Source organism: Bradyrhizobium sp. CCBAU 65884, from assembly GCF_028128835.1.
Taxonomy (GTDB): Bacteria; Pseudomonadota; Alphaproteobacteria; order Rhizobiales; family Xanthobacteraceae; genus Bradyrhizobium; species Bradyrhizobium ottawaense.
Window position 1 is genome coordinate 112,217 of the sequence record NZ_LBJU01000123.1, and the last position, 107,170, is coordinate 219,386.

The 107,170-nt window shown below is 64.9% G+C and carries 109 protein-coding genes, 2 pseudogenes and 1 riboswitch (1 of these 112 only partly in view); of the genes and pseudogenes, 52 read left to right on the top strand and 59 right to left on the bottom strand.

The window, feature by feature from the left end:
* The 3 genes in view from XI03_RS24385 to XI03_RS24395 are tightly spaced (each overlapping or abutting the next) and all read right to left on the bottom strand, a layout consistent with a single transcriptional unit that may run on beyond the window.
* Positions 1–769, bottom strand: partial view of an ABC transporter ATP-binding protein gene (locus XI03_RS24385; RefSeq protein WP_028142915.1) — the 5' portion only. Its footprint begins 164 nt before the window's first position; 769 of the gene's 933 nt are visible here — the first part of the coding sequence; its start codon is at positions 767–769; its stop codon lies off the left edge, out of view.
* The gene (locus XI03_RS24390) at positions 766–1,683 is read right to left on the bottom strand and encodes an HlyD family secretion protein (RefSeq protein WP_240536402.1); all 918 of its coding nucleotides are present in this window, start codon (positions 1,681–1,683) and stop codon (positions 766–768) included. Before XI03_RS24390 ends, XI03_RS24385 begins: the two co-directional genes overlap by 4 nt.
* The gene (locus XI03_RS24395; protein ID WP_038948011.1) at positions 1,680–2,363 is read right to left on the bottom strand and encodes a TetR/AcrR family transcriptional regulator; all 684 of its coding nucleotides are present in this window, start codon (positions 2,361–2,363) and stop codon (positions 1,680–1,682) included. Before XI03_RS24395 ends, XI03_RS24390 begins: the two co-directional genes overlap by 4 nt.
* A gap of 110 nt (positions 2,364–2,473) precedes the next feature.
* On the opposite strand from XI03_RS24395, the gene XI03_RS24400 reads away from it, so the two are divergent.
* From XI03_RS24400 to XI03_RS24410, 3 genes are read left to right on the top strand one after another with little or no spacing between them, the layout of a single operon-like run.
* The gene (locus XI03_RS24400; RefSeq protein WP_028142912.1) at positions 2,474–2,809 is read left to right on the top strand and encodes an ArsR/SmtB family transcription factor; all 336 of its coding nucleotides are present in this window, start codon (positions 2,474–2,476) and stop codon (positions 2,807–2,809) included.
* Entirely contained in the window at positions 2,806–3,270 is a 465-nt protein-coding gene (locus tag XI03_RS24405) for an SRPBCC family protein (RefSeq protein ID WP_028142911.1), read from the top strand. The genes XI03_RS24400 and XI03_RS24405 overlap by 4 nt, the downstream gene beginning before the upstream one ends.
* Before the next feature lie 12 nt (positions 3,271–3,282).
* Positions 3,283–3,696 (top strand): GFA family protein, encoded by a 414-nt coding sequence (locus tag XI03_RS24410; RefSeq protein WP_271593546.1) that lies wholly within the window; start codon positions 3,283–3,285, stop codon positions 3,694–3,696.
* Positions 3,697–3,700: 4 nt separating this feature from the next.
* Here XI03_RS24410 and adhP read toward each other — a convergent pair whose 3' ends face one another.
* The 11 genes and pseudogenes from adhP to XI03_RS24465 form a co-directional block, all read right to left on the bottom strand.
* A complete protein-coding gene (gene adhP / locus XI03_RS24415) occupies positions 3,701–4,726 on the bottom strand; it encodes an alcohol dehydrogenase AdhP (protein ID WP_028142909.1) in 1,026 nt (341 codons plus the stop codon).
* Between the two features lie 135 nt (positions 4,727–4,861).
* A pseudogene (locus tag XI03_RS24420) lies at positions 4,862–5,116 on the bottom strand (DUF2000 family protein); the annotation flags it as partial.
* An 83-nt stretch (positions 5,117–5,199) separates the two neighbouring features.
* Positions 5,200–5,589 (bottom strand): DUF4189 domain-containing protein, encoded by a 390-nt coding sequence (locus XI03_RS24425; RefSeq protein ID WP_028142907.1) that lies wholly within the window; start codon positions 5,587–5,589, stop codon positions 5,200–5,202.
* 193 nt (positions 5,590–5,782) lie between these two features.
* Positions 5,783–7,387, bottom strand: coding sequence for a molybdopterin-binding/glycosyltransferase family 2 protein (locus XI03_RS24430; protein ID WP_271593547.1), 1,605 nt, complete (start codon positions 7,385–7,387; stop codon positions 5,783–5,785).
* Positions 7,384–8,085 (bottom strand): XdhC family protein, encoded by a 702-nt coding sequence (locus XI03_RS24435; protein ID WP_271593548.1) that lies wholly within the window; start codon positions 8,083–8,085, stop codon positions 7,384–7,386. Before XI03_RS24435 ends, XI03_RS24430 begins: the two co-directional genes overlap by 4 nt.
* A 2-nt stretch (positions 8,086–8,087) precedes the next feature.
* The gene (locus tag XI03_RS24440) at positions 8,088–8,411 is read right to left on the bottom strand and encodes an XdhC family protein (protein ID WP_007602422.1); all 324 of its coding nucleotides are present in this window, start codon (positions 8,409–8,411) and stop codon (positions 8,088–8,090) included.
* Between the two features lie 10 nt (positions 8,412–8,421).
* Complete coding sequence (locus XI03_RS24445) at positions 8,422–9,624, bottom strand: vWA domain-containing protein (protein ID WP_271593549.1); 1,203 nt, start codon at positions 9,622–9,624, stop codon at positions 8,422–8,424.
* Between the two features lie 160 nt (positions 9,625–9,784).
* Complete coding sequence (locus tag XI03_RS24450) at positions 9,785–10,723, bottom strand: AAA family ATPase (RefSeq protein WP_028142903.1); 939 nt, start codon at positions 10,721–10,723, stop codon at positions 9,785–9,787.
* 62 nt (positions 10,724–10,785) lie between these two features.
* Positions 10,786–11,592, bottom strand: a complete 807-nt coding sequence (locus XI03_RS24455; protein ID WP_028142902.1) for an FAD binding domain-containing protein — start codon at positions 11,590–11,592, stop codon at positions 10,786–10,788.
* Positions 11,593–11,619: 27 nt separating this feature from the next.
* Positions 11,620–12,105 (bottom strand): (2Fe-2S)-binding protein, encoded by a 486-nt coding sequence (locus tag XI03_RS24460; RefSeq protein WP_026201687.1) that lies wholly within the window; start codon positions 12,103–12,105, stop codon positions 11,620–11,622.
* Positions 12,106–12,254: 149 nt separating this feature from the next.
* Complete coding sequence (locus tag XI03_RS24465; protein ID WP_028142900.1) at positions 12,255–12,701, bottom strand: SRPBCC family protein; 447 nt, start codon at positions 12,699–12,701, stop codon at positions 12,255–12,257.
* Between the two features lie 173 nt (positions 12,702–12,874).
* Here XI03_RS24465 and XI03_RS24470 point away from each other — a divergent pair, with 173 nt between their 5' ends.
* The 3 genes from XI03_RS24470 to XI03_RS24480 all read left to right on the top strand — a co-directional run bounded on the left by XI03_RS24470 (position 12,875) and on the right by XI03_RS24480 (position 15,563).
* Positions 12,875–14,230 (top strand): 3-carboxy-cis,cis-muconate cycloisomerase, encoded by a 1,356-nt coding sequence (locus XI03_RS24470; RefSeq protein WP_152102731.1) that lies wholly within the window; start codon positions 12,875–12,877, stop codon positions 14,228–14,230.
* Between the two features lie 28 nt (positions 14,231–14,258).
* The gene (gene pcaD, locus XI03_RS24475) at positions 14,259–15,041 is read left to right on the top strand and encodes a 3-oxoadipate enol-lactonase (RefSeq protein ID WP_028142898.1); all 783 of its coding nucleotides are present in this window, start codon (positions 14,259–14,261) and stop codon (positions 15,039–15,041) included.
* Between the two features lie 129 nt (positions 15,042–15,170).
* The gene (locus tag XI03_RS24480) at positions 15,171–15,563 is read left to right on the top strand and encodes a carboxymuconolactone decarboxylase family protein (protein WP_028142897.1); all 393 of its coding nucleotides are present in this window, start codon (positions 15,171–15,173) and stop codon (positions 15,561–15,563) included.
* Here XI03_RS24480 and XI03_RS24485 read toward each other — a convergent pair.
* A complete protein-coding gene (locus XI03_RS24485; RefSeq protein ID WP_038948021.1) occupies positions 15,525–16,061 on the bottom strand; it encodes a hypothetical protein in 537 nt (178 codons plus the stop codon). The genes XI03_RS24480 and XI03_RS24485 overlap by 39 nt on opposite strands.
* Positions 16,062–16,286: 225 nt before the next feature.
* Positions 16,287–16,469, bottom strand: coding sequence for a hypothetical protein (locus tag XI03_RS24490; protein WP_018316535.1), 183 nt, complete (start codon positions 16,467–16,469; stop codon positions 16,287–16,289).
* Between the two features lie 276 nt (positions 16,470–16,745).
* On the opposite strand from XI03_RS24490, the gene XI03_RS24495 reads away from it, so the two are divergent.
* From XI03_RS24495 to XI03_RS24515, 5 genes are all read left to right on the top strand, one after another.
* Positions 16,746–17,663, top strand: coding sequence for an ABC transporter permease subunit (locus XI03_RS24495; RefSeq protein ID WP_028142895.1), 918 nt, complete (start codon positions 16,746–16,748; stop codon positions 17,661–17,663).
* 11 nt (positions 17,664–17,674) lie between these two features.
* Positions 17,675–18,994, top strand: coding sequence for a high-affinity branched-chain amino acid ABC transporter permease LivM (gene livM, locus XI03_RS24500; RefSeq protein WP_028142894.1), 1,320 nt, complete (start codon positions 17,675–17,677; stop codon positions 18,992–18,994).
* On the top strand, positions 18,991–19,824 hold the full coding sequence (locus XI03_RS24505) for an ABC transporter ATP-binding protein (RefSeq protein ID WP_271593550.1): 834 nt from the start codon (positions 18,991–18,993) through the stop codon (positions 19,822–19,824). Before livM ends, XI03_RS24505 begins: the two co-directional genes overlap by 4 nt.
* Positions 19,821–20,564: an ABC transporter ATP-binding protein gene (locus XI03_RS24510; protein WP_271593551.1), complete on the top strand. Its 744-nt coding sequence runs from the start codon at positions 19,821–19,823 to the stop codon at positions 20,562–20,564. Before XI03_RS24505 ends, XI03_RS24510 begins: the two co-directional genes overlap by 4 nt.
* Positions 20,565–20,726: 162 nt before the next feature.
* A complete protein-coding gene (locus XI03_RS24515; protein WP_028142892.1) occupies positions 20,727–21,845 on the top strand; it encodes a branched-chain amino acid ABC transporter substrate-binding protein in 1,119 nt (372 codons plus the stop codon).
* Between the two features lie 81 nt (positions 21,846–21,926).
* Here the strand turns inward: XI03_RS24515 and XI03_RS24520 are convergent, their stop codons facing one another.
* Positions 21,927–22,313, bottom strand: coding sequence for a response regulator (locus XI03_RS24520; protein WP_271593590.1), 387 nt, complete (start codon positions 22,311–22,313; stop codon positions 21,927–21,929).
* A 245-nt stretch (positions 22,314–22,558) separates the two neighbouring features.
* Between XI03_RS24520 and XI03_RS24525 the strand changes: the two genes are divergently transcribed.
* The 3 genes from XI03_RS24525 to XI03_RS24535 are packed head-to-tail and all read left to right on the top strand — an operon-like array spanning position 22,559 to position 26,684.
* Positions 22,559–25,366: a PAS domain S-box protein gene (locus XI03_RS24525; RefSeq protein ID WP_028142890.1), complete on the top strand. Its 2,808-nt coding sequence runs from the start codon at positions 22,559–22,561 to the stop codon at positions 25,364–25,366.
* 58 nt (positions 25,367–25,424) lie between these two features.
* Positions 25,425–26,420 carry a P1 family peptidase gene (locus XI03_RS24530; protein WP_271593552.1) on the top strand — a complete coding sequence of 332 codons (996 nt, stop codon included), beginning with the start codon at positions 25,425–25,427 and terminating at the stop codon, positions 26,418–26,420.
* A 51-nt stretch (positions 26,421–26,471) separates the two neighbouring features.
* A complete protein-coding gene (locus XI03_RS24535) occupies positions 26,472–26,684 on the top strand; it encodes a KTSC domain-containing protein (RefSeq protein ID WP_271593553.1) in 213 nt (70 codons plus the stop codon).
* Positions 26,685–26,697: 13 nt separating this feature from the next.
* Here the strand turns inward: XI03_RS24535 and XI03_RS24540 are convergent, their stop codons facing one another.
* The gene (locus tag XI03_RS24540) at positions 26,698–27,489 is read right to left on the bottom strand and encodes an EF-hand domain-containing protein (RefSeq protein WP_271593554.1); all 792 of its coding nucleotides are present in this window, start codon (positions 27,487–27,489) and stop codon (positions 26,698–26,700) included.
* A 255-nt stretch (positions 27,490–27,744) separates the two neighbouring features.
* Here XI03_RS24540 and rpe point away from each other — a divergent pair, with 255 nt between their 5' ends.
* The 4 genes from rpe to XI03_RS24560 all read left to right on the top strand — a co-directional run bounded on the left by rpe (position 27,745) and on the right by XI03_RS24560 (position 29,154).
* Positions 27,745–28,446, top strand: coding sequence for a ribulose-phosphate 3-epimerase (gene rpe, locus XI03_RS24545; RefSeq protein WP_028142886.1), 702 nt, complete (start codon positions 27,745–27,747; stop codon positions 28,444–28,446).
* Between the two features lie 165 nt (positions 28,447–28,611).
* Positions 28,612–28,752 (top strand): hypothetical protein, encoded by a 141-nt coding sequence (locus XI03_RS24550; RefSeq protein ID WP_162832251.1) that lies wholly within the window; start codon positions 28,612–28,614, stop codon positions 28,750–28,752.
* Positions 28,753–28,757: 5 nt separating this feature from the next.
* Entirely contained in the window at positions 28,758–28,937 is a 180-nt protein-coding gene (locus XI03_RS24555) for a hypothetical protein (RefSeq protein ID WP_038971663.1), read from the top strand.
* 25 nt (positions 28,938–28,962) lie between these two features.
* The gene (locus tag XI03_RS24560; RefSeq protein ID WP_028142885.1) at positions 28,963–29,154 is read left to right on the top strand and encodes a hypothetical protein; all 192 of its coding nucleotides are present in this window, start codon (positions 28,963–28,965) and stop codon (positions 29,152–29,154) included.
* A gap of 25 nt (positions 29,155–29,179) precedes the next feature.
* On the opposite strand, the gene XI03_RS24565 is transcribed toward XI03_RS24560, so the two are convergent.
* The 5 genes from XI03_RS24565 to XI03_RS24585 all read right to left on the bottom strand — a co-directional run bounded on the left by XI03_RS24565 (position 29,180) and on the right by XI03_RS24585 (position 33,563).
* Complete coding sequence (locus XI03_RS24565; protein ID WP_028142884.1) at positions 29,180–30,619, bottom strand: serine/threonine protein kinase; 1,440 nt, start codon at positions 30,617–30,619, stop codon at positions 29,180–29,182.
* Positions 30,620–30,624: 5 nt separating this feature from the next.
* Positions 30,625–31,365 (bottom strand): metallophosphoesterase family protein, encoded by a 741-nt coding sequence (locus XI03_RS24570; RefSeq protein ID WP_038948027.1) that lies wholly within the window; start codon positions 31,363–31,365, stop codon positions 30,625–30,627.
* Positions 31,366–31,496: 131 nt separating this feature from the next.
* On the bottom strand, positions 31,497–32,102 hold the full coding sequence (locus tag XI03_RS24575) for a hypothetical protein (protein WP_271593555.1): 606 nt from the start codon (positions 32,100–32,102) through the stop codon (positions 31,497–31,499).
* Complete coding sequence (locus XI03_RS24580) at positions 32,095–32,781, bottom strand: hypothetical protein (protein ID WP_028142881.1); 687 nt, start codon at positions 32,779–32,781, stop codon at positions 32,095–32,097. Before XI03_RS24580 ends, XI03_RS24575 begins: the two co-directional genes overlap by 8 nt.
* The gene (locus tag XI03_RS24585; protein ID WP_028142880.1) at positions 32,778–33,563 is read right to left on the bottom strand and encodes a MotA/TolQ/ExbB proton channel family protein; all 786 of its coding nucleotides are present in this window, start codon (positions 33,561–33,563) and stop codon (positions 32,778–32,780) included. Before XI03_RS24585 ends, XI03_RS24580 begins: the two co-directional genes overlap by 4 nt.
* 199 nt (positions 33,564–33,762) lie before the next feature.
* Here XI03_RS24585 and XI03_RS24590 point away from each other — a divergent pair, with 199 nt between their 5' ends.
* From XI03_RS24590 to XI03_RS24600, 3 genes are all read left to right on the top strand, one after another.
* Positions 33,763–35,133 carry a sensor histidine kinase gene (locus tag XI03_RS24590; RefSeq protein WP_271593556.1) on the top strand — a complete coding sequence of 457 codons (1,371 nt, stop codon included), beginning with the start codon at positions 33,763–33,765 and terminating at the stop codon, positions 35,131–35,133.
* A 7-nt stretch (positions 35,134–35,140) separates the two neighbouring features.
* The gene (locus XI03_RS24595; protein WP_028142878.1) at positions 35,141–35,791 is read left to right on the top strand and encodes a response regulator; all 651 of its coding nucleotides are present in this window, start codon (positions 35,141–35,143) and stop codon (positions 35,789–35,791) included.
* A 106-nt stretch (positions 35,792–35,897) separates the two neighbouring features.
* Positions 35,898–36,206, top strand: coding sequence for a hypothetical protein (locus XI03_RS24600; protein WP_018316558.1), 309 nt, complete (start codon positions 35,898–35,900; stop codon positions 36,204–36,206).
* A 15-nt stretch (positions 36,207–36,221) separates the two neighbouring features.
* On the opposite strand, the gene XI03_RS24605 is transcribed toward XI03_RS24600, so the two are convergent.
* Positions 36,222–36,809 (bottom strand): TetR family transcriptional regulator, encoded by a 588-nt coding sequence (locus XI03_RS24605; RefSeq protein ID WP_028142877.1) that lies wholly within the window; start codon positions 36,807–36,809, stop codon positions 36,222–36,224.
* A gap of 563 nt (positions 36,810–37,372) precedes the next feature.
* Here XI03_RS24605 and purB point away from each other — a divergent pair.
* Positions 37,373–38,680: an adenylosuccinate lyase gene (gene purB / locus XI03_RS24610; RefSeq protein ID WP_018316561.1), complete on the top strand. Its 1,308-nt coding sequence runs from the start codon at positions 37,373–37,375 to the stop codon at positions 38,678–38,680.
* Positions 38,681–38,740: 60 nt separating this feature from the next.
* Here the strand turns inward: purB and XI03_RS24615 are convergent, their stop codons facing one another.
* Positions 38,741–39,235, bottom strand: a complete 495-nt coding sequence (locus XI03_RS24615) for a hypothetical protein (RefSeq protein ID WP_271593557.1) — start codon at positions 39,233–39,235, stop codon at positions 38,741–38,743.
* A 149-nt stretch (positions 39,236–39,384) separates the two neighbouring features.
* Between XI03_RS24615 and XI03_RS24620 the strand changes: the two genes are divergently transcribed.
* The gene (locus tag XI03_RS24620) at positions 39,385–40,554 is read left to right on the top strand and encodes a M20 aminoacylase family protein (protein WP_271593558.1); all 1,170 of its coding nucleotides are present in this window, start codon (positions 39,385–39,387) and stop codon (positions 40,552–40,554) included.
* A 24-nt stretch (positions 40,555–40,578) separates the two neighbouring features.
* Here XI03_RS24620 and XI03_RS24625 read toward each other — a convergent pair whose 3' ends face one another.
* From XI03_RS24625 to XI03_RS24650, 6 genes are all read right to left on the bottom strand, one after another.
* On the bottom strand, positions 40,579–42,399 hold the full coding sequence (locus XI03_RS24625) for a caspase family protein (RefSeq protein WP_271593559.1): 1,821 nt from the start codon (positions 42,397–42,399) through the stop codon (positions 40,579–40,581).
* Between the two features lie 41 nt (positions 42,400–42,440).
* Entirely contained in the window at positions 42,441–44,312 is a 1,872-nt protein-coding gene (locus XI03_RS24630; protein WP_271593560.1) for a caspase family protein, read from the bottom strand.
* Positions 44,312–46,153: a caspase family protein gene (locus XI03_RS24635; RefSeq protein ID WP_442869738.1), complete on the bottom strand. Its 1,842-nt coding sequence runs from the start codon at positions 46,151–46,153 to the stop codon at positions 44,312–44,314. The genes XI03_RS24630 and XI03_RS24635 overlap by 1 nt, the downstream gene beginning before the upstream one ends.
* 165 nt (positions 46,154–46,318) lie before the next feature.
* Positions 46,319–48,226: an acyl-CoA synthetase gene (locus XI03_RS24640; protein ID WP_271593562.1), complete on the bottom strand. Its 1,908-nt coding sequence runs from the start codon at positions 48,224–48,226 to the stop codon at positions 46,319–46,321.
* A gap of 168 nt (positions 48,227–48,394) precedes the next feature.
* Positions 48,395–49,216: a hypothetical protein gene (locus tag XI03_RS24645; RefSeq protein WP_271593563.1), complete on the bottom strand. Its 822-nt coding sequence runs from the start codon at positions 49,214–49,216 to the stop codon at positions 48,395–48,397.
* Between the two features lies 1 nt (position 49,217).
* Positions 49,218–49,562, bottom strand: coding sequence for a hypothetical protein (locus XI03_RS24650; protein ID WP_244439158.1), 345 nt, complete (start codon positions 49,560–49,562; stop codon positions 49,218–49,220).
* Between the two features lie 199 nt (positions 49,563–49,761).
* Between XI03_RS24650 and XI03_RS24655 the strand changes: the two genes are divergently transcribed.
* Both XI03_RS24655 and XI03_RS24660 read left to right on the top strand, forming a co-directional pair.
* Complete coding sequence (locus tag XI03_RS24655; protein ID WP_271593564.1) at positions 49,762–50,856, top strand: SecDF P1 head subdomain-containing protein; 1,095 nt, start codon at positions 49,762–49,764, stop codon at positions 50,854–50,856.
* Between the two features lie 252 nt (positions 50,857–51,108).
* Complete coding sequence (locus XI03_RS24660) at positions 51,109–51,915, top strand: Crp/Fnr family transcriptional regulator (protein WP_038948040.1); 807 nt, start codon at positions 51,109–51,111, stop codon at positions 51,913–51,915.
* A 10-nt stretch (positions 51,916–51,925) separates the two neighbouring features.
* Here XI03_RS24660 and XI03_RS24665 read toward each other — a convergent pair whose 3' ends face one another.
* Entirely contained in the window at positions 51,926–52,567 is a 642-nt protein-coding gene (locus XI03_RS24665) for a glutathione S-transferase family protein (RefSeq protein ID WP_271593565.1), read from the bottom strand.
* A gap of 243 nt (positions 52,568–52,810) precedes the next feature.
* On the opposite strand from XI03_RS24665, the gene murI reads away from it, so the two are divergent.
* The 6 genes from murI to XI03_RS24695 all read left to right on the top strand — a co-directional run bounded on the left by murI (position 52,811) and on the right by XI03_RS24695 (position 57,732).
* Positions 52,811–53,602, top strand: a complete 792-nt coding sequence (murI, locus tag XI03_RS24670; RefSeq protein ID WP_028142865.1) for a glutamate racemase — start codon at positions 52,811–52,813, stop codon at positions 53,600–53,602.
* 61 nt (positions 53,603–53,663) lie between these two features.
* The gene (locus tag XI03_RS24675; protein WP_028142864.1) at positions 53,664–54,437 is read left to right on the top strand and encodes an HpcH/HpaI aldolase family protein; all 774 of its coding nucleotides are present in this window, start codon (positions 53,664–53,666) and stop codon (positions 54,435–54,437) included.
* A 67-nt stretch (positions 54,438–54,504) separates the two neighbouring features.
* Entirely contained in the window at positions 54,505–54,888 is a 384-nt protein-coding gene (locus tag XI03_RS24680; RefSeq protein WP_028142863.1) for a cupin domain-containing protein, read from the top strand.
* Between the two features lie 103 nt (positions 54,889–54,991).
* On the top strand, positions 54,992–55,759 hold the full coding sequence (locus XI03_RS24685; protein WP_271593566.1) for an acyltransferase: 768 nt from the start codon (positions 54,992–54,994) through the stop codon (positions 55,757–55,759).
* Positions 55,760–55,958: 199 nt separating this feature from the next.
* A complete protein-coding gene (gene rpsD / locus XI03_RS24690) occupies positions 55,959–56,576 on the top strand; it encodes a 30S ribosomal protein S4 (protein ID WP_018316575.1) in 618 nt (205 codons plus the stop codon).
* Between the two features lie 88 nt (positions 56,577–56,664).
* On the top strand, positions 56,665–57,732 hold the full coding sequence (locus tag XI03_RS24695; RefSeq protein ID WP_271593567.1) for a threonine aldolase family protein: 1,068 nt from the start codon (positions 56,665–56,667) through the stop codon (positions 57,730–57,732).
* On the opposite strand, the gene XI03_RS24700 is transcribed toward XI03_RS24695, so the two are convergent.
* From XI03_RS24700 to grxD, 4 genes are read right to left on the bottom strand one after another with little or no spacing between them, the layout of a single operon-like run.
* Positions 57,733–58,992 (bottom strand): serine hydrolase domain-containing protein, encoded by a 1,260-nt coding sequence (locus tag XI03_RS24700; protein ID WP_271593568.1) that lies wholly within the window; start codon positions 58,990–58,992, stop codon positions 57,733–57,735.
* A 1-nt stretch (position 58,993) separates the two neighbouring features.
* A complete protein-coding gene (locus XI03_RS24705; protein WP_271593569.1) occupies positions 58,994–60,280 on the bottom strand; it encodes a serine hydrolase domain-containing protein in 1,287 nt (428 codons plus the stop codon).
* Between the two features lie 46 nt (positions 60,281–60,326).
* A complete protein-coding gene (locus XI03_RS24710) occupies positions 60,327–60,878 on the bottom strand; it encodes an O-acetyl-ADP-ribose deacetylase (protein WP_271593570.1) in 552 nt (183 codons plus the stop codon).
* Positions 60,879–60,881: 3 nt separating this feature from the next.
* Positions 60,882–61,208, bottom strand: coding sequence for a Grx4 family monothiol glutaredoxin (grxD, locus tag XI03_RS24715; protein WP_018316580.1), 327 nt, complete (start codon positions 61,206–61,208; stop codon positions 60,882–60,884).
* 239 nt (positions 61,209–61,447) lie between these two features.
* On the opposite strand from grxD, the gene egtB reads away from it, so the two are divergent.
* Positions 61,448–62,743, top strand: coding sequence for an ergothioneine biosynthesis protein EgtB (egtB, locus tag XI03_RS24720; protein WP_161966416.1), 1,296 nt, complete (start codon positions 61,448–61,450; stop codon positions 62,741–62,743).
* Positions 62,744–62,793: 50 nt separating this feature from the next.
* On the top strand, positions 62,794–63,765 hold the full coding sequence (gene egtD, locus XI03_RS24725) for an L-histidine N(alpha)-methyltransferase (RefSeq protein ID WP_271593571.1): 972 nt from the start codon (positions 62,794–62,796) through the stop codon (positions 63,763–63,765).
* A 198-nt stretch (positions 63,766–63,963) separates the two neighbouring features.
* Here the strand turns inward: egtD and XI03_RS24730 are convergent, their stop codons facing one another.
* Together XI03_RS24730 and XI03_RS24735 are read right to left on the bottom strand one after the other, a co-directional pair.
* Positions 63,964–65,157, bottom strand: coding sequence for a low temperature requirement protein A (locus XI03_RS24730; RefSeq protein ID WP_271593572.1), 1,194 nt, complete (start codon positions 65,155–65,157; stop codon positions 63,964–63,966).
* A gap of 25 nt (positions 65,158–65,182) precedes the next feature.
* On the bottom strand, positions 65,183–65,419 hold the full coding sequence (locus XI03_RS24735) for a BolA family protein (RefSeq protein ID WP_018316584.1): 237 nt from the start codon (positions 65,417–65,419) through the stop codon (positions 65,183–65,185).
* A 176-nt stretch (positions 65,420–65,595) separates the two neighbouring features.
* Here XI03_RS24735 and XI03_RS24740 point away from each other — a divergent pair, with 176 nt between their 5' ends.
* Together XI03_RS24740 and XI03_RS24745 are read left to right on the top strand one after the other, a co-directional pair.
* Positions 65,596–65,955 (top strand): DUF427 domain-containing protein, encoded by a 360-nt coding sequence (locus XI03_RS24740; protein WP_212251766.1) that lies wholly within the window; start codon positions 65,596–65,598, stop codon positions 65,953–65,955.
* Between the two features lie 100 nt (positions 65,956–66,055).
* Positions 66,056–67,123, top strand: a complete 1,068-nt coding sequence (locus XI03_RS24745) for an alpha/beta fold hydrolase (RefSeq protein ID WP_271593573.1) — start codon at positions 66,056–66,058, stop codon at positions 67,121–67,123.
* A 20-nt stretch (positions 67,124–67,143) separates the two neighbouring features.
* On the opposite strand, the gene XI03_RS24750 is transcribed toward XI03_RS24745, so the two are convergent.
* Positions 67,144–67,317: a DUF1328 domain-containing protein gene (locus XI03_RS24750; RefSeq protein ID WP_028142852.1), complete on the bottom strand. Its 174-nt coding sequence runs from the start codon at positions 67,315–67,317 to the stop codon at positions 67,144–67,146.
* Between the two features lie 202 nt (positions 67,318–67,519).
* Here XI03_RS24750 and XI03_RS24755 point away from each other — a divergent pair, with 202 nt between their 5' ends.
* A complete protein-coding gene (locus tag XI03_RS24755; protein WP_271593574.1) occupies positions 67,520–68,707 on the top strand; it encodes an acyltransferase family protein in 1,188 nt (395 codons plus the stop codon).
* 122 nt (positions 68,708–68,829) lie between these two features.
* Here the strand turns inward: XI03_RS24755 and purL are convergent, their stop codons facing one another.
* On the bottom strand, positions 68,830–71,040 hold the full coding sequence (gene purL / locus XI03_RS24760) for a phosphoribosylformylglycinamidine synthase subunit PurL (protein ID WP_271593575.1): 2,211 nt from the start codon (positions 71,038–71,040) through the stop codon (positions 68,830–68,832).
* A gap of 184 nt (positions 71,041–71,224) precedes the next feature.
* On the opposite strand from purL, the gene XI03_RS24765 reads away from it, so the two are divergent.
* The 3 genes from XI03_RS24765 to XI03_RS24775 all read left to right on the top strand — a co-directional run bounded on the left by XI03_RS24765 (position 71,225) and on the right by XI03_RS24775 (position 73,538).
* Positions 71,225–71,704: a PaaI family thioesterase gene (locus XI03_RS24765; protein WP_038971650.1), complete on the top strand. Its 480-nt coding sequence runs from the start codon at positions 71,225–71,227 to the stop codon at positions 71,702–71,704.
* A gap of 76 nt (positions 71,705–71,780) precedes the next feature.
* A complete protein-coding gene (locus XI03_RS24770; RefSeq protein ID WP_271593576.1) occupies positions 71,781–72,746 on the top strand; it encodes a DMT family transporter in 966 nt (321 codons plus the stop codon).
* Positions 72,747–72,863: 117 nt separating this feature from the next.
* Complete coding sequence (locus tag XI03_RS24775; protein ID WP_271593577.1) at positions 72,864–73,538, top strand: CPBP family intramembrane glutamic endopeptidase; 675 nt, start codon at positions 72,864–72,866, stop codon at positions 73,536–73,538.
* 13 nt (positions 73,539–73,551) lie between these two features.
* On the opposite strand, the gene XI03_RS24780 is transcribed toward XI03_RS24775, so the two are convergent.
* Together XI03_RS24780 and XI03_RS24785 are read right to left on the bottom strand one after the other, a co-directional pair.
* A complete protein-coding gene (locus tag XI03_RS24780) occupies positions 73,552–74,295 on the bottom strand; it encodes a tetratricopeptide repeat protein (RefSeq protein ID WP_028142846.1) in 744 nt (247 codons plus the stop codon).
* Positions 74,296–74,470: 175 nt separating this feature from the next.
* Positions 74,471–75,076, bottom strand: coding sequence for a TetR/AcrR family transcriptional regulator (locus XI03_RS24785; RefSeq protein ID WP_179879963.1), 606 nt, complete (start codon positions 75,074–75,076; stop codon positions 74,471–74,473).
* A 139-nt stretch (positions 75,077–75,215) separates the two neighbouring features.
* Here XI03_RS24785 and XI03_RS24790 point away from each other — a divergent pair.
* Positions 75,216–75,605: pseudogene (locus XI03_RS24790) on the top strand (RidA family protein).
* A 50-nt stretch (positions 75,606–75,655) separates the two neighbouring features.
* Here XI03_RS24790 and XI03_RS24795 read toward each other — a convergent pair.
* Both XI03_RS24795 and purQ read right to left on the bottom strand, forming a co-directional pair.
* Positions 75,656–76,627, bottom strand: a complete 972-nt coding sequence (locus XI03_RS24795) for a tripartite tricarboxylate transporter substrate binding protein BugD (RefSeq protein ID WP_271593578.1) — start codon at positions 76,625–76,627, stop codon at positions 75,656–75,658.
* A complete protein-coding gene (gene purQ / locus XI03_RS24800) occupies positions 76,624–77,325 on the bottom strand; it encodes a phosphoribosylformylglycinamidine synthase subunit PurQ (RefSeq protein ID WP_028142842.1) in 702 nt (233 codons plus the stop codon). Before purQ ends, XI03_RS24795 begins: the two co-directional genes overlap by 4 nt.
* Positions 77,326–77,492: 167 nt before the next feature.
* On the opposite strand from purQ, the gene XI03_RS24805 reads away from it, so the two are divergent.
* Positions 77,493–78,509 carry a magnesium and cobalt transport protein CorA gene (locus XI03_RS24805; protein WP_028142841.1) on the top strand — a complete coding sequence of 339 codons (1,017 nt, stop codon included), beginning with the start codon at positions 77,493–77,495 and terminating at the stop codon, positions 78,507–78,509.
* A 61-nt stretch (positions 78,510–78,570) separates the two neighbouring features.
* Here XI03_RS24805 and purS read toward each other — a convergent pair whose 3' ends face one another.
* Both purS and purC read right to left on the bottom strand, forming a co-directional pair.
* On the bottom strand, positions 78,571–78,810 hold the full coding sequence (gene purS / locus XI03_RS24810) for a phosphoribosylformylglycinamidine synthase subunit PurS (RefSeq protein WP_028142840.1): 240 nt from the start codon (positions 78,808–78,810) through the stop codon (positions 78,571–78,573).
* Positions 78,811–78,822: 12 nt separating this feature from the next.
* On the bottom strand, positions 78,823–79,590 hold the full coding sequence (gene purC, locus XI03_RS24815; RefSeq protein WP_173015815.1) for a phosphoribosylaminoimidazolesuccinocarboxamide synthase: 768 nt from the start codon (positions 79,588–79,590) through the stop codon (positions 78,823–78,825).
* Between the two features lie 323 nt (positions 79,591–79,913).
* Here purC and XI03_RS24820 point away from each other — a divergent pair, with 323 nt between their 5' ends.
* On the top strand, positions 79,914–80,237 hold the full coding sequence (locus XI03_RS24820; RefSeq protein WP_028142839.1) for a DUF1476 domain-containing protein: 324 nt from the start codon (positions 79,914–79,916) through the stop codon (positions 80,235–80,237).
* Between the two features lie 15 nt (positions 80,238–80,252).
* Here XI03_RS24820 and XI03_RS24825 read toward each other — a convergent pair whose 3' ends face one another.
* From XI03_RS24825 to XI03_RS24860, 8 genes are all read right to left on the bottom strand, one after another.
* Positions 80,253–80,636, bottom strand: coding sequence for a hypothetical protein (locus XI03_RS24825; protein ID WP_028142838.1), 384 nt, complete (start codon positions 80,634–80,636; stop codon positions 80,253–80,255).
* A 115-nt stretch (positions 80,637–80,751) separates the two neighbouring features.
* Positions 80,752–81,240, bottom strand: coding sequence for a cyanase (gene cynS / locus XI03_RS24830; protein WP_049801764.1), 489 nt, complete (start codon positions 81,238–81,240; stop codon positions 80,752–80,754).
* Positions 81,241–81,256: 16 nt separating this feature from the next.
* Positions 81,257–82,180: an ABC transporter ATP-binding protein gene (locus tag XI03_RS24835; RefSeq protein WP_038948063.1), complete on the bottom strand. Its 924-nt coding sequence runs from the start codon at positions 82,178–82,180 to the stop codon at positions 81,257–81,259.
* A 5-nt stretch (positions 82,181–82,185) separates the two neighbouring features.
* Complete coding sequence (gene ntrB, locus XI03_RS24840) at positions 82,186–83,025, bottom strand: nitrate ABC transporter permease (protein WP_038971645.1); 840 nt, start codon at positions 83,023–83,025, stop codon at positions 82,186–82,188.
* Positions 83,026–83,191: 166 nt separating this feature from the next.
* A complete protein-coding gene (locus XI03_RS24845; RefSeq protein ID WP_271593579.1) occupies positions 83,192–84,568 on the bottom strand; it encodes a CmpA/NrtA family ABC transporter substrate-binding protein in 1,377 nt (458 codons plus the stop codon).
* 118 nt (positions 84,569–84,686) lie between these two features.
* Entirely contained in the window at positions 84,687–85,565 is an 879-nt protein-coding gene (locus tag XI03_RS24850) for a sulfurtransferase (RefSeq protein WP_271593580.1), read from the bottom strand.
* Between the two features lie 52 nt (positions 85,566–85,617).
* On the bottom strand, positions 85,618–86,751 hold the full coding sequence (locus XI03_RS24855) for an acyl-CoA dehydrogenase family protein (protein WP_271593581.1): 1,134 nt from the start codon (positions 86,749–86,751) through the stop codon (positions 85,618–85,620).
* A gap of 35 nt (positions 86,752–86,786) precedes the next feature.
* The gene (locus XI03_RS24860) at positions 86,787–87,329 is read right to left on the bottom strand and encodes an OsmC family protein (RefSeq protein WP_152102721.1); all 543 of its coding nucleotides are present in this window, start codon (positions 87,327–87,329) and stop codon (positions 86,787–86,789) included.
* A 245-nt stretch (positions 87,330–87,574) separates the two neighbouring features.
* On the opposite strand from XI03_RS24860, the gene XI03_RS24865 reads away from it, so the two are divergent.
* Together XI03_RS24865 and XI03_RS24870 are read left to right on the top strand one after the other, a co-directional pair.
* Positions 87,575–88,252, top strand: a complete 678-nt coding sequence (locus XI03_RS24865) for a TetR/AcrR family transcriptional regulator (RefSeq protein WP_173015813.1) — start codon at positions 87,575–87,577, stop codon at positions 88,250–88,252.
* Positions 88,253–88,458: 206 nt separating this feature from the next.
* Positions 88,459–88,695 carry a diguanylate cyclase domain-containing protein gene (locus XI03_RS24870; RefSeq protein WP_333936231.1) on the top strand — a complete coding sequence of 79 codons (237 nt, stop codon included), beginning with the start codon at positions 88,459–88,461 and terminating at the stop codon, positions 88,693–88,695.
* 72 nt (positions 88,696–88,767) lie between these two features.
* Here XI03_RS24870 and XI03_RS24875 read toward each other — a convergent pair whose 3' ends face one another.
* Positions 88,768–90,321 (bottom strand): alpha/beta hydrolase, encoded by a 1,554-nt coding sequence (locus XI03_RS24875; RefSeq protein ID WP_271593582.1) that lies wholly within the window; start codon positions 90,319–90,321, stop codon positions 88,768–88,770.
* Positions 90,322–90,462: 141 nt separating this feature from the next.
* Between XI03_RS24875 and mddA the strand changes: the two genes are divergently transcribed.
* From mddA to XI03_RS24890, 3 genes are read left to right on the top strand one after another with little or no spacing between them, the layout of a single operon-like run.
* On the top strand, positions 90,463–91,245 hold the full coding sequence (gene mddA / locus XI03_RS24880) for a methanethiol S-methyltransferase (RefSeq protein WP_271593583.1): 783 nt from the start codon (positions 90,463–90,465) through the stop codon (positions 91,243–91,245).
* Positions 91,242–92,219, top strand: coding sequence for an NADPH:quinone oxidoreductase family protein (locus XI03_RS24885; protein ID WP_271593584.1), 978 nt, complete (start codon positions 91,242–91,244; stop codon positions 92,217–92,219). Before mddA ends, XI03_RS24885 begins: the two co-directional genes overlap by 4 nt.
* A gap of 8 nt (positions 92,220–92,227) precedes the next feature.
* The gene (locus XI03_RS24890) at positions 92,228–92,980 is read left to right on the top strand and encodes a hypothetical protein (protein ID WP_271593585.1); all 753 of its coding nucleotides are present in this window, start codon (positions 92,228–92,230) and stop codon (positions 92,978–92,980) included.
* A 97-nt stretch (positions 92,981–93,077) separates the two neighbouring features.
* On the opposite strand, the gene XI03_RS24895 is transcribed toward XI03_RS24890, so the two are convergent.
* Positions 93,078–94,517 carry a DUF1254 domain-containing protein gene (locus XI03_RS24895; protein ID WP_271593586.1) on the bottom strand — a complete coding sequence of 480 codons (1,440 nt, stop codon included), beginning with the start codon at positions 94,515–94,517 and terminating at the stop codon, positions 93,078–93,080.
* Between the two features lie 356 nt (positions 94,518–94,873).
* The gene (locus XI03_RS24900) at positions 94,874–96,073 is read right to left on the bottom strand and encodes a TrmJ/YjtD family RNA methyltransferase (RefSeq protein ID WP_095425252.1); all 1,200 of its coding nucleotides are present in this window, start codon (positions 96,071–96,073) and stop codon (positions 94,874–94,876) included.
* Between the two features lie 349 nt (positions 96,074–96,422).
* Between XI03_RS24900 and XI03_RS24905 the strand changes: the two genes are divergently transcribed.
* Positions 96,423–97,637, top strand: a complete 1,215-nt coding sequence (locus XI03_RS24905) for an NADP-dependent isocitrate dehydrogenase (RefSeq protein WP_028142824.1) — start codon at positions 96,423–96,425, stop codon at positions 97,635–97,637.
* Positions 97,638–97,734: 97 nt separating this feature from the next.
* The gene (locus XI03_RS24910) at positions 97,735–98,235 is read left to right on the top strand and encodes a DUF3455 domain-containing protein (RefSeq protein WP_271593587.1); all 501 of its coding nucleotides are present in this window, start codon (positions 97,735–97,737) and stop codon (positions 98,233–98,235) included.
* A 4-nt stretch (positions 98,236–98,239) separates the two neighbouring features.
* On the opposite strand, the gene XI03_RS24915 is transcribed toward XI03_RS24910, so the two are convergent.
* On the bottom strand, positions 98,240–99,466 hold the full coding sequence (locus XI03_RS24915) for a cyclic nucleotide-gated ion channel (protein ID WP_038971639.1): 1,227 nt from the start codon (positions 99,464–99,466) through the stop codon (positions 98,240–98,242).
* A gap of 4 nt (positions 99,467–99,470) precedes the next feature.
* Positions 99,471–102,152 carry an alanine--tRNA ligase gene (gene alaS, locus XI03_RS24920; RefSeq protein WP_028142821.1) on the bottom strand — a complete coding sequence of 894 codons (2,682 nt, stop codon included), beginning with the start codon at positions 102,150–102,152 and terminating at the stop codon, positions 99,471–99,473.
* Between the two features lie 233 nt (positions 102,153–102,385).
* Positions 102,386–102,476, top strand: a riboswitch (glycine riboswitch).
* Positions 102,477–102,622: 146 nt separating this feature from the next.
* Here alaS and gcvT point away from each other — a divergent pair.
* Genes gcvT through gcvP form a run of 3 tightly spaced genes read left to right on the top strand, consistent with a single transcriptional unit; the run spans position 102,623 to position 107,035 of the window.
* On the top strand, positions 102,623–103,771 hold the full coding sequence (gene gcvT / locus XI03_RS24925) for a glycine cleavage system aminomethyltransferase GcvT (protein ID WP_271593591.1): 1,149 nt from the start codon (positions 102,623–102,625) through the stop codon (positions 103,769–103,771).
* Between the two features lie 10 nt (positions 103,772–103,781).
* Positions 103,782–104,150 (top strand): glycine cleavage system protein GcvH, encoded by a 369-nt coding sequence (gene gcvH / locus XI03_RS24930; protein ID WP_028142819.1) that lies wholly within the window; start codon positions 103,782–103,784, stop codon positions 104,148–104,150.
* Between the two features lie 17 nt (positions 104,151–104,167).
* Entirely contained in the window at positions 104,168–107,035 is a 2,868-nt protein-coding gene (gene gcvP, locus XI03_RS24935; protein ID WP_271593588.1) for an aminomethyl-transferring glycine dehydrogenase, read from the top strand.
* The last annotated feature ends 135 nt before the right edge of the window (positions 107,036–107,170 follow it).

The window sequence follows — 107,170 nt, forward strand, 5'->3', positions numbered from 1 at the left end:
GCGCCACCATATCCACGCCGGGCTTGCCGGTGAGCTCGGCCGCGAGCTCGTTCAGGTCTTCGCCCGTCACGGTGTAGGTCGTCAGCGCGGATTTCGCGATCACCTCCTCCACGGTGCCGTGCACCAGCAGATGGCCGTAGGCGATGTAGGCGATCTCGTGGCAGCGCTCGGCCTCGTCCATATAATGGGTCGAGACCAGCACGGTGAGGCCCTCGGCGGCAAGCGCGTGGATCTCGTTCCAGAAGTCACGCCGCGCCTTGGGATCGACGCCGGCGGTCGGCTCGTCCAGCAGCAACAGTTTCGGACTGGGCAGCGTGCAGGCACCCAGCGCCAGCCGCTGCTTCCAGCCGCCGGAAAGCTCGCCCGCAAGCTGCTCCTCGCGTCCCGAGAGCCCGAGCCGCTTGATCATGTCGCGCGCTGCCCCGCGCGCGTCGGCCAAGCCATAGAGCCGCGCGACGAATTCGAGATTCTCGCGCACCGAAAGATCCTGATAAAGGCTGAAGCGCTGGGTCATATAGCCGACCTGGCGCTTGATCTTTTCGGCATCGCGGCGGATGTCATAGCCGAGACAGGTGCCCTCGCCGCTATCCGGGGTGAGGAGACCGCAGAGGATACGGATGGTCGTGGTCTTGCCCGAGCCGTTGGGCCCGAGGAAGCCATAGATCGAGCCGCGCTTCACCTGCATCGACAGATCGTGCACGACCTCGCGGCCGCCAAACGATTTGGTCAGGCCCTTGACGTCGATCGCGATGCCGCTCTCGCCATTCATCGCTTGTCCGCCACCGGTGTCTTCGGATTGAGATAGACGTCGATCGGCTGTCCGACCCGCAGCGCGTCGGGGCGCGACGGCCGGGCCTGGATCAAATAGACCAGCTTGTTGCGCTCATCGAGGCTGTAGATGACAGGCGGGGTGTATTCGGCCGAGGTCGCAATGAAGTAGATCTTTGCGGTGAGATCGGCCGCGCAATTGTCGCAGCCGATCCGCACCGTGTCGCCGATCGCAAGCTTCGGCAGCGCGGTCTCTGGCACGAAGAAGCGCAGCTTCATGTTGCCGGGCGGCATGATCGACAGCACCGGGCGCTGCGCCGCTACCATCTCGCCCTCGCGGAAATAGATCTGCTGGATGGTGCCGGCAACGGGCGCAAAGCCCTTGCGCCGCGCCATCCGCGTCTCCGACGTCGCCACCCGCGCTTCCGCGACGCGCAAGGCAGACACGGCCGAATCGAGATTGGCCTGCGTGCCGGAGCCGGTCTTGCTCAGCGAGGCCGCGCGATCATAGGTCTGTTGCGCGTTGGCGAGCGTCGCCTTTTGCTGATTGAGATCGGCAAGCTGAAGGTCGTCGTCGACGGAATAAAGGGCATCGCCGACCTTGACCTCGTCGCCCTCGCGGACATTGAGCTTCGTCACCCGCCCCGCTTCGTCCGGGCTGACGAAGATCATGTCGGCCTCGACCCAGCCCTGGAAGCCGGGATCACGCTTCTCGTTGCACCCGGCCAGACCGGTGGCGAGTGCCAGAACCGCGATCGCACAGAGGCGCGACAGATTCGGCTGTCGATCCCTCACCCTGAGGAGCCGCGAAGCGGCGTCTCGAAGGGCGAGAAGCCACAGCCGGGCCTGCATCCTTCGAGACGCGCGTTCCGCGCTCCTTAGGATGAGGTGAGAGATGGTTCGTGACGACGTCATGTCGTCCTCCGTTCGCCAAAAATCAAATCGAGATGAACGCGCAGCATGTCCTGCGCGTCGAGCGGCGCGTGCCGCGCAAACAGGCTTTGCCAGATCACCGCAATCATCGCGGGCGCGACCAGGATCTGCGGATAGCGCGCGAGGTCCTTCTCCCGGATCTCGCCGCGGGCGATGCCGAGCTCGATCAGCGTGCGCATCGCGGCGATCCCGCGCGAGACGACCTCGCGGTAGTAGAAATCGGCGACGGACGGAAAGCGCGGGCCCTCCGCCACAATCAGGCGTACCAGATCACCCCGCCTGGTGCCGATGACCTCTTTCAGGAAATTGCTGGCAAAAGCCTCGACGAGGTCGCGCACCGAGCCCGTCGGCGGCGGCAGTGCGGTCAGCCGCGCCACGACCGGCACGATCACGACGCGCACCAGCTCCTCGAACATCGATTCCTTGTCCTTGAAGTGAAGGTAGATCGTGCCCTTGGCGACGCCGGCCCGTTTGGCAATGTCGTCGAGGCGCGTTGCGGCAAAACCGCGGGCGATGAACTCCTCCATCGCGGCGTCCACGATCGCCGCGCGCCGCTCCTGCGCGCGCGCAGCACGGTTCGATGCAGGCACCTCTCGGCGGGCTGACGCAGGCTCCGCGCCCTGTGCCGACTTGTTGGCGAGCTTGGTCGACTTCTTCATCATTGGATATATATGACTGACTAGTCAGTCATAGTCAAGTTGAGGCTGTTCTCTTTGGGTAGCCTCAACAAATTAGTATTGACTAATGAATTAGCGTCGGCTAATTGAATGACATGATCGAAACCGCTCCAAACCCCGTCACCACTGTGATGCGCGCCCTCGCCGACCCGACGCGCCGGGCGGTGTTCGAGCGCGTGTTCGAGAGCAAGGAGATCACCGTCGCCGAGCTGACGCGCGGCAGCGGCGTAACCCAGGGCGCCATCTCGCAGCACCTGAAGTCGTTGAAACAGGCGGGCCTCGTCGCCGAGCGCGCAGAGGGCCGCAACGTCTATTACCGCGCCGCGCCGCAGGGGCTCGAACCGCTGGTCACCTGGATGGACCATTACGGCGTGTTCTGGCGCGAGCGCTTCCAGAATCTGCGTGACCTCTTGAAGGAGATCGATCCGTGAGTGCTGTTGCTTCCAAGATCCAGACCCAGGACATCGTCATCGACGAGGTCTTCCCTCACGCCGTCGCGACGATCTGGAAGGCGCTGACCAGCGCACAGCTGATTGCGCGCTGGCTGATGCCGCCGACCGGTTTCGAGGCCGTCGAAGGCAACACCTTCACGTTCAAGACCAACCCGGCCGGCGCGTGGGATGGCACGATCCATTGCCGCGTTCTGGAGGTCGTGCCGAACCAACGCTTCGCCTATGCCTGGAAGGGTGGCGACGAGGGTAACACCGGTTACGGCTCGGCGCTCGACACGGTCGTCACCTGGTCCCTCACGCCGGTCGAAGCAGGGACGCGCGTGCGCGTGGTGCACTCCGGCTTCGTGACGCCGACGAATGACACCGCTTATCGCAACATGAGCGACGGCTGGGTCAAGGTGCTGCAGCGGCTGGATGCCATCTCCGGCGAAGACAAGTAGGGAAGCACCTCAATGGACAAGCCCTATACCGGCGGCTGCCCCTGCGGCGCGATCCGCTATTCGATTGCCGGCGAACCCCTGTTCAGCAATCACTGCCAGTGCCGGGACTGCCAGCGCGAAAGCGGCAGTGCGCATGGCTCATACGCGACGTTCGCACGAGCCGGCGTCACGCTAACCGGCGAGGCGAAGCATTGGGATATGGTCGCCGACAGCGGCAACGTGAAGACGCGCGGCTTCTGCACGCAGTGCGGCGTGCCTGTGTACATGACCTTCGCGGCGCAGCCCGACGTCTTCACAATCCGCGCCGCGAGCCTCGACGAGCCTGCCCGCTACAAGCCGCAGGCGGTCACTTTCGCCGCGCGCGGCCATGACTGGGATCGCCTCGATCCCAGTCTGGTAAAGTTCGAAGGCATGCCGCCTGGATGAGGCGCTAGCCGAAATCAAGCACCATGCGACCGTCGATCTTGCCGGCCTTCATCCGCTCGAAGACATCGTTGATCTGCGCGAGCGGCACCTTCGTCACTTCGGCCTTCACCTTGCCATCGGTGGCGAATGCGACGGCTTCGTCGAGGTCGCGCCTCGTGCCGACGATGGAGCCGCGCACCGTGATGCGCTTGAGGACGACGTCGAAGATCGGCGTCGGGAATTCGCCCGGCGGCAGGCCGACGAGGCTGACGGTGCCCTTCCGGCGCACCATCTTGAGCGCCTGGGCGAACGCGGCGGTCGAGACCGCCGTCACCAGCACGCCGTGGGCCCCGCCGCCGGTTGCCGCAAGAACCTGGTCCACCGCACCAGCAGTGAGGGCATTGACCGCGAGATCGGCGCCGGTTTCGCGCGCCAGCTCCAGCTTGTCCTCGGCGATATCGACGGCAGCGACCTTGAGCCCCATCGCCTTGGCGTACTGAATCGCGACATGGCCGAGCCCGCCGACACCTGAGATCACCACCCACTCGCCGGGCCTGGCCTCCGTCTCCTTCAATCCCTTGTAGGTGGTGACGCCGGCGCACAGGATCGGCGCGATGGCGGCGAAATCGACCGTCGCCGGCAGCTTTGCGGCGAAGGCGGCCGAGGCGATCACATATTCTGCGAAGCCGCCGTTCACGCTGTAGCCGGTATTGTGCTGGTGCTCGCACAGGGTCTCCCAGCCGGTCTCGCAATATTCGCAAGACATGCAGGCGTCGTGCAGCCAGGCGACGCCGACGGCATCTCCGACTTTCAGATTCTTCACGCCGGGCCCGAGCGCGGCGACGGTGCCGGCCGCCTCGTGGCCGGGAATGAAGGGCGGTACCGGTTTCACCGGCCAGTCGCCGGAGGCTGCATGCAGATCGGTGTGACAGACGCCGCAGGCCTTCACCTTGACCAGAATCTCGCCGGGGCCGGGCTGCGGAACCGGCACGTCCTCGATCACCAGCGGCTTGCCGAATTGCTTGACGACTGCGGCTTTCATGGTCGGCATCTGTCTGCTCCTCTGCATTTTGGAGCAGAATACCGACGCCGCGCCGCGCTCCTTTGATGGGCGTCAAACAGCACAAAGTTTGCGCAAGGCGGCCCCATCATGACACCACGATGACGCCGCGCCGATGCCGGCGTGTCAGCTATGGAACTTCAGGCCGTCGACGATCTTGTCGATCACCTTGCGCTCGGCGCGCATGGCGATGCCGACGAGGTTGAGATCGTTGCGCGCCACGGCCCTCACCGCCTCGCGATTGGCGGCATCGTGCGTGGTGCTGAACATGTCCTCGGTATAGACCGCCGGCTTGACGTTGCGCGCGAGCGCACGATCCAGCGCGCGCGATAGTGCCGGCCCGTCGGCGCCGTAGATCAGGATCGGCTGGCCGATCCGAGCCCGGAATCTCGAGATTCTCAGGTGCGCAATTGCGCACCATAGCTCGATGCTACGCATCGCCCCGGAATGACAGCAAGAGGAAATCAGCCCTTGGCGTCGCAGGCCCAGGCGCGGATTACGCATTCCTTGCCGCCGTATTTGTAGCATTCGCGCGTGGCGGCGTTGAGCGAGGCAGATATCTTCGGCTTGACGGCATAGCCATAAGCACCGCAGGGGTTGGCGAGATCGACCGACATCGCAGCGCAGGCGCGCTTCATCGTCACGGTCGTGCAATCGCCCTTGCACTGCTTCTGCGCCGCGGCACGCGCCTCGTGCTCGTGGCCGTAATCAAAGGCCTGGCCATAAGCGCCGCATTTGCCGACTGCAATCGCGCCGGCGGCATGGGCTTCGGTGATGTAGCGGGCGCCCGTGACGGCAACTGACAAGACAAAGCAAAACATCGCGCAACGGCGCGCGACGACGTTCGAAGCCATGGAAAATCCCCTCCCCCCAAGGCAGGTGGAGGCGACTCTAAGCGGCGGTCGTTTCCAGATGGTGAACGGGTGGTTGAAATCGTGCGCGCACGGGTGGATTAGCGAAGCGCAATCCACCTCTTTTGTATCCGCGCAGACACACAGGTGGTGGATTACGCCTTCGGCTAATCCACCCTACGCAGCTACGGCACCGTCATCCGCCTCGCGCAGCTTCCAGCGCCTGCGGCGTGTCGATATCGAGGAAGGCGCTTTCGCCGTCGACGGGCACCTCGGCTACGGCCTCGGTGTGCTTGGCGATCAGATGGCGCGCGCCGATGTCGCCATCGAGCGTCATCAGCTCCTTGAAGAAGCGGCGCGACCACAGCACGGGATTGCCGCGGCGGCCCTCGCTCACGGGCACGACGATGAGATTGCCGCGATCCGGTGCGAAGCCGTCGATGAGACGATCGATCAGACCGGCATCGATCAGCGGCATGTCGCCCAGGCACACCACGGCGCCGTCGTAAGCTTCAGGGACGGCAGCGATGCCGGCCTTGACCGAGCTGGCGATCCCGCCGGCAAAATCCGGATTCCTGACGAACTTCACCTTCAGGCCCTGCAGCGCCTGCTCGACCAGCTCGGTCTGGTGGCCGGTGACCACGATCACCTCGGATGCCCTGGAGGCCAGCGCCTGCTCGGTCGCGATTCGCACCAGCTTCTTGCCGTCGAGTTCGGCGAGAAGCTTGTTTGGCCCGCCCATCCGGGTCGAACGGCCCGCCGCGAGCACGATGGCGGCGACCTGGCTATTGCCCTCGGTCTCGGGCTGTGCGCGCGGCTGCGGCCGCGTCACGATCTCCATCAGGAGGCCGCCGACGCCCATACCCATCAGCTCCGAGCGCGTCACCTTGATGCCGGCGAGGAGCCGCATCAAGACCCAGTCGAAACCGTTCTCGACCGGCGAGCGCGCACAGCCCGGTGCGCCCAGCACCGGAACGTCGCCGGCCCGCGCGATCAGCAAGAGATTGCCGGGGTCGACCGGCATGCCGAAATGCTCGATCTCGCCGCCGATCCCCGTGACGGCCGCCGGAATCACGTCGCGGCGGTCGGCGATCGCGGACGCGCCGAACACGATGACGAGCTCCGCACCGAGGCCGAGCAATTCCTTGATCGCCGCCGACAGCGCGGCTTCGTCGTGCTGGACCCGCCGCTCGGCGATGATGCTGGCACCGGCCGGTGCGAGCCGCTCGGCCGTGACGCGCAGCGTCTTGTCGATCACCTTGGATGACAGGCCCGGCAGCAGCGTCGAGACCACGCCGACGCGCTGGATCACGTAAGGCGCGATCTTCAGCACGTCCTTGCCTGCGGCCTTCACCGCGGCATCGCGCAAACTGCCTTCGACGCCGAACGGGATGATCTTGACGGTGCCGACCATCTCGCCCTCGACCACCGGCTTGTAGGCGGTGAGCGTCGCAAAGGTGATGGCTTCGTCGATGTTGTTGATGCGGTCGACCGCGGCGCGGTCGATCACCAGCACGCCCGGACGTGCGGCGAACAGATTGGCACGGCCGGTGAAGGCACGCTCGACATGAATGCCCTCGCCGCCGACGGCCAGCGCGATGCCGGCGGCCGCAACGTCCTCGGAGACGTCGCCCGCCTCCATGCGCACCACGACGATGTCCTTGATGCCGGCGCGCGTGAGCTGCTCGACCTCGGCAGGCCCGATCGTCGTGCCCTTCTTCAGCACCAGCGGTCCCTGGCGCAGGGTGTGGACGGTCACCCCGCCGATTGCATCCTTGGGGCTCGCCGGGCCGAACTTCATGCCGCTTCTTCTTTTTCTTTGGGAGGCAGGCGGAGCACCGCGGTGATCTCCGCCATGATCGACACCGCGATCTCGGACGGGGAGACCGCGCCGATCGCAAGGCCAATGGGCGCGTGAATGCGCGCGATGTCGCTTTCCTTGGCGCCCTGCGCCCGCAGCCGGTCGCCGCGCTTGGCGTGCGTCTTCCGCGAGCCGAGCGCGCCGATATAGAAGCAGCCGCGCTCGAAGGCGTGCAGTAGCGCGGGGTCGTCGATCTTGGGGTCGTGCGTCACCGCGACGAAGGCGGTGTAGGCATCGACATTGAGCGGCGGCAGCGCGGTGTCCGGCCATTCGGCCACCAGCGGAACGTCGGGAAAGCGTTCGGGGCTGGCGAACGCCGTGCGCGGATCCACGACGGTCACGTCGTAGCCGAGCGAGCGCGCCAGCGGCGCCAAGGCCTGGCTGATATGGACCGCGCCGACGATGACGAGTTTTGCGGTCGGCGCGTAGACGTTGAGGAACAGCTTCTTGCCGCCGGCCTCGACATTGGCGCTCTTGGCCATGCGGAGTTGCTTGTCGAGTTCGGCGCGCAAGGGATCTTTTGCAAAATCCTTCGCCTTCACCAGCCGCTGCTCGCCGCTCTCGGTGTCGGTCACCAGGATCACCGGCCGGCGCGCGGCGCGCTCGGCGTTGAGTTCGTGCAGGATCTCGAGCTTCACGGCTAACCGACCTTTTCGACGAAGACGCGGATGGTGCCGCCGCAGGACAGCCCGACATTCCAGGCGGTCTCGTCGGCGACGCCGAACTCCAGCATCCTCGGCTTGCCGCTCTGGATCACGTCCATGGCCTCGGTGACGACGGCGCCCTCGACGCAGCCGCCGGAAACCGACCCCAGGAACGTACCCTCGTCGTTGATGACGAGGCTTGAGCCTGCCGGGCGCGGCGCCGAGCCCCACGTCTCCACCACGGTGGCGAGCGCGACGCCACGGCCGGCCTTCTGCCAGTCCTCCGCCGCCTTCAGAATATCCTCGTCGCGATCGAGCATGGGGTGCCTCTCAAGCTGCGGAGCGGATCAGGCTGCGGTGATGCGGCGGCGGCGGCCGGGAGAGCGTCGTGATCAGCTCCTGGATCGAACTCAAATTATGTACCGGGCGGAATTCGTCAACGTGCGGAAGCATCATTTTGATGCCCTGGGCCTTGGCCTCGAAGCCGCCGAACCGGAGCAGCGGGTTGAGCCAGATCAGCCGCCGGCACGAGCGGTGCAGCCGGTCCATCTCGAAGGCGAGCCTGGAATCCGCCTCCCGCTCCAGCCCGTCGGAGATCAGGAGCACGATGGCGCCCTGGCTCAGCACGCGCCGCGCCCACAATTTGTTGAAGTTGTGCAGCGAGGCCGAGATCCGCGTGCCGCCGGCCCAGTCCTCGACCGAGGCAGAACAGCTCGCCAGCGCCTCGTCGGGATCGCGCTGGCGCAGCGCGCGGGTGACGTTGGTCAGCCGGGTGCCGAACAGGAACACCGAGACGCGCTTGCGCGCATCGCCGATGGCATGGAGGAAATGCAGGAACAGGCGGGTGTACTCGCTCATCGAGCCCGAGATATCGAGCAGCGCCACGATCGGCGCCGGCTTCTCGATCCGCCCGAGACGATGGATGTCGATGATGTCGCCGCCGGTGCGCAAGGAGGCGCGCAGCGTGCGGCGCAGGTCGAGGCGAAGCCCGCGCGCATCAGGCCGGTGCCGGCGCGTCAGAAGCTCGGCCTGCGGCAGATGCATTCGCTCGACCGCACGCAGCGCCTCGCTGATCTCGGCGGCGCTCATCTGCGCAAAATCCTTCTTCTGAAGGATCTCCCTGTCGGACACCGACAGGCGCAGATCCTGCTCCTGGTGCTGCGGCGTCTCGGTCATGCGCGGCTGCGAAATCGCCTCCTGCACGCGGCGGGAGCCCGCCTGCGGCTTCTTCTTGGCCTCGTCAGGCAGCGGCACCGAATCCAGCATGTGCTTCCACTCTTCCGAGGCGCGGAAGAACAGGTTGAAGGCCTGCTTGAAGATCAGCGCGTGCTCATGACGCTTGACGAAGATCGCCTCCAGCGCGGTGAAGACATCGGCGCGGTTGCCGATGTCGATCACCTGGAGCGCGCTCATGGCGTCGATGACAGCGCCCGGCCCGACCGGTATGCCCGCAGAGCGCAGCGCGCGGGCGAAGCCGACGATGTTGTCGGCGAATTGCTCGGTCTGCTCGGGCGCCAGGTGGTTGATGGCCATGGTCTCGTATCCATCCCCTCGTCATTCCGGGACGCGCCACTTGTCGCGAGCCCGGAATCCATACTCCCGATCGTGGTTATGGATTCTCAGGTGTGCAACTGCGCACCATAGCTCGCGACTTCGTCGCGCCCGGAATGACGAGCTCGATTGTGGCTCGAAATCAATTCTCGCTGGTCGCGTCCTTCAGCACCTTTTGCAGGGTGTCGCCCTGCATGCGGGTGATGTCGTCCTGGTATTTGAGCAGCGCGCCCAGCGTGTCGCCGACCACTTGCGGGGTCAGCGAGCGGGCATCTAACTCCGACAGCGCGGTGGCCCAGTCGATGGTCTCGGCGACGCCCGGCGACTTGTAGAAGTCCTGGTTGCGCAAAGCCTGCACGAAGCGCACGACCTGCTGCGACAGCTTGGCGGAGATGCCGGGCACGCGCGTCTTGACGATCGCGAGCTCGCGCTCCGCGGCGGGATAATCGACCCAGTGATAGAGACAGCGCCGCTTCAGCGCGTCGTGGATCTCGCGGGTGCGGTTGGAGGTGATGATGACGATCGGCGGGCTCGGCGCCTTGACGGTGCCGAACTCCGGGATCGTCACCTGGAAGTCGCTGAGGATTTCGAGCAAGTATGCCTCGAACGCCTCGTCGGCGCGATCGAGCTCGTCGATCAGCAGCACCGGTGGTCCCGCGACGTCGGGCTCCAGCGCCTGGAGCAGCGGCCGCTTGATCATGTAGCGGTCGGCGAAGATGTCGCTCGAGAGCTGGTCGCGATCGGTGTCGCCGGCGGCTTCCGCCATCCGGATCGCGATCATCTGCGCGGCGCTGTTCCACTCGTAGACCGCGGAGGAGACGTCGAGGCCTTCGTAGCACTGCAGGCGGATCAGCTTCCGCCCGAGCGCAGCGGACAGGACCTTGGCGATCTCGGTCTTGCCGACGCCGGCCTCGCCTTCCAGGAACAGCGGCCGGCCCATGCGCAGCGAGAGATACGTCACCGTCGCCAGCGACCGCTCCGCGAGGTAGCCGCGCGACGTCAGGAGCTCGAGCATCGCATCGACCGATGCCGGCAACCCAACTGAAGTATTGGCCCCGGAAGTATTGGCCGCTGAAGTCATGAAAAAGCCAGTCTCGCTACGCCCTCACCGGGGACAAGTTTGGGCCGAGGCGTGAGGTCACCTCACTCCTTGGCGTTGGCGGCGTCGACGGCGCGCCGGGTCAGCACGCCGATGAGATGCGCGCGGTATTCGGCGCTGCCGTGGATATCGCTGTTGAGGCCCTCGGCCGGCACCTCGATGCCGTCAAGCGCCTTCGCGGCGAAGCGCTTCTTCAGGGCTTCCTCGAACGCAGTGACGCGGAACACGCCTTCGGAGCCGGCGCCGGTGACGGCAACCCGCACGTCGGACGGACGCCGCGCCACGAACACGCCAACCAGCGCATAGCGCGAGGCCTGGTTGCGGAACTTGACGTAGGCCGCCTTCTTCGGCAGCGGGAACATCACCTTCGTGATGATCTCGTCGGCTTCCAGCGCGGTCGAGAACAGGCCCTGGAAATACTCTTCGGCCTTGAGGCGCCGCTTGTTGGTGACGATGGTCGCGCCCAGCGCGAGCACGGCGGCCGGATAGTCCGCGGTCGGGTCGTTGTTGGCGAGCGAGCCGCCGATCGTGCCCTTGTGACGTACGGCGGGATCACCGATTCCGCCGGCAAGATTCGCGAGCGCCGGGATTGCCTCTCCGACGATGGCGGAGGTCGCGACCTCGGCGTGCTTGGCGGTGGCGCCGATCACCAGCGAACGGCCCTTCATCTCGATCGTATTGAGCCCCTCGATATGGGAGAGGTCGACCAGATGCGGGGGGCTGGCGAGGCGCTGCTTCATGACGGGAATCAGCGTGTGGCCGCCAGCGATCACCTTGGCGTCTTCGTTCTTCACCAGGAGGTTGGCGGCCTGCCGCACGGTCCCGGGGCGATGATATTTGAATTCGTACATCTGAATGTCCTGATCGCGGGATGCGCGTTACGCGAGGTCGGATTTCGCCATCGCCTTGGCGCCGGCGGAGATCGAGGCGACGATGTTCTGGTAGCCGGTGCAGCGGCAGAGATTGCCTTCCAGTTCTTCCCGGATCGTATGGTCGTCGAGCTCGTTGCCCTTGCGGTGCACGATGTCGATCGCGGTCATGATCATGCCCGGCGTGCAGAAGCCGCATTGCAGGCCATGGTGCTCGCGGAAGGCCTCCTGCATCGGATGCAGCGGCGCGCCGTCTGCGGCCAGCCCCTCGATCGTCTTGACCTCGTGGCCGTCGGCCATCACCGCGAGCGTGGTGCAGGATTTCACGGCCTTGCCGTCGACATGCACGACGCAGGCGCCGCACTGCGAGGTGTCGCAGCCGACATGGGTGCCGGTCAGGCGCAGATTCTCGCGCAAAAACTGCACCAGGAGGGTGCGGGGATCGACGTTGGCGGTGACTGGATTGCCGTTCACGATGAGGGAGATTTTTGCCATAAGCACTCTCTATCAGCGCCCCGACGGGTCCCGTCGAAGCGGTTCTTATAATTATTCCAACCCATCATATGGGCCATTATGCCCCGGGGCAACATCGCCCGGGACGCAAGGTGCCATGCCGAAGGCGCCATGCTAAAGGTATTGGACCTTCAGCCCTGTACCGCCTTGGCGAAGTTCGCGAAAAATTCGTCGGCGAGTTTCTTGGCGGCGCCGTTGATAAGGCGCTGGCCGAGCTGCGCCAACTTGCCGCCGATCTGCGCCTCGACATCGTAGGACAGCAGCGTGCCGCCGTCCTTCTCCGCCAGCTTGACCACCGCGCCACCCTTGGCGAAGCCGGCGACCCCGCCCTCGCCCTCGCCCGAGATCTTGTAGCCGTTCGGCGGGTCGAGATCGGAGAGCGTGACCTTGCCCTTGAAGCGTGCCGACACCGGGCCGACCTTCATTTTCGCCGTTGCGCGAAAGCCGCCGTCCTCGGTCCTCTCGAGCTCCTCGCAGCCGGGGATGCAGGCCTTCAGCACCTCGGGATCATTGAGCTTGGCCCACACGGCCTCGCGCGGCGCCGCAAGCTGGACTTCGCCGTTCATCGTCATGGCCATGAGGGTGCCTCCCGGATCGCGTAACTTATAGTGCTGATCAAGTAACGCAGGCACGCGGCAAAGGAAAGGGCGACACCCGGTCAAGTGCAATGCAAATTCGCAACTGCAAAAAGACGTGTGCGGGCGGTTGGGGATTGGCACAGCCGGGCCATGATGATTAGGTCGCGCGCAATATGAGCACATCCCTCTCCCCCCTGCTCGCACCGATGCTGTCGAGCGCCGCCATGCGCGCGGTCTGCGATGACCGGTCGACCCTGCAGAACATGCTCGATTTCGAGGCAGCCCTGGCACGCGCGGAGGCCGCCACGGACGTGATTCCGGCCTCTGCGGTGGGCTCGATCGAGGCCGCATGCAAGGCCGATTTCTTTGACATGGCGGCGCTGGCAGAGGCCGCGACGCGATCGGGCAATCTGGCGATTCCCCTGGTCAAGATGCTGACCGCCAATGTCGGCAGGGCCGACACCGAGGCCGCGCGCTACGTGCATTGGGGCGCCACCAGCCAGGATGTCATCGACACCGCGACCATGCTCACGCTTCGCGCCGGCCTCGATGCGCTGGACGCCGACCTCAGCCGCGCCATCAAGGGGTTCGCCGCGCTGGCGCGCAGCCATCGCAACACCGCGATGGTGGCACGGACCTGGCTGCAGCACGCGCTACCGATGCCGTTCGGCCTGAAAGCCGCCGAATATGCCGCAGGCCTCGCTCGCGCCCGCTGCCGCCTGCGGCGGCTCTCCCGCGAGGGCCTCGCGCTGCAATTCGGCGGCGCCGCCGGCACACTGGCGGCCCTCGGCGACAAGGGGCTGGCGGTGGCCGAGCGGCTGGCGCAGGAGCTGAACCTGCCGCTACCGGAAGCGCCCTGGCACACCCATCGCGACCGCATCGCGGAGGCCGCTTCGGCTTTCGCTATTCTGGCTGGAACCTGCGGCAAGATCGCGCGCGACGTTTCGCTGATGATGCAGACCGACGTCGCGGAGGCCTTCGAGCCCGCGGGCGAAGGCCGCGGCGGCTCCTCGACCATGCCGCACAAGCGCAACCCGGTCGCCGCCGCAAGCGCGCTGGGCGCCGCCACAATGGCCCCGCAGCTTGCAGCGACGATATTTGCGGCCCAAGTGCAGGATCATGAGCGCAGCGCGGGCCCCTGGCACGCGGAATGGCCGACGCTGCCGCAATTGATGCTGGTCGCCTCAGGCGCGCTGGCCGCCATCGTCGACATCGCCGAGGGCCTCGACGTCGACGCCGCGCGCATGCGCAGCAATCTCGATGCGACGCACGGCCTGATCATGGCGGAAGCTGTCACCTTCGCGCTGGCCGACAAGATCGGCAAGAGCGATGCGCATCATCTCATCGAGACCGCCAGCAAGCGCGCGGTCGCCGAGAAGAAACATTTGCGCGAGGTGCTGACGGCCGATTCGCAGGTCACTGCCCATCTTTCTCCGGAAAAAATTGCGGCATTGTTCGAGCCGATGGCCTATCAAGGGGCTTCCCAAGCCTTGATCGACCGGCTGCTCGACAGCCTCGACCGCGAATAAGAACCGCAAAGCACGACGGAGACGCCGCATGCCCATGATCGATGCCGACGGTTGCCTGCTCAACGTCTCCGTCGAGGGCCGCGACGGCGGGCCGACGCTGATGCTGTCCAACTCGCTCGGCTGCACGCTGCAGATGTGGGAGCCGCAGATGAAGGCGCTGACGCAGGTGTTCCGCGTCATCCGCTACGACCGCCGCGGCCACGGCAAGTCAAACGTTGCGCCCGGCCCCTACACCATGGAGCGCTTCGGCCGCGACGTGCTCGCGATCCTCGACGACCTCAACATCGAGAAGGTGCATTGGTGCGGCCTGTCGATGGGCGGCATGGTCGGGCAATGGCTCGGCGCCAACGCGCCGGAGCGCTTCGGCAAGCTCATCCTCGCCAATACCTCCTGCTACTATGCCGAGCCGACCAAATGGCTGGAGCGCATCGACGCCGTGAAGAAGGGCGGCATCGCCGCGGTCGCCGATGCCGTGATCGCGGGATGGCTGACGCAGGACTTCCGCGAGCGCGAGCCTGACATCACCGCGAGGATGAAGTCGATGCTGCTCGCCTCCCCCGTCGAAGGCTACCTCGCCTGCTGCGAGGCGCTGTCGACGCTCGACCAGCGCGCGCTGCTGCCGAAGATCAAGAGCCCAACGCTGGTGATCGCCGGCCGTCACGACATGGCGACGCCGATCTCGGCGGGCGAGTTGATCCGCTCGAATATTCCGGGCGCAAGCATGACCATCATCGACGCCGCGCATATTTCCAACGTCGAGCAGCCGCACGCGTTTACGGACGCGGTGGTGGGGTTCTTGACGCAACGCTAGTTGTTGTCACCGTCATTCCGGGGCGCCTCGAAGAGGCGAACCCGGAATCTCGAGATTCTCAGGTGCGCAATTGCGCACCATGGTTCGATGCTTCGCATCGCCCCGGAATGATTGACTGGAGGCACCACAATGGACGACCAGAAGCGCCGCGATGCCGGCATGAACGTGCGCCGAAAGGTGCTGGGCAATGCCTGGGTCGACAAGTCGATCGCGAACCGCAATGCGTTCAACACCGACTTCCAGGACATGATCACCCGCTACGCCTGGGGTGAAATCTGGACCCGGCCGCATTTCGACGAGCGCACGCGGCGTGTGCTGGTGATCGGCACCATGGTCGCGCTCGGGCAATGGGACGAGTTTCGCCTGCATGTGCGTGCGGCGCTCGCGGAGGGGGGCTTCACCCCCGACGACATCAAGGAAATCCTGCTGCAGCAGGCGATCTATTGCGGCGTGCCGGCGGCGAACCACGCCGTCAAGGAAGCCTCAGCGATTGTGCAGGAGCTCGGCCTGCTCAAGACCTAGCGACGCAGGGATCTCGGCAGGGGTCTCGACGCTCTGCGGAGCCGCATCGGGCCGCTCGATCAGGATCACGATGGCAGCACCGAGCAGCAGCAGCAGCTCGGTGGCGTGCAGCCGGAGCGCGGCCATCTCGCCGACCTTCGAAGCCATCACCATGCTGGCAAACGAGATCAGGCTGCCGATCGCCAGCGCGATCCCGAGCGCCTCGTCGCTGCTGCCGGACTTGCGGGTCCGGGGGACGCAGAGCAGAGCCAGATAGATCGCAAAGAACGCCACCACGGTGAGCCGGCCCAGCGCAAGCAGCCAGGCCGCGCGCACCGTGCTCATCCCTGCCATCTGGAGATGGTCGCTGAGGAACAGCGCGACGGCGACGCTCGGCCGCTCGTAGAGGCCATGCACCGGTGCGACGATGATGTTGAAGGCGACGATGGTCCAGGCCGGAATGAAATAGGCCGCCAGCAGCGCGCCGTTGACCGAGCCTATCCGCCAATTCCTGAACATGCCGCTTCCCGCTTCGTCGACCACGCGCCTTCCGCTGGGAAGGCTTTGCCGGGAGCTAACTCGCATCAGACTGTGGCGGCAATTTAAACCCTTTGTTTACCTTAACTGCCCTGCCCCCGGTCGTTCCGGGGCAATGCGCAGCATTGACGCGGCAACCAACTGCCAAAAAAAGACCCCGCCTTGCGGCGGGGCCTCCTCACTACCCTTCTTTCTCGGGCTCCCAAATTACTTATCCTGCTGGCCGCCCTGCTGCTGGCCGGGGCGATCGCCCTGGCGCATCGGATCGTTCTGCTGCTGCTGTCCAGGTTTCTGACCGCCGCCCTGCTGCTGGCCCGGCTGCTGACCTGGGCGCTGCTGGCCGGGGTTCTGACTCTGCTGACCCGGATTCTGGTTCTGCTGCTTCGTCATTCGGGGAACTCCCTTGTTGGACGTCAGAGGCGAGATAACGGCCGGCATCCGCTTTGGTTGCCCGAGGAACCCGGTTCCTCGCAGTTGCGGAACCGACGGCCAAATGAGCTCTGTACAAGACCTTCTGCCAGAGCGTGAGCTGTTGCAGCCGCCAGTTCCCTCCTGTTACAAATCCAGAAGAATGCTTAGGGGCTGCCGGGGCCCAAGAAACGGCCCAAGAAACCCACTCTCCTAAGAGCTCCTTTTGAGCCCGCGTCAGGTTTGGTACGGCAGCCCATGGATTACTTCGCCCAGCAGCTCATCAACGGTCTCGTTCTGGGCTCGATCTACGGCCTGATCGCCATCGGCTACACGATGGTCTACGGCATCGTCGGCATGATCAACTTCGCCCATGGCGACGTCTTCATGATCGGCGGCTTCATCGCCCTGATCACCTTCCTGATCCTGATCTCGTTCGGACTGACCGCGATCCCGCTGATCCTGCTGGTCGTGCTGCTGGTCTCGATGGCGATCACCGCGCTCTATGGCTGGACCATCGAACGCATCGCCTACCGGCCGCTTCGCCATTCCTTCCGCCTCGCCCCTATGCTGTCGGCGATCGGCATGTCCTTCGTGCTGACCAACTATTCGCAGGTTGCGCAGGGCGCGCGCGTCAAGCCGATCCCGCCCTTCATCACCGGTGGCTACACCCTGCATGAGAGCACGGACGGCTTCGTGATCCAGCTCTCCAACATCCAGATCATGGTGGTGATCACCACTATCGTGCTGCTGGCGATCTTCACCTGGCTGGTATCGCGCACCCGGCTCGGACGCGACATGCGCGCCTGCGAGCAGGACCAGACCATGGCGGCGCTGCTCGGCGTCGACGTCGACCGCACCATCTCCATGACCTTCGTGATTGGTGCCGCGCTCGCCGCGGTCGCGGGCCTGATGTATCTGCTCTATTACGGCCTCGTCGATTTCTTCATGGGCTTCGTCGCCGGCATCAAGGCGTTCACCGCTGCCGTGCTCGGCGGCATCGGCTCGCTGCCGGGGGCCATGCTCGGCGGCCTCGCGATCGGCCTGATCGAGACGTTCTGGTCGGCCTATTTCTCGGTCGAGTACAAGGACGTCGCAGCGTTCTCGATCCTGATCGTGGTGCTGATCTTCATGCCGACCGGCCTGCTCGGCCGTCCCGAAGTCGAAAAAGTCTGACGGTCGCGCGCGTGACAGCTCCCTCGACCAACACGGCCAAACCTGCAACTGGCATCTCCGCTCTCCTGAAGACGGCTTTCGTCAACGCGTTGATCGCGTTGGTGCTGTTCTCGCTGATGATCGGCATCCGCACCGAGGCGGGCTCCTCCGGGCAGCTCACCTATTGGACCCGCTTCGGCGACCTCGCGTCCATCGTCGCCGCCGTGTTCGGCGGCTCGATCGCGATCGAGCTGCTTCGGCAATGGATCGGCCCGACCGGCGCCGAGAAGCTGGTGCCGCCGGCGGTGCAGAGCGGCATATCGTTCATTGGCCGCTACCTCGCGCCGGCGCTCCTGATCTTCACGCTGCTGGTGCCGGTGATCTTCTATAACCAGCGCTACATCCTCGACCTCGCGATCCTGGTGCTCACCTATGTCATGCTGGGCTGGGGATTGAACGTCGTGGTTGGGCTCGCGGGCCTGCTCGATCTCGGCTACGTCGCCTTCTATGCTGTCGGCGCCTATTCCTACGGACTGCTCGCCACCAATTTCGGCTGGTCGTTCTGGATCTGCCTGCCGCTCGCCGGCATCCTCGCCGCCTTCTGGGGCGTCCTGCTCGGCTTCCCCGTGCTGCGCCTGCGCGGCGACTATCTCGCCATCGTGACCCTCGCCTTCGGCGAGATCATCCGCTTGGTCATCATCAACTGGCAGGATCTCACCGGCGGCCCCAACGGCGTCTCCGGCATTCCCCGCCCCACCTTCTTCGGCATCCCGCTCGACAACAGCGATGACGGGCTCGCCGCCAGGCTCGGCATCGAATATTCGCCGACGCACCGCATCGTCTTCCTGTTCTATCTGATCCTGGCGCTGGCGCTGCTCACCAACTGGGCGACGATCCGCCTGCGCCGCCTCCCGATCGGACGGGCCTGGGAAGCCTTGCGCGAGGACGAGGTCGCCTGCCGCGCGCTCGGCATCAACACCACGACCACCAAGCTCACGGCGTTCGCGACGGGTGCGATGTTCGGCGGCTTTGCCGGCGCGTTCTTCGCCACCCGGCAGGGCTTCATCAGCCCGGAATCCTTCACCTTCCAGGAATCGGCGCTGGTGCTCGCCATCGTCGTCCTTGGCGGCATGGGCTCGCAGCTCGGCGTCGCGCTGTCCGCGCTCGCCATGATCGGCGGCTTCGAACTGTTCCGGAGCCTGGAGGGCTATCGCATGCTGGTGTTCGGCATGGCCATGGTGCTGATCATGATCTGGCGGCCGCGCGGCCTTATCGGCCATCGCGCACCGACCGTGTATCTGACCAAGGCGCAAGCGATCTCCTCCGACCTCGTCAAGGAAGGGCACGGATGAGCGGCGACAAGATTCTCAGCGTCGACCGGCTCGCCATGCGTTTCGGCGGCATCGTTGCCGTGCAGGACCTTTCTTTCGCCGCCGAGCGGAAGAAGATCACCGCGCTGATCGGGCCGAACGGCGCCGGCAAGACCACCGTCTTCAACTGCATCACCGGGTTCTACAAACCGAGCGGCGGCGCCATTCGCCTCAGCCATGACGGCGGCAGGACGATCGCGCTGGAGCGGCTGAACGATTTCCGCATCGCCAAGCAAGCCAAGGTGGCTCGCACCTTCCAGAACATCCGGCTGTTTCCCGGCATGACCGCGCTGGAAAACCTGATGGTGGCGCAGCACAACGCACTGATGCGCGCCTCCGGCTTCACCTTCCTCGGCTTGATCGGCGCTCCCGGCTATCGCGATGCCGAAAAGCGCGCGATTGGTCTCGCCACGGACTGGCTCAAGCGGGTCAATCTGCTCGACCGCGCCGACGATGCCGCAGGCAATTTCGCCTATGGCGACCAGCGCCGGCTCGAGATCGCGCGCGCAATGTGCACCGAGCCCGCGCTTCTGTGCCTGGACGAGCCCGCCGCCGGCCTCAATGCGCGCGAGAGCGCGGCCTTGAGCGAGCTCCTGCTCTCGATCCGCGACGAGCTCGGCACCTCGATCCTCCTGATCGAACATGACATGTCGGTGGTGATGGAGATCTCCGACCACATCGTGGTGATGGACCATGGCGTCAAGATCGCCGAAGGCACGCCGCGCGAGGTCCGCGACGATCCCAAGGTGATCGCCGCCTATCTCGGCGCCGACGAGGAAGAGGCGGCAGCCGTGATGGAGGGCGGGTCGTGACCGCGGCGCCCTCTCCCCTGCTCGCGATCCGGGGCTTGCGCGCCGCCTACGGCAAGATCGAGGCGCTGAAGGGCGTCGACGTCGAGATCAATGCCGGCGAGATCGTGGCGCTGATCGGCGCCAACGGCGCCGGCAAGTCGACGCTGATGATGACGATCTTCGGCAAGCCGCGCGCCCGCGCCGGCCAGATCCTGTATGAAGGCCGCGACATCACCGAGGTCCCGACCCACGAGATCGCGCATTTGCGTATCGCGCAATCGCCGGAGGGCCGCCGCGTCTTCCCGCGCATGAGCGTGGCGGAAAACCTCCAGATGGGGGCGGATGCCACCGAATGCACGGAGGGCGAACGCGAGGCGACGCTGCAACGCGTCTTCACGCTGTTTCCGCGCCTGAAGGAACGCTACGCCCAGCGCGGCGGAACGCTGTCCGGCGGCGAGCAGCAGATGCTGGCGATCGGCCGCGCCTTGATGAGCCGTCCCCGCCTGCTCCTGCTCGACGAGCCCTCGCTTGGCCTTGCGCCGCTGATCGCGCGCCAGATCTTCGATGCGATCCGCACCCTGAACCGGCAGGACGGCCTGACCGTCCTGATCGTCGAGCAGAACGCCAACCACGCCCTCAAGCTCGCCCATCGCGGCTACGTCATGGTCAATGGCCTGATCACGCTGGCCGGTACCGGCGCCGAATTGTTGCAGCGCCCCGAGATTCGCGCTGCCTACCTGGAGGGCGGCCGGCACGGCTGACCGGCCGGCAAGCCCGACCCGCGTGCGGCCGAATGTGGCGAGATATCTCTGCCGATGCCCGTATTTTGCCGGTGACTTCTCGGTAAATTCATTCGAGAATGGCGTCGGTTTGGACCGGGCACGCCCGGCAACTTCCACAGGCGACCACCCGCGAGGTATCTCATGAAGTCACTGAAGCTCATCGGTCTGGCATTCGGCGCGTCGATCGCGCTGTCGAGCGCGGCGTTCGCGCAGGATGTCACCGTCGCAGTCGCAGGCCCGATGACCGGCGGCGAGTCCGCCTTCGGCCGCCAGATGAAGAACGGCGCCGAAATGGCCGTGGCCGATATCAATGCCGCAGGCGGCGTCAACGGCAAGAAGCTCGCGCTTTCCGTCGAGGACGACGCCTGCGACCCGAAGCAGGCGCGCTCGATCGCCGAAAAGATCGCCGGCGCGAAAATCCCGTTCGTGGCCGGGCACTATTGCTCGTCGTCGTCGATCCCGGCTTCGGAAGCCTATGCCGACGGCAACGTGCTGCAGATCACGCCGGCCTCGACCAATCCGCTGTTCACCGAGCGCAAGCTCTGGAACGTGGCGCGCGTCTGCGGTCGTGACGATCAGCAGGGCCTGATCGCGGCGCAGTACATCGCCAAGAACTTCAAGGGCAAGAACATCGCGATCCTCAACGACAAGACCACCTACGGCAAGGGTCTTGCCGATGAGACCAAGAAGGCGCTCAACAAGGCCGGCGTCACCGAGAAGATGTACGAGTCCTACAACAAGGGCGACAAGGACTTCAACGCGATCGTCTCGCGCTTGAAGCGCGACAACATCGACCTCGTCTATGTCGGCGGGTACCATCAGGAGAGCGGCCTGATCCTGCGTCAGATGCGCGACCAGGGCCTCAAGACCGTGCTGATGGCCGGCGACGCGCTCGCCGACAAGGAATACGCCTCCATCACCGGCCCGGCCGGCGAAGGCACGCTGTTCACCTTCGGCCCCGATCCGCGCAACAAGCCGACCGCGAAGAAGATCGTCGAGGCTTTCAAGGCCAAGAATATCGACCCGGAGGGCTACACCCTCTACACCTACGCGGCGATGCAGGTGTGGTCGCAGGCGGCCAAGAAGGCCGGCACCACCGACGCCAAGAAGGTCATGGAGGCGATGAAGGCCGGCAAGTGGGACACCGTGATCGGTCCGGTCGAGTATGACGCCAAGGGCGACATCAAGCAGATCGACTACGTCGTCTACAAATGGGACGCCAAGGGCAACTATGCCGAGATCAAGGGCAACGGCACCTAAGCCCGCTTGCCGCGCCCTCGGACCGCCATACGATCGTCACCACGCCCCGGCTTGCCCGGGGCGTTTCTTTTCGCAGCGGGTTCAGACGGCTGCAGGCAGCTCGCCGCTGGCCGCGGCCTGGGCTTTCCGAAGCGCTTGCAGGAGATCGTTCGGCCGAAACGGTTTCTGCAGGCAGACCACGCTGGCCAGGTGGGACGACTGCTCCATGAAATCCAGCGCCGTCATTCCGGACACCGCAACGACGGGAAGCCCCGGCGCCTGCTCGCGCAGGGTCGCGATGACGTCGACACCGCTGACGTCGCCAAGGAAAATATCGACAATCGCCGCGTCAAAAGAGCCTTCCGCGAAGGTTTTCAGCCCGGCCGCACCGCTGTCGGCCTCGGCAACCTCGTAACGGTTGACCCGAAGCACGATCGCGACCATCGCGCGCACGTCCTTCTGGTCGTCGATGATGAGAATACGAGGCATGGGAATGACCCCCACAGATTGATCCAAATCGTATGATTCAAACCTGGAACCCGCCGCGGCGGCAGGGCATTATGACACCGCCCAGTAAAGCGCATCTTACCTGATCCCTACTCCGCGCTCCCACCAAAATTAAGTAAGCTCTAACCTTCGGTTGAGTCGTCACCGCAACAGTTCACGACACGCGCCCGGAACGGGCTACCGTGGGGGCCGTGGAATCAAGACTGCCGTATCCTGGAACTGCGGAGATGCTCAAAACGGGTCTGCATGAGATGAACGTGCCTGCGATCGACCGAAGCACATTTCTTTCAACTCTGCCGGCCGCATCGGCCGACCGGACCGCGGCAATGTGGATCGTCGGCATCTCTTCGATCCTGTTCGCCTTGGCCGTGCCGTTTGCAGGTATCCAGCTGCCGCCGGTCCCCGCCTTCGTCGCGAGCTACCAATCCGCCCTGGCGGTGAGCGACATCATCACGGCTGTGCTGCTGCTGTCGCAGTTTTCGGTGCTGCGGACCCGCGCCCTGTTGTGGCTGTCGACCGGCTACCTGTTCACCGCCGCGGCAGCGCTGGTCCATGCCCTCACCTTTCCCGGCCTGTTCGCGCCGACCGGGCTGTTTGGCGCCGGCAGTCAGACCACGGTCTGGCTCTACATGGTCTGGCACGGCGCCTTCCCGCTGTTCGTGCTGGGCTATGCCTGGCTGAAGGAAAAGGACGGCGGCCCCAGGGTCCGGGGCACGACAAGCAACGTGATCTACGCCATCGTGCTCGGCGTCGTCGCGACCATGGCTGCCTTCACATGGATCGTCACCGCCCAGCACGATCTGTTGCCGGTCCTGCTCCGCGACAGCCGATACACACCGACCATGATCGGGGTCGTGTCTTTTGTTTGGTCGCTGAGCTTCGCCGCGCTCGTTTCACTGTGGTTCAGGCGCCCGCATTCGGTGATCGACATATGGCTCATGGTCGTGATGTGCGCATGGCTGTTCGACATCGCGCTGTCTGCGATCGTCAACGTCGTGCGCTTTGATCTCGGTTTCTACGCCGGCCGTCTCTATGGCCTCTGCGCGTCGAGCTTCGTGCTGGCGGTGCTGTTGATCGAGAACGTTCGCCTCCAGGCCCGGACGGTGGGTCTTGTCGGCAGGCTGCGCGAGCAATCGGCGTCGGATCGCGACTTCTACGGCAAGCGCCTCGCCCTGTATGGCGCCGTCGTCGAATCCTCCAACGACGCCATCATCACCCAGTCGCTCAACGGCGCCATCACCGGCTGGAACCGTGCCGCCGAGCACCTGTTCGGCTATTCCGCCGCAGAGGCCGTCGGCAAGCCGATCGACATCATCGTGCCTGAGGATCGCAAGCCCGAAGTCAGGAGCATTCTCAATCGCATCAGCAGCAACGAGTCGATTGCCCAGCACGAGACGGTCCGTCTCAGGAAGGATGGTCGCGCGCTCGACGTCGTCCTCAACGTCTCGCCACTTCGGGCGGAGAGCGGCGAGATCATCGGCGCCTCCAAGATCGCCCACGACATCACCGAGGAGAAGCAATCCAGGGAAAAGCTTCGCCGCGAGATCGAGGAGCGCCAGCGCATCTTCGAGACTTCGCAGGACCTGATCCTGGTCACCGACGGTTTCGGCAATTTCATCCAGGTCAGCCCCAGCGTGAAGGACATCCTGGGCTTCAGCCCGGAAGATCTGATCGGGCACAGCGCCACCGAGTTCATTCACCCCGACGACCTCGATAGAACCCGGGAGGAGATGCGCGCGGCGCGGCGCGGCGCAGTCAAGCGCAGCTTCGAGGCGCGCTACTATCACTACGACGGTCACGAGGTCACGCTGAACTGGATGGGCACCTGGTCCGAGCCGGTGAAGCGTCACTTCTTCATCGGCCGGGATCTCACGGAGAAGCAGGCCGCCGAAGCCCAGTTCCGGCAGGTCCAGAAAATGGATTCCATCGGTCAGTTGACCGGCGGCGTCGCTCACGATTTCAACAACGTGCTGACCGTCATCACCGGCACGATCGGCATCTTGTCCGACGCGGTCGCCGACCGGCCCGAGCTGGCTGCGATCACCAAGCTGATCGACGACGCCGCCGAGCGCGGCGCGCAGCTGACCAAGCACCTGCTTGCCTTCGCCCGCAAGCAGCCGCTCCAGCCCCGCGAGATCGACGTCAATGCGCTGGCGCTCGAAGCCGCCAAGCTGTTGCACCCCACTCTGGGCGAGCAGATCACCATCATGCCGCAGCTCACCGAGGATGCATGGCCGGCTCTGGTCGACCCCGGCCAGCTTTCCACGGCGATCCTCAATCTCGCGCTGAACGCGCGTGACGCGATGCCCGATGGCGGCACCCTGGTGCTGGAGACCCGCAACGTCTTCCTCGACGACGGCTATGCCAGCATGAATGCCGACATGGTCGCCGGCAGTTACGTGATGATCGCGGTCAGCGACACCGGCTCCGGAATTCCGCCGGAGTTGATCGACCGGGTGTTCGACCCCTTCTTCACCACCAAGGAGGTTGGCAAGGGTACCGGGCTTGGGCTCAGCATGGTGTTCGGCTTCGTCAAGCAGTCCGGCGGCCACATCAAGATCTACAGCGAGGAAGGCCACGGCACGAGCGTCAAGATCTACCTGCCGCGCTCGAGCGGCGTGCAGGAGACCGAGATCGAAGTGCTCCAGAACGCGCCCATCACGGGCGGCGACGAGAAGATCCTGATCGTCGAGGACGACGCACTGGTGCGGCAATACGTGGTGACCCAGGTCAAGAGCCTCGGCTACACCGCGCTCGAGGCCGCCAACGGCGCGGAGGCCCTGACCATCATCGACAACGACAAGACCATCGACCTGCTCTTCACCGATATCATCATGCCGGGCAACATGAACGGCCGCCAGCTTGCCGATGAAGCCGCCCGCCGCCGCCCCGACCTCAAGACGCTGTTCACCTCGGGCTACACCGAGAACGCCATCGTCCACCACGGCCGGCTGGATTCCGGCGTGCTGCTGCTGGCAAAGCCCTACCGCAAGTCCGAGCTTGCCAAGATGCTCAGGACGGCACTGGCGAGTTGAGCCTGCGTCCTCTCTGCGCTATCGCAGTTCGCGAACTGCACTCAACGATGAGGCCGCCTTGAAAAATCTGCTCACCGATATTGCCGGCGTCCGCGTCGGCCATGCCGAGGATGCCAAAGTTGCCTCCGGCACGACCGCGATCATCTTCGACCAGCCGGCGGTCGCGGCGATCGACGTCCGCGGCGGCGGCCCCGGCACGCGCGAGGACGCGCTGCTCGATCTCGCCAACACCGTCGAGCGCGTCGACGCGATCGCACTGTCAGGCGGTTCCGCGTTTGGCCTCGATACCGGCGGCGGAGTGCAGGCCTGGCTCGCCGAGCAGGGCCGCGGCCACCGGGTTCGGGAAGCGCTGATCCCGATCGTGCCGGGCGCGATCCTGTTCGATCTGCTCAATGGGGGCGACAAAGCCTGGGGACGGTTCTCGCCCTATCGCGACCTCGGCTACGCCGCGGCGGCGGCCGCCGGCACTGACTTTGCGATCGGCAGCGTCGGCGCCGGCCTCGGTGCCACCACCGCAACGTTCAAGGGCGGGCTCGGCTCGGCCTCGGCGGTAACGCCTGATGGCGTCAAGGTCGCCGCGATCGTCGCCGTCAACGCGGTGGGAAGCGTCACCGTCGGCAACGGACCCTGGTTCTGGGCAGCGCCGTTCGAGGTGAACGGCGAGTTCGGCGGACGCGGCCTGCCGGACAAGTTCACCGACGACATGCTCCGCATGCGCATCAAGGGCGGCCCTGCCGCGAACGCGCGCGAGAACACTACCATTGGCGCAGTCGTCACCGACGCGGTGCTGACCAAGCCCCAGGCCAAGCGGCTCGCGATGATCGCGCACACCGGATTCGCCCGGGCGATCTATCCGGTGCATGCGCCGACCGACGGAGACGTGCTGTTTGCGGCCGCGACCGGTGAGAAGCCGATCGATCCGCTGGTCGGCCTCACCGAACTCGGCACCGTCGCGGCCAACGTGGTCGCACGCGCAATCGCCCGCGGCGTCTATAGCGCGGCCGCGCTCCCGTTCCCGGGGGCGCAGCCATCCTGGAAGGACCGGTTCGGCTAGAAACCGAAACGGCGGATACGGCGTTATCCTAGCGGGCCAAGGTGTACCGCCATGCCGTCTTCCGTGATCCGCTTCTTTTGCTATGCGCCGGATACGCGCGACCTGAAGGTGGCTTTCGTCAGCGGACGCCTCTATGTCTACGAGGATGTTCCGCCCGAGGTCGCCGCCGCGTTCAGGGAAACGCGCTCAAAGGGGGCGTTCTTCAACCACGAAATCCGCGACCGGTACGCCTATCGTGACATCACGCAGGAATATGCCGGCTAATCTCGGATGCCGCTCACACGCTCATCGACATCGACGAACCGGCAGCCGCCGAAGAACCCTGCCCGCCTTGCTGCTGCATCAACTGCGCGAACAGATCGTAAGCCGAGTTGCGGGGGCTGGAGGCGCCCGGCACCGTCGTCGACATCTTGAAGCCGTCGGCATAGGTGACGGTCGTCGTGCTCGAGCCGTCGGCGGCGGTCGTCGTGGTCGAGGTCGATCCGCCGCCGGACTTCGACGAGGAATCCGATCCGTCGCCCGCGCCGCCGGCGCCTTGCGCGTGATGGTGTCCGTGGCCGCTCTTCAGCGCCTTCGACATCTCGTCAAGGCTGACGTTGCCGTCGGCGTTCGCATCCAGCTTCGAGAAGACATCGTCGGCCTGCGCGAGGTTGGTGCCGCCGGCGCCCAGCGCGTCCTCGAACTCGGACTTGGTAACGCTGCCGTCGCCGTCCGCATCGATCTGCGAGAACAGATCCTTGAGCGCAGTCTCCCGGCCCTTCGACATCGAGGACGACGAACTCGACGAAGTCGAGCTCGCCGAACTGCTCGCGCCGTCGGTCGACTGGCTCTGCGCGGCGAGCAGCGCGTTCATGGTCTCCGGCGCGATCTGTGGAGGACTACCTGAGCCGACCAATGAGGTCGTCATGCTGCCCGTGCTGCTGTCGATCGCGAACGGGTTGGTTGCGCCTTGCGAAGATACGGCCTTCTGCGTTGACCCGGCCTTCTGCGTCGACGAGGACGACTTCGAGTTCGTCAGCGACTGGATCGCGTCGAGCGCGCTGGACACGGCGCCAAGGGCTAACAGCATTGCACAACTCCAACCGACGCGGCATGCCGCGGCCAATGTTCTGTCGGGTAACGTCAGCAAGCGTCGTGCCAGCGCAAAAAGTTCAATGAAATCCGCCGCCACCGCGCCTTGGACGGCGCGGGAACACCGGCAATTCATGCCGGTCGCGGCAGAAATTTCCGCCCACAGGAAGCACGCCTGCCCTGCATTGCCCGCCACGGAGGCCCATGTTAGGCGAGGCCCAATCTTCTTTCGGCCGCCACGGGAAACCGCGCCATGACCCAAGCCTTCGCCCCCCGCCCCCTGGCAATCGCGCCCTCGATCCTGGCCTCGGACTTCTCCAGGCTCGGCGAGGAGGTGCGCAGCGTCGACGCCGCCGGCGCGGACTGGATCCATCTCGACGTGATGGACGGTCACTTCGTTCCCAACATCTCCTACGGCCCCGACGTCATCAAGGCGATGCGCCCGCACACGAAGAAGGTGTTCGACGCGCACCTGATGATCTCGCCCTGTGACCCCTATCTCGAGGCCTTTGCGAAAGCCGGCTGCGACCACATCACCGTGCATGCGGAGGCCGGTCCGCATTTGCACCGCTCGCTCCAGGCGATCCGCGCGCTCGGCAAGAAGGCCGGCGTCTCGCTCAATCCCGGCACCCCGGTCAGCACGCTCGAATATGTCCTCGACCTCGTCGACCTCGTGCTGGTGATGTCGGTCAATCCCGGCTTCGGCGGCCAGGCCTTCATCCCTTCCGCGATCGGCAAGATCCGCGACATCCGCGCGATGACGGCCGGACGCCCGATCGATATCGAGGTTGATGGCGGCGTCGGCCCCGATGTTGCAGGCGCGCTCGCCGCGGCCGGCGCCAACGCCTTCGTCGCCGGCACATCCGTGTTCAGGGGCGGCACGCAGGAAGCCTACAAGACCAACATCGCCGCGATCCGCAATGCCGCGCTAGGAGCTCGAGGCGAAGCGATTTGAGCTGGATCAAACGGCATGGGCGGACGGGGGAAAATCCCGCGGCTTTTACGGGTGTTGTGACGCGTATTGCCTAAAATTGCACTCTTGATCCGTACTCATCCGGACTTCACTGATTCGCGCAAATCACCGCAAGTGACTCCTGCCTGCTTTTGACGGGAGCACATCATGACGACGACCCTGGTTTGGACTGGCGTAGCGTTGTGGTTCGGGTTCAACGCGGCGATTGCAACTCGCAGCCTCTTTGTCGCACGACCAGTGAAGGCCGCGGCTTCCGCCCGCATCATCCACCTTCGTCGTCGTGGCTGAGCGCCATGCAGATCGCACTCGTGAAGCGCCAGCCGAAGCGCAGGTGCCGCATCCCCCGCCGCCCGCATCCGGGCCTCGACTATTTCTTCGGCCGCCTCGAGCGTGCCGATGGCGCACTCGGCGACGATGCCGGGCTCGACAATTCGGACCTCGATCATTCGTTTCCGTCGCAGCGCCGACACTGAGACACTCTTTTCCGGACCACCTCCCATGAAACCGCACTGCCCGAACTGCCTCAAGGAAATGACCAAGGCATCCGCGTCGCGTAACCTGTTCAGTTGCGAGCCCTGCCGCGAGATCATCCAGTATTTCGGCGGCAGCGCGGATCACGGCGGGCCCGGCCCGCAATTCTGTTGGCCGATCCGCCGCAAGCGCACCGCTCACTCCGCCCACGCGGCCTGATCCAGCCTCAAATCGGCCAGGCGGCCTATCCCGGCACTTCGCCGGCATTGGGCTCGCCGGCTTCCCCCGCCATCCGCGGCGGCCGTACCACGGTGACGGTGCAGGCCGCTTCCGAAGCCACCTTGGCCGAGACGCTGCCGAGCAGCGTGCGCCTGAACGAGCCCTGCCGCGCACCGATGATGACGTGGTCGACCTGGTTGACCTCGGCGAACTCCAGGATCGCGGCGGCGGGATCGACCGCCTCCAGCACATGAGCCGACAGCCGGCTCTCATCCAGCTTGAGCGGCGTCGCCCAATGCCTGAGCGCGACCAGGCGGTCGATATGCTTGTTGGACCCCTGCTCGTCCAGGGTACGGTCGATCGCGATCCGGTTCAGTTTGAGCACGTTGACACAGGCAAGCCGCGCTGACGGCAAGGTGGCAAGGATGCGCTCGGTGGTCACACGCAGCGCCTCGTTCAACTCCGGTGCGCCTTCCACGGTGTCGAGCGCGACGGCGAGGATAGGGCTCGATGCGATTTGAGCGGCGACATCCGATTTCGCGCGCGGCGCCATGACGCCCTGGTTGAAGCGGCGCCGCCAAGCGACGCCGATGGGGTCGCGCTTCACCCGCTCCGAGCGCGCGGTGAGCTTGACCTGGTCCGGATGGGCGAGATCGAAGGCGAGCTGCGACGCCGTCGGATAGCGCCACACCGGCTCGATCTCGAGACATCGCAACACCACCTCCTGAAGCCAGGGCGGGTAGTCGGCGCGCAAGCTTCGCGGCGGATACGGATCGCGCCACAGCCGGCGCCGCATCGCGCGCATCGTCTCGCCCTCGCCGAAGGGCCGCTCGCCAGTCGTGAAGAAATAGAGCAGCACGCCGAGCGAAAACAGATCGCTGCGCTGATCGTCGCGCACCCCTGACAGCCGCTCGGGCGCCATGTAGGGCGCGGTGCCGTAAGGCAGGCGGAATTCCTCCTGCAGGAGATCCGGCAGGTGGTTGTGATGCGACAGGCCGTAGTCGATCAGAACCGCCTCGCCGCTATCGCGGAACATGATGCTGCTCGGCTTGATGTCGTGATGGATCACGTTCTGGCGGTGGAGATCGGCAAGCGCGGTTGCGATCTTGGCGACGAGCTGCCGCGCCTCGTCGTAAGGCAACGGCAGGTCGGGCAGCCGCTTGTAGAGCGTGGTCCCGCCGATGCGCTCGATCACGACATAGGCCTGGTGCGCGAAATCGCCGGTGCCGAAACAGGCCGGGACGTGCGGACCCGCCAGCCGCGGCAAGATCATCATCTCCATCTCGAAGGAGACGATCGCAGCGGGATCCTCGCCCTCCGACACCCGCGGGATCTTCATCAGCAAGGGCACGTCGATGCCGGGATGGGTGACCGTCCACAACGTCGCCATGCCGCCGGCATGAACGCATTCACCGATGGTGTAACCATCGATCAACGCGCCGGATTTGACCAGGGGCTTCGGCATCGCCGTCAGCGCCCCTGCGAGAGCCGGTCGGCGAGCCAGTGCGGCAGGCCGTTGTCGCGAATCCTGTCCGCCGCGGTCTCGATGTCATAGGGCGCGCGGCAGTAGGTGATCTGGCACGTCTCGGTGTCGAACAATACGAAGGCCGCAGACGGATCGCCGTCGCGGGGCTGGCCGACCGCGCCGAGCACGGCGAGCCATTGCCGGCCGCGCAGAAGCTGCACCGGGACGTCGGTCTTCGGGACGAAGCTCGTCATCTTGGCCGTCACCGACATCGAATAGAGCGCGGGACGATGGATGTGGCCGCAAAACGTGACATGAGCGGGCGTTGCAATCAGGCTCTTGGCGGCGTCCACCGTCGAGCGGACATAGTGCCAGCGCTGGGGGCTGGAGGCTTCCGAATGCACGAAGAGACGATCGCTATCCTCCACCAGCATCGGCAGTTCGGTCAGGAACCGCCTCTGCGCGCTATCAAGCCGGCCGCGGGTCCATTCGATTGCGATTTGCGCCTCGGCGTTCATGGTCTCCGTCGGGGAATTGACCGCCTGGTCGTGATTGCCGCGCACGGCGATCGCACCCTGGGCAACGAGCTCCATCGCGGTATCCACCACCCATTCCGGATCGGCGCCATAGCCGACGAAATCGCCGAGCAGGACGAACCGCTCAGCGCCCTTCGCACGGGCAACCTTCAGGCAGGCCTCGAAGGCCTGCCTGTTGCCGTGGATATCCGAAAAGACAGCTAGGAGCACGCACCCTCCACCCTCCAATTCTTATTGAAGGCCGGTAAGGCCAAATTGAGGGAGGTCAAAACCATGCGCCAGCGCCGCGCCGATTACCAGCGCAGCCTTGCGGTGATGATCTTGCGGTGATGATGATGAGCCTATTGCTCGTCCTTTGGCGGCATCCGGGGCGGCGGCAGCGGGGTGAAGCTCACGGCTTGCGCGCCGGCCGGCGGGGCGATGAATTCGCCGGTCGAGGAATCGCCGCCGGTGGTCTCCAAAATGGTCTTGGGCGTCACATATTCGCGGACCATGTCGATGAGGCTGCCATCGCCGCCGCCGAAATCAGCGGCGCGGCCGCCTTGCGGATGTCCCAACGCGATTTCGTTCTCCGCGGCATGGGTCTTGTCGGCGAGCCTGTCGTCGTAGGGCACGCGGAAGGCGCGCGGGATGCCGCTCGGGCGATTGTCCTCGTCGAGCTGCTCGACCCACAGATAGATCGAGCCGGGATCACCCTGAAGCGAATGCGGCTCGACGATGCGGGCCTTCAGCAGCTTGAAAGTCGCCGGCAGCCGGTCGGCACTGGCCCAACCGAGCAGCCCGCGCATTTCGGTGAAGCTGACGACGTAGAAGGCGCTGGTCACGACCACGGCGATCGCCTTCAGCGACCAGTGCAGCCGCGCGTAGACCAGCACGACCAGCAGCAGCGCGCCGATCACGGCGTAGGCGAGCGACAGCGTGAGGATGACCGTTTGCAGGCTAGTCACGGCGCACCCTCGCAGCGTTGTTGCTCACACCGGTCCTGGGGTCGAGATCGGCGCCGTTGCGCCACCCGGTGCGGAACGTCTCCAGCAGCGATTTCGGCCGCTGGTCCACATTGACGACCTTGCCCTCGGCATCGAGCCGGAACCGCACCGCGGTCTTCTCATCGCCGGTGTGGTCGAGCGTGAACTTGTTGTCGAAGACCACCTGCGCGGTCGGATTGAGCTTCTGCACCTTCACATTGGCCGTGACGGGTTCGCCGGTCGTCGCCACGAAATGCGAGACGTTGACGGTGTATTCGCCGGCGACGATGCCGCGCACCGTGACGATCTCCTCGCGGATCGGCGAGGCGATCTTCTTGCCGTTGACCATGATGAAGTCGTTGGCCCCGCCGCGGTCGTCGCGATCGAGGGTCAGGAAGCCGGCCTCACGATGGCGGTACCAGGCGATATTGCCGACGGGATCCTGCACGAACAGGTCGAGGTCGTCGGGGTGGCTATCCGGCCAGTCCAGCGTGATCATGAACTCGGCCTTGGAATCGATCTTGCCCTCCTTGGCATCAGGGGAGACCGCGAGCAGCGCAAGAAAGAACAGGAACGCGATCACCTGGAGCGCCTTGAACAGCATCACGCCCAGCGGATCGAACGGCTCCTCGCGCGGATAGAGACCGAAATCATCCATCATGACGGGATTCCGACACCCTTGATTCCAGACCCCTTGCGCTCCAGCACCGGCGTCACATAGGTCTCGGTCAGCACCACCGCATCCGAGAACACCCGCTGGGTCGCGGCATCCAGCATGTAGTACTGGATACGGACCAGGATCGAGCCGACGAGGCCGGCGAGCGTCGTGTACATCGCGACCGCCATGCCGTCGCTCATCAGCCCCATCGAGGAGCGCATCGCGACCTTGTCGGCGGCATCCAGCCCCGCGATCGGGGCCAGCATGATGATGAAGCCGACGATGGTGCCGAGCAGGCCGAGCTTCATCAGCGTATCCGAGACGAAGGCGCCGAATCCATTGGAGCCGCGCAGCCGGTCCGCGAGCGTCCGCAGCAGCAGCGTCTGGTCGACCGGGCGGTAGTCCTGCGCGGCCGCTTTCGTCACCAGGCTCTGGATGTGGTCGCGCACCAGCCCGCGCGGCAGCACCGCCGCGCTCGCGTCAAGCACCTTGCCGCCCTCAGGCGCGGCGAGCGCCTCGCGGCAGCGCCGCGCCGCTGCGCCTTCACGCGCGATCGCCCGCGTGCGCAGGAAGCAGTGGCCGCAGGTCAGGACATAGAGCACCGCGATGACGCTCGAAATGTAGGTCCGGTCCGAGGTCAGCATCAGATGGATCAGGCCGAACCGCCACAGCAGCACGACGGCGAAGACCGAGAGCCCCGTGAAGATCATCCAGAACAGGAGCGCGCTGCGCTCGGATGGGTCGGTCGCGGTTCCCGCGATCGGTCCAATCGTGATCGAACTCATGCTGCACTGCTCCCGGCCCGCAACGATTGGCCTGCAAAGATTTCCGGTCGATTAGATCAAAGCCGTCGTATCAGGTCCAAAGACCCATGCCCAATCCGGCTTGGGAAATTTGCCCGAGCTGCAATCCCGCCACACCCCGCAATTGGCAAGGCGCGGCGGCATTGTTAGGCTGAGCTTATCAAACGTCGAGGGTGATCGCATGCGCCTCGTGCTTCAGCTTGTCGCCCGTCTGCTGCTTATCGTAGCCCTGTGCCTTGGCGCGGCAACCATATGGGCCACATTCGACGCCTATCGCAGCGTCGACCGGTCGACTGCGGCCTCGGCGCAGCGGGTCGCGCAGGCGCTTCAGGCGCTGTATTGGCGCGAGCTTTTGTTGCGCAGCAGCAGAGCGCGCGAGCACCTCCTGCCCGTTCCGGACTGGCGCACCCTGGAGACCATGAAGCTGATCTCGCCCGGCGTCTGCGTCGAGTTCCAGCCGGCTGCGGCATTCGAGAAGCCGCTCTGCGGCCAGAGCGAGGGGCTGGGCAAGGCCCCGCCGCGCTGGTTCGCCGCGATCGTGCCGACCTTCCTCGGCAGCCACGCCGAGGTGGTCCGGCCGGTCAGTCCCCGCGCCGCGACCGCCGGCACCGTGGTCGCGACGCCGGATGCCGCGGCCGCCGTCTCACTCGCCTGGGAATACATCCTCAACGTGATCGACGTCGCGCTGTTGATGGCGGCGGCGATCGCGCTGCTGGCTTCGCTGGCGATCGCGCATGCGCTGGCACCGGCGCGCACGATCGTGACCGCCCTGCAGCGCATGGCGCGCGGGCAGTATCGCACCAAACTCCCGCGTTTCCGCTCCATGGAGCTGGCGATGATCGGCGGCGCCGTCGACGAGCTCGGCGGCCGGCTGGAGGAAGCCACAGAGCAGCGCGCCGCGCTGACGCGGCGCCTGATCGAGATCCGCGACGACGAGCGCCGCGCCCTCGCCCGCGAGCTGCACGACGAGTTCGGGCAGAATCTTTCCGCCATTCTCGCCTTCGCCGACACGATCGAAACGGCGAGCACGAAGGACAATCGGGATAATGGCATCGCGCAGGACGCGCGCATGATCTCGCAGGCCACCCATCATCTGATGGCCTCGCTCCGCGATGCGCTGAAGCGTCTGCGCAATCCCCTGCCCGAGGAGCTCGGGCTCGAGGCAAGCCTCGTCAATCTCGTCGACAGCTGGCGCTCACAGAGCGCGGCGCGGCCGACGATCCAGCTCGATCTCAGGGGTGACCTCACTGACATCAGCGGTCCGGCCGCCACCACGGCCTATCGCGTGGCACAGGAATGCCTGACCAACGCGCTGCGTCACGGTACGGCGCGCGAGATCTCGTTGCGCATCGAACGCCGGGCCGGCGAGGATGACGCGCTGCTCATCCGTGTCGAGGACGACGGCGGCGGCGATGCGGAGCGCGTCTCGCAATCTGCCGGCTTCGGCCTGACCGGCATCCGCGAGCGCGTCACGGCGGCCGGCGGATCGCTCTCGATCCTGCCCGCCCGCGGCGGCCTCAGTGTCGCCGCCACCATCCCGCTCGCCGCGTGAGGGCGGAATGAGCGAGGTTGCAGCAACAGGCATCTCCGTGCTGCTCGTCGACGACCACCCGATCGTCCGCCAAGGCTATCGGCGCGTGCTGGAAAGCCAGGGCGATCTGCATGTCGTGGCGGAGGCCGACAACGCCGCGGACGCCTACAGTGCGTTCAAGGCGCATGATCCCGATGTCGTCTTGCTCGACATCTCGATGCCCGGCGCGAGCGGGCTGGAGGCGATCCGCAACATCCGCGCGCGCAGTCCGCGGGCGCGGATCCTCGTCTTCACCATGCACAACGAGGCCGTGCTGGTGAAAGCCGCCTTCAGCGCGGGGGCCAGCGGCTTCGTCACCAAGAGCAGCGAACCGTCGGCCGTCGTCACCGCGATCCGCGCCGTCGCGCGCGGCGAGCGGGCCATGAGCGACGATATCGCGCATATCCTCGCCGAGGACAGTCTGTCGGCGGGCTCAGCGCTGGATCAGTTGGGCGAGCGGGAGATCGAGATCCTGCGCCAGTTCGCCGGCGGCGCCACCACCGAGCAGATCGCGACGCACCTCAATCTCAGTGTGAAGACAGTGCAGAACTACCACTATCTGATCAAGACCAAGACCGGCGCGCGCACCGACGCGCAGCTGGTGCGGCTCGCCGCGACCTGCGGGCTGACGAAGATCTAGCAGCGGGGCTGCCGCTTTCCCACGTCACTTGAAGATTTCGAATCTGCCGGGCCCGATGGAACGGAGGCCATCCGGCTCCGGTTAGGAGTAGAGTGGAGGAATCGCCATGAGTAAGGCTCATCACAAGGCAGTCGACCATCCCCCGATCATCACCGTAGGCGAGCTCATCGATGAACTTTGCCGCCTGCCCGATACGGCCGTCGTCCACTTCCGCTGCCCCATGCTTGAGCAGGAGCTGACATTCTACCGCCTTCGAAAGCGGTCAAAGGATGCCGTTGAAATCGCGGTCAATGCATATCCGGAGAGCCCGCCAGTCGTACCGGCGACCAACGGCGGTGCGTTTCAGCCGCGCAGGCACGCGACAGCCGCGCCCCCCGTTCGGGAGAGTGCGCTTCTTCACAAGGCAAGAGGGTGAGATAGGCCTCCGGGTCTAGGCCGCCTTCAGGCCGCGCAGCAGCAGCGCGAGCGTCGCATCGACGCGCGCGGAGAGATCCGCATCCTTCCACTCGTCGGCATGCGCCGGATGGTGGAAGCGGACGGTGGCATCGAAGATCGCGCGCGCAGTGGTCTTGACGTCGCCGATGGCGAATGCGCCCTGCTTCACGCCGTCAGTCAGGATCGCCGAGATCTGGTCGATCATGGTGTCCTTGTGACATTTGACGGCCGCGCAGGCCTCGCGCGCCAGCGTCAGATAGGTCTCGAACATCTCGGGGTCGTCGAGCACACGCGAACGCTTGGCGGCGAACAGCGTCCGCAGCCAGCGGTCGAGCCGCGCCGGCGCCGGGCCCTGCTCCGCAGCGATCTGGCGGAGCGGCGCGTCGATGCGGTCCAGCCAGCGTTTGGCAACGGCCTCGCGCAGCGAGGCCTTGCTCGGGAAATGGCGATACACGCTGCCGTGGCTCACATCGAGCGCACGGGCAACGTCGACCACGGTGGCCTTGGCAAGTCCGTAACGCCGCAAGACGTCCTCGGTCACTTCGAGGATCCGCTCCGGCGTCAAGACAACGGCTTCATTCATGCCAGCACCATGTTCCCGTTTGGGCTCAGTTATCCGGCGATAGAGCTGCTTCCGAAGCGCCCATGCCGGCCGTTTCGGAAAGCTTTCGCCTTAATGAGGCAGTTTTGCAGCCTGCGCCGCGATCTGGCGCGCCACCAGCAAATTGAGCCAATGCCCAATCGCCCCGGTGAGATTGATGATTTCGGTCGTCATTTTCTTATATCTCCATTCGTCCACGGCCCTCGCCCTTCGATGGCGACCTTCGATCCGAGAGGTATTTCGGATGTCGGGCTCCCCCTGGAGGTGACCGCGGGACACCCAATCGGAGCGTCCGAGACGGGATATACACGTCCCGCTGACAGATTTCAATATCTGTCAGTCAATGATCCGTGATTGACAGTTAATATTTGCGGCTGGCGTCGCCATCCCCTGCCATCCGGTCCGGTGGATAGCTCGGCGATCCCCCTCTCCCGGGGCCCAGACCGTTTGTTTCCCCCTGCCTGCTCTGTTAAATCACGGCGTAAAAAGCATTTTGGCCGGCGCCGCCCCTTGGGACCGCCCGCCCACCTTCCTGGAGCCGTCAGATGATCCCCCGCTATACCCGCCCGGAAATGGCCTCGATCTGGGAGCCGCAGACCCGGTTCAAGATCTGGTTCGAGATCGAGGCGCATGCGGCGGACGCCCTCGCCGAGCTCGGCACCATCCCCAAAGAGGCCGCCAAAACGGTCTGGGCCAAGGCCAAGGACGCCACCTTCGACGTCGCCCGCATCGACGAGATCGAGCGCGAGACCAAGCACGACGTCATCGCCTTCCTCACTCACCTCGCCGAGATCGTCGGCCCCGAGGCGCGCTTCGTCCACCAGGGCATGACCTCGTCCGATGTGCTCGACACCTGCCTCAACGTCCAGCTCACCCGCGCCGCCGACCTCTTGCTCGCCGACCTCGACAAGGTGCTGGCCGCACTCAAGAAGCGCGCCTTCGAGCACAAGATGACGCCGACCATCGGACGCAGCCACGGCATCCATGCCGAGCCCGTGACCTTCGGCCTCAAGCTCGCTTATGCCTATGCCGAATTCTCGCGCGCCAAGGAGCGCCTGATCGCGGCGCGGAAGGAAGTCGCGACCTGCGCCATATCAGGCGCCGTCGGCACCTTCGCGCAGATCGACCCGCGCGTCGAAGAGCACGTTGCGAAAGCCATGGGCCTTGTCCCCGAGCCGATTTCGACCCAGGTGATCCCGCGCGACCGCCATGCGATGTATTTCTCGACGCTCGGCGTGATCGCCTCTTCGGTCGAGCGCATCGCGGTCGAGATCCGCCACATGCAGCGCACCGAAGTGCTGGAGGCCGAAGAGTTCTTCTCGGAAGGTCAAAAGGGCTCCTCGGCGATGCCGCACAAGCGCAACCCGGTGCTGTCGGAGAACCTCACCGGCCTCTCCCGCATGGTGCGCGCCTATGTGACGCCTGCCCTGGAGAACGTCGTGCTCTGGCACGAGCGCGACATCTCGCACTCCTCCGCCGAGCGCATGATGGGCCCTGACGCGACCGTGACGCTCGACTTCGCGCTGGTGCGCCTCGCCGGCCTGATCGACAAGCTCCTGGTCTATCCCGCCAACATGCAGAAAAACCTCGATCGCCTCGGCGGCCTCGTCCATTCGCAGCGCGTGCTCCTGGCGCTCACGCAGAAGGGCGCGAGCCGCGAGGACGCCTACAAGCTCGTGCAGCGCAACGCGATGCCGGTCTGGCGCGGCGAAGGCGATTTCCTTCAGTTGCTGAAGAAGGACACTGAGGTGAAGAAGTATCTCTCGGACGCCGAGATCGAGGAGCAATTCGACCTCGGCTATCACCTCAAGCACGTCGACACGATCTTCAAGCGCGTGTTCGGCGAAAGCTGAGCACCGCTTGCGTCGCCCGGGAGCCACGCTCGTGGCGGCCGGGGCTCGTGCAATTGCGGTCTATAGTCGCTTCTGCAGCCATTTCACGAGCGCTGGGCTGCCGATGGTGGCGGTGATGAAGCCGCACATATTGCCGTCGACATAGCCCGCGCGGCCGCGCCCTTGCACGTAGCGCTTGCTGAAGAAGATCGTGTGCAGCTTGTTGCCAGCGTCATCGAGGAAGACGAGCTGCCAGCGCAAATCGGGCTGGTAAGACAATTGTACGGGCGCCAGCGCCTTGACGGCTGCCGCCAGTTCGGTCGCGTCGGTCGCGGTCAGAACCTGCGTCTTGCGTTCACTCGCGTAGCTCGAAAAATGCTCCGGCGAGATTGGAATGCTGGCGAGCAGGCGATCGGAGATCTTCAGAAGATCGATCCGCTTGATCTGGCCCGCCTGGATCTTCTGACTGATCGATCCAATCGCGGCAGTGGCCGGGCCGACATCGCAGGCGAAGGCCGGGCGCGCCATGATCGAGAAGCAGGCCGCCAGCACAAGAATGTCGCGTCCGAACTTCATGGCCTGCCCTCGTCCCCGGCGGATCGCTGCCGCACCTTATAGCCACGGAGCGGGGCGACGAAAGCCCGGCGACCATTTGCGGACCGCGATGCCGCGGAGTACGCTTCCAGCCCATCGCCCCTGCGAACACAGAAGAAACGGACCCTTTCATGCCCATCGTCAACCGCGTTGCCGCCCTCTCCGACGAAATGGCCGCCTGGCGCCATGACTTCCACGAGAACCCCGAATTGCTCTACGAGGTCCACCGCACCGCCGGCATCGTCGCCGAGAAGTTGCGCGAGTTCGGCTGTGACGAGGTGGTGACGGGTATCGGCCGCACCGGCGTCGTCGGGGTGATCCGCGGCCGCAAATCCGCCTCCGGCAAGACCATTGGCTTGCGCGCCGACATGGACGCGCTGCCGATCATGGAGACCTCGGGCGTGCTTTATGCGTCGAAGGTCCCCGGCAAGATGCACGCCTGCGGCCATGACGGCCACACCGCGATGCTGCTGGGTGCCGCCAAATATCTCGCCGAGACGCGCAATTTCGACGGCACGGCGATCATGATCTTCCAGCCCGCCGAGGAAGGCGGCGGCGGCAAGGCCATGGTCGAGGACGGGTTGATGACGCGCTGGAACATCCAGGAGGTCTACGGCATGCACAACATGCCGGGCCTGCCGGAAGGTCATTTCGCCACGACCCCCGGTGCGATGCTCGCCTCCTCCGACAACATCCAGATCACCGTCCACGGCAAGGGCGGCCACGCCGGCGCGGGTCCGCACAAATCCGTCGACAGCGTGCTGATCGGCTCGCAGATCGTCAACGCGCTGCAATCGATCGTGGCGCGCAACGTCGATCCGTTGAAGTCGGCCGTCATCTCGATCACGCAATTCCACTCCGGCACCGCCTTCAACATCATTCCGGAGGTCGCCGAGCTAGGCGGTACCGTGCGCACGCTCGATCCCGAGGTGCGCGATCTCGTCGAGCGCCGCATCGGCGAAGTCGCCGAGAGCGTCGCCCGCGCCTATGGCGGCTCGGCCGAGACGAAATACACGCGGATGTATCCGGTGACGATGAACCATGCGCGCGAGGCCGGCCTTGCCGCCGACGTCGCCCGCGACATCGTCGGCACCGATCGCGTCAACGACAAGTTCATCCCGATGATGGGCGCAGAGGATTTCTCCTTCATGCTGGAAGCGCGTCCCGGCGCGATGGTGCTGGTCGGCATGGGCGACGGCAACGAGTGCCACCACCCGTCCTATGTCTTCAACGACAACATCCTCGGCCACGGCGCCTCGTTCTGGGCGCGTCTGGTCGAGACGCGGATGCCGGCGGGGTAATCCCTCGCATCAGCGGGAGCCGCTTCAATTGCAGACCTCGGTCAAGCCGCCACCGTTAATGGCAACGCTCGGCGATCGTCCCAGCTTGCAGCCGGGACGAAGGGGCCGGCAGCCGGCATTCGTGCATACGATCTGGCCGGACGAATTCGCTTGTGAAGCAGCCGGCGATGACTCACTCTTTTTCCGGTCCGAGTCACGCCTTGCGGGTTCATCGCGCGTCGCGACGGGCTTCTTCTCCGGGATCTTTTCGCATTCGTTGTCGTCGCTGATACGGTGACCAGCACGGCACACGATCTTGCTGCATTGGTCTCCATCCGCCCTGAAACCGTGATCGCAAACCAGGGGACACACCCGCCCCGACTTTCCCTTGAGGGCGTCCAGCACATCGGCGTTCGCAATCTTCGCATCGAATTTGGTGCCGGCGTATTTGTTGAACAGCGTCAGCGAGCGTTGCGCCGTCTCGCTCCACTCGCTGTACGGCTCGGCCTTCATGCAGCCGACGCGCCGCAGCTCGACTTGCACGGATCTCGGCAGATCTTGCGCCGGAGCGGAGCTCGGCGGCGGCGAAAGCGCTGCAACCTTCTTGCTCTCGGCATCACTGGTCTGCTTTTCCGCAACGTGCTTCGCGGCGGCGTCGGCCGCCGCCTTCTCCATGACCTGCTTCTCCGCGAGCGCCTTCGCGGCCGCGGCTTCGGCTACCTTGCGCTCGCGTTCGGCCGCTTCGGCCTTCGCCTGCTCGATCTGCTTTTGCTTCTCCGCCGCGATCCGCGCGTCCTCGGCGGCTTTGGCGGCAGCGGCGGCCTTTTCCAGCTCCGCCTTGTGGGCTCGTTCGGCGGCGAGCTTCACCTTCTCCTGCTCGGCCAGCCGGGCCTTCTCGGTCGCCGCCGTGCGCTCCTCCTCGGCGGCAATCTTCTTCAACTGCACGCGGGCGAGGTTGGCGTAGAAGCCGTCCGGATAGGTCTGCAGGAAAGCTTCCCAGGCCTCACGCAGGCCGGCCTGAAGCGCAAGCTCATAGTCCCTGCGCACGCTGTCCTGTGGATTGGCCTGCGGTCCCGCAACGGCGACCGGCTTCGCCGGCACCAGCGGTACGTCGTCGCCGCCGAGCGAGCCGTAGACATAGGGCTCCTGCCTGCTGCCGGTGGCCTTCAGGACGTCGTCCCGCACGAAGCCGAACGCCTTACGCAGATCAAGCCCAGGCTTCGGCAGGTGCTCGGCCAGCGCCGTGGCGAAGGGGCTATTGCGGGAATCGCCATCGGACGCCGTCGATCCCGCCTTGGCCGCGAACGCGATCATCGTGTTCGGGCTGGTCGGCTCCACCTTGGCAAGCCCGCGCCCGATGGCGCGCGAGGCCACCATCCGCTTCATGGTCTTGGAAAAGGGATTGTCGCGGCAGGCGTCGAGGATGACGAGGCGCAGCCGCTTGGCCGGCTCGACGGCGAACAGCGCACGATCGAGCGCAACGGTCTCGTCGAGAACGTCGCCGTCGGTCTCCAGCATCGCGTCGGTCGGGATGAGATAGTTGCTGCCGTCGAGCTCGATGCCGTGCCCGGCGTAGTAGATCACCGCCATGTCGGCGTCGCGGACCCTGCCGGCAAAGTCACGCAGCGTCCGCCGCATCTCGGAGGCATTGAGGTCTGTCTTGACGTCGACTGCATCGAAGCCGGCTTTCCTGAACATGTCACCGATCAGGGCGGCATCGTTCACGGGATTGGTGAGCCGCAGCGTGTTCTTGTAGGCCGAATTGCCGATCACGAGCGCGACGCGCTTCTCGGCCTGCGCCGACGCGCAAGTTACGAGAGTGGCAACGATCAAAGCGCAGAAAGATCGAACAATATTCACGCACATTACCTGTCAGCCTTGATGCATTTCATGTGACCATTCGAAGGCTAGTTGCACACTTCCGCTTGACCCATGCCCGCGCCACCCGGGGTAGGATCTCGCACGATGCGACATCCTTTCGCGACCGGCCTACATACACCACTCCTGCAGATTATCTGTCCTGAGGCTTCCGATTTTGGGGCAGCGGTTTCCGCTTCCTTTCGGCTTTGGTCGCGCTTCCTCGTATCCTCACGCGTGGCAACCGGCTTCTTCTCGGATACTTTCTCGCACTCATTGTCGTCGCCAAGACGATAGCCGGCGCGGCAAGTGATCTTCACGCATTGATCGCCATCGGCCTTGAAGCCGAAATTGCACACCAGCGGACAGACGCGTCCCGGCTTTGCTTTCAGTGCGTCGAGCGCGTCGACGCTGGCGAGCTTCACGTCGAACTGCGTGCCGGCATATTTGTTGAACAAAGTCAGCGAACGTTGCGCGGCCGCCGTCCACTCGCTCTCCGTAGACGAGGTCAGGCAGCCGACGCGACGCAGTTCGCTTTGCACGGATTTGGCGAGATCAGCTGCAGACAACGTTGAAGTCGGCCCCGGCGAAAGCGCGGCAACCTTCTGATTTTCGACCTCCGGCAGCTGCCGATCGGCGGCGGGCCTGGCCGCGGCCTGCTCCGCCTTCTCTGCCGCCTGCTTCGCGGCAAGCTCGGCCTTGGCTTTCTCCGCCGCCTGCCTCTCGGCCAATGCCTTCGCTGCGGCCGCCTCGGCGACCTTTCGCTGCTGCTCGGCCGCCTCGGCCCTCGCCTGCTCGATCTGCTTCTGCTTCTCTGCGGCAATGCGGGCATCTTCGGCAACCTTGGCCGCAGCGGCCGCCTTGTCCTGCTCGGCCTTCTGGGCGCGTTCGGCAACGAGCCTCGCCTTTTCCTGCTCGGCCGCCTTGGCCTTCTGCTCGGCCGCAGCGCGCGTCTCTTCGGCGCCGATCTTGTTCAACTGGCCTTTGGCGAGATTCGCATAGAATCCCTCAGGATATTGCGCCAGGAACGCTTCCCAGCCGTCGCGCGTAGCGAGTTGGAGCGCAAGTTCATAGTCTCGCCTGAGCTCAGACTGCGGATTGGCTTGCGGGCCGGTCGCAACGGGCTTGGCAGGAACGAGCGGCACGTCGTCGCCGCCGAGCGAGCCATACACGAAGGGCTCTTGCTTGTTCGCGGTGCTCTTCAGCACGTCATCGCGCACGAAGCCGAACGCTTTGCGCAGATCCAGGCCGGGCTTTGGCAGGTGGTCCGCGAGCGCCGTGGCGAACGGGCTGTTCCGGGAGTCTCCATCGGACGCCGTCGAACCGGCCTTGGCCGCAAACGCAATCATCGTGTTCGGAGTGGTTGGCTCGACCTTGGCGAGGCCGCGGCCGATCGCGCGCGAGGCCACCGTGCGCTTCATCGTCTTCGCAAAGGGATTGTCTCGGCACGCATCGAGGATGACGAGCCGAAGCTGCTTGGCAGGCTCGATGCTCACCAGCACGCGATCGATCGGCAACGCCTCGTCGTAGACGTCGGTGTCGGTCTCGAGCGCGGCATCGGTCGGGATCAGGTAGTTGGTGCCGTCCACCTCCATGCCGTGGCCCGCATAGTAGATGACCGCGACATCGGCATCCCGGGTCCGCCCGCCGAATTCGCGCAGCGCCTTGCGCATTTCAGACGCGTTCAAGTCCTGCCTGACATCGACCGTGTCGAAGCCGGCTTTCCTCAACATGCCGCCGATCAAGCCGGCGTCATTCGCCGGATTGGCAAGCTTCGGCACGCTCTTGTAAGCGGAATTGCCGATGACGAGCGCGACGCGCTTGTCGGCGAGCGCCGGGCTGCAGGCGAGACAGCCTGCAAGAGCAAAAAAAGCAAGGGCCGTCAGCGCGATGGAGCAAGCCCGAAAGATGTGCTTCATCATCAGTTGCATATTTCAGCCGGTATCTTAGCCGCGGGATTGGAAGGATGATTAGCGGTCCCGAGCCGGCATCCCTTGGCGATCGGCCTGCATCCGGCGGCATTGCAGATCATCTGTCCCGAGGCTTGCGGCGCGGCCGGCGCGGCCTCCCTTTGCTTTCGATCCGTATCCCGCCTCCGCGACTCCTCGCGCGTCGCGACCGGCTTCTTCTCCTGGACCTTCTCGCACTCGTTGTCGTCGCCGACGCGATAGCCGGCGCGGCAGGTGATCTTGACGCATTGGTCGCCGTCGGCCTTGAAGCCGAAATTGCAAACAAGCGGGCAGACCCGCCCCGGCTTCGCCTTCAGCGCGTCGAGCGCATCCACGCTGGCGAGCTTCACGTCGAGCTGGGTGCCGGCATATTTGTTGAACAGCGCCAGCGAGCGCTGCGACGTCGCGCTCCAGTCGCCGTCTGCGACGGAGGACAGGCAGCCGACGCGGCGCAATTCGCTCTGCACGGATTTTGTCAGATCAGCCGCCGATAACGTCGATGCCGGCGGGGGCGAGAGCGCAGCGACTTTCTGGTTCTCGACTTCGGGCATCTGCCGATCGGCCGTCGGCTTGGCGGCCTGCTCAGCCCTCTCCGCCGCCTGCTTTGCGGCAAGCTCGGCCTTGGCCTTCTCCAAGGCCTGCTTCTCGGCAAGCGCCTTCGCAGCCGCCGCCTCAGCTACCTTGCGCTGGTGCTCGGCCGCTTCCGCTTTCGCCTGCTCGATCTGCTTTTGCTTCTCTGCGGCGATCCGCGCCTCTTCCGCCGCCTTGGCAGCTGCTGCTGCCTTCTCCTGCTCGGCCTTCTGGGCGCGCTCGGCGATCAGCCTCGTCTTTTCCTGCTCGGCCGCCTTGGCCTTTTGCTCGGCCGACGCGCGCGTCTCTTCGGCGCCGATCTTGTTCAACTGGCCCTTGGCCAGGTTGGCGTAGAAACCGTCCGGATACGCCGCCAGAAACGCTTCCCAGCCGTCGCGCGTCGCAAGCTGAAGCGCGAGCTCGTAATCCCTGCGAATGGCATCCTGCGGGTTGGCCTGCGGACCGGTCGCGGCCGGCCTCACGACGAGGGGCACGTCGTCGCCCCCGAGCGAGCCATAGACATAGGGCTCTTGCTTGTAGCCGGTAGTCTTGAGCACGTCGTCGCGCACGAAGCCGAAGGCCTTGCGCAGATCAAGGCCCGGCTTCGGCAGATGCTCGACCAGCGCAGCGGCGAACGGACTGTTTCGCGCATCGCCATCGGACGCCGTCGATCCTGCCTTGGCCGCGAAGGCGATCATGGTGTTCGGGCTGGTCGGCTCGACCTTGGCCAGGCCGCGCCCGACGGCACGTGAAGCCAGCGTGCGTTTCATCGACTTGGCGAAGGGGTTGTCGCGGCAGGCATCCAGGATGATCAGGCGCAGCTGCTTGGCCGGCTCGACCGCGAACAGCGCGCGTTCGACCGGAATGGTCTCGTCGAGAACGTCGCCATCCGTCTCCAGTGTCGCGTCGGTCGGAATGAGATAGTTGGCTCCATCGAGCTCGATGCCGTGGCCGGCGTAATAGATCACCGCCATGTCCGCATCGCGCGACCTGCCGGCAAACTCGCGCAGCATGCGCCGCATCTCGCTGGCACTGAGATCCAGCCTGACGTCGACGGAATCAAAGCCCGCCTTCTTGAACATGCCGCCGACCAGCGTGGCATCGTTCACGGGATTGCTGAGCTTGGGCGCGCTCTTGTAGGCAGAATTGCCGATCACGAGCGCAACCCGGCGGTCGGCATGCGCCGGTCCGCAGGCAAAGCCAATCGCAAATATCAACACAGCAAATAGCCGAAACGGAATCACTTGCGTCCCCCCGGATGCAATTCCCTGAGACTATTCGCTAGCGTCGCCGATTGCTAATTCTTCCTATGTGATTTCCGTCACACAAGCCGGTCTAACGGGGGTAAGGATAATGCGGCGAAGCGTCACCCTGGTCTTTCCAGGTGACGCCGCCGTCTTTCGGGGCCGCTACATTTGCACCACCTCGTGGCGCATCACGAAGGGTGCAAGCAGCGCGTGTACCTCGCTCGCAACCGCCTCGCGCTGGTCCGACGGCAGGCCGGCAAGGGTCACGGTGGCGATCGATCCGTGACTGCCATGGGCACCGACTTTGACCCTGCAATCGATGCCGCGCTCGACCAGCGGCGTGAGCACCTTGGTGAACACGCGCTCAGCCGCGTCCCAGCGCAACTGCGGCTTGAACACCTTGCCGACGCCGGTCACCGGCATCGGGTCGATCGGAATGACTTGCACAGGGACAGCGGCCCGCTCCGGCGTGCGCTCGCGAACCCAGGATTCGAGTTCGCCGGGCTCCACGGTCGCGCCGGGCTTCAGCTGCACGTAGCCCACCGGCAGTTCGCCGGCATAGGCGTCGGGCTGGCCGACGACGGCGGCGAAGCCGACCGCGGGATGCCGGAACATGATCTCTTCGACCGGCGCGGGATCGATGTTATGGCCGCCACGGATCACGAGATCCTTGGCGCGACCGGTGATCCAGAGATAGCCGTCGGCGTCGAGCCGGCCGAGATCGCCGGAATTGACCCAGACCTCGTCGACGAAGGCGCCCTTGTTGTGCTCGTCGTTGAGATAGCCGCCGAATACGCCGGGCCCTGCCATGATGACGACGCCGATCTCATCAGGCGCGCAGTCGCGGATCAGGCGGCCATCGGCATCGAGTTGCACGATGCGCACGCGCGCATAAGGCATGGGAAGGCCGACCGACCCGAGCCGGATCGGCCGTGATGGATAGGCCAGCGTGTGCACGCTCGAGGTCTCGGTCATGCCGTAGACCTCGACCACGGGCAGCCTCAGCTTGTCCTGGATCGCCGAGCCGACCGCGACGGGGATCGCCGAGCCGCCGCCGGCGGCATATTTCAGGCTGGAGATGTCGGCATGATCAGGCGGCACCGCGAGCGTTGCGGCGAGCACCGTCGGCACGCTCGACAGCGCTTCCGGCTTGAAGCGCTCGACCAGGCGCCAGATGTTCTTCACCGCACTCGGATTGCGCCAGCCGCTCGGCGATAGCACGACCAGCGAGCCGCCGCTCGACAGCATCGTCAGCACCTGTGTCAGCGATCCCCCGACGTGAAACAGCGGCATGCCGAACAGCAAATTGGCGCCGGGCTTCGCTCTCAGCAGCAGGTTGAGCGCCCATGCCTGATAGACTTGGTTGGTATGCGTGTGCCGCACCAGCTTGGGCGTGCCGGTGGTGCCGCCGGTGTGGAAATAGGCCGCGATGTCGGCACCCGAAATCTTGCGCCCGCTGACAAGCCGATCCGACGGCTGTTGCTTGATCAGGTCGCTGAAAGCAAAGATGCCATTCGCCGGCTCGCCGCCGCCGAACACTTGCACGATCGCCTTGAGGTGCTTGAGTTCCGGGCGGATCTGCTCGACCTTCTGCCAGATGTCGGTGCCCGGCATCGGCCCGAGCGCCACCAGGATTTTGGTGTTCGCAGCTTCCAGGATCTCCGCAATCTGGTGCGGCTCCAAGAGCGGATTGACGGGATTGGCGATGCCGGCGGCCTCCGCGCCGAACAGCGTCACGAAGGCATCCGGCACCAGCGGCAGCATGAAGCTGATGACGTCGTCTTTCTCCGCGCCGAGCGCGTGAAACATGTTGGCAGCCTGCGTGACGCGCGCAATGAAATCGCGATAGGTGACCACTAGCGGCGTGTCGGCGGGATCAGCGTTTTGCAGAAACTGGATCGCCGCACCGTCGGGATTGCGCGCCGCGCCCAATTTGATGGCGTCAAACGTGCTCTCGGCAGCGATGCGGTCCGCATAGGGTACCCGCTCGAACGCCCGGACCTCCTCGTCGGTCAAAAGATCCGGATAGTCATTGCCAATGAGCCGATCGAGCGCGTGGATGCCCGCCATGGAATTCCGTCCTCCCTCAGATACATGTCCCCGCCCCCTGTCTTTTGACATTTTGGGTCGGCGCGGCCCCGACCGATGGCCGGCCCGGCGCGGACAGAATGATGGATGATTTGGCGTTCGTCCATGGCCGGCTGCAACAAGCTCACACGGCGAGACGCCGGCGTGAATCTATGGACGATCCGGCGACCAGCCTACCGCGTTGAAATCGGCTGGCGCAGGCATCACTTCGGGCTCGGCGGTTGCCTTACGCAGAATTGCGTCCGCACGATTTAGGTCCGACATTTCGGTCGGCACGCCCTCTTTGTCCACGGCGAGTATTCCCGTCATCTCGGGCGGTGCGGTCATCACGTAGCGGTCCGCAGCTTCGATCAGACGAAGGACCTCGTCGCGAATGAAAGCCGCTGACCATTCGGATGGCAGGCCTTTCACAGCGGCGAACTCCTCGGCCGGGATCGACAACGCGTGCCGGCGAATTTCGTCGGTGGTTCGACGCGGAGAGAAATTGGGCGGCTTGCCAGCCGCGGCAAGCACGAGCGGCCCGAGCGGGCAATAGTCGTGGCCGATGGCGACGAGATCGGCGATGTCGCGCGCCTTGGAGCGACCTGCGGCAGCGAGCACCTTGTTGACGGCAAGATCTGCCTGATGGAGCCGCGCCCCCCATTGCTTGTCCTTTACGAGAGGAAAGAAGCGAAGTCGCGTCTCCGCGAACCACTGGATGACGGTCGTTTCGGAAGCGCGCGAGATGGTCGCATCCACGCAGCCATAGATGATGAAGTCGCGATGCGTCTTGAAGCCGGCAGTATCGAGGACGGCAAGATCGGCCCTTGCGCTCTCGGTCACCTCTTCATCCGTATCGTGGAAGATGTCGATGTCGTCGGATCGTCGGTCCCAGTCCTTGTTGAGCATCAGGCCGCCGGCAAGATAGCTGCTGTCCGAGCGATTCTTGGCGAGAAGCCGCAAAATGTCGCTCTGCAGTTTGCTGAGAGCCATCTCAGTTCTCCCTGGCGTTGACGCGGTCGAGTATCTTCCTGCCCATCGCAAAAGCGCGCGCATCGCCGCGCTCGATCATGGCACGCGCGGCGACGGCGGCGCGGGACCGCAGATCGGGAAGCCGATCGAGATCGACATTGTCGAGAATGCGCGGTCCGTAGAGACGGAGCGCATTGTCGAGCAGCGACTGCAGTTCTTTGGTCAGCCGATGCTCCGCCCGCATGCGCGAGGCGAGCGCCAGGACTTCATCGCGTGCAGCCGGCGGAATCAGGACTTCGACGCGCACGAGGTCGGCCGCACCACCCTGGCTGCGATATTTTCTGACGCGTTTATTCGCAGGGATCATCGGCCACTCGCTTTGCGAAACATCAAGCTACCATACGTATCCCGGTTACGCAAATTTGTATCCCGGTTACGAGCGCAACCAATTGGTATGTTTCGTTTTTATCTAACCTTACTCGAAAGGTGAACTTCCTCGCGCCGTAGGCGGACCAACAGGCAGCAGCGGCTTCGCCGGACGGCGCGCCGCGAGACGCGAGGACACCATGACCACGCCCCTGCGAGATCGCATCACTCCGCTGCTCCTCGCGCTTGCCGTAACATCGGGGATCATCGCATCGACGATCGCGCTGCCCCGCGCGGCGCTCGCCGCGGACGGTCAGCTCGACAAGATGCGCGCCAAGATCGCGGCATTCATCACCGACAAGATGGAGAAGCTGGGCGGATCGCGCATCATCTACAAGGTGGACACTGACGCCTTGCGGGAGGCGGTCACTACGGATCTGCGCGACGACGTCTACAAGACCCTGCGCGAGGGTCGGATCGCCTTCTCCGGCCTTGCGATTCGTGACGGCGGCGTCGATGTCAAGATCGCGGACGCCAAGGGCCGCGAACTGCTCACGCGCAAGCTCGCCTCGGCGGCAGAGGGATTGCCCACGCACGCGCTCGCCGTGACCGACGCCGGAGACGGGCTGACCAGGCTTGCGCCGACCGATGCCGCATCCGCCGCACGGCTGCGCGATCTCGTCGAGGATTCCATCGCCATGATCGAGCAGCGCCTCAAGGACGCCGGCGTCACACTTGCCAGCGTCCAGCCTGAGGGAACCGACCGCATCCGCATCTTCCTGCCGGGTACGATGGAGCCCGAGCGCATCACCGCGATCTTCGCCAGGAAGGTCAAGGTCAGCTTCCGCCTGATCGATGTCACAATGTCGGCGGAGCAGGCGCAATCCGGCACGCCTCCGGCGGGCACGGAAGTCATGTTCGGCTTCAAGGACAAGCGTCCCTATCTCGTCAAGGCCAGCGCGCTCGACGGTGACGACATCAGCTACGCGGGACCGGGATTCACGAGCGACACGAAGGAGCCGATCGCCTCGTTCCGCTTCAACGGCCGCGGTACGCGGCGCTTCGCTCACATCACCGCAGAGAATGTTGGAATGCCCTTCGCCATCGCGCTCGACGACAAGGTGATCTCCGCCCCCGTGATCCGCGAGCCCATCACCGGCGGCTCAGGCCAGATTTCCGGCAACTTCACTCTGGAAGAGGCGAACAGCGTCGCCATGCTGCTGCGCGCCGGCTCGCTGCCCGGACGTCTTGGCCTCGTCGAGCAGCAGGTCATCCAACCCGCCGCCAAGCCATAAGGCGAAGATCGTCAGACGCGCCCCACCCGGGGCATCCGGCCGTTCCGCGACGCCGAAGCCCGCCCCGAATCACGGCCGCGTTGCGGCCGGACGCACAACCAACGGGCAATTGCCGAAACGCCCGATCAGGCTAAAATTTGCCTCTTGCGGCGTGACGGCCAAAGGCTTCATTTCAGGCGGCCGTCATTCGATTTCGGCTATACGTGTCGAGCATACCGACCAGGACTGAAAGCCTTACGCGGGGTTAGTACCATGCCGTCCGGCAGCGCAGACATTTCCTCGATCCTCGACCGCATTCTTGAGGCGGCGACGGATAATCTCAGAATCGCGAAAATCCTGGTGCAGATGGGCCTCGATCCCAACGACGTCACCTACGACGCGATCTTTAACCGGCTGCTGGAGATCTTCGTCCACAACATCACGTTCGCCAATCTGTTCGCCGTGGTCGGGGCCGGCTTCTTCGTCGCCACCCTCTTGATGCGAACGATGGTGCCGCTGCGCGTCGCCAACATGATCGGCTGCGTATTCTTCGCCGTCTTCGGCGCGCTCTCCGCCAACGTCGCGACGTTCCTGCTCTATCTGCTGATGCTTCCGATCAACGCCCTTCGGCTGCGGCAGATGCTCAAGCTGGTCAAGAAGGCGCGCCATGCCGCCGAAGGCGACATGTCGATCGAATGGCTCAAGCCATTCATGACCGAGCGCAAATATCGAAGCGGCGATACGCTGTTCAAACTGGGCGATCCCGCCAAGGAGATGCTCCTCACGGTCACCGGCAAGTTCCTGGTCAAGGAGATCAATGTCGAGATCGGGCCCGGAGCTCTCATGGGCGAGCTCGGCTTCCTGACGCCCGACAACCGGCGAACCGGAACCATCGAATGCGTCGAGGACGGTCAGGTGCTGACGATCACCTATGACCGGCTGCTCGAGATCTACTTCCAGGACCCGCAGTTCGGCTATTACTTCCTGGTCCTGACCAGCCAGCGCCTGCTGCAGAACATCGATCGTTTGCAGAAGCAGCTCGCCACGGAGCGGGCGGCCACGACGAACAGGATCGCGTGATCGCCGCTGCTCAGCCTAGCAGCAGCGCCATGCCGGGATCGCCCTTCTCCATCGCGCGCCGGTAGGCCGGGCGGGCACTGACGCGGCCGAGATATTTGACCACGTTCGGGCAGCGCTGGACATCATAGGGCTGGAAGTAGCGCATCGTCGTCAGCGAAAAGCCCATCATGATGTCGGCGGTGGTGAAGGCGTTGCCCGCCAGATATTCGGCGTCGCGAAGGTGCGCGTCGAGGAGATCGTAGGAGCGATCGAGCCGTCCCTTCATGGCAACGAGGGTCGGGTTGTCCTGTGCAAGATCGAGCCGGTTCAGAATCATCATCCGCCCCATGCCGGGTTGCAAGGTGCCATTGGCGAAGTGAAGCCAGTACAGGAACTGCGGGAAGGCGGGATCATTGGGGCCGAGCACCAGACGGCCGTTGCCGTACTTTGCGACGATGTAGTCGACGATGGCGCCGGACTCCGCGAGCACGAGATCGCCGTCGGTCACGACGGGCGCTGCCCCGCTCGGGTGCAGCGCCTTGTACTCCGGCGGCGCCAGCATGGTGACGGGATCGCGGGCATAGCGCTTCAGCTCGTAGTGAAGCCCCAGTTCCTCGCACAGCCAGACGATGCGCTCGGACTGAGACTTGCCGAGGTGATGGACGGTGAGCATGAGGCCTCCTGCAGCGGTAAGTTGGGCACGTCGTGACGACGCATATAGCAGCCATTGCCAGGGGTGGGATCTCGGTCTTGTGCCCAGGACGCAGCGCAGCGCCCTCGGCGACGGCGCGCTGCAGAGCCGGGCCCATCCAGCCGGGTTTTTCCTGTCCGCAGCGCGTCCAGCCTCCCCCAAACGGCACCGCCGCAAAATCGCCCTAAAAACCGAATGGTAACCATGGCGGGCTAGGGTAATGACGTGACCAATTCTCCGACGATCCTGGTGTTCGATTCCGGCCTTGGCGGGCTTACGGTGCTCCGCGAGGTTGTCGCCGCGCGTCCGGACGCCCATTTTGCCTACGTCGCCGACGACGCCTTCTTCCCCTACGGCCACCACAGCGAGGACGAGATCATCGCCCGCGTCGTGCCGCTGATGGGTGAACTGATCGGCACGCATGACCCTGATATCGTCGTCATCGCCTGCAACACGGCGTCCACCCTGGTCCTGTCCCACTTGCGCGCCGCTTATTCGGTGCCCTTCGTCGGCACGGTGCCGGCGATCAAGCCGGCCTGCGCGCAATCGAGGACCCGTCGCGTCTCGGTGCTCGGCACCAAGGGCACGGTGAAGCGCGAATACACCAAGGCCCTGATCCGCGATTTCGCGCAGGGCTGCGAGGTGACGCTGGTCGGCTCGCCCGAGCTTGCCTCGCTGGCTGAAGCTGAGCTCAGCGGCACTTCCGTCAGCGACGGCGACATCCTGGCCGAACTCGCCCCCTGCTTCGTCGGCGAAGACGCGACCTCGCGCACCGACACCGTCGTGCTCGCCTGCACACATTATCCGCTGCTGCTCGACCGGCTGAAGCGGCTGGCGCCCTGGCCGGTCGACTGGATCGATCCCGCGCCGGCGATCGCCCGCCGCGTCTCGGATCTGCTCGGCCCGCGCATCGGCGGCATCGCACAGGCCGGCGCCGAGATGATCTTCACCTCGAACCGCGTGCACGGCCTTTCGGCCACGCTGACGCCGTTCTTCGGCGGCCGCGCGCTGGCCTGACTTTGCGCATCGGCGCCGCGCTGCTAGGTTTTGCCGTCGTCACCTCACCGCAGGCCTTTCCATGTCGGTCCAGACCCCGCCGCTCAACCGCCTCCGCCAATTGTGGCGCGATGGCCGCCCCGCTTTCGGCGCGATAGCGACCATCCCGAGCGTGCAGATGGTGCAGATCATGGCGCGCTCGCTCGACTGGATCATCGTCGATCTCGAGCATGGTCCCATCGGGCTGACCGAAGCGCACGCAATGATCGCGGCAACGACCGGCACGCCGTGCACGCCCCTGGTTCGGATCGCGGCGAATGAGCCGTGGCTTGCGAAAGCCCCGATGGACATCGGCGCCTTCGGCATCAACTTTCCGATGATCACGAACCGCAGTGATGCCGAGAAGGCGGTCCGCAGCGTGCGCTACCCGCCGCGCGGCGACCGGCTCTGGGGCCCGTTCCACGCCCCGTTCCGCTGGGGCCAGTCGATGCCGGACTACATGGCGAGCGCCGACGACGAGATGATCTGCATGATCACCATCGAGCATGTCGATGCCGTCAACCGCATCGACGAGATCATGGCGACGCCGGGCATCGACGTCGCGGTGATCGGCCCTGGCGATCTCGCCACCTCCATCAACAAGCGCGGACAGATGGACGATCCGGAGCTGCTGGAGCTGGTCGCGCGCGCCGAGGCCGGCATCCTCAGAAGCGGCGTGCCGATCGGCGGCGTGGCCCGCACCGCGGACCAGGCCAACGCCCTGGTCGACCGCGGCTACCGCGCTATCGCGCTCGGCTTCGACTGGTCGCTGCTCCAGCGCGGCATCCTGGCGGCGTTCGAGGGCATCAGGCGCTGAGCAGGCTGATTGCCACCTTGCCGGGAACTGCGGCCCTGCTAGGGTCGGCCGCATCGGGAGGAAAACCATGCTTAAGAAGACTTTGCTCGCTCTGACCTTTACCGGCCTTGCCTTCGCGGCCTTCGCCCAGCAGCCCGGCATCAAGCGCACCCCGCTCCAGAAGGTCGAATTTCCGGACGGCTACAATACCATCACCGCCATCGCGGAAGTCCCGGCGGGAGGCTCGGCCGGACGCCATACCCATCCGGGAATCGAGACCGGCTACGTGCTCGAAGGCGAGCTGAACCTCCTGATCGACGGTCAGCCGGAGAAAACCCTGAAAGCCGGTGATTCCTACCAGATCCCGGCAGGCGTCGTGCACGACGCCAAGGCTCATGGCGATAAGGCCATGAAAGTGCTGGGAGTTTACGTCGTCGACAAGACCAAGCCGCTGGCTTCGCCGGCTCCCTGACTGGTCGAACCGTTCAACCCCTGGCGGGTTGGTTCGTGCTAAAGGAACGGCGAGCGGGAGCCCGCTCGCTGCACATTTTTTCATCTATGGGAACCGAAGACCGATGCGGGGGACGCCAAAGCCCATTTCGCTGCCGCGCCGCTTGATTTGCGACCTCATGCGCGCGTCGATGGACGTGCCGTTCGTTTCGCTTTCCCGTTCACTCAATATCCGCCCCTTGCTCGAGGCACGCGCCGCAGCTGCCGCGCCAGCGGGCTGGGCTGCGACCTTCGTCAAGGCGTTCGCCCTGGTCGCCAGGGACGAGCCGATCCTGCGCACTGTCTACGCCAAATGGCCGTGGCCGACGTTCTACGAATTGCCGAACAGCGTGGCGTCGGTGGCGATCGCCCGGGTCGAGGATGGCGAGGAATGCGTGATGCCGCAGCGAATCGCGGCCCCCGAGGCCATGGCGCTGGCCGCGGTCGACGCCGAGATCCGGCGCGGCAAGACGGCGCCTATCGCAGACGTCCCGATGTTCCGGAAGATCATGCGGGCAACCCGGCTGCCGCTACCGCTGCGGCGCCTGTCCTGGGCGATCGGCCTCAATTTCGGGCGCCAGCGCGGCAACTGGTTCGGCAGCTTTGCGGTGAGCTCGGTGGCCGCCTATGGCGGCGGCGAGCTCCACCCGATCACACCGGGCCCCTTCATCGTCAGCTACGGCCTGGTTGAGCCGGACCAGACCATTCATGTCGTGATCCGCTGGGACCACCGGGTTACCGATGCGGCCCCGATCGCCCGGGTCCTGACCCGGCTGGAACAAGTCCTGAACACTGAAATCGCTGCCGAATTGCGGGCGGCCGGCGCGAAGCCGATAAGAGTGGTCGGGACATGATTCCGGGCCCATTCGCATTGACAGAACGGCCCAAACTCCCCTAAAAGCCGCCTGCTCGCGGGCCGATTTCGGCCCGCGAAGCGTTTCGCGACCCGTGGTCCTCTCCCTTGAAGCTTTGGGGATCGGACCTGTCAGTGCCGGGCTAGCCCGTCACACAGGAGGGCGCGTTTCCTCAAACCATGTACCTGAAGAGGACGCGATGACTAAGCGCAGTGAGGCGAAGTACAAACTCGATCGCCGTATGGGCCAGAACATCTGGGGCCGCCCGAAGAGCCCCGTGAATCGCCGCGAATACGGCCCCGGCCAGCATGGCCAGCGCCGCAAGGGCAAGCTCTCGGACTTCGGCGTGCAGCTGCGCGCCAAGCAGAAGCTGAAGGGCTACTACGCCAACATCTCCGAGCGGCAGTTCCACGGCATCTATGTCGAGGCGAGCCGCCTCAAGGGTGACACCGGCGAGAACCTGATCGGCCTGCTGGAGCGTCGTCTCGACGCGGTCGTGTACCGCGCCAAGTTCGTCTCGACGATCTTCGCCGCGCGTCAGTTCATCAACCACGGCCACATCAAGGTGAACGGCCGCAAGGTCAACATCTCGAGCTATCAGCTCAAGGTCGGCGACGTGATCGAGGTCAAGGAAGCCTCCAAGCAGCTCGCCCATGTGCTCGAAGCCAGCCAGCTCCCCGAGCGCGACACTCCCGACTATCTCGAAGTCGACCACGGCAAGATGACCGCGAAGTACGTGCGCATCCCCGGCCTCTCCGACGTGCCGTTCCCGGTGCAGATGGAGCCGCATCTGGTCGTCGAATTCTATTCGCGCTAAGATCTGAATATCGAAGGCCCCGGTTCGCCGGGGCCTTTTTGCTTAAGAGCCACACTTCAGTGGCCGTCATGCCTGCAGGAGGCGTCGCATGCTCTACACCCCTCCCCCCATCGATCCCAAGGCGCCGCCGGTGCGCATCAATCTGCTCTCGGACACGCAGACGAAGCCGACGGCCGCGATGCGCGACGCCATGGCGCGGGCAGAGGTCGGCGACGAGCAGGTCGGTGACGATCCCACCGTGAATGCGCTGTGCGAGCGCGTCGCCGCGCTGATGGGCAAGGAAGCCGCGGTCTATATGCCCTCGGGCACGATGTGCAACGTGACCGCGACCCTGGTGCATTGCCGTCCCGGCGACGAGATCCTGGCACACGAGACCGCGCACATCATTGCCCGCGAAGGCGGCGCGCATGCCGCGATCGGCGGTTTTCAGGTGACGCAGCTTAGGGGTCCCGACGGCCAGTTCACGCCGGAGACGTTCCGGAAAGCCCTGCATCCCCGCACGCGCTACCAGCCGCCGCAGACCGTCGTCAGCGTCGAGCAGACCGCCAATATCGGCGGCGGCACGATCTGGAAGAAGGCCGTGCTCGACGAGATCGTCGCGATCGCCAAGCAGCACGGGCTCGTCACCCACATGGACGGCGCGCGCCTGCTCAACGCCACCGTCGCCAGCGGCATCTCTCCGCGCGACATGACCGCCGGCTGGGACTCGGCCTGGATCGACTTCTCCAAAGGCCTGGGCGCGCCGATCGGTGGGGTGCTCGCGGGCTCGCGCGCCTTCATCGATGCGGTCTGGCAGTGGAAGCAGCGCCTCGGCGGATCGATGCGGCAGGCCGGCATCTGCGCCGCCGCCTGCATCTACGCGCTCGACCATCACGTCGACCGCCTCGCCGACGACCACGCCAATGCGCGCGCGCTCGCCCGCGGGCTGTCGCAGATCCCCGGCGTCGAGGTGCAGGAGCCCGAGACCAATCTCGTGTTTTTCAAGCCCGACGGCGCCGGCATTGCCGGCGACAAGATGGTTGCAGCGCTGCGCCAGCGCGGCGTGACGCTTGCGATGATGGACGGCCGCATCCGCGCCTGCACCCATCTCGACGTCAATGCGGCCCAGATCGAGGAGACGATCGGGTACGTCAGAGAGATCGTGCGCGGGGCGTGATCACCGCCCCATCGCCTGATAGATCAGCGTCTTCAACGCCAGCTGGATCCGGCCGCGTTGCGACGGGGTCTGCACCATGAAGATTCCGAACAGATCGTCTTCGGGATCGATGAAGAAGAAGGTGCCGCCGACGCCGTCCCAGCGATATTCGCCAAGCGGCCATGACGTCCCCGGCGGCACCGAAGTGCGCACCGCAAAGCCGAGGCCGAAGCCGGAGCTGCCGCCCGGATAATAGTTCTGATCGCGCGCGATCTTCATTTCCGGCCCGATGTGATCCGACGCCATCAGCGCGATGGTCTCGGGCTTGAGATAGCGCCGGCCTTCATAGCTGCCGCCATTCAGCAGCATCTGCGCGAAGCGGGCGTAGTCGCCGACTGTGCCGACCATCCCCCCGCCGCCCGATTCCCACTTCACCGGCCGCCTGATATCGCGAACCTGCGTCGTCGGATTGATGTTGCGATCCTCCGGCATCGGCTCGGCAATGCGCGGGAATTTAGCGGGATCGGCGACGAAGAATGCCGTCTCGGTCATGCCGAGCGGATCGAGCAGCCATTCCCTCTCGAACTGGAGCAGCGTCTTTCCTGAGATCACCTCGACGACGCGGCCGAGCACGTCGGTGGAGAAGCCGTAGTCCCACACCGTGCCCGGCTGCTCGACCAGCGGCAGCGTGGCGATTTTCGCGGCGAAGTCGGCATTGCTGAGATTACTGTTGAAGAGATTGGCTTCGGCATAGAGCTCGCGCACTGCGCCGCCGTCATGATAGCCGTAAGGCAGCCCCGAGGTGTGGCGCAAGAGGTCCTTGATCGTGACGGGACGCTCCAGCGGCTCCAGCGCCAGAGCGACCTTGCTATCCTCGGCCTTCTTCTCCACGCCGACCTTCATGCCGGCGAAAGCAGGAATGTATTTCGAGACCGGATCGTCGAGCGCGAGCTTGCCCTCCTCGACCAGCATCATCGCCATGACTGATGTGATCGGCTTCGACATCGAATAGAGACGGAAGATCGTGTCCGCGCTCATCGAACTCTCGGTCGCGACATCGCGAACGCCGAAATTCTCGTAATAGACCGGATTCCCATGCTGCTGGAGCAGCAGAATGGCGCCGGGAATCTTGCCGGTGGCGATCTCGTTCCGGATGTAGTCGGAAACCTTTGCCAGGCCCTCGGGCGAGAAGTTGCGCGCGGCGCGCTCGGAGCTCGCCTGCGCACTCACGACACCGAACAGAAAGGCGAGCGCCGCGATCAGCGCGCGGCGCCCGAACATGTCACTTCTCCATGGCTTCATAGACCAGCTGCTTCAATGTCCGCTGCACGCGCTGGCGCTCGGTCGGGGTCTGCTCCAGCAGCACGAAGAACATGTCCTGCTTGGGATCGATCACGAAATAGCAGCCGGAGGCGCCGTCCCATTTCAACTCGCCGAGATTGCCGGGCGGCGGCGGCTTGGCGTTGCCGGGATCGGTGCGCACCGCGAGCCCGAGGCCGAAGCCGAAACCGTCGCCGGGGAAATAGAAATAGTCGCGGTCGACGCCTGATTTGGGGCCGAGCTGATCGGTCGTCATCAGCTTGAACGTCTCGGGCTTGAGAATGGTCTTGCCGTCGAGGCTGCCGCCGTTGAGCAGCATCTGCGCGAAGCGCTCATAATCGGCCATGGTCGTCACCATGCCACCGCTGGCGAACTGCATCTTCTTGACCACGGTCGGATCGTTGATCCGGCCAACGCGGAAGTCGCTGTCGTTCGGCACCGGCTGCGCCAGAAGCTTCTGCTTCTCGGGAGCGGTGACGAAGAAGCCGGTGTCGACCATGCCGAGCGGATCGAGCAGCTTCTCCCGCATGATGTCGATCAGCGGCTTGCCGGCCGCGATCTCCATCACGCGTGCCAGCACGTCGGTGGAATGGCCGTATTGCCAGAGCGCGCCCGGCTGGTTGTGCAGTGGCAGCTTGGCAATACGCTCGGCGAACTCGGCGAGGTCGAAATCGCCCGCGTAGATGTTGGCATCGCGATAGGCCTTGCGGACCAGGCTGTCGCCATAGAAGCCGTAGGTGATGCCGGAGGTGTGCGTCATCAAATCGTGCACCGTCATCGGCCGGTTCGGCGGCACCAGCTCGAGCGACTTGGTGCCGTCCTCCGCCTTCTTCTCGACGCCAACCTTCACGTTGGCGAAGGACGGAATGTACTTCGAGACGGGATCATCCAACTTGATCTTGCCGTCCTCGACCAATTGCATCGCGACCACCGAAGTGATTGCCTTGGACATCGAGAACAGGCGGAAGATGGTCTTGTCCGTGATCGGCGCCTTGCTGACCACGTCCTGCACGCCGAAGGCTTCGTGATAGACCGGCTTGCCATGCTGCCGGATCAGCACGGTCGCGCCGGCGATCTTGCCGGTCGCAACCTCGTTCTTGAAGAATTCGCTGATCTTGCCGAGCTTGTCCTGATTGAAATGCGCACCGGCCGGAATCTCGTAGGTGCCCTCCGCTCGCGCCAGCGACATCGCACCGAGCGACACCAGCGCGCCGCAGACCAGCGCACGCAGTCCAGACTGTGAAATCATATCCCCTCCCCGGAACATGGTCCGGCGGAGTGTACCGACCGCGTCATCAGGCACAAGGGCCGGCGTGTCGCGCAAGTGCCTCGGCATGGAGCTTGGCGCTCGGCTCGGCGAAGCAGCAGAACACCACGCGGGCCACGGACGGCGCCACGGCGAGCCCTTCGATTGTGGTACGAACGGCGATATCGGCCGCCCGGCCGGCGGGGAAGCGGAAAATGCCGGTCGAAATCGCGGGGAATGCCACCGAGGTCAGCTTGTGCTTCCCGCACAGCTCCATCGAGCGGCGATAACAGGACGCGAGCAGATCGTCCTCTCCGAGCGTGCCGCCATTCCAGACCGGTCCGACGGTGTGGATCACATGGGCAGCCTTGAGCCGGTAGCCTTTGGTGATCTTGGCATCACCCGTCTTGCAGCCGTGGAGCATGCGGCATTCGGCGACCAGATCGGGCCCTGCGGCCCGATGGATCGCACCATCCACGCCGCCACCACCAAGGAGCGACGTGTTGGCCGCGTTGACGATGGCGTCAACGCTCAGTGTGGTGATGTCTGCGACAATGACCTCGAGCTCGGCGCCGCCGATCCGGAGCGTCAGCTGGGTCACCTATCAGGCCGCGACGACGACGCCCTTTTCGGTGAAAAGCTGCTGCAATTCACCGGCCTGGAACATCTCGCGGACGATGTCGCAGCCGCCGACGAACTCGCCCTTCACATAGAGCTGCGGGATGGTCGGCCAGTTGGAGAAGGTCTTGATGCCGTTGCGCAGTTCGGCGGATTCGAGAACGTTGAGGCCCTTATAGCCGACGCCGATATGGTCGAGGATCTGGACGACCTGGCCGGAGAAACCGCACTGCGGAAATTGCGGCGTGCCCTTCATGAACAGAACCACGTCGTTCGACTTCACTTCGTTGGCGATGAATTCCTCGATGCTCATTTCCGTGTCCTTCTGGGGCGGAGCCCTCACCAATCAATTCGGGCTGGCTCCGCCGATCTAACCCGATACCTGCCTATATATGTAGCCCAAACCGTTGTGCATCCAAAGTAAAATGGCGGCGACACGCCCCGCTGGCCGGTTTGCCCCCCAGCCAGATCCATAGGCTGATGACATCAATATCATCGCCGGGGAGGACTTTCATACCGTAACGGAGCCCCTATCTAGGACGAACCCAGGTTTTGGAACCGGGCAACGCCAACAACGTTCTCTTGTCCTGTCTGGAGAAAAACGTGACGAAACAAGCCTCCGCTACGGCCGCCACCTCGCTTTCGTCACTGTCCTCCGCCGGTAACCTCGCCCAGCGGCTGGAAGATGCTTTTCTCGCCGTCCGCAACGAGACCGAACGCCGGGCTGCGCCGCTGTCGCCGGAGGACCAGCAGATCCAGTCCATGCCCGATGCGAGCCCGACGAAATGGCACCGGGCCCATACCACCTGGTTCTGGGAGCAATTTTTGCTCGGCGAGCACGCGGCCGGCTACCGGCCGTTCCACCCCGATTTCGCATTCCTGTTCAATTCCTATTACGTCAGCGCCGGCCCGCGTCACGCGCGCAATCATCGCGGTGATATCACCCGTCCCAGCGCAAACGAGGTCGGCGTCTATCGCAACTATGTCGATGCGGCCGTCGTCAAATTCTTCCGCGAGGCCGGGGAAGACAAGCTTCGCGCGATCGCAGCGCTGGTCGAGGTCGGGCTCAACCACGAGCAGCAACACCAGGAATTGATATTCACCGACATCCTGCACGCCTTCGCGCAGAACCCCGTCTATCCGGCCTACGACCCGGACTGGCGCTTTCCGGCCGCGACGCGCGCCGGCGATGACTGGCTGACGCTGAACGAGGGCATCCACACCGTCGGCCATGTCGACGACAGCTTTCATTTCGACAATGAGAAGCCGGCGCATCGCGCCCTGGTTGGCCCGGTCCGGGTCGCGCGCAATCTCGTCACCAATGCCGAGTGGCTGGCCTTCATGCGGGACGGCGGATACCGGACCGCAACGCTGTGGCTGATGGACGGCTTTGCTGCAGCCAGCCAGGAAGACTGGCAGGCCCCGGGTCACTGGCGCGAGATCGATGGCCAGTGGCACGTGATGACGCTGGCCGGTGTGAAGCCGGTCGATCCCACCGCGTCGGTCTGTCATATCAGCTACTACGAGGCCGACGCCTTCGCGCGCTGGGCCGGCAAGCATCTGCCGACCGAGATGGAGTGGGAGGTCGCGGCCCGCGCCGGCCAGCTCAACGATGCCTTCGGCATCGTCTGGCAGTGGACCCGCAGCTCGTACGCACCCTACCCCGGCTACCGCGCCATCGAAGGCGCGCTCGGCGAGTACAACGGCAAGTTCATGGTCAACCAGCTGGTGCTGCGGGGCTCTTCGCTTGCAACTCCGGAAGGCCACAGCCGTATCACCTATCGCAACTTCTTTTATCCGCACCACCGCTGGCAGTTCACGGGACTGCGGCTCGCCGATTACGACTAGTTCTCATCCGACGACAAATGCGCGCCGGACAGCGCGTTCAGGAGAGTATCATGAATGTGCACGCCAGCGCTTTGGCCCAAGCCCATCTTCCCGACGAGCAGACCACCGCCTTCGCCCGCGAGGCGATCAAGGACCTCTCGCAGCAGCCCAAAACACTGTCGCCGAAATATTTCTACGACGCGACCGGATCGGAGCTGTTCGAGGCAATCACGCGCCTGCCGGAATACTATCCGACGCGGACCGAGCTCTCGATCCTGAAGGATCGTGGCAGCGAGATCGCAAAGATCATTCCCGAGCATGCCGCGCTGGTCGAGTTCGGCGCCGGCGCGACGACGAAGGTCCGCCTGCTGCTCAACCATTGCAGGTTTGCGGCCTATGTCCCCGTCGACATCTCCGGCGACTTCCTCAAGGCGCAGGCGAACGGCCTGAAGCGCGATTTCCCCTCGCTCGGCATCTATCCGGTGGCTGCCGACTTCACCACGCCGTTCGAGTTGCCGAGGGCGGTCGCGTCGATGCCCAAGGTCGGCTTCTTCCCCGGCTCGACCATCGGCAATTTCGAGCCGCATGAAGCCCAGGCTTTCCTGAAGAGCGCACGCCAGATCCTGGGCCGGGGCGCGCAGATGATCATCGGCGCCGACCTCGAAAAGGATGAGCGGGTGCTGCACGATGCCTATAACGATGCCGCCGGCATCACCGCGCGATTCAACCTCAATGTTCTGGTGCGGATCAACCGCGAGCTTGGCGGCAATTTCGACCTCTCCGCCTTCACCCACCGCGCGATCTACAATCGCGAGCGGCACCGCATCGAGATGCATCTGATCAGCAGGAAGAGCCAGACCGTGCGCCTGCTCGGCACCAGCTTCTCGTTCCGCCCCGGCGAGAGCATCCACACCGAGAACAGCTACAAATACAGCATCGAGCGTTTTGCTGCGCTGGCACAGGGCGCCGGCTGGCGGGTGCGCGAGAGCTGGACGGATGCGGCGAAGATGTTCTCGGTGCATGCGCTGGAGGTGGCGGAGTAAACGCTCCGGCGGTTATCCGCGAGAGCGCTTTCCCCGCAGCGCATCCTTCGAGACGCCCGCTTAGGCGGGCTCCTCAGGATGAGGACGGAGTGCGTGGCAGGCAGTTTCAACGAGCGCCGACGCCAAATAGCCTCATCCTGAGGAGACCGCGCAGCGGTCGTCTCGAAGGACGAGGCGCTTGCTCAGGCCGCTCGCAGTTCAATGTTCCTTGGCCTCTTCTCTGTCCGCCCCCAGCGAAACCGATTCCCACACCGCGACGACGATCATGATCACCGTCGACGCGATCGACAGCCAGAGCGGCGGGAGGTCGGCTGCGAACCACCACAGCACCAGCAGCAGCATGATGCCGATGCCGTGCGAGAGCTGGAGGAAGCCGCGGATCGCGTGCTTGAACAGGATGGTGCCGATCAGAAACACCAGCGGCCCGCCGATCGTGCTCAGAACCGTCCTCATATCGGAATGGCCGGTCGGGTGCTTCAGCACCAGCTCGTCCGAGACCGCGGTCAGGATGATGCCGGCGATGATCGGCGTGTGCAGATAGGTATAGGCGAGCCGCGCCAGGCGGCCGGATTCGGCGGACTTCGAGATCCGCTCCGAGCCGGCCTCGGCGCCCTTGTGGAAATAGACCCACCACATCGCGATGGCGCCGACCAATGCGGAGACGAAGGCCATGATGTTGTCCGCGGTCCACTCCAGCTCGGCAAAGGTCGCCCCGTTGACGACGACGGCTTCGCCGAGCGCGATGATGACGAAGAGAGAGCAACGCTCGGCCATGTGGCCGCCCTCGACGGCCCAGGCTTCGACCGACGAGAAGCCGAGTTTGGGAACCCAGAAGCGCGCCGCCGGCGAGACGTATTCCCACGTGACCGCCGCAATCCACAGCCATAGCCGCGTCTCGCCTTCGGACAGGCCGCCCGCGATCCACAGCGCCGCGGAGATCGAGAGCCAGCTCAGAATGCGGATCGCGTTGTGGCGGACCGCGGTCCGATGCCGCGGCGTCGCGAACAGCCAGAAGGCGGTGCGCCCGAGCTGCATCGCCGCGTAGGCGATCGCAAACCACAGGCCCCGCCCCTCGAAAGCGGTCGGAATCGTCGTCGACAGCACCAGCCCGCCCAGCATCATCAGGAAGAGCATGACGCGGACCGGGGTCAGCTCCGGATTGAGCCAATTGGTGACCCAGGCGGTGTAGACCCACACCCACCACACCGCGAGAAACAGCACCGTGACGTGCACCGCGCCGAGCGGCGTGAAATGGTGCAGCAGCGTATGCGACACCTGCGTGACGGCGAAGACGAAGACGAGGTCGAAGAACAGCTCGACATTGGTGACGCGGCTGTGCTGGTTCGGCACGATGACGCGAAACATCGCGCCGCGAGAATTGTCCGCAGCCATCGTCGTCTCCCGTCGCGCGATCAGGTCAGGCGCCCGGCACGCCGGTTTGCAGCGCCAGCGCGTGCAGCACGCCGCCCATCTGGCCGCGCAGGGACTGATAGACGATCTGGTGCTGCTGGACGCGGGATTTGCCGCGGAAGGATTCCGAGATCACGGTCGCGGCATAGTGATCGCCGTCGCCGGCGAGGTCACGGATGGTCACCTCGGCATCGGGGATCGCCGCCTTGATCATCGCCTCGATATCGTGGGCGTCCATGGGCATTCGGGTCTCGCTCCTTCTGGTCTCGAATCGCTGCCGGGGTCCCCTCGCCGGCAGCGCCAAACTTAGCGTGAACGGACTTCTGCGTCACGCTTTCCGGCACTATATCCATGATCCCATCAGGATAAAGGCACGACAAAGTGCCGCGCGCGGCAGATTGATCGAAAAGGCGTGAAATCATGAAGCTTCCAGGGCCCGACCATCCCATCACCATCACCCAAAATCCCCGGCGCGTCCGTGTGACCGCCGGCGACATCGTGATCGCCGAGACCAGCAAGGCGCTGACGCTGAAGGAGGCCAAATATCCGGCGGTGCAATATGTGCCGCGGGAGGACACCAACATGGCCTTGCTGGCGCGCACCGACCGCGTCACCCACTGCCCCTACAAGGGGGATGCGAGCTATTACAGCGTAAAGGCCGACGGCAAGGTGCTCGATAATGCGATCTGGACCTACGAGACGCCCTTTCCCGCGATGAGCGAGATTTCCGGCCATCTCGCCTTCTATCCGGACAAGGTGAAGATCGAGGAAGTGGGGTAGGCGCACGCGCTGTGACGCCGGGGCGATCCTGGATCGCCTCCTTCCAGTCGACACAAGGCACGAGATGCCGCGCCGGGCCACAAGACTGATTGGGGTCTCGTTGCTGGGATTGTCCGGCATCCTTATTGTGCTCGCTGCAGCCGGGCTGGGTTTTCGTGCCTATCGTCAGCACCTTGCTGCCCTAACTCTCGCGATCCGCTCTCCTGCCGGCGTGCAGGAGGGAGAGTTCATCGAGATCGGCGGCATCAAGCAATGGATTCAAATCCGCGGTGAGGATCGGGATAACCCGGTTCTCCTGTTCGTCCACGGCGGCCCCGGCGGATCCACCCTGCCGATCTCGTCGGGCTGGCGCCCCTGGGAAGAGCATTTCACTGTCGTCCAATGGGACCAGCGCGGCACCGGGCGCACCTTTGGCGCAGCTGGAGACGCGCTCGCCCCCACGATGACACTGGAGCGGATGACGCAAGACGGCATCGAACTGGCCGAGCACCTGCGCACGCATTTGCACAAGGACAAGATCGTCCTGGTCGGGCATTCCTGGGGCTCATTCCTGGGAATTCGAATGGCGAAGCAACGTCCGGATTTGTTCTCGGCCTATGTCGGCACAGGCCAGGTGGTCGGCAAGGCGACCTTCGAGAAGGCCTTCGAACTCACCATCGCGCGTTTGCAACGGCTTGCGGCAGCGGCCACCAACAGAGAGGCCCTGGCCGAATTGGCGCCGATCGCTTCACAACCGGTCCTCACCCCGGAAAATCGCCTGATTGCGGACAAATGGAGCAATGTGCTGGGTCTGCCGCTCGCCGACGGCTTCCAGCTCGCCGGTCCCATCCCGCCGCTCTTCATGCCGGATGTCTCGCTGCTTGATCTGTACAATTGGCGGAGGGGCGCCGCCTTCTCAGCAAAGTACCTGACGGGACGGAACGGGCCGATGTTTCAGAGCGATATGGCCTCGCTCGGGTTCGAATTTTCGATCCCGATGTTCTTCATCGAGGGCGATGCGAATGGCGTCACGCCGAGCGAACCCGCCGAGCAATATTTCAAGGAGGTCACCGCCCCGCACAAGGAGTTTGCTCGGATTCGCGGCGGCGACCATTTCATTCCGTTCGATCGTCCTGATGAATTCTTGGCCGAGCTGATGGCCCGCGTCATGCCGTTCGCAGCCCACTGAGGACTGGTGCAGCCGCCCGGCTACGCCCTGAAGATCGTGAGCCCAAGTATCAGCAACACCAGGAAGATCACGACGAAGACATAAAACAGGAAGCGGGCGATATCGGCGGAGACGGCCGAAATGCCGCTGAAGCCGAGCACGCCGGCCACGATCGAGACAAGTAGGAAGATCAACGCCCATTTCAGGATCGTCATTGCCAGCTCCGAATTGTGCCGCTCCTCGCGGCCGTCAGCCCTTCCCTTCGGCGGACGCTAACTTCGCTGTTCGGAACTGGTTCCTACGGGTGTCAGGACCCAGGTTGGGGCTCAAGTGGGGCCTCAACTACGGCGCAAACGAGCCTTGCTGAATCGGGCTCGCGGCGGCACAGTCCGGCCCGGGGCAGGCGCGCGGGGGACCATGATGACGATGGCGGATTCAGCGACGATCGGCGCGGAGGCACACGCCGCGCCGAAAACCAAAGCGCGCAATCTGTCGCTCGATCGTGCCCGCACCTTCCTGACCCTTGTGGTGCTGCTGCATCATGCGGTGATCCCCTACACGCATTTCGGTCACACAGATCCGGCCTCCTTTGCCGGTTTCGACATGATCGTGCTCGCCACCGACAGCTTCTTCATGGCGATGTTCTTCTTCCTGTCGGGCCTGTTCACCTGGCCGGGCATCGCGCGCAAGGCGCCGTCGGTCTTTTTGCGTGACCGCCTGCTGCGGCTCGGGCTGCCGTTCGCGATCGCGGCCTTCACCATCATCCCGCTCGCCTATTACGCCATCGCGCTACGGGCCGAGCCCGAGCTGACCTTCGCAGCGTTCTGGTGGAAGACGGTGACGTCGGGCCCATGGCCGAGCGGCCCGATCTGGTTCGTATGGGTGCTGCTCGCCTTCGACCTGACCGCGAGCCTGCTCTACCGGGTCTCGGCGCATCTGGTCGATCCCGGCAACCGCGTCTCGTTGCTCGGATTTCAGCAGCCGGCCGTGTTCTGGCTGATGCTTGTCGCCGTAAGCGTCATCGTCTATCTGCCTGCGCTGCTCTATTTCGGTACCAACAAATGGTTCGAGTTCGGACCGTTCTCGGTGCAGGCGAGCCGGATCCTGCTCTACTTCAGCTACTTCTTCATCGGCGCCAGCGTCGGTTCGGCGAATTTCGATCGCGGCATCCTCAGCGCCGACGGTCAGTTGCCGAAGCAGCGCTGGCTATGGGTGATCGTCACGCTGATCCCCTACTGCCTGATGTGGTGCATGATCTACATCAAGCGCGAGATCCTCGGGAATCCCGATCACCTGCCGCACTGGTACCACGTGTTCTACGGCACGTTCTTCGTGCTGTTCTCGGCCTCGATCCTGCTCGCGATCCTCGCCTTCTTCCTGCATTCGAAGGCGCCGGGGCCGACCCTGCTCGACCGCATGCAGGCGGATGCCTATGGCATCTTCCTGGTGCACTACCCGATCGCGCTGTGGATCCAGTACGCGCTGTTCGACTATGCGTGGCCTGCGATCGTGAAGGCCGCGATCGGCCTCGTGCTCACGGTGATCCTGAGCTGGGGCCTGACGGCGGCGTTGCGGAAGATCCCGGGGGCGTCACACGTGTTGTGAGGCACGAGGTCCCTCCACGCGTCATTGCGAGCGCAGCGAAGCGATCCAAAGTCCCCCGGCGGAGGTAGTCTGGATTGCTTCGTCGCTTCGCTCATCGCAATGACGGAGTGCGTGGCAGCAGCTCAGGCCGCCTTCCCGCCCATATATTCCGGCAGCCAGCGCTCGAACGATTTGCGCAAGCTGTCGATCGCCACGGGCGCTTCGCCCGCGATCGCGATCGCATCGCCGCCGGTGGTGCCGATCCGCACGCAGGGCACTTCGCAGCCGCGCATCTTGGCAAGCACGCGGCCGGCTTCGGTCTCCGGCACGGTGACGAGATAGCGCGCCTGGTCCTCGCCGAACCAATAGGCCTGCGAGACCAGTGAAGTCGGCGCCGCCAGCAGCTTGGCCCCGATGCCGCCCGCCATCGCCATCTCGGCCAGCGCGATCAGGAGGCCGCCGTCGGAGAGGTCGTGCACGGCGGTCGCGGTGCCGCCATGGATCATGCCGCGCACGCAATCGCCATTGCGCTTCTCGGCGGCGAGATCGACCGGCGGCGGCGCGCCCTCCTCGCGGCCGCAGATATCGCGCAGGTAAACGGACTGGCCGAGCCAGCCATGGGTCTCGCCGACCAGGAGGATCGCTTCGCCCTCGGCCTTGAAGGCGAGCGAGGCGGATTTGGTGAAATCGTCGAGCAGGCCGACGCCGCCGATGGACGGTGTGGGGAGGATCGCGCGGCCGTTGGTCTCGTTGTAGAGCGAGACGTTGCCGGAGACGACCGGGAAGTCGAGCGTGCGGCAGGCTTCCGAGATGCCCTTCAGGCAGCCGACGAACTGGCCCATGATCTCGGGCCGTTCAGGATTGCCGAAGTTGAGGTTGTCGGTGATCGCGAGCGGCTTGCCGCCGACCGCGGTGATGTTGCGCCAGGCTTCCGCCACAGCCTGCTTGCCGCCTTCGAACGGGTCCGCCTCGCAATAGCGCGGCGTGACGTCAACGGTCAGCGCCAGCCCCTTCGGCCCGTCCTCGATGCGCACCACGGCGGCATCGCCGCCGGGACGCTGCATGGTGTTGCCGAGAATGACGTGGTCGTACTGCTCCCAGACCCAGCGCTTGCTGCACATGTCGGGCGTGCCGATCAGCTTCTCCAGCGCGCTACCTACGCCCATCGGCGCCGGCACATCGCGCGCATGCACGACCGGCAACGCGGCGGAAGGGACATGCGGACGGTCGTAGAGCGGCGCCTCGTCGCCGAGCTCCTTGATCGGCAGGTCGGCCATGACGTCGCCGCCATGCTTGACCACGAAACGCTTGCTCGGCGTGGTGTAGCCGACCACGGCGAAGTCCAGGCCCCACTTCTTGAAGATCGCCTCGGCTTCCTTTTCCTTCTCGGGCTTGAGCACCATGAGCATGCGCTCCTGGCTCTCCGAGAGCATCATCTCGTAGGCGCTCATCCCGGTCTCGCGGGTCGGCACCGCATCGAGATCGAGATCGACGCCGAGGTCGCCCTTGGCGCCCATCTCGACCGCCGAGCAGGTCAGGCCCGCCGCGCCCATGTCCTGGATCGCGATGACGCAGCCCCTCTCCATGATCTCGAGGCACGCTTCCAACAGCAGCTTCTCGGCGAAGGGATCGCCGACCTGCACGGTCGGGCGCTTCTCCTCGGACTTGTCGTCGAACTCGGCCGAGGCCATCGAGGCGCCGTGGATGCCGTCGCGCCCCGTCTTGGAGCCGAGATAGACGATCGGCATGTTCACGCCGGACGCCGCCGCATAGAAGATCTTGTCGGCATCGGCGAGGCCGACAGCCATCGCGTTGACGAGGATGTTGCCGTCATAGCGGGTGTGGAAGCGCACCTGGCCGCCCACCGTCGGCACGCCGAAGGAATTGCCGTACCCCCCGACGCCGGCGACGACGCCGGAGACCAGATGCCGTGTCCGGGCATGTTCGGGCGCGCCGAAGCTGAGCGCATTGAGGCAGGCGATGGGACGCGCGCCCATGGTGAAGACGTCGCGCAAAATGCCGCCGACTCCCGTGGTGGCGCCCTGGTAGGGCTCGATGTAGCTCGGGTGGTTGTGGCTTTCCATCTTGAAGACCACGGCCTGGCCGTCGCCGATGTCGATCACGCCGGCATTCTCGCCGGGGCCCTGGATCACCCAGGGCGCCTTGGTCGGCAGGCCCTTGAGATGGATGCGCGAGGATTTGTACGAGCAGTGCTCGTTCCACATCGCCGAGAAGATGCCGAGCTCGGTGAAGGTCGGCTCCCGCCCGATCAGCTTCAGGATGCGCTCATATTCGTCGGGCTTGAGCCCATGGGCGGCAACCAGTTCGGGGGTGATCTTGGGTTCGTTCTTCATGGATTCCAGGCTTTCGGCGGCGGTTTGGCCGTTCTTAGGAACATCCGGGGCTCGCGAAAAGCCCTTTATGGCGCATTTTCCCGCTGTCCCACGTTTTGCAGGCGGGGACGGCGGGAACAGGAATTGCACGGCGCGGACGGATCGGATTTAAGGGCTGAACACCCGCAATTGAAGGCCCATTTCCTTGCACGAATTGACCAAAGCGCCCCCACCCCGCCGCCCTGACCTCCACGTCGCCACCGAGGGCGAATTTGTGGGCTGGCGGACCTGGATTCGCGACAGTTTTGAGTCCCATGTCGGCCCCTTCTGGCACCGGATCGAGGCGGATGGCAACGTCCGCAGCGCCTTCCGGGTCGAGAAAAAGCACCTCAACGGCTCCGGGAACGTCCACGGCGGCTGCTACATGGCCTTTGCCGACTACTCCCTGTTTGCGATCGCCACCCATGTCCTGGACAGCCGGGCTGTGACGACCAATTTTGCCTGTGAATTCCTCGACGCGGCACGCGAGGGCGAGCTGATCGAATGCACCGGCGAGGTCACCCGCGCCGGCGGCTCGCTGATCTTCCTGCGCGGCAAGATGACGTCCGGGACGCGGGTGCTGCTCACCTTTTCCGGCACGATCAAGCGGATGAAGCGGAAGGCGCTACCTCAGCCAAACGCATAGCTCGGCGCCTTCCCTTTTCGCGCCCCCTCGCCCAGACTTCCCGGCAAGCGCTGTCGCGCCGGGGAGCAGGAACAAGGTGCCGCAGAGCACATCGGAGGCGGGGCGCTCAGCGGCCTCCGTTTCATCGCCGTTGCCGTCCATGGCCGCCACCGGCGCGCGCAACTGGCGCGACTATGCGCTGCTGCTCGCGCTCGCCTGCTGCTGGAGCTCGACCTACCCGCTGGCCAAGCTGGCGCTTCCCACCATCCCGCCCATCACCTTCATCTCGGCACGCTCACTGATCGCGGCTGCCTTCCTGTTCGCGATCCTGTGGATGCGCGGCATCAGCGTCCCGACCGACGCGAAGGCGTGGAAGCTGTTCGCGACCCAGCAGCTGATCAACTCGACCTTTCCGTTCCTGATCATCACCTGGTCGCAGCTCTATGTGCCGGCGTCGAACACCGTGGTGCTGGCCTCGACCACGCCGATCTTCGCCTTCCTGATCACCTCGCTGATCACCCGGCATGAACCGGCAACGCTGCTCAAGCTCGCCGGCGCGATCCTCGGCCTCGCCGGCACCATTCTCATCGTCGGCCTCGATGCACTGCGCGGCTTCGGGACCGAGATCGTGGCGGAGATCGCGATCCTGCTCGCCACCATCTCCTTTGCCTGCGCCACGATCTTCGGCCTTCGCCTCTCCGAATACGACCCGATGGTGGTGGCGGCCGGCTCGCTGCTATTCGGCGGTCTCATCCTGCTGCCGCCCTCGCTGATCATCGATCAGCCCTGGACGCTGCAGCCGACGCCGACCGCGATCGTCGCCACCATCGTCATGGGCATCGTCTCGAGCGCGCTGGGCTTGATGCTGTTCTACGTCTGCCTCGGCCGCCTCGGTACGCTAACCACGAATGCGCAAGGGTATCTGCGCATTCCGATCGGCGTCGGCCTCTCCGTGCTGCTGCTCGGCGAGAGCGTGCCGTCGAACCTCGCGCTCGGCCTGTTGCTGGTGATGGCGGGCGTGGCGGCGATGACGGTGCCGGCAGAGAAGTTCAAGCTGCGCTAGGCCGATTGCGCGGGCTTTGAGCGCCAGCGCGGGCATAGCTCGATTGACACACGCTGGACGAATATGAGGTAGTCGAGCGCAAGCCTGTCGTGACGCATCCCTCCGTCAGGGCCCAGCATGGAAAGTCGTTCACCGGACGCCATTGGCGATTCAAAGGCCGATCGCGCGCCCAGCCTCTGGTGGTTTGCGCTCGCGCTCTTCCCGCTCGTTGCATCCCAACTGATGCGACTGCATCAGCATAGTGCCGCGGGCTGGCTCGTCTGGGACTATGCCGGCCGAGTCGCCGCTCTGGTCATCCTTGCGGCGATTCCGGCAGCACGCGCGATCGCCTATCGCAGGGAGAAACGCCGGATCTCTCTACTTGAAATCGGGGTCTGGATTGCAGGGTCAGTGCTGCTGGACCGGTTGGGTCAGTGGCCGCTACGTCTCATGAATGCGACATTTCCGGCGACCATCGTCGGCAAGTATCCGCACCCAATCGGCTGGCTCAACGTCTTCGATCTCGTCGTTGGCCTGATACTGGTCGCGGCCAGCGAAGAGATCATCTTCAGGCGATTGCTTCGGAACACCGCCCGACCTTACCTGGGTGACGGCGCCTTTGCCGTTCTCATCACTTCTCTCATGTTCGGTGCCCATCATTGGTGGTCCGGGGTCGGGAACATCCTTCTCGCCACAATATTCGGCATCCTTTTCATGGTGATGTATTGGCGGTCAGGCGCCCTTTGGCCGGTCGTGCTCGCGCATTACCTCGTTGACCTGGTCGCGTTTGCCGGAATTTGGCGCTGGTTCTGAAGCGCGAAGGCAACTAGCGCGACGCCGACAATTGCTTCTCGGCGATCGACAGCCATTCCGCCTGCGCGTTGCGCAGATATTTCGGTGCGCGGCGCATCTGGATCAGCAACTCGTTGAAGACCATTCGCGCCTCGGCGGTGCGGCCGACCACCTGCAGCAGCAGGCCGTAGCGCACCCGCGCTTCGGCGCCGGGGTAGTAGCCGGCGAGAGCGTGATATTCCTCCAGCGCCTCGTCGGTCCGGCCGACCTCGACGAGCGCGCGGGCGTAGAGCAGATGCGCATCCGCGGAATCGAAGTCGGGCCATTGCTTCTGAAGATCGTCGAGCGTCGTGAGCGCGTCGGCCGGACGCTTGGCGGAAAACTCGGCCTGCGCCTTGCGAAACGCATAGGCGGGATCGTGCCCCATCGGCAGCTTCAGGATGTGGTCATAATGCTGCTCGGCCTCAGCGAACCGGCCGATATTCGCGCACTCGTCCGCCAGCGCCGCGCGGTTGGCGATGGTGTCGGCGTCAGCCAGCCGGTCCGACAATTCGCGATAGCGCTTCTCCGGATCGAGCCGGTTGGCGACGCGCTGGCGCGCCTGCCGGGCACCGTGACTGGAAAACCATTCGGGAATGAGCTCGACCGCGATATAGGCGAGCGCGCCCATCATCGGCACCAGCAGGATGATGAAGGCCCAGGGCCGCAACCGCCCGGTTCGCGAGGCGTGATAGATCAGCGTGAGATCGAGCAGCAGAACGATCAGGGCAACGGGCATGTGACATCCACGGGCACAGCGACAGCGCACGCTCCGTGATATCGCAATTGCAGCGGCGGAACAACTTTGAGTTGCTCCCCTTGCAGAAAATCAGCGACCCCGGACGCACGCGCCGTGATGGCGACGAGGAGTCAGTCGCCTCAAGCGTGACGGAGGTTCACGAGCGAAATTTGCATCATGCGCGGCCATTCGAGTCGCGCAGCAATCCGCTCGCCAACTGTCGAAACGCGTCCACGGCCTTGTTCAGCACGACTTTCGGATCGTCGGCTGCGGCGACCCATAATGCGGCACTGAGCGCGGCGCCGTTCAGCAGTCGCCCGGCTGCTTCAACATCCAAAGGCTTCACCACCTTCTCGTCGATCAGTGACCGGATCGTTCGCATGGTGATATCCAGGCAGGCGTTCTCGCCGGGCCATTTGGATGGATCACCGAGTACGGCAGGTCCATCCAGAAGCATGATGCGCTGAATTTCAGGATCGAGCGCCATTTCGATATAGGCACTGCCCTCTGCGAGCAGGCCCTGCCACAAGGTTGGCGCTTGCTCCCGGATCGCGCGCAGCCGCTCCGCCATTTCGCCATCGATCTGCGCGACGACGGCCCAGAGCAGCCCCTTCTTGTCCTCGAAATTGTGATAGAGCGCGCCCCGTGTCAGCCCGACCGAGGCCGTCAGCTCATCCATCGACGCTTCTGCATAACCCTGCGTGGCGAAAGCCTTGCGCGCAGCGCGGATGAGCTTGGCCCGATTTTCCGCCATGGCTGCGGCACGTTTTCCCTCGATCATGCTCGACCCATTTTCTGTTGACATACGCCCCGTATGTGAGCGATAAGCTCACATACGAACCGTATATGAACAATGTCACGACCGGCGCCGCAAGGCAATTCGCGGTCCCTGCCCCTGATCTTTCGAAAGGCACAGCCACATGCTCCAGCGCGAGGCCATCTTCCCCGCTCACCGTCAAGCACTTTATGAAGCTCATCGGTATTCGGCCGCGATCCGGTCTGGCGACTTGCTGTTCGTCTCGGGACAGGTCGGCAGCCGCGAGGACGGCTCACCCGAGCCCGTGTTCGAGGACCAGGTCCGGCGTGCGTTTGCCAATTTGCGCGCGGTGCTCGCAGCTGCCGGATGCACGCTGGACGATGTGGTGGATGTTACCACGTTTCACACCAATCCTGCCTAACAGATCGATACGGTGATGGCTGTCCGCAGCACCGAGATCGGCGACGCGCCCTATCCGAATTGGACGGCTGTTGGCGTGAATTGGCTTGCCGGGTTCGACTTCGAGATCAAGGTCGTCGCGCGGATTCCTTGAGTCGCGCAAAGCCGTCTCCCGCCAATGCGGGAACCGGCAGGAGCGGCCTGCTACTTGGCGTCGTCCGCCAGCATTTTCCGATATTTTTCGACGTCCCGTGTCACGAGCTGCTGCAGCAGCTCCGGCGTATGCTCATTGGCATCGGGCGCAACGGTCGACAGGTCGGCAAAGCGCTTCTTGACCGCGTCGGTCTCGACGGCCGTGCGCGCCGCGGCGTTCAGCTTGGCAATCACGGCCGGCGGCGTGCCCTTGGGCGCGAACAGACCGTTCCAGCCCTGTGCCTCGAATTCGGGCAGGCCCGCTTCCGCCGAGGTCGGCAGGTCCGGCAGCGTGGCGAGCCGCACGGTCGAGCCGACCACGAGCCCCTTCACCAGCTTCTCGTTGATCGATTGCGAGACCGAGGCCGCCGCATCGCAGACGCCGTCGATCTGGCTGCCGACGGCATCGGTCAGCGCGGGCGCGGCGCCGCGATAGCCGACCAGCGTCGCGTCGATGCTGGCGGCGGTGACGAAGCTCTTGCAGATCAGATAGTTCGAGGAGCCGACGCCGGCATGGCCGAGATTGATCTTGCCGGGATTGGCCTTGGCGTAGGCGATGAACTCCTTGAGGTCCTTCGCCGGAAAGTCCTTGCGCAGCGCGATGATGCCGAACGTCTTCGCCACCATGGCGATCGGCACGAAGGAATCAGGCGTGAACGGCAGCTTGGGATAGATCGTGTAGGTCGCGGCATTGGTGCCGGCATTGCCGATTGCGATGGTGTAGCCGTCGGGCTCGGCACGGGAGGCGCGCGCCAGCGCGGTCGAGCCGCCGGCCCCCGCAACGTTCTCGATCACGATGGTCTGGCCGAGCGCGATGCCCATCTGCTCGGCCACCGCGCGCGCGATCACGTCCGAGGTGCCGCCGGCCGCGAACGGCACGATCATGGTGATCGGACGTTTTGGATACTCCTGCGCGAACGCGGCCGTCGCGAATGCCAGCGCCGCGATCGCAGCGAGAGCCCGCTTCACCGCGAACGCAATCACGCGGCTTTTTCCAGATGCGCGGTCAGGCCCGCGAACAAGCCGCGGCCGTCGGTGCAGCCCATGATGTCTTCGACGTGGTTTTCCGGATGCGGCATCATGCCGAGCACGTTGCCCTTGTCGTTGACGATGCCGGCGATCGAATGCGCGGCGCCGTTGATGTTGTGAGCTTCGTCCACCACGCCCTCGGCGGAGCAATAGCGATAGAGCACCCGCCCCTCGCCTTCGAGCCGCTTGATGGTCTCTTCGTCCGCCTCGTAATTGCCTTCGCCATGGGCGACCGGCACGCGGATCACCTGTCCGGCATTGTAGCCGCGGGTGAACGGCGTGTCGGACCGCTCGACGCGCAGATGCACGTCATGGCAAATGAATTTCAGCCGCTCGTTGCGCATCAACACGCCCGGCAGCAGGCCGGACTCGCAGAGGATCTGAAAACCGTTGCAGACGCCGAGCACGAGGCCGCCCTTGGCCGCATAGTCGCGCACCGCGTCCATCACCGGCGCGCGTGCCGCGATGGCGCCGCAGCGCAAATAGTCGCCGTAGGAGAAGCCGCCCGGCACCACCACGAGATCCGTGCCAGCGGGCAGTGACGGCTCGGCGTGCCAGACCATCGCCGGCTCGCTGCCCGAGATCATCCTCAGCGCCCGCGCCATGTCGCGTTCGCGGTTGATTCCGGGAAAGACGAGGATCGCGGCTTTCATGGCAAAAGTTCCGACGGTGATGGGAATCGGGCTGGCCAAAGGGCCAATTCGCGAAGAGACATAGCCATTTGACGGGGATTTTACCAGTGCTAGCCTTGCCGGACGGCCTTGTACACAGGCCATAGCCGAGGCACTTTTGCCCGACGATCTTGCCCGGGATTGAAGCCATGAACGTCCCGTCGCTGCCCACGTCCCCCTCCGAGCCCGTGTCCACCGAGGGCGTCGTCGCCGCCGGCGCCTATGTCGATGGCCGCCGTATCGCCAATATCGCCATCAGCGAGGCCTCGAGCTGGCGGGCCAAGCCCGGCCACGTGGTCTGGATCGGCCTGCACGAGCCCGACATGGCGCTGCTCGGCGCGGTGCAGAAGCAATTCGACCTGCACGAACTCGCGATCGAGGACGCCAACCACGCCCATCAGCGGCCCAAGATCGAGCAATATGGCGAAGCCCTGTTCATCGTGGCGCGGACGGCGCAGCTGGTCGAGGGCCGCATCGTCTTCGGCGAAACCCACATCTTCGTCGGCGAGGGTTATCTGGTCTCGGTGCGCCACGGCGCCTCGACGTCCTACAGGCCGGTGCGCGAACGCTGCGAAAGCTGCCCGCGGGCGCTCGCCCGCGGCGAGGATTACATCCTCTATGCGATCCTCGATTTCATCGTCGACAATTACTCGCCCGTGCTCGAGAGCATTCACGACGAAGTCGAGGGTATCGAGGACGACGTGCTGTCCAAGGCGATCAGCAAAGCCCAGATCGAGCGGCTCTACATGCTGCGCCGCGACCTATTGCGGCTGCGCAACGCGATCGGGCCGCTGGTGGAGGTCTGCCGCCGGCTGGAGCATGACGAGCTGTCGATGGTGCGGCAGGCCATGCAGCCGCTATTCCGCGACGTCACCGACCACGTCCGCAACATCCAGGAGCGCATCGATTCCATGCGCGAGGTGCTGGCCTTCGCATTCGAGGCCAGCCTGCTGGTGGGCCAGGCGCAGGAGACGGCGGTGTCCAAGAAGCTCGCGTCCTGGCTCGCGATCATCGCGATCCCGACCGCGCTTGCCGGCATCTACGGCATGAACTTCAAGCACATGCCGGAGCTGGAATGGGACTACGGCTATTACATGCTGCTCGGCGTGATGCTGACGGCGTGCACCGCGCTGTACTGGCGTTTTCGTCGCGCCGGATGGCTATGAGGAAATCGCTTCGTAGCCCGGATGGATCGAAGCGCAATCCGGGCTACCATGGCGGACAGGCCTAGACGATTTCGACCCGATAGTTCTCGATCACGGTATTCGCCAGCAGCTTGTCGGCGGCTTCCTTCAGCGCGGCTTCCGCCTTGGTCTTGTCGGCGCCGGCGAGCTCGATGTCGAACACCTTGCCCTGGCGGACGCTGGCGACGCCGTCGACGCCGAGCGACTTCAGCGCGCCTTCGATGGCCTTGCCTTGCGGATCGAGGATGCCCGTCTTCAAGGTAACGGTGACACGTGCCTTCACGTCGAAATTCCCTCAGCTCTTCACCAGCACCGGGCCGGAGCCCTGCGGACGCTCGTTCTCCATGAGGATGCCGAGACGTTTTGCAACTTCAGTATAGGCCTCGAGCAGGCCGCCGAGATCCCTGCGGAAACGGTCCTTGTCGAGCTTCTCGTTCGACTTGATGTCCCACAGACGGCAGCTATCCGGCGAGATCTCGTCGGCGACGATGATGCGCATCATCTCGTTCTCGAACAGACGTCCGCATTCCATCTTGAAGTCGACGAGGCGGATGCCGATTCCGAGGAAGAGGCCGGTGAGGAAGTCGTTGACGCGGATGGCGAGCGCCATGATGTCGTCGATCTCCTGGGGCGTCGCCCAGCCGAAGGCCGTGATGTGCTCTTCCGACACCATGGGGTCGTTGAGCTGGTCGTTCTTGTAGTAGAATTCGATGATCGAACGGGGCAGCTGGGTGCCCTCCTCGATGCCGAGGCGCTGCGACAGCGAGCCCGCGGCGACGTTCCGCACCACCACCTCGAGCGGCACGATCTCGACCTCGCGAATCAACTGCTCGCGCATGTTGAGACGGCGAATGAAGTGGGTCGGCACCCCGATGTCGTTGAGGTGCTGAAACAGGTACTCCGAGATCCGGTTGTTGAGGACGCCTTTGCCCTCAATTACCTGATGCTTTTTCGCATTGAACGCGGTCGCGTCGTCCTTGAAGTGCTGGATCAGGGTACCGGGCTCCGGGCCTTCATACAGAACCTTTGCCTTGCCTTCATAAATGCGACGCCGCCGGCTCATGGGGATGTACCGTGTTTTGTTGAAATCCATGTATTTGGTGTGCTCCGGTTACTAGGATTTACGACCCACAGCGGAGCTGCCGTGAACGACCCGGAACCCCGTCCATAACCCTTGGAAACAGAACGGGAACCGAGCCTTCAGGCAACCTATCCGATTGGCTGACCGAGCACAATCGATCCGGCCGTCCGGCGCCAACTTATACCATCTTGCCTGCGGCTTAACGGCCCGTTGTTTTGCCGATTCGTGCTATCTATGTAGGCATGCAGTCGGGTCGCCGCAACGGAAGGCTCCCGCTCCATTCAGCAGGGGATTTGGAACAAGGCATGAGCGAGTTCGACAAGCGCCAGGAAGGTTTCGAGAAGAAATACGCCCTCGACGAGGAGCAGAAATTCAAGGCGGAGGCCCGCCGCAACCGGCTGCTCGGGCTGTGGGCGGCTGAAAAGCTCGGCATGTCAGGCGATGCCGCCACCGCCTATGCCAAGGAGGTGGTCGCGGCCGATTTCGAGGAGGCCGGCGATGCCGACGTCCTGCGCAAGATAACGGCCGATTTCACCGCCAAGAACGTCGCCGTCACCGAGCAGGCGATTCGCGCCAAGATGAGCGAGCTGCTCGCGGTGGCGGCCGCCGAGGTGAAGGCGGGGAAGTGACCCCGCCGTCTGGCTCTATTTCAGCGTGATCTGAAAACCCATCGATCCGCTGATATTGAATCCCTCCGCTTGTTGCGGTCCGAACTGCCGGTTGATGTTGGTGTTGACCGACTCCATCCGGCAATCGCGGGCGAGCACCTCGCGCAGGAGATCACATTCGCGCGCCGCCATCTCATAGACCGTGCGGCGCGCGCGGTCGCGCAGTTTCTGGGCCTCCTCGCTGTCCCCGGTCGGACCGGCGACAAAGAAGTTGATCGAAGTCTGCACACGCACCGATCCTTCCTGCCGCAGACCACCGCCGCCTTGCTCGGCGATGACACGCTGGGACTGGGCCTTGGCGGGAGCTATCACGACCAGCAGACCAACGCCTGCCAAGACAAAACGCGAGCGAAATTTCATCACGGGTACCTGTGGTTGAAGCGAGGCCCGTTACCTAGCCTCCAGAGGTTGCCGTCAGGCAAACCATGGACCGCAAACACCGGGCCGCCGCTTCACCAGCGGTTAACTGCGTCGGTCACTCCTCCTTGAAGCCGTATTCCGGCACGTTGCCGCTGGCGCCGTAATATTTGTACGGCAGGAATTTGCCGCTCATGGTGATCTTGACGCGGTCGCCCTTCGGGTTGGCGACGCGCTCCATGGCCATGTCGAAGTCGATCGCCGACATGATGCCGTCGCCGAATTCTTCCTCGATCAGCGCCTTCCAGGCCGGGCCGTTCACCATCACCATTTCGTAGAAGCGATAGATCAGGGGATCGGTCGGCGGCATCGGCGTGCCGGTGCCACGCATCGGCACCTCGTTGAGCATCGCAACTTCCGCCTTCGACAGGCCGAACAGCTCGCCGGCATTGGCAGCCTGCGGCTTCGTCAATTTCATCTGGCCGAGGATGGCGCCGACGATGAGGACCTCGGAATACCCCCCGATCTTGTCGCAGATGTGCTTCCAGCTCCAGCCCTTCTCGCGCTTGATGTCGAGCAGCTTCTCAGTGAGGTCTTCGCGTTTCATGTCAGGGTCTCCTTTTTCAAGCAGTCAGTCCGGGACTGGTCCCGGGCGTCCAGGCCTGGCGTTGCTCGTCACCACTGGATGCGATCGTCAGTCCGGGCTTGCCGATATGCACCAGCGGCACATTACGCGGATCGTGATCGGGTGTCTCGGCGGTAAACGTCTTGCTGCGCGTCACCAGGAAATCGATGATGTGGTTGCGCAGTGCGTAGTAGAGCGGGTGGCGGTGCAGATCAGTGCGGCCGCGGTCCCTCGGCAGCGGGTTCTCGACGACCTCGGCCAGCACCGCACCGGGTCCGTTGGTCATCAGGAAGATCTTGTCGGCGAGGTAGATCGCCTCGTCGACATCATGGCTGATCATGAACGCGGTCTGCCCGGTCTCGAGGCAAATGCGCCGCACCTCGTCCTGCAGCGTGCCGCGCGTCAGCGCGTCCAGCGCCGAGAACGGCTCGTCCATCAGCATGATCTTCGGCGTGATCGAGAGCGCACGCGCGATGCCGACGCGCTGCTTCATGCCGCCCGACAGCTCTGACGGCCGCTTGTGCTCGGAGCCGGTCAGGCCGACGAGATCGATGAAGGTCTGCGCGTGCGCCTTCACCTTGGCGCGGTCCCAGCTCCGCCATTTCGAGCTGACGGCATAGGTGACGTTGCCGAGCACGGTGCGCCAGGGCAAGAGCGCGTGGCTCTGGAAGATCACGGCGCGGTCGAGGCTGGTGCCCGAAATCGCCTGCCCGTCGACGATGACGGCGCCCTCGCTCGGCGCATCGAGGCCGGCGAGAATGTTGAGCACCGTGGTCTTGCCGCAGCCGGAATGCCCGATCACGCAGGCGAACTCGCCGCGCGCCATCGACAGCCACAGGTTCTCGAACACGGTGGTCGTGGCGCCGCCGGCGCCGGGATAGCGCTTCGCGATGGCTTCGATGGAGATGAATTTGTCGGTCATCGCCCCTACTCCGGAAACGTGACCATGCGCGTGAAGCGCGCCAGGATCTGGTCGAGCAGCATGCCGACGATCCCGATCAGCAGGATCGCGATGATCACGTTGGTGATCGACAGATTATTCCACTCGTTCCAGACGAAATAGCCGATGCCGGTGCCGCCGACGAGCATTTCGGCGGCGACGATGACGAGCCAGGCGATGCCGATCGAGATGCGCATACCGGTCAGGATCGTCGGCGCCGCCGCGGGGAGGATCACGGTGAAGGCCCGCCTGATGGTGCCGACCTCGAGCGTGCGCGCGACGTTGATCCATTCCTTGCGCACGCTGGCGACGCCGAACACGGTGTTGAGCAGCATCGGCCAGATCGAGCAGATGAAGATGACGAAGATCGCCGAGATCGAGGAATCCTTGATGGTGTAGAGCGCGAGCGGCATCCAGGCCAACGGCGAGATCGGCTTCAGCACCTGGATGAAGGGATCGAGCGCCTTGCTCAGCAGCGGCGACATGCCGATCAGAAATCCGAGCGGGATCGCGACCAGCACCGCCAGTAGATAGCCGGTGCCGACCCGCGCGATCGAATAGGCAAGCTGGATGCCGAGCCCCTTGTCGTTCGGCCCGTTGTCGTAGAACGGCCGCCGCAAATGCTCCCACAACTTGGCGCCGACATCGAGCGGCCCGGGCATCGCCGATTTGCCCTGCGTCGCGGTCAGCCCCATCAGCTTGGCGTATTCGGGGCTCATCGTGGCGACGGGGCCTGTCGAGCGCGTGGCGAGATGCCAGATGCCGAGGAATGCGGCGAGCAGCGCGATGGAGACGAGACCGGCGCGGAGGCGGAGAGAAGAAGTCATCGCGCGAGACCTCTCCGCCCGTCGTCCCGGCGAACGCCGGGACCCATAACCCCAGGGAGAAGTTTGGCGAAGACTCGTCGTTCGGTACTCCCATCGATAGCAATCGATGGATTCCGCGGTATGGGTCCCGGCGTTCGCCGGGACGACGATGCTGAGAGAGATCTCCTCACGACGACTTCCTGATCTTGAAGCTCGCGACATAGTCCTCCGGCTTGGCCGGATCGAAAGTCTTGCCCATCACCGCAAACGACTTGTACGCGCTCGCAGGCGGTGTGAGCCCCATCTCGGCCATCAGCTTCTTGGTGTCGGTCGCCAGATACACCTGCTCGGCCACCGCCTTGTAGTCGACGTCGCCCTTGATCTGGCCCCAGCGCTTCATCTGCGTCAGCATCCACACCGCAAAGGACTGCCAGGGGAATGGATCGAAATCGACGCGCTTCGCATCGGTCTTCACGCCGCCGAGGCCGTCGGCATAGGTGCCGGTCAAGACCTGCTCCAGCACCGTCACCGGCGCGTTGATGTAATTGGCCGGCGCGATGGCTTCCGCGATCTGCTTGCGGTTCTCCGCCTTCGAGGCATAGGCGGTCGCATCGACGATGGCGCGGGTCAGCGCCGCAAAGCTGTTTGGCGCTGACGTGATGAACTCGCGGCTGGCGGCGAAGCTGCAACAGGGATGACCGTCCCAGATCTCCTTCGACAACAGATGCATGAAGCCGACGCCGTCATAGATCGCGCGCTGGCAGATGTTGTCGGGGGCGAGGAAGCCGTCGATATTGTCGGCACGCAAATTGGCGACCATCTCCGGCGGCGGCACTGAGCGCAGCTGCACGTCGGTATCGGGATCGAGCCCGTGCTCGGCGAGATAGTAGCGCAGCAGGTAATTGTGCATGGAATAGTCGAAGGGGATCGCGAATTTCAGGCCCTTCCAGTCCTTCGGATCGCGCTTGTCCTTGTGCTTGGCCGCCAGTACGATGCCCTGCCCGTTGATGTTCTCGATCGCCGGCACGGCAAAGGGAATCGCGTTCGCACCGAGGCCCAGCGAGATCGCGATCGGCATCGGTGCCAGCATGTGCGCGGCGTCGTATTCCTTGTTGATGGTCTTGTCGCGGATCACGGCCCAGCCGGCGGTCTTGACCACCTCGACGTTGAGACCGTGCTTGGCATAGAAGCCCATCGGCGCCGCCATGATGATGGGCGTGGCGCAAGTGATCGGGATGAAGCCGACCTTGAGGTCCTTCTTCTCGGGCGCACCGGCTTGCGCGAATACTTCGGTTGCGGTCTGCAGCGGAAAGAACTGCGACAGCGCGGCCAGTGCGGTGGACGCCCCGACCGACTTCAGAAACGCCCGCCGTGCCACATCCTGCGGGAACATCGCGCGCATCACGGCCGACGCAATCACGCCCTCGTAGCGTTTCTCCTCGCTCTCGACCGGCTCGCAGCGCAGCGCCGCCTGCTCATGCTCCCGAGCCGAACGGTGCTGGCCGCAAACGCAGCCCGCCCCGAGATTGCGGTCGGCATCGAACGGATCGTCGAACGTGGACATGCTGCTGCGCCCCTTTGTCACACTGCGCGGCGGACGCCGTTGTCCGCCGCGTCAGGTCAAAATTCCATCGTGGCCCGGCTACCGCTTGCGCAGCCGGGCCACGGGAAACATGCAGGTTCTATGCCGCCTTGCCTGTTACCTGGGCAGCAATGGGCAGCCCCTGCTCGATCGGCAGTGCGGGATCGCGTGACCATTCATTCCAGGAGCCGAAATACATCCGCACGTCCTTCACGCCGGCATTCTTCAGCGCCAGGAAGGTGTTCGAAGCGCGCGCGCCTTTGAAGCAGTAGAGATAGACCGGCGTTGCCGGCGAGATGCCGACGGTGGCGCATTCGGCCAGAATCTCGTCCTTGGACTTGAAGCGGGGTCCTTCCGCGGTCGGCTTCATCATGCGGTACCATTCCAGCCACACCGCGCCCGGGATGCGGCCCTTGCGCGGGCAGAAATCCTTGCCGTAGGGCGAAGAGCTGTCGCCGATCCATTCGTCGACATCGCGCACGTCGAGAATGGCGATGCCGGGCTTGCCGACCGCGGCAAGCATGGTCTTCGCGTCGATCAGGATCTCGCCGGCTTCCGGCACGACCGCGAACGATGCCTTCGCCGGCGCCGGGACATCCTTGGTCACCGGAAGACCCGCGGCCGACCACGCATCGAAGCCGCCATGCAGCACCTTGACCTTGGGATAGCCGAGCATGGTGAGCAGATAGTAGCCGCGGCAGGACTGGCCGAAGCCGGAATTCATCGACTGCTCGTAGATCACCGCGGTCTCCTTGCCGGAGAGACCGGCAGCGCCGAAGGCGTCGGCGAATTTGGTCTTCAGCTCGCTCATGCCTTCCGGCGTCGAGGTCGCGAGAAACGTGAAGATCTCGTGCACGTTCACCGCGCCCGGCAGATGCCCGGCGCCATAGGCGTCGGGATTGCGGGTGTCGATGACGACACAGGGTTCGAGCTTCAAGAGATCGGCAAGTTCGCTGGCAGAGATCAGAACGTCCGTCATTGGCAGCCTCTCCGTTGAGGTTAAGTGGTGGTCTGGGGTGGACTCGTGAAGCTCAGGACTCGGCGAGCATCTTGCGCAGCTGCTTGGTGGCCGGCGTGACGATCGCGACGAAATAGGCCTCGCGCAGCCGCCGCTGCGCGCGGTGGCTCCTGAGGTAGCCGCGCGCGCCACAATGCAGCATCGCCGCATGCGCCGCCGCGACACTGGCCTCGCCTGCGCGCAGGCGCAGCGCGATGACCTTGCGCCAGTAGGTCTCGTCCTCGTTGTAGGGATCGCGCGCCAGCGCCATGGTCTCGGCCTCGAGCTCGGCGGCGAGGTCGCGGAAATGCACCGGCTGCTGCGGCAGATAGCGGTTGATATGGCCGAGCGGACTATCGACCTCGCCCATGATGTTGATGCAGTCCTTGATGAGGCCGAGCGCCATGCCGGCCTGCAGCAGGATGAAGCCGGCGCGGATCTTCTTGACGAAGGGGCCGGCGGGGTCGGCGAGGATCAGCTCGTCCGGCACGAAGACGTCGCGGAACTGCACGCCATAGGTGCCGGTGCCGTCCATCGCCATGAACGGCTTGCACGGCGTCAGCGTGATCGCGGGATCGGAGCAATCGGCCAGGAACATGACCGTGCCGGGCTCGCCGCTTGCGATACCCTGATTGTCCTCACGCTCGAAGATGGTGCCGAAATAATGGTCGGGACCGAGATTGGAGACCCAGGGCAGCGCGCCGCGCACGATGTAGCCGCCCTCGACCTTGCGTCCCCTCAGCTTCAGCTTCTCGATCCCGAAAAAGCTCTTCATCGGGTTGGAGAGCCCGGTGCCGCCGAGCACCCGGCCGGTCGAGAAAGCATCGCCGAACCGCTTGGCGAGCTTCAGATTGGTCGAGTTGGCGGCGTACCAGACCAGCGTGTTCTGGCACCAGGCCATGAAGGCCGTGGCACCGCAGACCTCGCCGATCGCAGCCATCGCCTGGATCGCGCAGCGCAAGTCCGCGGGACCTTCGTGGGGCACGTGACTGCCCCAGGCGCCGACGGCGCCGAACTTGCGCAACACCTCGGCCGGATAGACCGAGCCGTCGTCGATACCGACGGCAAGCGGCGCGAGATCTTCGCGCGCGATCCGCGCCACCTCCCCTGCAATGGACGGTGCGGGTTGATCTAAAATTTCGGCCCGCGATAAAGCCAGTGAACCCATGATCGTCTCCCGCACCTTGTCCTGGTTGCTATCAGCTAGATGCCGACCTCGAGATTGACCGGGCGTGTGAAGGTGTTGGCGACCGGCGACCATTTCTTCACATGCGCGACCAGCGCGTTGATCTCGTCCTGCGAGACGCCCTCGCATTCCATGTCGACCTTGACCCGCACGTCGGTGAAGCCGACCGGTTTGTCCGAGGTGTCGCCGGTGCCCCAGACCGCGGTGATGTTGAGGTCGCCTTCGAGCTCGAGCTCGAGCTTGTTGACGATCCAGCCGCGATGGACGGCATTGGCGTGCAGGCCGACGGCGAGGCACGAGCCGAGCGCGGCAAGCGAGGCTTCCGACGGATTGGGCGCGGTGTCGTCGCCCAGCAGCCCCGGCGGCTCGTCGACGATATAGGGCGGCAGATTGCGGATGTAGTTGGCGTGACGGAATTTGCCTTCCGCGACCGTCTTGCACTTCAAGGTCTTGACGACCTTCGGATTGGCCTTGCCGCTCGCGATCAGTTGCTCGAGGCCATTCTTGTCGATGGGCGCAAGGCACCCCGTCAGCACTGTCTTTTGAACGACGGCAGTCATCATCTTCTCCCTGGCAGCCGTGGAAAACGCAGGATACCGAACGGTCTGTTTCCTTGCATGGAGCGTGCCAGACGGGACCGAAAACGAAATGCGAGGCATTGGAGCCGCTTAGCGATGGCTGCCTGCGGATTGATCAGCCGCGCTCTGCTCAAAGGCGATGCAGCTGAGATGGCCGATGCGAATCTTTTTAGCGCGAAGCAGATGCGGCTTGATGATACCGCGCGGCTGCGATTAAGTTGCAATCCATGGCCAAACCTTCACTGAACAAGCCCTCACTGAACAAGATGTCGTCGAAGAAGAACGCGCCGCATTCAGGCGCGGGCGATGACGAATCCGCGCGCGGGCGCCTGCTCAGCGCCGCCTCGCATTTGTTCTGCAAGAACGGAATCAACGCCACCGGCATCGATGCGATCATCGAAGAGGCCGGGACCGCGAAGACCACGCTTTACAAATTGTTCGGCTCCAAGACCAACCTCGTCAACGCGGTGCTGGAGAGCGAAGGCAAGCAATGGCGCGAATGGTTCATCGGCGCCATGGAAGACGGCGGCGGCGATGCGCAGGCCAAGCTGACGCGCATCTTCCCGGCCCTGAAGAGCTGGTTTGCCGAAGAGCGCTTCTACGGCTGCCCCTTCATCAACGCGGTCGGCGAGCACGACAAGGACGCCAAGCAGTTCCGCAACATCGCACTGAAGCACAAGAAGATCGTGCTCGGCCACATCGAGAAGCTTGCCGGCGAGCTTGGCTCGAGCGAGCCCGCGGTGCTCGCGCATCAGCTCGGCCTCCTGATCGACGGCGCGATCGTCGCCGCGATGATCTCGCGTGATCCCGGCGTGGCAGATACGGCGGCGCTGACGGCCGGCCCCCTGCTCGGCCAGTCCAAGTCGAAGAAGAAGCGCGCGGCGGATCAGCTGGAGGCGGTGTGATCGCCTCCCACCCCGTGTCGTAGATCTCGTAAGGTGGACAAGGGCGCAAAGCGCCGTGCCCACCAAACTCGTTCAGCTTCGTCGATCGAGATGGTGGGCACGCTTTGCTTTGCCCACCCTTCGAAGCCTGCATTCGACGCAGCCTTAGGTCCCACGCTCCACCGCCACACCTGCACCAAACCGCATCTTCCTGCAGCGAGGTCGCATTGTCCTATGAGCTCAGCGGCGAGATGCACGCCTGCATCGGCGCCAGCGTCGGCATCGCGCTGTCACCGGATCATGGCGCCGACGTCGCCGGATTGCTGGCGGTCGCCGATGCCGCGCTCTACCAGGCGAAGTCGGGCGGCAAATCGCGTTGTTGCCTGGCGTCGGTCGGGTCCAACCTCGCGGCGTTGCGCCAGCTCCAGCAGAGCCCGAAAGCCCCTCTCCCAAGCGCGGCCTGAGGCGGAGCTCGTAGGGTGGATTAGCAAAGCGTAATCCACCAAATCGAAACAGCGAGCAATGGAAGTGGTGGGTTACGCCCTCCGAAGCGGCAGCGCATCCGTGAATCGCTTGATGGCAGCCAGCACCGGCTGCTGATCACCCGCGAAGAACCAATGATCGTCGCCGTCGAGCTCGACGAACTCCGCACCGCTGATCCGGCTCGCGATATCGCGGCCGGCCGCGATCCGCACCGCCTGGTCGCCGCGCCGGTGCAGCACCAGCGTCGGCACCGCGATCTGCGCCAGGAGATGCCGCACGTCGGCGTCGCGAAAGGCCTCGAGCACGGCCGAGATGCCGCCGGGACTGGACGCCGCGCGCAATAGCCCGGCCCACCAGGCGCGCGCCTGCGGATCACCGGCCAGACTCGGCGCAAAGGTCTCGATGCCGACCGGGCCGCCCCACTGTGCGACGAGCTGCCTGCTCCAGGCGTCATACTGGCTGGCGCGCAACGCGTACGGATAGTCCTCCGCCCAACATCCCTTGGCCAGCGCGCCGAACAGGATGAGCCCGGCCACGCGGCGCGGCTCATCGATCGCAAGTTTGACGCAGGCCGGCCCGCATTCGGAGGCGCCGAACAGCACGACGTGGCGGGAATTCACCGCCCGCAGCACAGTGCCGATATCCTCCGCGGTGACGTCGATGCCGGGGGCCGATCCGACCCGGTCGGACAGCCCGATCCCGCGACGGTCGAACACGATGAGACGCCCGAGCTTCATCAACGACGCCAGGAACGTCCGGCTTGCGGGGCTCTCCCAGGCCCGCTCCACATGCGACACGAAGCCGGGCATCACCAGGATATCGAGCGGACCGCTGCCATAGGTTTGATACGCCAGATGCACGCCGGCACCCTTCACATAGCGCGTGGTTGGAACAGCGTGCGGCGCCGTTGCGGGACTCATCAGCGCCTCGGTCTCGGCTTCCGGCGCAACCCCGAGTTCGTCCCGCAGCCGCTGTGTCAGGGCCGCATGATGACGCTCGGCCGCGCTGCGGTCGCCGGCCAGCAACAGGCTGCGGATCAGATGCCGGCCATAGACCTCGCTGAGCGGATCGAGTTCAGCCAGGCGTCCCGCATGCGCGGCCGCGGCAAAATGGTCGCCGGCGGCATTCTTGTCCTGCACGAGACGCTCGAGCGCATGCATGAGCCGTCCCCTCAGCGCCTCCCGGCGAAAGAACGCCCAATCGTCGAATTCAGGGCAATCGTCGAGAGCGAAGCCCGCAAGGAAGTCGCCGCGATAGATCCGGCAGGCCGCTTCAAAGTCGCCGCGGTCGCAGGCGCTCTCGAATGAATGCGCATCGGCCTTCAGCACGGTCGCCGGAGACCACCGCACGCTGGTGCGGTCGGTCTCGAATACCGGCTGACCGAGCGCGAGCTCGACGCGATGAAGCAGCCGCCGCAGCCGCGCAAGGCCCGTCTCGCGATCGGTCTCAGGCCAGAGCAGCGTGGCAACGACGTCGCGCGCGACCGCCGCCTTGGCCTCCGCCAAATAGACGAGCAGCGCAAGACCCTTGCGCAGGTTCAACTTGATCGGACGGCCGTCAGCATGGACCTCCGGGAACCCGAATGTCTCCAGCGAGAAAGCCGTCATGGAAATCCTCTCTCCCCCTCGGGACGTCCCCAGGGGACGCACAGGGGACGGCGCCGCGGTAGCCATTTCGAGCCGGCTCGCCAGCGACCGCCTCGAGCTCTGCATGCGGCACCGCTGGATCAGGCACAATAGGAAAAAACCATGTTCTCACGCCTCGCAATCCTGCTCTACGCAATCGTGAGCTATGCCGTATTCACGGTGTCCTTCCTCTATGCACTCGGTTTCGTCGGCAATTATGTCGTACCGAAGTCGATCGATCAGGGGACCGACGTCGGCAGCCTGACCGAGGCCATCCTCGTCAACCTGCTGCTGATGAGCCTGTTTGCAATCCAGCACAGCGTCATGGCGCGCCCGGCCTTCAAACGCTGGTGGACCAAAGTTCTTCCGGTGGCCTGCGAGCGCAGCACCTATGTGCTGCTCTCCAGCCTCATCCTCCTCCTGCTGTTCTGGCAGTGGCGTCCGATCCCGATACCGGTTTGGCAGACCAGCGGACTCGTGGCGTGGTGTTTGACCGGCGTCCATTGGCTCGGCTGGCTGATCGCATTCGCCTCGACCCACATGATCGATCATTTCGACCTGTTCGGCCTGCGCCAGGCCTTCTCGGCGCTGCGCGGGACCGAGCCGGAGGATCACTCCTTCAAGGCGCCGCTGCTCTACAAGATCGTGCGGCATCCGATCATGCTCGGCTTCCTCCTCGCATTCTGGGCCACGCCCGAGATGACCGCCGGCCATCTGCTGTTCGCGCTCGCGAACACCGCCTATATCCTGGCCGCGTTGCAGTTCGAAGAGCGCGATCTGATCGCGGAGTTCGGGGAAACCTACCGGCAATATCGCCGCCGAGTTCCGATGCTGGTGCCGCGCCTTTTCGCGCGGACCCGGACCAAAGACCAGGACGTGGCCCGGAGCATCGGAGTGCCCCGATGAAAGCGGTTCTGTGCCATTCGTTCACTGGTCCCGGCGATTTGCGCCTCGGCGAGATCGATGCGCCCAAGCCTGCCGGCGATGAGATCCTCATCGACGTCCACGCGGCCTCCGTCAGCTTCATGGACCAGTTGCTGGTCTCGGGCCTCTACCAGATGCGGCCGCAGACGCCCTTCGTGCCCGGCACGGAAGCCTCCGGAACCGTCGTCGCGGTCGGCGGCAAGGTGACAAAGTTCGCGCCCGGCGATCGCGTGGCCTGCAGCAGTTGGACCGGCGGCTACGCCGAACGGATGATCGCGAAGGAATCGAAGAGCGTTCGCTTGCCGGACGGCGTCGCGTTCGAAGCGGCGGCAACCATCCTGCACAATTACGGCACGGCCTATTATGCGCTGGTCGAACGGGCACGAGCCGAGCGCGGCGAAACGCTGTTCGTCACCGGCGCTGCCGGCGGGGTTGGACTGGCCGCCGTCGACCTCGGCCGGCATCTCGGCCTGCGCGTCGTCGCCGGTGTCGGCTCTGACGACAAGGCGGCCCTGGTCCGCGGCTACGGCGCCAGCGAGGTCATCAACTATCGCAGCGAGGATCTGCGCGACCGGATCAAGTCGATCACGTCAGGAGACGGCATCGATGTCGGCTTCGACAATGTCGGCGGTGGGATTTTCGAGCAGATGGCCCGGCTGATGAAATGGGGCGGACGGCTGATGCCGATCGGCTTCACCGGCGGCGAGATTCCCTCCATCCCGATGAACCTGCCGCTGCTGAAGAACTATTCCATCATCGGCGTCTTTGCCGGCGCCTGGGCGGAGAAATTCTCCAACGAGGCAGCGCGCATGAACGCCACGCTGATGCGATTGCTGGCCGAAGGACAAATCCGCCCGCATATCGACCGCGTCCTCCCTTTGGAGGAGGCCGGCGACGCCATGCGCGCCGTGGCCAACCGGACAGTTCAGGGACGAATTGTGCTCAAAATCAGATAGAGTGCGCCATGGCTTCGATCATCATCGACAAGCGCTATTGCGGTCCTCCGAACTCCGGCAACGGCGGCTATGTCTGCGGCCGGCTCGCCCGTCACATTCCCGGGGCTGCAGAGGTGACGCTGCGCGCGCCGCCCCCGCTGGACTCGCCGCTCGATGCCATCGCGACGGACGACGGCACATGGGAGCTTCGCGATGGCGGCAAAGCCGTCGCCACCGCCCGCGCCGTGAGTGTCGAGCTTGCGCAGATCGAGACAGCTGACTTGCTGGAAGCACGTGCGGCCGAATTGCATGCGCTGTCCAGGCCGCACGAACATCCGCTGCCACACTGTTTCGTCTGCGGTCCCGCAAGGGCGAAGGGCGACGGCCTGCGCATCTTCGCCGGCCCGCTCCGCCGTCAAGCACAAACTCCCGTTCTCGCCGCGAGCTGGGCACCCGATCCGAATCTCACGGCCGGGGATGGCCTCATCGCGCCCGAATTCCTCTGGTCCGCGCTCGACTGCCCCACCGGCTTTGCCTGCAATTACGATCAGCAGAGCGGCAGCTTCGAGAAGACCCCGCTCCTGCTCGGACGGATGTCAGCGCGCATCGAAGCCCGCCCTCGGCCCGGCGAGCTCTGCATCATCACGGCCTGGCCCACCGGCCGCGACGGCCGCAAGCGCACGGCCGACGCCGCGCTTCATGATGAAGCCGGCAGATTGCTGGCGTTGGCGCGGACGACATGGATTGCGGTGGAGCGCGACGTGCAGCTCGGGCGCGGGTAATTCGCCGCCGACGGACATGCGCAGGCGGCGGTCGGGGTATCCGGAAACAGCATCTCGCCTCCCGCGCCATCGTTCACCGGCTGAGCAGGATATCTCCCTAGCTGCTCGTCACTTGCCGGACGGGAGGCGGCTTCCAGGTCCCGTTGACGATCGAGGGTGACTTCTCGTTCGGCCAGTACATCCGCAACATCAGGACGAACTTGCCCGCCGGCGCGGGAAGCCAATTGCTCTCCTTGTCGGGGCCGGGACTGTCCTTCTGGATGTAGAGATCGACCGAACCGTCCGGATTGGCTTTGAGATTCTGGCGGGCGCTGATCGACTGGCGGTTGATCGGATTGGCGACGAAGAAGTAGTTCTCGTCATACATCGTGATCGACCAGAAGCCTCCGACCGGAGGAAGCTGCCCCTTCGGGAAACGCATCACGTATTTGTTGCTGCCGACGTACTCTTTCCCGTCGGCGTCCTTCTGGGATGTCGGATAGCACGCATCCTGGATCCGGTTGGCGCCAAGGCCGATGGCCGTGACAAGCGCACGGTTGAGATAATTGGTGCCGTAGATACCGGCTTCGCTGTCGAAGGCCCAGCCGTTGATGTTCTTGATCGCCTTGTTGACCTTGAACTGGAGCATGATGCGGTCGAATGCCACCTGCGGGACGCGCTTGGCGAAGGCAGCATCGAATTTGCTCGCGTCAAAATCCTTGCCGGGGACAAGACCGATCTTCGCGAATTTGGCGACCTCAGCTGCGTCGGCGGCGGCCGGCGGATTGCGCTTCATCAATTGCGCGAGGAGGGTGAAATAGGCCGCGGCGTCCAGGCGGTTGACCTGCTCGCGCACCGCCGTCTTCATGTCGATCGACGCATCGACCTTGCCTGCCGGGGGCGTAAAGGACTTGTCGTATGCGCTGAGCGGCACGAGCTTGAACTGGTCCTGCGCGGCGTGCACGGCCGCGTAGTCCTCCGGCGTACCGGTGCAGTAGATGCGGCCCAAGATCCACACCATGCACGTGGGGGATTTGTATTCCTTGACGCCGGCGGGAAGCGTTCCCTTCCAGGCCGGGCCGGTGATCGCATAGGTCTGCGCCTTGGTGCCGGTGGTGCGCTTGCCAGGCACCTGGAAGACATTGGTCCAGCCGTCCAGCATCGGAAACAGGAAGTAGCGGTCCTTCATGTCCGGCATGCTCAGGACCCAGGGCTCGTCTCCCACGTCGATCCAAGCCGTCGTGTAGAGCGTATCGGCATTGGGTGCCGTGACATCCTTGAAGGTGGCATCAGGGTACTTACGGAGCTTGACGAATTGCCCCATCGGCCCGCGCGTGCCTTCCACCGCCGCAACGTTCGTCATGACCCGGCGGGTCATCTCCATCGTCACGAGAGGATATCCGTAGATATAGGCATCCTGGGCGAGCCAGAAATCTTCGCCGCCCTCCAGGGCCCTGACAACAGGACCGTCAAACTCGGCACGTGCGGTGCGGGAAATCGCGAGCGCCGATACAGCGGCGCTGAAGGCGGCAAGTGCTTGGCGACGGCTGATTGACATATCGAACCCTCCCTGTTGCCTCAAAACCGTAACGGGCGGGGTTCGATGTTCCTTGACATGCATCAATGGGGCTGGATGGTCTTGGGCGCAGCGCCCTTCGCTCGCCTGGGCGTGGCCGCCACGCCTGCGTCAACTGGCGGTAGAGGTGGTGGTTACGCCAACGCTAGCCTTCCCTAGACGACGTGTGCTCTTGGCACTCCCAACTCGTAGGGCGGGCAAAGGCGCGTAGCGCCGTGCCCACTACCTCTGTCTGAGCTTCGTCGATCGACATAGGTGGGCAAGCTTCCGCCTTCGCTCTTCGAGCTACGGCGGACAAGCCGCTTTGCCCACCCTACGAGACCGGCGCTCGACGACAGCTACGTGCTCTGCTCCATCATCCCCTGCAGCCGCACCAGCTCCGCCTCAAGATCGCGCTCTACATCCGCCGCCCGGATCTCCAGCACGCGATAGTCCCGCGCCTCCAGCCACGCACGCCTTGACGCACGGTCCGCCGCGATGGCCTCGCCCTCGCCCGGATTCACCAGCTCGATCGCGATCCGATGCGGGAACGAGACGAAGTCCGGGATGTGGCGGCCGACCGGGGTCTGGCGCTTGAACTGGCCGGCGAAGCGACGGTCGCGGGTCAAAGCCTGCCAGAGCAGACGCTCGGCGTCGGTCGGGTTGCGGCGAAGCAGGCGGGCGAGGCCGCGCACGGTGGAGCCGCTGTCGGGCACGCCGCCGCCCTGCCCGTGCTCGGCCAAAAGCGCGCGCAGGCGCGTCGCCTGCTCGCCATCGAGCACGCCTCCCTTGGCCGGGCCCTTGCGTCCCTCGGCGATCGCCATGATCACGCCGTGCAGGGTGTGCATGTCCTGCTTGGTCGGCTCCATCCGACTGAAGATGTTGCGCAGGTTGACCAGCATGGTGTCGCGCTTCTCGGCGGGGCGCAAAAATTCCACCTTGTCGAGTTCGCGGATGAGGTTGTCGAAGAACGCCTGCATCTGGTGCTGCGAGGCGCGCTCGGAGCGCTCCGGCATGGCGTGCGGCAGTTCGCCGGACGTTGCTCGCTTGAACCATTCATAGCCGACCAGCAGCACGGCCTGGGCGAGGTTGAGCGAGGCGAAGCCCGGATTGACCGGGAAGGTGATGATGCGGTTGGAGAGCCCGACCTCCTCGTTGGTCAGGCCCCAGCGCTCGCGGCCGAACAGGATACCGCACCTGCCGCCGGTCGCGACGTGACCCGCGATCTCGCTGGCCGCCGCCTCCGGCCCGACCACCGGCTTGGCCTGGTCGTGGGGACGTGCGGTAGTAGCGAACAGCAGGTCGAGGTCGGCGACCGCCTGCTCCACCGTCTCGAACAATTCGACCTTTTCCAGAATGTGGTCGGCGCCGGCCGCGGCGCGCTGTGCCGCGATGTTGGGCCAACCGTCCCTTGGGTTGACGATGCGCAAGGCGCCAAGGGCAAAATTCCCCATGGCGCGCGCGGCCATGCCGATGTTTTCGCCGAGCTGCGGCTCGACCAGGATCACGATGGGACCGTCGAGGGACAAACCCGCCTTGCTCTTGTCAGTCCCCGACATCTCGTTTCGCTTTCACTCTTCGTCTCAAGGCCTTGCCAGGGCACTCTCAGGAATTGATTCAAGCCGGCCTTTCCCAAGTCGTCCTTGGGCCGGCCGGCGCTGTCCGCCTCGTTTGCCTGTCCTGACGAAATTCTCAAGGGAAATAACGGGTTGGAATCGACTTTTGAATCTCCTCCGGATCCTCGGAGCCGGCCCTGCGGCAGGGCGGCCCTGCCCCCACGTCTGGGGAAGCTGGATGAGCTAAAAGTGCATAATCCCTTGGCTTTCGCCCGCCGCGTCCGGGTGCTAAGAGGCGGCGGATATTCCCGTGGCGCGCCAAAAGCGCCGTTCCCAAGAGGCTTCCCCGATCATGGCAAAAATCAAGGTATCCAATCCCGTCGTCGAACTCGATGGCGACGAGATGACCCGGATCATCTGGCAGTACATCAAGGACAAGCTGATCACCCCGTTCCTGGATGTCGAGCTGATGTATTTCGACCTGGGCATGGAGTACCGCGACCACACCAACGATCAGGTCACCATCGACGCCGCCGAAGCCATCAAGAAGGTCGGCGTCGGCGTCAAGTGCGCCACCATCACCCCGGACGAGGCCCGGGTGAAGGAGTTCAACCTCAAGCAGATGTGGAAGTCGCCGAACGGCACCATCCGCAACATCCTCGGCGGCGTGATCTTCCGCGAGCCGATCATCTGCAAGAACGTGCCGCGCCTGGTTCCCGGCTGGACCAAGCCGATCATCATCGGCCGCCACGCCTATGGCGACCAGTACCGCGCCACCGATTTCAAGTTCCCGGGCAAGGGCACGCTGTCGATGAAGTTCGTCGGCGAGGACGGCACCGTGATCGAGAAGGAAGTGTTCAAGGCGCCCGACGCCGGCGTCGCGATGGGAATGTACAACCTCGACGACTCCATCATCGACTTCGCCCGCGCCTCGCTGAACTACGGCCTGCTGCGCAACTACCCAGTCTACCTCTCGACCAAGAACACGATTCTGAAGGTCTATGACGGCCGCTTCAAGGACATCTTCCAGGACATCTACGACCGCGAATTCAAGAAGGAATTCGAGGCCAAGGGCCTGACCTACGAGCACCGCCTGATCGACGACATGGTGGCCTCGGCGCTGAAATGGTCCGGCGGCTATGTCTGGGCCTGTAAGAACTACGACGGCGACGTGCAGTCCGACACGGTCGCGCAGGGCTACGGCTCGCTCGGCCTGATGACCTCGGTGCTGCTCACCCCCGACGGCAAGACCGTGGAAGCGGAAGCCGCCCACGGCACCGTGACCCGCCACTACCGCGAGCACCAGAAGGGCAAGGAGACCTCGACCAACTCGATCGCCTCGATCTTCGCCTGGACCCGCGGCCTGTCGCACCGCGCCAAGCTCGACAACAATGCCGAGCTCGCCAAGTTCGCCAACACGCTGGAGAAGGTCTGCGTCGACACCGTCGAGGCCGGCTACATGACCAAGGACCTCGCGCTCCTGGTCGGCGCCGACCAGCGCTGGCTCTCGACCACCGGCTTCCTCGACAAGGTCGCCGAGAACCTGACCAAGGAGCTGGCGGCCTGAGCCGACCGCAATTTCGCTCGACTGGGCCAGACATCATCGCGGGCCGCGCTCAAAGCGCGGCCCGTTTCTTTTTGAGACCTTGCGCGGAGATGCCACCATGTTCATCAAGCTTGCCGGCCCCACACTGCTGCTCGCGGCCCTGATCGGACCGGCCGGAGCTGCCGAGCCGCTTCCCGACGCCATCGCCGCACCTGGCGAGAGCGTGGTGGTGAGCCTCCACGCCGAGGGCGCGCAAGTCTATGAGTGCAAGGCCGCCACCGACGGCAAGCTCGCCTGGGCCTTCCGCGAGCCGATCGCGACGCTGCTGTCCGAGGGCAAGACGATCGGCCGGCACTATGCCGGCCCCAGCTGGGAGCACGCCGACGGCAGCGCCGTGACCGCCAAGGCCGCCGGCAACGCGCCGGGCGCAACGGTGGCCGACATCCCCTGGCTGAAGCTGGAAGTGACCGCCCGCCGCGGCAGCGGCACCCTGACGCCCGTCACCACTGTCCAGCGCATCAACACCCATGGCGGCAAGCTCGACGGTGCGTGCGACAAGGCCGGCGAATTCAGAAGCGCGCCCTACTCCGCCGAGTATGTCTTCCTGAAGAAAGGCTGACCGCTCAGCGGTCGGTGTCGTCCTTCTCGGCCTGCGCCAGCTCTGCCGCCGCGAGATCGCCGCTGTCGGCGAGCCGCGCCTTGGCGGTGGTGTGGACGTGGTCGGCGAGCGTCGGCATGCGCGCGATCAAGGCATGAAAATCCTGGGCGTCGAGCACCAGGAGGCGCGTCTTGCGCGTCGCCGTCACCGTGCCGCTGCGCTTTGTCTTATGCAGCAGCGCGATCTCGCCGAAGAAGGTGCCGTCCGTGAGGTGCACATGCTGGCTCGGCAGCGCAATCTCGACCTCGCCGGCGGTGATGAAATACATCGACGAGGCCGCATCGCCGCGGCGGACCAATATCTCGCCCTGCTCGATGGTGCGCGCCCGCAACAGCCGCATGATGTCGGCGATCTCCGCGGCCGACAGATGCGAGAACAGCGGCACCCGCGCCAGCATGCCCCAGGTGACGACGAAATCGCGCCGCTTCACCTCTTCGGCAAAGGCGGTGGAGATGATCGCGACCGGCAGCGCGATCATGGCGAAGCCGCTGATGATGGCGAAGGTGGAGACCAGCTTGCCGAGCGGCGTCACCGGCACGACGTCGCCATAGCCGACGGTGCCGAGCGTCACGATCGCCCACCACATCGCCTGCGGGATAGTGCCGAGCTTGTCCGGCTGCACGTCGCGCTCGATGGCGTAGAGCAGCGAGGCGAACGTCAGGACCGCGCCGATCAGGATGACGATGCAGCCGATCAGCGCGCGACGCTCGGCATGCACGGCGGCGAGCAGCGAGCGCATCGCCGGCGAATAGCGGATCAGCTTGAAGAACGGCAGCACGCCGAGCGCCGCCAGCGTCGCGTGCCGGCCGGTGGCGAGCACGATGGAAGCGGGCAGGAACGCCATGAGGTCGATGATGCCGAGCGCGGAGAAGGCATAGCCGAGCCGGTCGGACAGCGCGGAGCCCTTGCGCTGGGTGTGGCCCGCCACCGTCCACAGCCGCGCGGCATATTCCAGCGCGAACACGAACACCGACAGGATGGTGATCGCGGAGAACACGACGCCGAACTGAGCGTCCAGCTCCGGCACCGAGGCGAGGATCATCGCGGCCACATTGAGCACGATGACGCCGATGATGACCTGGATGAAGCGCGACCCGGCTGAATAGGCCAGCGGATCGTGCTCCAGCAATTCGTACAGGCGATCCCTCAAGTTTGGATCGGCTGAGCCACGTCCTCGCGGAACGGGGCGCACGGCCTCACGCGCCCGCCATCGCTTTTTCGATCGCGCTCAGCGCCTCGGACGCCTTGGCTCCGTCAGGTCCGCCGGCCTGGGCCATGTCGGGCCGGCCACCGCCGCCCTTGCCGCCGAGCGCCTCGGAGGCGACACGCACGAGGTTCACCGCGTTGAAGCGCGCGGTGAGGTCGGCGGTGACGCCGACCACGATGCCGGCCTTGCCGTCCTCGGTGACGCCGACGATGGCGACCACGCCGGAGCCGATCTGCTTCTTGCCGTCGTCGGCGAGGCTCTTGAGATCCTTCATCTCGATGCCCTCGACCGCGCGCGCCATCAGCTTGACGTTGCCGACCTCGCGCACGCCGCTGGCTGCGCCATTGCTGCCGGCCGAAGCGCCGCCGCCCATCGCCAGCTTCTTGCGGGCGTCGGAAAGCTCGCGCTCGAGCTTCTTGCGCTCCTCCATCAGCGCGGTGATGCGCGCCGGGACGTCGTCGAGCGAGGTGCGCAGCTCGTTCGCCGCGGTCTTGGCCAGCGCCATGGTCTCGTTGGCGTGCCTGCGCGCATAATTGCCGGTCAGCGCCTCGATGCGGCGCACGCCGGAGGCGACCGCGCTCTCGCCGGTGAGCGTGATCAGGCCGATATCGCCGGTGCGTCGCACATGCGTGCCGCCGCAGAGCTCGACCGACCAGCCGAGCGCGTTGGCGCCGCGCTCGCGCGCGGTCCGGCCCATCGAGACGACGCGGACTTCATCGCCGTATTTCTCGCCGAACAGGGCGCGTGCGCCGGCTTCGCGGGCCTCATCCACGCCCATTACACGCGTGGTGACCTCGTCGTTCTCCAGCACCACGTCATTGGCGATGTCCTCGACCCGGGCCAGCTCCTCCGCCGAGATCGGCTTCGGATGCACGAAGTCGAAGCGCAGGCGATCTGGCGCAACCATCGAGCCGCGCTGGGCGATGTGGTCGCCCAGCACCTGGCGCAGCGCCTCGTGGATGAGATGCGTCGCCGAATGATGCGCCCGGATCGACGAGCGCCTGGAATGATCGACCTCGAGCTGCAGCGCGGTGCCGAGCTTGAGCTCCCCGCTCTCCACCGTGCCGACATGCACGAAGAAATCGCCGAGCTTCTTCTGCGTGTCGGTGACGCGGAACTTGATGCCGCCCTCGCCCGTGAGCACGCCGGTGTCGCCGACCTGGCCGCCGGACTCCGCGTAGAACGGCGTCTGGTTCAGCACGATCGCACCGGTGTCGCCGGCCTTCAGGCTGGCGACCTCTGCACCGTCCTTCACCAGCGCAGAGACCACGCCTTCAGCGCTCTCGGTCTCGTAGCCCAGGAATTCGGTAGCGCCGAGCTTTTCGCGCAGCGGGAACCAGATCGCTTCGGAAGCCGCCTCGCCGGAACCCTTCCAGGACTCGCGCGCCTTGGCCTTCTGGCGCTCCATCGCATCGGAGAAGGAAGCCTGGTCGACGCCGATGCCGCGCGACTTCAGCGCGTCCTGCGTCAGGTCGAGCGGGAAGCCGTAGGTGTCGTACAGCGTGAAGGCGACGTCGCCATCGAACATGTCGCCCTTTTTCAAGGACGCGCTCTTCTCGTCGAGGATGGCGAGGCCCCGCGACAGCGTCTTGCGGAACCGGGTCTCTTCCAGCCGCAGCGTTTCCTCGATCAGGTTTTCCGCGCGCATCAGGTCGGGGTAGGCCTGGCCCATCTCGCGGACCAGCGCCCAGACCAGACGATGCATCAGCGGCTCCTTGGCACCGAGCAACTGCGCATGGCGCATCGCGCGGCGCATGATCCGGCGCAGCACGTAGCCGCGGCCCTCGTTCGAGGGCAGTACGCCGTCCGCGACCAGGAACGCCGAGGAGCGCAAATGGTCGGCGATGACGCGGAACGAGGCCACGGTCTGCTCATTCGGCCCGCTCCCGAGCGCGGACGAGGTCGCATCGATCAAATGACGGAACAGGTCGGTCTCGAACACGCTGTCGACGCCCTGCATGATGCAGGCCATGCGCTCGAGGCCCATGCCGGTGTCGATCGAGGGACGCGGCAGATCCACGCGCTCCTCCTTCGTCACCTGCTCGTACTGCATGAACACGAGATTCCAGAATTCGAGGAAGCGGTCGCCATCCTCTTCCGGCGAGCCCGGAGGTCCGCCCCAGATGTGATCACCGCGGTCGATGAAGATCTCCGAGCACGGGCCGCACGGGCCGGTGTCGCCCATCGCCCAGAAATTGTCCGAGGTCGGGATGCGGATGATGCGGTCGTCGGAGAAGCCGGCGATCTTCTTCCAGAGCCCGTGCGCTTCGTCGTCGGTGTGGTAGACGGTGACGAGCAGCTTGTCCTTGTTGAGCCCGAAGTCCTTCGTGATCAGCTTCCAGGCGAGCTCGATCGCGCGCTCCTTGAAATAGTCGCCGAAGGAGAAGTTGCCGAGCATCTCGAAGAAGGTGAGATGGCGCGCGGTGTAGCCGACATTGTCGAGGTCGTTGTGCTTGCCGCCGGCGCGCACGCATTTCTGCGACGTGGTGGCGCGCTGATAGGGCCGCTTCTCGACGCCGGTGAAGACGTTCTTGAACTGCACCATGCCGGCATTGGTGAACATCAACGTCGGATCGTTGCGCGGCACCAATGGCGAGGACGACACGATCTCGTGGCCGTTCTCGGCAAAGAAGTTCAGAAAGGTCGACCTGATCTCGTTGACGCCGCTCATGTTCATCCAATCGGGTGTGCTTGGACCCGCTATAGGCCATCCAAACCTGACATTTAGGCTGATATCTGCGGGCCACAGCGCTTTTAGACAAGGCCAGCTTCGCTGTCCAGAAACTGTGCAAGGAGATCAGAGGGTTGCCGCAGGCGCTCAATCCCCTTTGCAATCCCGTTGATAGGGCAAGCGGACGCGTTGACAGGCTTGGCCGCCCTGTGGTCTGTACCCATCTGTATCGTACGGCCACGTCGGGAGAGACCGGCTTTAGGCAGCCGGCGCCGAAGGAGCAACCGCCCCGGAAACTCTCAGGCAAAAGGACCGCGTGGCTTTGACAGCATCTGGAAAGAGGCGCCGACGGGTTTAGACCCGGATGGCTCCCGCCGACGGGATAATACTCTCAGGCACAGCGACAGATGGGGCTTCGACTGGTGTCCTCAGGGAATCGTCCCGGGGGAACCGCCGAGGGCCCCCCTGTGATGCTAGCGCGCGACGACCAAGATTCCCTGAAACGTACGCCCCTTCATGGGCTTCATGTCTCGCTGGGCGGCAAGATGGTGCCGTTCGCGGGCTATGACATGCCCGTGCAATACCCCGCGGGCGTCCTGAAGGAGCACCTCCATACCCGCAACGCAGCCGGCCTGTTCGACGTCTCCCATATGGGCCAGATCGCGCTCAGGCCGAAATCCGGCAGGGTCGAGGACGCCGCCCGCGCACTGGAACGGCTGGTGCCACAGGATATCGTGGCGATTGCACCGGGACGGCAACGCTACGCCCAGTTCACCAACGCCGATGGCGGAATTCTGGACGACCTGATGGTCGCCAATTTCGGTGATCACCTCTTCCTGGTCGTCAACGCCGCCTGCAAGGAAGCCGACGAGGCGCATCTGCGCGCGAATCTCTCGGGTGACTGCGGCATCGATTCCCTCACAGACCGTGCGCTGATCGCGCTGCAGGGGCCGAAGGCCGAGGCGGCGCTGGCGAAATTGTGTGCAGAGGCGCCCGTCATGAAGTTCATGGATTCCGGTCCCCGCAAGGTTGCCGGCCTCGACTGTTTCGTCTCGCGCTCCGGCTACACCGGCGAGGACGGTTTTGAAATTTCGGTTCCCGCGGCCGATGCCGAACGTCTCGCCAAAGCGCTGCTCGAAAACCCCGATGTGCTGCCGATCGGCCTGGGCGCCCGCGACAGTCTTCGGCTGGAAGCCGGGCTCTGCCTCTACGGCCACGACATCGACACCGCGACCACGCCGGTCGAGGCCGCGCTGGAATGGTCGGTGCAGAAGAGCCGCCGCAGCGGCGGCACGCGCGCCGGCGGCTTTCCCGGTGCCGAAAAAATCCTCGCCCATTTCGACAACGGCGCGGCCCGCCGCCGCGTCGGCCTGCTCGCGCAGGGACGCGCGCCGGTGCGCGAGGGCGCGCTGCTGTTTGCTGACAGCGCGGGCGGCGAGCCGATCGGACAAGTCACATCGGGCGGTTTCGGCCCAAGCCTGAATGCGCCGGTCGCGATGGGCTATGTGCCCACCGCATCGAGCGCGCTCGGCACACAACTCTTCGCCGAGGTGCGCGGCCAGCGTCTGCCGGTCGCTGTCGCGGCCATGCCCTTCGTCAAGAACACCTACAAACGCTGAGGATTCGAGAATGACCACGACGCTGTACACCTCCGACCATGAATGGCTCGCCATCGAGGGCGACGTCGCCACCGTCGGCATCACCGATTACGCCCAGCAGCAGCTCGGCGACGTCGTGTTCGTCGAACTGCCCAAGGTCGGCCGCGTGCTGAAGAAGGCGGAACCCGCCGCCGTGGTTGAGTCCGTCAAGGCGGCCTCGGATGTGTACGCGCCCGTGACAGGCGAAGTGCTCGAGACCAACGCCGAGCTCGCGGCCGAGCCGGCGCTGGTGAACTCGGAGGCGCAAGGCAAGGCGTGGTTCTTCAAGATCAAGATGGCCGACAGAAGCGAGCTCGGCGGCCTGATGGATGAAGCCGCCTACAAGGCGCACACGGCTTAAGGACGATGGAGCAAGCGATGACCGCGCACCGCAAGACCAACGGCGACACCGCCGCCAGCTTCGTTCGCCGCCATATCGGCCCGTCGGCGCGCGATGTCACCGCCATGCTCGAAACCGTCAGCGCCAAGAGCGTCGACGCCCTGATGGCGGAGACGCTGCCGGCTTCGATCCGGCAGGCCGCCCCGCTCGATCTCGGCAAGCCGCTCAGCGAGACCGAGGCGATCGCGCATATGGGCGAGCTCGCGGCCCAGAACCAGGTCTTCACCTCGCTGATCGGCCAAGGCTATTCCGGCACGATTTTGCCCGCGGTGATCCAGCGCAACATCCTGGAGAATCCGGCCTGGTACACGGCGTACACGCCCTACCAGCCCGAGATCAGCCAGGGCCGGCTGGAGGCGCTGCTCAACTTCCAGACCATGATCTGCGACCTCACCGGGCTCGACGTCGCCAACGCCTCGCTGCTCGACGAGGCCACCGCCGCGGCCGAAGCCATGGCGCTGGCGGAGCGGCACTCGCAGGTGAAGGCGCAAGCCTTCTTCGTCGACAAGGACGTGCATCCGCAGACGCTCGCTGTGATGCGCACCCGCGCCGAGCCGCTGGGCTGGACCCTGATCGTCGGCGATCCCCTCACCGATCTCGACAAGGCCGACGTGCTCGGCGCGCTGCTGCAATATCCGGGCTCTTCGGGCGCGGTGCGCGACCTCAGGCCCGCGATCGCAACGCTGAAGGCCAAGGGCGCGCTCGCGATCGTGGCCGCCGACCTGCTGGCCCTGACGCTGCTCGCCTCGCCCGGCGAGCTCGGCGCCGACATCGCGATCGGCTCGGCGCAGCGTTTTGGCGTGCCGATGGGTTATGGCGGACCGCACGCGGCCTATATGGCGGTGCGCGATGCGCTGAAGCGCTCGCTGCCCGGCCGCATCGTCGGCCTCTCCGTGGATTCCCGCGGGATGCCGGCCTATCGCCTCGCGTTGCAGACCCGCGAGCAGCACATCCGCCGCGAGAAGGCGACCTCGAACATCTGCACCGCGCAGGTGCTGCTGGCCGTGATCGCCTCGATGTACGCGGTCTATCATGGCCCCGAAGGGCTGACGCAGATCGCCCGCAATGTGCATCGCCGCGCCGCCGTGCTCGCGAGCGGCTTGCGCAAGCTCGGCTTCGCGCCTGATGGCGAGAACTTCTTCGACACGATCAGCGTCGATGCCGGCGCCAGGCGAGCCGAGATCGTCGCGCGCGCGGCGGCCGAGAAGATCAATCTCGGCGTCGGCGCCACCAGCTTGCGCATCGCGCTCGACGAGACCACGACGCCCGCGACGGTCGAAGCGGTCTGGCGCGCCTTCGGCGGCAAGCTGGCCTATGCCGAGTTAGAGGCGACCACGCGCGAGGCGCTGCCGGAGGCGCTGAAGCGCGCGACCTCATTCCTCACGCATCCCGTCTTCCACGCGCATCGCTCGGAGACCGAGATGCTGCGCTACATGCGCAAGCTCAGTGACCGCGACCTCGCGCTCGACCGTGCGATGATCCCGCTGGGATCCTGCACCATGAAGCTGAACGCGACCACCGAGATGATGCCCCTGACCTGGCCGGAGTTCGGCTCGCTGCATCCGTTCGTCCCGCGCGAGCAGGCCAAGGGCTATCACGCGCTGTTCGCGCGGCTGGAAAAATGGCTGTGCGACATCACCGGCTATGACGCCATCTCGCTACAGCCGAATTCGGGCGCGCAGGGCGAATATGCGGGACTTCTTGCCATTCGTGGCTACCATGCCGCGCGCGGCGAGACGCATCGCAAGATCTGCCTGATCCCCTCCTCCGCCCACGGCACCAATCCGGCCTCGGCCGCGATGGTCGGCATGGACGTGGTGGTGGTCGCTTGCGAGAAGAACGGCGACGTCGACGTCAATGATCTCCGCGCAAAGGCCGAGAAGCATTCCAATGATCTCGCTGCGGTCATGATCACCTATCCCTCGACGCACGGCGTGTTCGAGGAGCACATCCGCGAGATCTGCGACATCGTGCACGGCCATGGCGGCCAGGTGTATCTGGACGGCGCCAACCTCAACGCGCAGGTCGGCCTTAGCAGGCCCGGCGATTACGGCGCCGATGTCAGCCATCTCAATCTGCACAAGACCTTCTGCATCCCGCATGGCGGCGGCGGCCCCGGCATGGGCCCGATCGGCGTGAAGGCGCATCTGGCGCCGTTCCTGCCGGGTCATCCGGCGACCCAAGGCGACGCACCGGTCGGCCCGGTCTCGGCCGCGCCGTTCGGTTCGGCCTCGATCCTCACCATCTCCTACATCTACATCCTGATGATGGGCGGTGAAGGCCTGAAGCGCGCCACCGAGATCGCGATCCTCAACGCCAACTACATCGCAGCGCGGCTCGATCCCCACTTCCCGGTGCTCTACAAGAATGCGAAGGGCCGCGTCGCGCATGAGTGCATCGTCGATCCCCGTCCGCTGAAGAATACGAGCGGCGTCACTGTCGACGACATCGCCAAGCGCCTGATCGACTACGGCTTCCACGCGCCGACCATGAGCTTCCCGGTGCCGGGCACGCTGATGATCGAACCGACCGAATCGGAATCCAAGGCCGAGCTGGATCGTTTTTGTGATGCCATGATCGCGATCCGGAAAGAAATCGCCGAGGTCGAGGCCGGCCGCTTCAAGATCGAAGCGTCACCGCTGCGCCATGCTCCGCACACCGTGCACGACATCGCCGATGATGATTGGAAGCGCGCCTATACCCGCAGCGAGGGCTGCTTCCCCGCGGGCACCTCGCGCACCGACAAATACTGGAGCCCGGTGGGGCGCGTCGACAACGTCTATGGTGACCGCAACCTGGTATGCTCCTGCCCGCCGGTGAGCGATTACGCGCAAGCCGCGGAGTAAGACGCGACGGAGGTCTTGTAGGGTGGGCAAAGCGTAAGCGTGCCCACCACCCTTGTATGCGTTGAAATATGGTGGGCACGGCGCTTACGCGCCTTTGCCCACCCTTGTATTAGCGCGCCGGATTAGAATGGCCTC

Coding starts and splice junctions, on each gene's coding strand:
- XI03_RS24390 (WP_240536402.1), bottom strand. CDS start 1,683: ATGACGTCGTCACGAACCATCTCTCACCTCATCCTAAGGAGCGCGGAA.
- XI03_RS24395 (WP_038948011.1), bottom strand. CDS start 2,363: ATGATGAAGAAGTCGACCAAGCTCGCCAACAAGTCGGCACAGGGCGCG.
- XI03_RS24400 (WP_028142912.1), top strand. CDS start 2,474: ATGATCGAAACCGCTCCAAACCCCGTCACCACTGTGATGCGCGCCCTC.
- XI03_RS24410 (WP_271593546.1), top strand. CDS start 3,283: ATGGACAAGCCCTATACCGGCGGCTGCCCCTGCGGCGCGATCCGCTAT.
- adhP (WP_028142909.1), bottom strand. CDS start 4,726: ATGCCGACCATGAAAGCCGCAGTCGTCAAGCAATTCGGCAAGCCGCTG.
- XI03_RS24425 (WP_028142907.1), bottom strand. CDS start 5,589: ATGGCTTCGAACGTCGTCGCGCGCCGTTGCGCGATGTTTTGCTTTGTC.
- XI03_RS24430 (WP_271593547.1), bottom strand. CDS start 7,387: ATGAAGTTCGGCCCGGCGAGCCCCAAGGATGCAATCGGCGGGGTGACC.
- XI03_RS24440 (WP_007602422.1), bottom strand. CDS start 8,411: ATGCTCGATCGCGACGAGGATATTCTGAAGGCGGCGGAGGACTGGCAG.
- XI03_RS24445 (WP_271593549.1), bottom strand. CDS start 9,624: ATGGCCATCAACCACCTGGCGCCCGAGCAGACCGAGCAATTCGCCGAC.
- XI03_RS24450 (WP_028142903.1), bottom strand. CDS start 10,723: ATGACTTCAGCGGCCAATACTTCCGGGGCCAATACTTCAGTTGGGTTG.
- XI03_RS24455 (WP_028142902.1), bottom strand. CDS start 11,592: ATGTACGAATTCAAATATCATCGCCCCGGGACCGTGCGGCAGGCCGCC.
- XI03_RS24460 (WP_026201687.1), bottom strand. CDS start 12,105: ATGGCAAAAATCTCCCTCATCGTGAACGGCAATCCAGTCACCGCCAAC.
- XI03_RS24465 (WP_028142900.1), bottom strand. CDS start 12,701: ATGGCCATGACGATGAACGGCGAAGTCCAGCTTGCGGCGCCGCGCGAG.
- XI03_RS24470 (WP_152102731.1), top strand. CDS start 12,875: ATGAGCACATCCCTCTCCCCCCTGCTCGCACCGATGCTGTCGAGCGCC.
- pcaD (WP_028142898.1), top strand. CDS start 14,259: ATGCCCATGATCGATGCCGACGGTTGCCTGCTCAACGTCTCCGTCGAG.
- XI03_RS24480 (WP_028142897.1), top strand. CDS start 15,171: ATGGACGACCAGAAGCGCCGCGATGCCGGCATGAACGTGCGCCGAAAG.
- XI03_RS24485 (WP_038948021.1), bottom strand. CDS start 16,061: ATGTTCAGGAATTGGCGGATAGGCTCGGTCAACGGCGCGCTGCTGGCG.
- XI03_RS24490 (WP_018316535.1), bottom strand. CDS start 16,469: ATGACGAAGCAGCAGAACCAGAATCCGGGTCAGCAGAGTCAGAACCCC.
- XI03_RS24495 (WP_028142895.1), top strand. CDS start 16,746: ATGGATTACTTCGCCCAGCAGCTCATCAACGGTCTCGTTCTGGGCTCG.
- XI03_RS24505 (WP_271593550.1), top strand. CDS start 18,991: ATGAGCGGCGACAAGATTCTCAGCGTCGACCGGCTCGCCATGCGTTTC.
- XI03_RS24515 (WP_028142892.1), top strand. CDS start 20,727: ATGAAGTCACTGAAGCTCATCGGTCTGGCATTCGGCGCGTCGATCGCG.
- XI03_RS24520 (WP_271593590.1), bottom strand. CDS start 22,313: ATGCCTCGTATTCTCATCATCGACGACCAGAAGGACGTGCGCGCGATG.
- XI03_RS24525 (WP_028142890.1), top strand. CDS start 22,559: ATGCTCAAAACGGGTCTGCATGAGATGAACGTGCCTGCGATCGACCGA.
- XI03_RS24535 (WP_271593553.1), top strand. CDS start 26,472: ATGCCGTCTTCCGTGATCCGCTTCTTTTGCTATGCGCCGGATACGCGC.
- XI03_RS24540 (WP_271593554.1), bottom strand. CDS start 27,489: ATGCTGTTAGCCCTTGGCGCCGTGTCCAGCGCGCTCGACGCGATCCAG.
- rpe (WP_028142886.1), top strand. CDS start 27,745: ATGACCCAAGCCTTCGCCCCCCGCCCCCTGGCAATCGCGCCCTCGATC.
- XI03_RS24550 (WP_162832251.1), top strand. CDS start 28,612: ATGACGACGACCCTGGTTTGGACTGGCGTAGCGTTGTGGTTCGGGTTC.
- XI03_RS24555 (WP_038971663.1), top strand. CDS start 28,758: ATGCAGATCGCACTCGTGAAGCGCCAGCCGAAGCGCAGGTGCCGCATC.
- XI03_RS24560 (WP_028142885.1), top strand. CDS start 28,963: ATGAAACCGCACTGCCCGAACTGCCTCAAGGAAATGACCAAGGCATCC.
- XI03_RS24565 (WP_028142884.1), bottom strand. CDS start 30,619: ATGCCGAAGCCCCTGGTCAAATCCGGCGCGTTGATCGATGGTTACACC.
- XI03_RS24580 (WP_028142881.1), bottom strand. CDS start 32,781: ATGATGGATGATTTCGGTCTCTATCCGCGCGAGGAGCCGTTCGATCCG.
- XI03_RS24585 (WP_028142880.1), bottom strand. CDS start 33,563: ATGAGTTCGATCACGATTGGACCGATCGCGGGAACCGCGACCGACCCA.
- XI03_RS24590 (WP_271593556.1), top strand. CDS start 33,763: ATGCGCCTCGTGCTTCAGCTTGTCGCCCGTCTGCTGCTTATCGTAGCC.
- XI03_RS24595 (WP_028142878.1), top strand. CDS start 35,141: ATGAGCGAGGTTGCAGCAACAGGCATCTCCGTGCTGCTCGTCGACGAC.
- XI03_RS24600 (WP_018316558.1), top strand. CDS start 35,898: ATGAGTAAGGCTCATCACAAGGCAGTCGACCATCCCCCGATCATCACC.
- XI03_RS24605 (WP_028142877.1), bottom strand. CDS start 36,809: ATGAATGAAGCCGTTGTCTTGACGCCGGAGCGGATCCTCGAAGTGACC.
- purB (WP_018316561.1), top strand. CDS start 37,373: ATGATCCCCCGCTATACCCGCCCGGAAATGGCCTCGATCTGGGAGCCG.
- XI03_RS24615 (WP_271593557.1), bottom strand. CDS start 39,235: ATGAAGTTCGGACGCGACATTCTTGTGCTGGCGGCCTGCTTCTCGATC.
- XI03_RS24620 (WP_271593558.1), top strand. CDS start 39,385: ATGCCCATCGTCAACCGCGTTGCCGCCCTCTCCGACGAAATGGCCGCC.
- XI03_RS24625 (WP_271593559.1), bottom strand. CDS start 42,399: ATGTGCGTGAATATTGTTCGATCTTTCTGCGCTTTGATCGTTGCCACT.
- XI03_RS24630 (WP_271593560.1), bottom strand. CDS start 44,312: ATGATGAAGCACATCTTTCGGGCTTGCTCCATCGCGCTGACGGCCCTT.
- XI03_RS24640 (WP_271593562.1), bottom strand. CDS start 48,226: ATGGCGGGCATCCACGCGCTCGATCGGCTCATTGGCAATGACTATCCG.
- XI03_RS24645 (WP_271593563.1), bottom strand. CDS start 49,216: ATGGCTCTCAGCAAACTGCAGAGCGACATTTTGCGGCTTCTCGCCAAG.
- XI03_RS24650 (WP_244439158.1), bottom strand. CDS start 49,562: ATGATCCCTGCGAATAAACGCGTCAGAAAATATCGCAGCCAGGGTGGT.
- XI03_RS24655 (WP_271593564.1), top strand. CDS start 49,762: ATGACCACGCCCCTGCGAGATCGCATCACTCCGCTGCTCCTCGCGCTT.
- XI03_RS24660 (WP_038948040.1), top strand. CDS start 51,109: ATGCCGTCCGGCAGCGCAGACATTTCCTCGATCCTCGACCGCATTCTT.
- XI03_RS24665 (WP_271593565.1), bottom strand. CDS start 52,567: ATGCTCACCGTCCATCACCTCGGCAAGTCTCAGTCCGAGCGCATCGTC.
- XI03_RS24675 (WP_028142864.1), top strand. CDS start 53,664: ATGTCGGTCCAGACCCCGCCGCTCAACCGCCTCCGCCAATTGTGGCGC.
- XI03_RS24680 (WP_028142863.1), top strand. CDS start 54,505: ATGCTTAAGAAGACTTTGCTCGCTCTGACCTTTACCGGCCTTGCCTTC.
- XI03_RS24685 (WP_271593566.1), top strand. CDS start 54,992: ATGCGGGGGACGCCAAAGCCCATTTCGCTGCCGCGCCGCTTGATTTGC.
- rpsD (WP_018316575.1), top strand. CDS start 55,959: ATGACTAAGCGCAGTGAGGCGAAGTACAAACTCGATCGCCGTATGGGC.
- XI03_RS24695 (WP_271593567.1), top strand. CDS start 56,665: ATGCTCTACACCCCTCCCCCCATCGATCCCAAGGCGCCGCCGGTGCGC.
- XI03_RS24700 (WP_271593568.1), bottom strand. CDS start 58,992: ATGTTCGGGCGCCGCGCGCTGATCGCGGCGCTCGCCTTTCTGTTCGGT.
- XI03_RS24705 (WP_271593569.1), bottom strand. CDS start 60,280: ATGATTTCACAGTCTGGACTGCGTGCGCTGGTCTGCGGCGCGCTGGTG.
- grxD (WP_018316580.1), bottom strand. CDS start 61,208: ATGAGCATCGAGGAATTCATCGCCAACGAAGTGAAGTCGAACGACGTG.
- egtD (WP_271593571.1), top strand. CDS start 62,794: ATGAATGTGCACGCCAGCGCTTTGGCCCAAGCCCATCTTCCCGACGAG.
- XI03_RS24730 (WP_271593572.1), bottom strand. CDS start 65,157: ATGGCTGCGGACAATTCTCGCGGCGCGATGTTTCGCGTCATCGTGCCG.
- XI03_RS24735 (WP_018316584.1), bottom strand. CDS start 65,419: ATGCCCATGGACGCCCACGATATCGAGGCGATGATCAAGGCGGCGATC.
- XI03_RS24740 (WP_212251766.1), top strand. CDS start 65,596: ATGAAGCTTCCAGGGCCCGACCATCCCATCACCATCACCCAAAATCCC.
- XI03_RS24750 (WP_028142852.1), bottom strand. CDS start 67,317: ATGACGATCCTGAAATGGGCGTTGATCTTCCTACTTGTCTCGATCGTG.
- XI03_RS24755 (WP_271593574.1), top strand. CDS start 67,520: ATGATGACGATGGCGGATTCAGCGACGATCGGCGCGGAGGCACACGCC.
- purL (WP_271593575.1), bottom strand. CDS start 71,040: ATGAAGAACGAACCCAAGATCACCCCCGAACTGGTTGCCGCCCATGGG.
- XI03_RS24775 (WP_271593577.1), top strand. CDS start 72,864: ATGGAAAGTCGTTCACCGGACGCCATTGGCGATTCAAAGGCCGATCGC.
- XI03_RS24780 (WP_028142846.1), bottom strand. CDS start 74,295: ATGCCCGTTGCCCTGATCGTTCTGCTGCTCGATCTCACGCTGATCTAT.
- XI03_RS24785 (WP_179879963.1), bottom strand. CDS start 75,076: ATGATCGAGGGAAAACGTGCCGCAGCCATGGCGGAAAATCGGGCCAAG.
- purQ (WP_028142842.1), bottom strand. CDS start 77,325: ATGAAAGCCGCGATCCTCGTCTTTCCCGGAATCAACCGCGAACGCGAC.
- XI03_RS24805 (WP_028142841.1), top strand. CDS start 77,493: ATGAACGTCCCGTCGCTGCCCACGTCCCCCTCCGAGCCCGTGTCCACC.
- purC (WP_173015815.1), bottom strand. CDS start 79,590: ATGAGCCGGCGGCGTCGCATTTATGAAGGCAAGGCAAAGGTTCTGTAT.
- XI03_RS24820 (WP_028142839.1), top strand. CDS start 79,914: ATGAGCGAGTTCGACAAGCGCCAGGAAGGTTTCGAGAAGAAATACGCC.
- XI03_RS24825 (WP_028142838.1), bottom strand. CDS start 80,636: ATGAAATTTCGCTCGCGTTTTGTCTTGGCAGGCGTTGGTCTGCTGGTC.
- cynS (WP_049801764.1), bottom strand. CDS start 81,240: ATGAAACGCGAAGACCTCACTGAGAAGCTGCTCGACATCAAGCGCGAG.
- XI03_RS24835 (WP_038948063.1), bottom strand. CDS start 82,180: ATGACCGACAAATTCATCTCCATCGAAGCCATCGCGAAGCGCTATCCC.
- ntrB (WP_038971645.1), bottom strand. CDS start 83,025: ATGACTTCTTCTCTCCGCCTCCGCGCCGGTCTCGTCTCCATCGCGCTG.
- XI03_RS24845 (WP_271593579.1), bottom strand. CDS start 84,568: ATGTCCACGTTCGACGATCCGTTCGATGCCGACCGCAATCTCGGGGCG.
- XI03_RS24850 (WP_271593580.1), bottom strand. CDS start 85,565: ATGACGGACGTTCTGATCTCTGCCAGCGAACTTGCCGATCTCTTGAAG.
- XI03_RS24855 (WP_271593581.1), bottom strand. CDS start 86,751: ATGGGTTCACTGGCTTTATCGCGGGCCGAAATTTTAGATCAACCCGCA.
- XI03_RS24860 (WP_152102721.1), bottom strand. CDS start 87,329: ATGACTGCCGTCGTTCAAAAGACAGTGCTGACGGGGTGCCTTGCGCCC.
- XI03_RS24865 (WP_173015813.1), top strand. CDS start 87,575: ATGGCCAAACCTTCACTGAACAAGCCCTCACTGAACAAGATGTCGTCG.
- XI03_RS24875 (WP_271593582.1), bottom strand. CDS start 90,321: ATGACGGCTTTCTCGCTGGAGACATTCGGGTTCCCGGAGGTCCATGCT.
- mddA (WP_271593583.1), top strand. CDS start 90,463: ATGTTCTCACGCCTCGCAATCCTGCTCTACGCAATCGTGAGCTATGCC.
- XI03_RS24885 (WP_271593584.1), top strand. CDS start 91,242: ATGAAAGCGGTTCTGTGCCATTCGTTCACTGGTCCCGGCGATTTGCGC.
- XI03_RS24890 (WP_271593585.1), top strand. CDS start 92,228: ATGGCTTCGATCATCATCGACAAGCGCTATTGCGGTCCTCCGAACTCC.
- XI03_RS24895 (WP_271593586.1), bottom strand. CDS start 94,517: ATGTCAATCAGCCGTCGCCAAGCACTTGCCGCCTTCAGCGCCGCTGTA.
- XI03_RS24900 (WP_095425252.1), bottom strand. CDS start 96,073: ATGTCGGGGACTGACAAGAGCAAGGCGGGTTTGTCCCTCGACGGTCCC.
- XI03_RS24905 (WP_028142824.1), top strand. CDS start 96,423: ATGGCAAAAATCAAGGTATCCAATCCCGTCGTCGAACTCGATGGCGAC.
- XI03_RS24910 (WP_271593587.1), top strand. CDS start 97,735: ATGTTCATCAAGCTTGCCGGCCCCACACTGCTGCTCGCGGCCCTGATC.
- alaS (WP_028142821.1), bottom strand. CDS start 102,152: ATGAGCGGCGTCAACGAGATCAGGTCGACCTTTCTGAACTTCTTTGCC.
- gcvT (WP_271593591.1), top strand. CDS start 102,623: ATGCTAGCGCGCGACGACCAAGATTCCCTGAAACGTACGCCCCTTCAT.
- gcvH (WP_028142819.1), top strand. CDS start 103,782: ATGACCACGACGCTGTACACCTCCGACCATGAATGGCTCGCCATCGAG.
- gcvP (WP_271593588.1), top strand. CDS start 104,168: ATGACCGCGCACCGCAAGACCAACGGCGACACCGCCGCCAGCTTCGTT.